This window comes from Citrobacter sp. XT1-2-2 (genome assembly GCF_023516235.1).
Classification (GTDB): domain Bacteria; phylum Pseudomonadota; class Gammaproteobacteria; order Enterobacterales; family Enterobacteriaceae; genus Citrobacter; species Citrobacter werkmanii.
Genome location: NZ_CP097324.1, coordinates 1,954,869 through 2,066,167, shown reverse-complemented (window position 1 = coordinate 2,066,167; position 111,299 = coordinate 1,954,869). Strand labels below are relative to the sequence as shown.

Sequence of the window (111,299 nt, the reverse complement as noted above, 5' to 3'; positions counted from 1 at the left end):
TAACGCTTGGATTACTGAACAGTTGGGTCACCATCTGTTCGCCTACATCCTGGTCGGTACTCACGCGGGTCACGATAACACCCGCCGCCGTTGAGATAACCAGCGCGGGGATCTGCGCGACCAGGCCGTCACCGATAGTCAGCAGGGTATAACTTTCCGCGGCGCTGCCCATGCTCATACCATGCTGTAGCACCCCGACCAACAGGCCGCCAACCACGTTGATCACCATGATCAAAATACCGGCGATGGCATCTCCGCGTACGAATTTACTCGCACCATCCATCGAACCGTAGAAGTCCGCTTCCTGCGTCACTTCCGAACGGCGTTTTTTGGCTTCATCTTCGCCAATCAGTCCGGCATTTAAGTCGGCATCAATCGCCATCTGCTTGCCGGGCATACCATCCAGCACGAAGCGTGCGCCAACTTCAGCGATACGACCGGCGCCTTTGGTAATAACCATAAAGTTAATGATGACGAGAATAACGAAAACCACGATCCCGATGGCAAAGTTACCGCCCACCAGGAAGTGACCAAAGGCTTCAACCACCTTCCCCGCCGCGGCCGCACCGGTATGTCCTTCCATCAAAATGATACGCGTCGACGCGACGTTCAGGGCCAGGCGCAATAATGTGGTGAACAGCAAAATCGTCGGGAACGCAGCAAACTCAAGCGTGCGCTGTGTAAACATCGCCACCAACAGCACCATGATCGACAGCGCAATATTAAACGTGAACAGCAGATCGAGGATGAAAGCCGGCAGCGGCAGCACCATCATCGACAGGATCAGCAGAATGAGGATCGGCCCGGCAAGGATTTGCCATTGCGTGGATTTGAGGTTGCCGGGCAGGCGCAGCATCGCGACCAGATTAGCCATCAGTATTCTTCTCGTTCAGGAAATCCAGTGCGTCAGGCACCGGAAGGTTTTCAGGTTGTGGTGGCGGATTGCCGCCTGCCAGACGCCAGCGTTTTAACTGCCATACCCATGCCAGCACTTCGGCAACGGCGGCATATAATTGCCCCGGTATTTGCTGACCAATCTCTGCATGACGATATAACGCACGCGCCAGTGGTGGTGCTTCTAGCGTGGGGACACGATGCTCGGCGCCAATCTCACGAATGCGTAACGCCACCAGCCCCGCGCCTTTGGCAACAACTTTCGGCGCGCTCATTTTGTTCTCGTCATACTGCAACGCCACCGAGTAGTGCGTGGGGTTGGTTACAATGACGTCCGCTTTCGGTACATCCGCCATCATGCGACGCTGTGCCGCCGCGCGCTGCATTTGGCGTATTTTGCCCTTAACGTGCGGGTCACCTTCGCTTTGCTTAAATTCGTCACGGATATCCTGACGCGACATGCGCAGCTTTTTCAGATGGCTATAAATCTGGAAAAAAACGTCGAACCCGACCATGGGAATGACGCCCAGCACCACCAACAGCGCGCACATACCGACTAAATCCAGGGCATTGCCCATCGCCGTAATCGGTGATTCCGCCATCAGCCGCATCATCGCCGGCCAGTTATGCCAGAGATAAAATCCGGCCACGCTTCCCACTAACGTGGACTTCAGTATCGCTTTGAGTAGTTCGGCACCGGTTTGCGCGGAAAACATGCGTTTAATGCCTGGCAGCGGATTCAACTTAGAGAACTTGGGTTGCAGAGATTTACCACTGAAGATCAAGCCACCAAGCATCACGGGTGAGATCAATGCCACCAGAACGACGCCAGTAATCAACGGCAACAGCGCAATCATCGCGTCTTTAATCAGCAGGATGATTTGGCTGAGGATCAGATTGGGGTCATTGACCATACTGTGGTCAAACCGTAGCCCAGCCGACAGCATGCCAGCCAGTCTGCGGGCCAGCGACTCCCCACCAATCCAGATAATGCACACTCCCACCAGCAAAATAAGCAGTGAAGTCAGCTCCTTGGATCGGGGGATCTGCCCTTCCTCCCGTGCTTTTTCAAGTCGGTGGGGTGTGGGGGCTTCTGTTTTGTCGTCGTCGCTTTCTTCTGCCACTGTACGTGCTCGTTACCCATTACGTCTGACTTATCATGCCAGCATGGTCCGTAAGCAATGGCGAGAAAAAACCGCGCAATCATGCTCTTTTCGGGGTTTACCCGGCGGATAGATCCTGCGCAATACCGTCTCATCGTCGGCTAAAATCGCTATCACAGCATAATATTTATTAATTTCTGAATTAAGAAACATTAAAAAAAGACGAACATAACTCTGTTAACAGAACAAAATCGAATAAAAAAATAGCAATTTCGCCTAAGTTTTAGAAGAAAGCAATATAAGAAATGCTTAACATAATCACATTATATATCATTCCCTTCAGACTCAATAATAAAATAAAAAATCATAAGCTTTAATTATAACCCACTTAACCCCGCCCTACTCCACAACGATTAAACCTCATGTATACTGGCGGCCGAATAATATTACCGTTGAGCTACACCCATATTTTTATGGAATAAAATATTAACACTTACAGGGATTATCAAATCATGAAGATGAAGAAAAGCGCTGTATTTTTTGCTCTGCTGTCAGCATATTCATTTAATGTATTAGCCGCAGAAATGAATGCAGGGACGATTCATTTTACCGGAGAAATTATTGAACCAAGTTGTGTCATTGATGGAGATGATGGTACGGACAGCACTATACCGCTGGGTACGTGGCCGACATCATTATTTACCACTGTAGGTACAGAAACAGATCTTGTCGATGTCGATATAAAACTGACTGACTGTCCGGTGACGACTGAAGGTCTGACTTCCGTGCAGTTAACCTTTAATGGCCCTACCGCATTAACCAAGTCCAATACGCTTCTTGACGTCAGTCAGATCACGACCGCAGGAGAGACGGCAGCTACCGGAGTGGGTATTGCACTTAGCCCGATCAACTCACCAACAACATTGTTGGCCTTCGATGGTTCAGAGGGGCAAGTTTATATTCCGCTATCAACAGAGTCCACCGATACCATTCAGGCTCACCTTCAGGCTCGCTATAAATCGTTCGCAAAAGAAGTCACCGCTGGCCCGGCCGATGCGGACATGACAATTAATATTTTATATCGCTAACACTTTCTATTTTTACGCCTGGAATACTTCCAGGCGCTTAATACCATCGATAATATTCAACCTATTACGGGTCCATTTTATGCGCATCCTTATTATGGTGGCATTATTCCCTCCTCTCTTTTACTCGTGTTTTTGTCCGGCGAGTGGAATTCAGGTTGGCCGCACACGGATTATTTTTGACGCTAACAAAAAAGAGGTCGCGCTGGCGCTGACTAATACTGACACGCAACTGCCATGGTTAATTCAGTCGTGGACCGATACGGGGGATGAGAAGACGCGCGGACCTTTTATCGTTACCCCGCCGCTTTTTCGCCTCAACGCGCAAAAAGAGCAGAGCCTGCGTATCACCTGGAACGGCACGCCACTGCCAGAGAATAAAGAATCGCTGTTTTATATGAACGTGCGCACTATTCCGGCTACCGCCAAAGAAAATGAAAGTAAAAATATTCTTCGGCTAATCTATAAAACCCGTCTCAAACTGCTCTGGCGCCCTAAAAATATTACGGGTTCACCGGCACAAAGCTGCGAGAAGTTACAGTTTGTGCGTTCAGGTAAGCAGTTACAGGTAACGAATAATAACGCCTTCTATACGGTTTTCGATAGCTTACACTTGGGCGCAGTTTCACTTCCGAAGGCGGATATGGTGGCACCTTTCAGCACCGCCACTTTCCCGCTGCCCGTGCAAGCTAACGGTGATCAGGTTACCTGGCACTGCATTACCGACTACGGAAATGCCTCGCAACAATACTCGGCCCCGTTGAGCAAGGGGGGTTAATGTTGCGACGTTCTACGTTTGCTCCTTCGAGGCTGTCGCTGCTAATCCGCGGTCTTCTCAGCATTGCATTTGTCGTTTCAGGCCATGCTTTCGCACGGGAATATTCCTTTTCCTCTTCATCACTGGAGGGCAACGAACTCTCGCAACAGGATATCGATTTGTCGCTTTTCTCCCGCGAAAATGCGCAACTGCCCGGTACCTGGTCTTCGCGGCTACAGCTCAATAAGACGTTGCTGGGTGAAGAACCGGTTACCTATACAAGTGCCACGGATGGTACGCTTCAGGCACAGTTCACGCCGGAAATGCTGCGCCACTGGGGCGTTAAAATTGAGAACTATCCAGCACTTGCGGATGCGCCAGCGAATGTACCTCTCCCACACCCTCTGGGGTATTACATCCCGCAAGCCTCATCATCGCTCGACTTTTCCACGATGACGCTCAATATCAGCATGCCGCAGGCCGCCATTGCGAATCCGGCCAGGGATGGTATTGACCCGTCACTGTGGGATGACGGCGTACCGGTTCTGTTTACGGATTACAGTTATTCAGGTTCACAGACCCGTGACGGTAACCATAATACCTCTGACAGCCAGTACCTCAATCTGCGTAGTGGTCTTAACCTGGGCGGGTGGCGGGTACGCAACTATTCCACCTGGAGCAAAGCTGAAAGCATCAATGCCTGGAATGCCATTAATACCTATCTGCAGCATGATATTGATGTGCTACGCAGCCAGTTTACCGCGGGTGAAAACAGCACCCGTGGCGATGTCTTCGACAGTATTCAGTACACAGGTGTAAATCTGGCCTCCGATGACGAAATGTTACCGTTTAGCCAGCGCGGCTACGCGCCCGTTGTACGCGGGATCGCCAGTTCAAATGCGGAAGTCTCCATCCGGCAAAATGGCTATTTGATCTACCAGCAAAACGTTGCCCCGGGGGCTTTTGAGATTTCCGATCTCTACTCGACAACCAACAGCGGCGATCTGGATATCACGGTAAAAGAAGCCGACGGCACAGAGCATCATTTTACCCAACCTTACTCCAGCACCGCCGTGATGTTACGTCCCGGCAGGATAAAATACGAAGTCACCGCGGCCCGTTACCGGGCGGCCAGCAGCAGCGACGAGAAAGAACCCGAATTCGCCCAGGCCAGTTTTATCTACGGTTTGAACAATGCCGCAACGCTGTTCGGCGGAGTCACCTCTTCTGGTGATTATCAGGCTGCGAACGCCGGGATCGGTATAGCACTGGGCGAGTTGGGCGCCCTTTCGGCTGACGTCACGGCAGCCAGAGCCACGCTGGATAATGACCAAACAAGTTCCGGGCAGTCGTATCGCCTGCTTTACTCGGGCAAGATCGAGCGTACCGCCACCAACTTCACGCTCGCCAGCTATCGCTATTCTACGCAGGGCTATTACAGCTTCAGTGATGCCAATAAGAAATACAGCGGTAATGAAGATGACCTGATGTTCAGCTATAACAAACGCAACCGAATTCAGGCCAGCATCAGCCAAACATTGCTGGGCAGCAGCATCTACCTGAACGGTTATCAGCAGGACTACTGGGGAACCTCAGAAACTGAACGCAGCCTGTCTGCCGGAGTAAATACGACAATAAATGGGATTAGCTATCATCTGACTTATACCTACAGTAAAACCAGCGATCGACAAGACGATCAGATGATCGCCTTTGGACTCAGCGTGCCTCTCAGCCGCTGGTTGCCCAACGCATGGTCGACCTATAACGTCAGCAGCAGCAAACATGGCTATACCCGCCATAATATCGGGTTGAACGGCACGCTACTTGACGATCAGCGTCTGAGCTATTCCCTGCAGCAAAGCCGCAGCAATCACGACGGCGAAGATACCAGCAGTCTGTACAGCAGCTACCGCTCGCAATACGCCAGTTTGAACGCCGGCTATTACACTTCATCGGACCGCTCGCAACAGTTGAATCTGGGTGCCAGCGGCGCGATTGTCGCCCATCCTCACGGCATCACCTTTTCTCAACCATTGGGCGATCAGTTTGCCATAGTCTCTGCTCAAGGGGCAAAAGGCATCCGCTTTCAGAATCAGCGCGGTATACGCACCGACTGGCAGGGTAATGCTGTCATCCCCTCCCTGACGCCGTATCAGAAAAACAGCATCCGAATTGATACCACCAGCCTGCCGGATGATGTTGATACCGATGCAACTGCCACCACCGTCATTCCAAGCCGTAGCGCAGCGGTGGCGGCAAACTTTGTCGCGCACATCGGTTATCGGGCGCTTCTCCATCTCACCAATGCCAGGGGACAAGTGATTCCTTTCGGTGCAATGGTCTCCGTCGATAATGCCTCAATTCTCGGCATCGTTGATGATACCGGCACCGTCTACCTCGCAGGGGTTCCGGCGACCTTTCCGATAACCATTCAATGGGGTAAGGCTCGTGAACAACAATGCCATGCCAGCGTGGTCCTCCCTGAGCCCGAACACGCTGCGAATCTCGCAGGGATTCTCTCTACTCAGGCCATTTGCAAACAGGAATAATATATGCGCCACATTTTTGCGGTCGTATTGACCTCGGTTCTCTTTATATTGCCAGCCTCAGTCCAGGCTGCGATAACGCTATTATCAAATTGCTTTGGAGCATCTGCTGACTATTCAGTGTCATATGAGCATGAACTCAGCAGCACAGAAAATAACACAAATTATTCATACTTAACGGGGAGCTACATGCCAGGTACCGGGCCTGAGATCGAAGCCAATTGCACATGTCCCGCCAATACCACATCAGCATCGATGATTTATGAATACAACTTCGCCGGTAGTCCGCTGACGGCAGGCGTCAGTGGATACGGAGTCTTAACAGAGAACCTGGATATCAAGGTTTCGGGATTTAACGACGCTATCGACAATCCCGATGGCATGGGGTTAAGTGAGATCAAAATCACCGAGTACCCGACCCCAATCGGCAATATGGGCAGTCAAAAGGCAGACCAAAAACTGTCGGAAGGGACGGCAGATGTCTGTAACAACGAAACGCGACCGACCGGTGGCGCAACGGTCAAACGAAAGTTCAAGCTCAGCGTGATTCGCTTTTATCTGTACATTAAAAAACCGATATTGGGTGAAGAGATCATCGACCCCACGCTGGTTGTGCAAAGCTATGCCTGTCTGTATACAGGAAATGGTTCATGCCGCAACACCGATGCTCAACTGGTGTCCAATATCTGGCTGAGCGGTAAGCTTACCGCCCCTCTCAGTTGTACGATTAATGCTGGAAGCACCATTGAGGTTGATATGGGGAGTATTATCAGCAGTCAGTTTGTTAACCAGGGTCAACCGCCAAAAGGCTATACGCTGAAAGATGTCGATATCGCCTACCATTGTGACGGCCCCGCCATCAGCAACAGCGACAAGATTAAGCTGACGTTGACCGCCGATCAGGGCGTGGTAGAGGGTAGTCAGTCCTACATCGCCAAACTGATTGGCAGAAACGATCTCGGTATCAGAATGTTTGATGCAAATAATCAGAACGTAGTACTGGATGGTTCTGTGGACTTTCCGGTTACGCTGGATGAACAGGGAAATGGCATAATTAACATGACGGCCGCGCCGGTCTCTACCACCGCCAGCCGCCCGGAACCAGGAAGCTTTGAAGGCAACATGACCGTTAAAATGGATTTACGCTGAGAACTTTCCCCTCAGACCTACTCTGCGGCCTGAGGGGACTCGCGCAACAATCAGAACCCGAGACTATCCAGCAGGTCGTCAACCTGATCCTGACTTGCCACCACGCCGGCTTTTGAGGTGTCAACCTGTGGGCCGTTCAGCAAGCTTTCGTTTTCACGTTTTGGACGAGCGCCCTGCTCCGGAATGTTTTCCAGCAGAACCATCAGCAGCTGACGTTCAATCTCCTGGATAACATCCATCATACGCTTGATGACCTGACCGGTGAGGTCCTGGAAATCCTGCGCCATCATGATGTCCAGCAACTGGGCATTGGTGAAGCTGGTATGTCCGGGCACGTCACCAAGAAACTGACGGGTGTCGGTGACCAGCTCCCGGGCGTCAGACAGCTCGATCGGATTTTCGAACCATTCATCCCAGCGTTTTGTCAGCTCTTTGGCCCCTTTTTCCATCGCGTCCTGGTGCGGTTGCGAAGCTTCCACGCTGTTCAGCGCGCGCTCTGCCGCCTGTGCAGTCATTTGCACAACGTAATCGAGACGATCGCGGGCATCGGGAATCGCTTCCGCCGCTTCGGCAATAGCCTGATCCAGCCCCAGTTCGCGCAGGCTGTCGCGCAGCATTCGGGTCAAACTGCCGATGCGCGCGATGATGTCCCCTGCTGAGTGTTCGTCAGCAGGTTTAATTTGTGGTTGCATCATCATTATCACACCCTCACATGCCCAGTTTCTCAAAGATCTTATTGAGTTTTTCTTCCAGCGTCGCCGCCGTAAACGGTTTAACGACATAACCACTGGCGCCTGCCTGTGCTGCCGCAATAATGTTTTCTTTCTTCGCTTCTGCCGTGACCATCAGCACTGGTAGGGAAGACATTCCGCCATCTGCACGAATGGTTTTCAGCAGTTCCAGGCCGTCCATATTCGGCATGTTCCAGTCGGAAATGACAAAACCGAATCCCCCAGTCTGCAGCTTATTCAGCGCATCCACGCCGTCTTCCGCCTCTTCAACATTGTTGAACCCCAGCTCTTTGAGCAGGTTACGCACGATGCGACGCATGGTGGAAAAGTCATCCACAACCAAAAACTTAAGCTCTTTATCCGCCATAAAAAATAGACTCCTGATTCAAATACGTATTGCCTGTCCGGCACTGATTTTCGCCAGCATTTGCTGGCTTACCTGGCTAAGATCGACCACTTCGCTTACGCCACCCATATTGATGGCCTCGCGCGGCATGCCGAACACCACACAACTTGCTTCATTTTGCGCAATGGTCCAGGCGCCAGCCTGGTTCATCGCTAACATTCCGGCGGCGCCGTCGTTGCCCATGCCGGTCAGGATCACTCCCACCGCATTACGCCCCGCATGTTTTGCCACCGAATGGAACAGCACATCCACTGAAGGCCGGTGCCGGTTAACCGGCGGGCCGTCATGAATTTTTATTTGGTAGTTCGCGCCGCTACGCGCCAGCTCCATATGTTTGTCACCGGGCGCAATATACGCATGCCCCGGGAGAACGCGTTCCCCGTCTTCGGCTTCTTTCACCGTGATCTGACACAGTTTGTTCAGACGTTCGGCGAACGAGCGGGTAAATCCTGGCGGCATATGCTGGGTGATAAGAATACCTGGACTTGAAAGCGGCAATGGCTGGAGTACATGGCGAATTGCCTCTGTTCCTCCGGTTGAGGCGCCAATCACCAGCAATTTTTCCGAACTGAGTAATGGCCCTGCTTTCAAGGTCGTTGGTGCTGCCATGGGTTTATGAGCCGCCAGTTTTGCCCGCGACGCAGTGCGGATCTTCTCCGCGATCATTTCGCTGTAGGCCAGCATCCCTTCACGGATCCCCAACTGCGGTTTAGTGACAAAATCAATCGCCCCCAACTCCAGCGCCCGCAACGTGACCTCTGAACCTTTACCGGTCAGAGAAGAGACCATGACGACCGGCATCGGACGCAGACGCATCAACTTCTCAAGAAAGTCGAGACCGTCCATGCGCGGCATTTCCACATCCAGTGTCAGTACGTCGGGATTGTATTTTTTGATTAAATCCCGGGCGACCAACGGATCTGGCGCCGTCGCCACCATTTCCATATCACTGTGGCTGTTAATAATTTCGGTCATGATTTGACGCATCAATGCAGAATCATCAACCGACAACACCCTGATTTTACTCATGCTTTATCCTTACCTGGCGCATGCGCATACACGGTCTGTCCACGCAGGCTAAACTCGCGCACGAGGTTGCTAAAGTTTTCTGAATGACCTGCGAACAGCAGCCCATCTGGTTTAAGAAGTGGAACAAAACGGTGCAATATGTCCTGTTGCGTCGTTTTATCGAAGTAGATCATTACGTTACGGCAAAATATGGCATCGAAGGGCCCAGGCACGTTGTACTGCTTATCCAGTAAATTCACGCTGGAAAATTCAACATGCCCCGCCAGTTCCTGCCGGACGCGTACCAGCCCTTCATGCGGTCCGGTGCCGCGCATGAAATAACGCTGCAACTGCTGGGGTGACAGCGTCTTTAGCTCATCAAGGCGGTAAATACCGCTTCTCGCCTTTTCCAGCACTTCGGTATCAATGTCGCTGGCAAAAACACGCCAGCGGCCCGGCGCCATACCTAAGGTATCGGCGAGCGTAATGGCGATGCTGTACGGCTCTTCTCCGGTTGACGCCGCCGCGCTCCAGACGCGGTATTCACCGCTACGCCGACGAGCATGATCCGACAGCACCGGAAAATGATGCCCTTCGCGAAAAAACGCGGTCAGGTTGGTGGTCAGAGAATTAATAAAAGCCTGCCACTCAGCACTGTTCTGGTTAGCTTCCAGCATGCTGAGATAGCGACCAAAGTCATCCAGACCCAGGGTTCGCAGGCGGCGAACCAGGCGGTTATAAACCATGTCCCGCTTATGGTCGGCCAGTACGATCCCCGCACGCTGGTAGATTAATTGACATATCCGACGAAAATGCGCGTCAGACAGCGCGAGGCGCTGTGTCATCTGTAACAATAATGACGTTTGCCCGGAGGGCAGAGATGATGTCATAGCGCCTTCTCAATCACATTCAGGATACAACGGGCACAACCTGCGGTTGCGCCAACTCTTGTTTTGCTACGTTTTGCTCTTCAAGCTTAAAAAATGCGACACAGGCAGAAAGATGATCGGCCTGCGTGGCGAGTTGTCCGGTGGCGGATGCGGCTTCTTCCACCAGCCCGGCGTTTTGCTGCGTCACGGAGTCCATCTGGCTGACGGCCTGCGCCACCTGTTCAATACCTCTGCGCTGTTCATCAGACGCCGAGGCAATCTCCCCCATGATGTCGTTCACCCGGGTCACAGAGCTGACAATTTCTGTCATCGTGCGCGCCGCCATATCGACCAACTGCGATCCCTGATGAACCCGGGTGACAGATTCCTCAATCAGTCCCTTAATTTCCTTTGCTGCCTGTGCGCTCCGGCTGGCCAGATTGCGCACTTCTCCAGCAACAACGGCAAAACCGCGCCCCTGTTCCCCCGCTCGGGCAGCCTCTACAGCGGCATTCAGCGCCAGGATATTGGTCTGAAAGGCAATGCTGTCAATCACCCCGATAATGTCGCCAATTTTCTGCGAGCTGGCGGAAATCTCATGCATAGTACTGGCGACCCGCGACGTCTGTTCGCCGCCTTTATGGGCTGTGTCTGCCGCATTTTTAGCAATTCCTGAAGCCTGGCGCGCGTTATCCGCATTCTGCCCAACGGTGGCAGTGAGTTGTTCCATACTGGCGGCCGTTTGCGCCAGTGCAGCCGCCTGCTGTTCAGTTCGTGAAGACAAATCGTTATTGCCCATCGCGATCTCTGAAATGCCACTGTGCATGGCTGAGCTACCCTGGCGAACTTCACTCACTGTTTCACGCAGCGCCTGCTGCATCTTCTTCAGACTGGCAAAAATGGCCGAGATCTCATTGCGACCATAAACTGCTACAGGCCGTGCCAGGTTACCCGCGGCAATGCTGTCGAAATGGCTGCCGATAATCGCCAGCGGCTGGACAATCATCTTGCGCGACCAGTACAACGCCGCACTGGTTAACAGCACCGCCAGTACCACCATGACGGCGAAAATCCCCCCCGACATATGATAATTTCGCTGGCTGAGATCCCCTGCTGTTTGCAACACGCGGTCGATGTTGCTCTGCCACGCGTTAACATTCGCATCAAAAGCAGCCTGCGAAGCCTGCACCGGCGCGGTCAGAAAATCTGACAATTGGTTGTTCTCAAGCCAGGTTGCCTGATGAACCAGATCGCTGTGCCATTGGCTAAAGCTTTTCTCCGTCGCGCCAATCAGCGTCTTCTCTTGTTCTGTGGTATCCGACGTCGCCATAAAGCGTTTAAACATTGACTCGGACTGCGCCAGGCTATCGCGCGCAAGCGTCATCAAGGCTTTGATATCCTCTGGCGGATAGCTCAGTGCAGTCAGCGTTCCTGCCTTATTAAGGGCCGTACTGGCCTGTAATAACACAGCGCGGGTTTGGGCCAGCGCAGCGCGTTGTTGGTTACTCCGTTCGACCTGATTCAGGTTTTGAAAACCGTCCCGAAATGCCCAGAAGGACAAGCCATTACTGCCAATCTGCAAAACACCGCAGAGGATTAAAATCAAAAACAGCGTGGTCGAAATTCGAATACGATTAAACATCAACGCTCCCATCAGGCGGCGCAGGCCGCGGTTTAACTACCAGTCAAAATGTTTCCCAATTCGTATCTTGTTCACTATTCTGGCGCGGAGATGATGCAGTCGTTGTCGCCGCCGCAGGTAACCGCGTATCACGGGGTTTAGCCGACGTCGGGCGTGACGCGAGACGGAAAATCGACACCGACTGGGTTAAGCGACTGGCCTGTTCTTCGAGCGCTGCCGCTGCGGCGGCCGATTCCTGAACCAGCGAGGCGTTCTGTTGCGTCACACGATCCATTTCAGATACTGCGAGCGCAACCTGATCTATCCCGCGGCTCTGTTCGTCTGAAGCAGAGGCGATTTCCCCCATAATGTCGGTCACCCGCGTCACCGCATTGACGATGTCATTCATGGTTTCCCCGGCGCTCTCTACCAGGACAGAACCGGTATCCACTCGGGAAACAGAGTCTTCAATCAATGCTTTGATCTCTTTCGCCGCCTGCGCACTACGGCTCGCCAGATTACGCACTTCGCCTGCGACCACGGCAAAACCACGCCCTTGCTCACCGGCACGCGCCGCTTCAACCGCCGCATTCAGTGCGAGAATATTGGTCTGGAAAGCAATGCCATCGATGACGCTGATGATGTCGGCAATTTTCTTCGAGCTATCGGCAATTTCATGCATGGTGTTCACCACGCGATCAACCACTTTGCCGCCATGTTGTGCGGTATCAGAGGCGCTTTTCGCCAATTGAGAAGCCTGACGCGCGTTATCCGCGTTTTGCTTCACGGTTGCGGTCAGTTGTTCCATGCTGGCGGCGGTCTCTTCCAGCGCAGATGCCTGTTGCTCAGTACGGGATGAAAGATCGGTGTTACCACTGGCAATTTCGCTGGTACCGGAATAAATCGCATCAGAACCTTCACGTACCAGGGTGACGGTTTCCGTCAGCGAACGCTGCATATGGTCAACCGTACTGGCCAGCTCACCAATTTCGTTACGTCCGTGGACCGTCAGCGTCGCGGTTAAATTACCGCTGGCGATCTCACGGATATGAGCAATAACGCGCGCCAGAGGGTTGAGCAAGGTATGACGGATGCCGTACCACACCACCACCAGAATCAGCACCAGCACCACGGCCAGAATGCCGAGCTGCCATTGGGCAAAGTGGTAATCACGCGCGCTTTGATCGAACGCCTGAACGTAAAGCTTCTCGCTCACGCTGGCATACTTGCCCAACGCCTCGCCGAGCGCGTTTTGCATTCCCTGAGTAGGTTGCGCGAAATAGGCATCCATATTGCCGTTTTCCAGAAACTGGACCAGTTCTGATAAGGCCGCATGGTACTGCTGATACTTCTCATCAACGTTGCCGCTGGCTTCTGCCATCTCCGGCAACGGCGTGATGTTTTTAAATTTTGCGTAATGCGTTTCTGCCTGCGCCAGCGATGCTTTCGCATTCTTTAGCAGATCGTTTTTCGCGCTGCTTTGCTGATTGGACGCATCCATCATCATACGCGCGGAAGAACGGCTTAAATTAATACGTGTTTGCAGCATCAGATCCCATGTCGAGGTGAGTTCGCTTTGCTGCTGTCGAAGATCGTTAGAAATAACAAAACTTTGCTGATTCTGCTGCAATGAAGAAAACAACAGACCACCGGAAACAAGCTGTAGCAGTGCGAAAACCCCCAGCACCATCATCAGCATTGTGACAACGCGGATACGGTTAAACATAAGGCACCTTCCTGAAAACGAGTTATCAACGTTATCGGCACTCGCTGAGATAACTTTACGTTTGCGAAAGGGAAATACGGGAGGGAAATACAGTCAGGCAGAACCACTGAGCAGCAGTTGAACAGCCACCACAAGTCATTCACATAAAAACATCATAATTATCATGTAAATAACATTCATATTTGCCTGTTCTTAAGGTCAGATGAGAACAATCATGCACTTTTTCGTGATTCAGATCACATATTCTCTTCGTAAATACCACAACAAAATGAATAAAAAATTAAAAAAAGTTGTATCCGATTACGCTTTAATCCAATTTATATGATGAATATTTCGTTACCACTTAATAAGTATAAAAAATGAGTAACCGAACAATAAATGTTAAATCCTTACTGAGGGCTTTTTAGTGGCAAATGCAAACAAACTCACGTTGTTTATTGTGATCTTCATGCTGGCGGGGATCCTGTCGGGTGCAGGGATCCACTCTTATGCCTCGCCCGGCGTTGTTACCGCCTGGGCCGATAATATTACGCTTCTCACCGACATCTTTTTGCGCCTGATTAAGATGGTGATTGCGCCTTTAGTCTTCAGCACCCTGACCGTGGGTATTATGCGCCTGGGCGAAACCTCAACCATCGGGCGCGTGGGTGGCAAAGCGATGATCTGGTTTATCAGCTCTTCTATTCTGTCTATTCTGGTCGGTCTGTTTGTGGTCTCCCTCGAACAACCCGGCAGCGGCCTGAACCTGGCGATCCCGCTGGAAGCCACCGATACCGGCCTGGCCGTAGGCGGTATGAGCCTGAAAGGTTTTCTGACGCATACCATTCCCACCAGCATCGCTGAGGCGATGGCCAACAATGAGATTCTGCAAATCGTCGTGTTCTCGATGTTCTTCGGCATCGGTGGTGCTTCGCTCGGCGAAAAATTTAACGCCCCGCTGGTTGCCGCGCTGGATGTCGTCTCCCACATTATGCTGAAGGTGACCGGTTACGTGATGTATGTTGCGCCGCTGGCTATTTTTGCCGCAATATCTTCCGTTATCTCCACCCAGGGCCTGGGGATCCTGCTCAACTACGCGTCGTTCATTGGCGGTTATTATGTGGCCATTTTGCTGACCTGTCTGGTCCTGCTGGCCGTGGGTTATGTGATGCTGAAAAAAGAGGTGTTCCGCCTGGTCAGCATGCTGAAAGACCCGGTTCTGGTCGCCTTCACCACCAGCAGTTCCGAAGCCGCTTATCCGAAAACGCTGGAGCAATTAACCAAATTTGGCTGCTCGCCTAATATCGTGTCATTTGTACTGCCTATCGGTTATTCGTTTAACCTGGTGGGTTCTATGGTCTATTGCTCATTTGCATCTATGTTTATCGCACAGGCCTACAATATCCATCTCTCCTTTGCAGAAATCACCGTCCTGATGTTGACCCTGATGCTGGCGTCCAAAGGGATTGCCGGTGTACCGCGTTCTGCGCTGGTGGTGCTGGCGGCAACCATCCCAAGCTTTAATATTCCGGTTGCAGGAATTTTGTTACTGATGGGTATCGACCATTTCCTCGATATGGGGCGCTCAGCGATCAACGTATTAGGTAACGGGATTGCAACGGCGATGCTGGCACAGGATGAAGGTTTACTGGAAGAAGAACCGGAACTGGTTGAACGGGAAGCGTAAGAAAGAAAAGTGTCGGATGCGCTACGCTTATCCGGCCTACAACAGCAATTATTGTAGGCCGGATAATATGTTTACTTATTTACGCCATATGAGCAGCGGCAATATCTAACAACGCCATCTCTTCGCTGTTCAGCAGTTTCTCAATGTTGACCAGAATCAGCATCCTCTCTCCCAGCGCGCCCAAACCCGTCAGATATTCCGTTGACAGCGTAACCGCGAATTCCGGTGCCGGTCGGATTTGATCGGTTGTCAGCGACAGCACGTCAGATACGCCGTCAACCACAATCCCAACCACCCGTTGCCCCAGATTCAGTACAATCACCACAGTGTTTTCGTTGTAATCCACATCGCTCTGGCTAAACTTCACGCGCAGATCAACAATCGGCACAATCACACCGCGCAGGTTTGTAACGCCTTTGATAAACGCTGGCGTGTTAGCAATGCGGGTTACCTGATCGTAACCACGAATTTCCTGCACTTTCAGGATATCGATACCGTACTCTTCATCCCCCAGCGTAAACACGAGGAATTCCTGACCTGACGGTTCGCCGGCCAGTTTAGTTACATTACTCATACCGGTCATATTATTCCCTTTCTTACTCAATCAGGCGGCTGTGATCGCCACACGTTGTTCGCGGTTTAACCCCTGCAATGCAGACACATCAACAATCAACGCGACGCTACCGTCGCCGAGAATCGTTGCAGCAGAAATACCTGGCACTTTGCGGTAGTTGCTTTCCAGGTTTTTGACCACCACCTGGTGTTGGCCAATTAACTGATCGACAAGCAGCGCATAGCGACGACCTGCGCTTTGTAAAATCACCACGATGCCCTGCGTTGCTTCGGTTTTTGCGCCTTCAACTTCGAAGACTTTCCACAACTCAACCAGCGGCAAATATTCGCCACGCACTTCCAGAACGCGCTCTCCTCCGGCCAGCGGATGGAGATCTTCTTCGCGCGGTTGCAGTGACTCCATCACGGCATTCAGCGGCAGAATAAAAACTTCGTCCGCCACGCGTACGGACATCCCGTCAAGGATCGCCAACGTCAGCGGCAGCAAAATTCGGATGGTCGTCCCCTGTCCTTGCTTCGATTGGATCTCAACATGGCCGCCCATCTCCTGGATATTTCGCTTCACCACGTCCATCCCCACACCGCGACCAGAGACATCCGTCACCTGTTCAGCCGTCGAGAAGCCCGGGGCGAAAATCAGCATACCGACTTCGTCATCGCTCATGTTTTCGTGGATCGGCATCCCCTGGGAGATGGCTTTGGCGAGGATTCGTTCGCGGTTCAGACCAGCGCCATCATCGGTCACTTCAATACAAATATTCCCGCCCTGGTGTTCGGCGGAAAGCGTCAGATTGCCGATGGGGCTTTTCCCGGCTTCGAGACGTTTTTCCGGCAGTTCAATACCGTGGTCCAGACTGTTACGCACCAGGTGCGTCAATGGATCGATGATGCGTTCAATCAAGCTTTTATCGAGTTCTGTTGAACTCCCCACCTGCGTCAGCTCAACCTGTTTACCCAATTTACCCGCCAGGTCGCGGACCAGGCGTGGGAAACGGCTGAACACGTACTCCATTGGCATCATACGAATCGACATCACCGACTCTTGCAAATCACGGGCGTTACGTTGTAACTGCCCCATGCTGGTGATGAGATCGCCGTGATTGACCGGATCCAGTTCATTAGAACGCTGGGCCAGCATTGACTGGGTGATAACCAGTTCACCGACCAGGTTAATGAGCTGATCAACCTTCTCAACCGCTACGCGGATGCTGGTTGATTCACTGGCGCGGGCAGGCTTATCACGTTCCGCGCGGGCGTGTGGCGCTTCACTGGCGGCGGTTTTAACCGCAGGCGCGACGGCAACCGGCTGCGGCGTCGCGACTATGGCTACCGCTTCAGTTTCCGCTTTCGCATCAACCGCCACGGGCGCTGCGCTGACGGTTTCGAATTCAATCTGATCCGCTTCAATTACGAAGCAAAGCACCGCAATAATGTCATCTTCCGCAAGGTTGCCATCCAGCGTTGCAGACAGCGTATCGCTTCCTTTCACCACGTCGGTTAAGGTCGCCAGATTCCCCAGCTCCTCTTCCAGCAGATCGACTTCACTGGATTTCAGGCGCGAGAGAATAATCCGTTTCTTGACCTCTTTACTGGCCGGAGCGGGATTGGCAACGGTTTCTTCCTGCATCGCCGCCCCGTCAACAACGCTCAGCTTTGCGGTATTGACGAGCGCGGCTGAGGTTTCACCTTTTGCTTCAAGCGCTAACTGTCGTAACGCATTACAAATGTACTCAAAGCTGGCGGCATCCGGCTCTTCTGAGTTTTTATAGGCGTCGAGCTGTTCCTGCATAATATCTTTCGTTTCCAAAAACAGGTTGATAATGTCGGCATTAAGCTGCATCTCGCCACGCCGTGCTTCATCCAGCAGGTTTTCCATCAGATGGGTCGTTTCCTGCAAAATGGTAAAGCCGAAGGTGCCCGCCCCGCCTTTTATCGAGTGAGCGGCACGAAAAATGGCATTCAGCTGTTCGGAATCCGGGGCTTCAGGAACCAAATCGAGCAGGTGTTGCTCCATGTCGGCCAACAGTTCGTCGGCTTCATCAAAAAAAGTCTGATAAAAATCGCTAATATCCATGCTCACGCTATCACCTCGGATTGGCTGGTGGCGATGTGGGAACGCTTGCCGGCGGAAGTTCCGCTGGCTGTTGTAAGACACTTACCGGCTCATTCTGGCTTTCAGCGTTTTCATGCAAAATGGCCTCTTCTGCCTGCTTATTGAGAACCAGCAGGCTAATACGGCGGTTGATGGCGTCCTCAGGACCGCGATCGCTCAGACGCATCGTGGCGGCCATGCCTACCACCCGTAATACTTTTCCATCATCCAGACCGCCGCTAACCAGCTCGCGGCGCGACGCATTAGCGCGATCGGCAGACAGTTCCCAGTTGCTGTACCCTTTCTCACCGTTGGCGTAAGGGTAATCATCTGTATGTCCGGAAAGACTGATTCGGTTAGGGATGCCGTTGAGCACTGGCGCAATAGCCCGCAGAATATCGCGCATATACGGCTCAACTTCAGCACTGCCGGTCTTAAACATTGGTCGGTTCTGACTGTCGATAATCTGAATACGCAGCCCTTCCTGAACTAAATCAATTTTCAAATGCGGGCGCAGCGCACGCAGTTTAGGGTCCGATTCAATCAATTGATCGAGATCGCCGCGAAGTTTGCTTAAACGGCTTTGCTCCATGCGTTTTCTCAAATCATCAATATTCGGCTGCTTGTGCACTTCTCCCTGCTGCTGGGTGTAATCATCCCCTCCACCAGGGATGGGGCTTTGGCTATTCGAAATACGATTGCCGCCTGTCACCGCGGTAGCCAGTGGAGTACGGAAATATTCGGCAATCTGGATCAATTCTTTAGGGCTGGAGATGGAAATGAGCCACATCACCAGAAAGAAGGCCATCATCGCGGTCATAAAATCGGCGTAGGCGATTTTCCACGAACCATGCGCCCCACCACCGTGACCTTTATGTTTGCGTCGCTTTACGACGATAATGGGATGGGCCTGATTTTTCATGCGTCCTCGGTCGTCTGCTGCGCAGCTGGATTTCTCACCGCACGAACATGCTCTTCCAGTTCGATAAACGAAGGACGTTCGCTGGAATACAATGTCTTACGACCAAATTCGACGGCAATCGGCGGGGCGTAACCATTCAGGTTGGAGAGCAGCGTTATCTTCACGCACTGCATCATCTTGGTGGTTTCAGCGCTTTTCTGACGCAGGACGCTGGCAAGTGGAGAAATAAAGCCATAGGCCAGTAAAATACCGAGGAATGTCCCCACCATCGCATGCGCAATCAGCGAACCCAGTTCAGCCGCCGGGCGATCGGCGGAAGCCAGCGCATGGACAACGCCCATGACCGCCGCCACAATCCCGAATGCCGGTAGCGAGTCGCCAACCATCGCCAGGCTATTAGCCGGAACTTCGGCTTCGCTCTCATGAGTCTCAATTTCTTCGTCCATCAGCGCTTCAATCTCAAACGTATTCATGTTGCCGCTGATGATCAGTCGCAGATAATCGACAATAAAATCAAGCATCACGGCATCTGCAAGAATGCGTGGATAGCTGGCGAAGATTTCACTCTCTTTAGGGTTTTCGATGTCACGTTCGAGCGAGAACATGCCCTGCTGACGTGACTTGGCCATCAGGCGATATAGCAGCGCCAGCAGATCCATATACATCGCTTTGGTGTATTTCGAACGACGGAAAAGCATCGGGATCGCTTTCATCGTTCCCTTAATGGCTTTTCCGTTATTGCCGACGATGAATGCCCCAATACCTGCGCCACCGATAATCACCAGCTCAGCCGGTTGATAGAGTGCCCCAAGGTGTCCGCCGGTCATCATGTAACCGCCGAAAACTGTACCAATAACAACCAGGTAACCTAATAAGATAAGCACGACATCATCCTTTCGCAATTGACTATGACAGGATGCGCAGTCGGGAAGTTAACTTGAGGTCAGGACAAAAAAAAGCAGCGGTAATCGCTTACCGCTGCTGGAGTGTTTATCCACACCGTATCAGTTAAACAGCCTGTTCGATCTGTTCATCCAGCAGTTGTGGAATAATATCGGCAGCATTCTGGGAAAGTTTACGTCTTTTTACGGCCCGTGATGGCGGCTGGCATAAACTGCAGGCAAAGCTGCCTGCGGGTTGGTGTGCGTGGGTGATAAAGTTCCCGCCGCAGCAGTTGCATGTGGACAATTCCAGCAATCCGCTGTCGACAAAACGTACCAGCGTCCATGCGCGAGTTAACGCCAGCAGTGGACCATCTTCCTGCTGCGGACACTGCTCAAGATATAAACGATACGCTTTAATTACGGCATCCACACCGCTACACAACCCTGTTTTGAGCAGGAATTGCCATGCATTGCAAAACATCGAGGCATGGATATTTTGTTCCCACGTCATAAACCAATCGGTGGAGAAAGGAAGCATCCCTTTTGGCGGAGGACTGCCGCGTAATTCTTTGTACAGCTTGATAAGACGACCACGACTTAATTGCGTTTCGCTTTCCAGCATTTGCAAACGGGCGCCCAATGTGATTAATTCCATTGCCAACTGGATATCACGCGCTTCCTGAACAATGCTTTTTTCGCTCATCATCAAGCCCTTTTCTTGCGCGCGGCATCATCGATGTCGCTTAACAGTCGCGTAGAAAGCATGATGCCGGTATGAATTTGCTGGAGATCGTCAACGCGGGAGTCTTGCGTCAGGCGAGTAACAGTCTGGTGATCGTCGAAACGGAAGTGACACACCAGTTGGTTTGTTTCAGCCAGTTTGACCATTTGAGGAAGAGTTAATGTTGCCAACGTGTCCGCCATCTCTTCGCTGATACCAAGGCGAAACATCGCAGATGCTTTGTCCTGAACGATCAAACGTTGTGCAAGCAATAAATATGACAAATTGATGTCATAAATGTGTTTCAGCAACTCGGATGTATGCATTATTTGCATCCATAATAACCAACATTATTTTCATGCGGTGAAACCGCACCCCGTGATGTCGCCGGGAAGTCCCGGTAAAAAAAAGCAAAAGGTCAAATACATAGCAGCGTGACGACACATACACGTTGTGTAAATCAGCCCTTTTGAAGAATGCGCACTTCTTACAAGCTCACATCAATTCTTACAATTGTCTAAGATTTTTCCTAATTCGACGCAACTCTACCCGCCGCCAGTTACACATACAACGGAACCGTGCTGCGAATTTAAAGAATATGTGACGCAGATCACATAAATCAGCTAAACACTTAACATAAATCCATCAGCGCAGCTTTTACTTTGCCTATTTTTTAAACCGACATTCATCTTTTCGATTCCTGGCGTACGAATATTCTTGCAATAAAAGCGAATAGTATTTTGTTCACAAACGTTAATATCACGCTATGAAATAGCGAGCTGGATCACATATTTTATGTAAAACGACTTTTCAATTAAATTCTTTATAAACAACAACTTAAATATTAAGGGTGATTAATTAATACCGCGCAGTGATAACCCGTCAAATGTTAATATTTGTTTATTTTTTATTAACACATTGTTTTCATTGGCGGTGAGTTTTACTTAAGTGACCAGAACCTATTTGCAATTTATATGAAGCGATTATTCTATTTATAAGAATAATTAATGAATAATAATGATGGGATTCACACTATCCTGGGGAGAAACGTTGCAGTATGGAGTAAGCTGAGTAAAGCAGAAAAGTTCTCTCATAATTCTTGAAAAAAAGGAGCGAGTTATGAGCTATGCGCACATTCTGGTGGCGGTTGCCGCCACCCCTGAAAGCCAGCAATTGTTAGCCAAGGCAGTTTCTATCGCTCGCCCTGTCAACGCCCGTATTAGCCTGATCACATTGGTCTCAGACCCAGAAATGTATAACCAGTTTGCCGCCCCCATGCTGGAAGACCTGCGTGAACTCATGCAAGAGGAGACCCAGGATTTTATCGATAAACTCAGCAAAGAAGCCCAGTACCCCATCGAGCATACTTTTATTACCTATGGGGCACTGAATGAACATATTCTCGACGTTTGCCGTAAACACGCAGTCGATCTGGTCATTTACGGCAACCATAACCAGAGCTTCTTTTCGCGCGCTTCGTGCTCAGCAAAAAGCGTGGTCGGCGCCAGCCAGGTGGATGTTCTGCTAGTTCCTCTGGCTGGAGATTAATACCGTCTTCAGGTCGTTACGCCAGTTTCGAACAGGAAGGCACACTGTCTGACAACTGGCGCTTACTCTGACGCGACGTAACTTTTCTTAGATCGCATATAAATCTCGCCTGCCAGTTGTCGATATCGTTTTTAATGATAGTCTCAAGCATTTCAGCATGACGAGAGATACGTTCAGCAAGCGACATTGTCAGCGCCTGGTTAAGTGCGCCAGCCACTTCATCCCGGTCATAAGGATTCACAATAAGCGCAGAAGTTAACTCATTCGCCGCCCCGGCAAATTGCGATAACACCAGAACGCCGGGGTTGGCCGGATCCTGTGCAGCCACATACTCTTTCGCCACCAGGTTCATACCATCGCGCAACGGCGTCACTAATCCTACGTCAGAATAGCGGAATATTTTCATCAGCAATTTGCGGTCAAAATACTGGTTCAGATAGTAAAGCGGCGTCCAGCCCAACTGCCCATATTTACCGTTAATCCGCCCGGCCTCTGTCTCCAGTTGATGGCGAATATCCTGGTAGGCCTGCACCTCTCCGCGCGAAGTTGGCGCTATCTGCGTATAGCGAATTTTGCCATGGTGCTGCGGGTAATGCTCCAGCAGCGCCTCATAGGCCTGGAAGCGCTCTGGCAAGCCTTTGGAGTAATCCAGACGCTCAACGGAGAATATATTCTTCACATTCTTAAGCTCTGCCTTTAACTGCGCCATTTTTGGCGGCAGAGGACCTGAAGCCTGGCGTGCGATTTCCTCCGGCTCGATGCCGATTGGATACACTTCTGTGCGAAACGCTTTATCCCATGCTTTGTGGCGCTTATCGCTGTGGGTAGTTACCTGAGTCTGGACAGCCAGACAGTCCAGAAAAGCCTGGCGATCGTTTTCGGTCTGGAAACCCAGTAAATCAAAATCACACATCTGCTCAAGCAGAGCCTGGTGTGGAGGGAGCGCGTTAAAAATTTCCGGCGTCGGAAAAGGGATATGCAGGAAAAAACCGATGCGATTATTCACGCCGCGTTTACGCAACTCGTAGGCAAACGGTAACAGGTGGTAATCATGAACCCAAATAATGTCATCTTCGCTCAGCAGCGGCAGCAGTTTATCTACCAGCAAGGCATTAACCCGCTGATACCCCTCCCAGGCCGGGCGCTGAAACTGAACTAAATCCAACCGGTAGTGGAATGCAGGCCATAAAACGGCATTCGAAAACTGACAGTAATACTCTTCATAATCCTGCTCGCTCAAATTAAACGAGGCCCAGGTAATATTGCCACGAGTGACCTTTTTTAACGGTTTATCCTCATTACCGATATCGCCACTCCAGCCAAACCACAATCCACCAGCAGTTTTTAACGCGCCCAACACACCGACCGCGAGCCCACCTGCGCTCCCTTTGTCATCTGGCGAGGCGATACGATTAGATACTACGACTAAACGACCCATAGTCACCTCTTCTGTTGTTTGTTGTATTCGATTGTTGCTGCGAAGAGTTAATTTGCTCCAGCCAACGCCAGACATCGCTGACGCCATCCAGACGCCATGTCGCCAGCGTCGCCCCGCTCCCCACCTTCACTGAAATACCGCCTGCGCGGTTAACTACCTCAAAGCCGGTTTCATCCGTTAGATCATCACCGAAAAATACGGGGATCCGTCCGGCAAAAGGCGCTTCCTGCATAAATGCAGCAATTGCATCGCCTTTATTCGTACCTTTCGGTTTTATTTCAACGACACATTTTCCATGCTGCAATGCAAGCTGCGGCCATGTATGCGTGATGCATTCCGCCAGCGTTACCAGCGCTGGTTCATGCTCTGGCGCCTGACGATAGTGCAGCGCGAAAGCCATACCTTTTGCTTCCAGCGTCGTGCCAGGCAGTTTCGACAACGCCGTCTGTAACAGCGCGCCGGCTTCACGTTCAATACCCGCGGGCAGGCGCACTATATGGGTTTGACCATTGATGTCACGGCGTTCTGCCCCATGCACTCCGGCAAGCGGAAAACGAAAGGGAGTGGTGAGGCCGTCAAGCTCAGCCATCGAGCGCCCTGAAATCAATGCCAGCGCACCCGCGTTATGCGTCGCCAACTGATGTAATAATTGCAGGATTGTCTTAGGGACAACGACCTGGTCAGGATAGGGCTTGATCTCAGCCAGTGTCCCATCGAGATCAAAAAAATAAGCACAGTTTGCAGATTGTTCAGGGGGTAATGTCAGTGATGCTGTCACCCGGTTATCCTCCTCATCATGGTTTGTACGCCGCGCGGATCGCGCCGTATAGATGATGTATGACGGATATAAGTATAGACAGTGTGACCATGCTCGCCATTTGGAAAAACAATCGCCAGCCGGGTAGCGGCTGGCGATTAGCTGAGGCTAGACTAAAAAGTTAGGGCTTAAATCATTAAATGGTACGCTTCGCTTTTTGCTTGTAACGGTCGAAGATTACCGCCGCCAGCAGGATGAGACCACGTACGACGTACTGTGCAAAAGGAGAGATATTCAGCAGGTTCATCGCGTTCTCAACCGTCCCCAGAATCAATACCCCGGCGACCACATATGAGATTTTTCCGATGCCGCCTTTCAGCGAAACGCCCCCTAATACACATGCTGAAATCACGATCAGCTCATAACCGATTGAGGTCATTGGCTGACCGCTGGTCATGCGCGATGCGAGGATAATGCCGGCAATTGCGGATACCAGACCGGAAAGAATAAAGATAATAATCTTGGTGCGAACAACCGGAACCCCGGCCAGGCGCGCAGCCTCTTCATTCCCCCCAATAGCCAGCGTGTTACGACCAAACGTGGTTTTATTCAACAGTAAGCCAAATACGATGAAACAAACGATCGTTATCCAGATAGGTGCCGGCAGCCCGAACCAGTTAGCATAGCCAAGGGTGAAGAAACGCTCGTCTTCAATCCCGACCGCCTTACCGTCAGAGATAATGTAGGCCAGACCGCGGACAATCTGCATCGTCGCCAGAGTGGTGATCAGGGCATTGATTTTTAACCGTGCAATCACAAACCCATTCACCAGACCGCATAAAATTCCCAGCAACAGCCCGGCAGCGACGCCAATCCACAGGCTCTCGGTCATGTTGATGACCACGGCAGTTGTGACCCCCGCACAGGCAATGACGGATGCAACGGACAGGTCGAAGTCACCGGATGCCAGGCAAAATAGCATCCCACATGCGACCATACCCGACATTGATACCGCCAGTCCCAGCCCCTTCATGTTGATGAAGGTGGCAAAGTTTGGCACGAAGATGGCACAAACCAGGAACAATGCCGCGAACACCACCAGCATTCCGTATTGATCCCAAATGCGGCCAAGATTTAGCGCCGATTTCGCAGCACCTGAACCCGATGTAGAAACGGAAGACATCATACTCTCCTTATTCAGGCCACAGCCTGGCTGACTTTAGGCATTGCAAGGCTCAACGCCTGGCGTTCATCCGCCTGTTCATGAAGTAACTCCCCGGCAATCTCGCCTTCTCTCATCACCACGATACGATCGGCGACACCGAGAACTTCTGGCAGGTCACTGGATGCAAACAGCACGGCCACGCCGCGCGCCGCAAGGGCATAAATCACGTTATAAATTTCATGCTTGGCGCCCACATCAATGCCGCGGGTAGGTTCATCCAGCAAAATCACTTTCATCTCTTCCGATAACCACCTGCCAAGAATAGCCTTCTGTTGATTACCGCCAGAGAGGTTCATGATCAGTTGCTCCGCCCCCGGTGTTTTGATGTTGAGCGAACGAATATGGTGATCGGCATTGGTTTCTTCCCAGCCGTTATTGATCACGCATCCTCCCAATACATGTTTACGACGCGCGCTAATGTTGATGTTGTTACGCACCGAATGAACCGGAATAATCCCTTCAGCTTTGCGATCCTCCGGGCACAGCATCATCCCCGCTTCAATGGCGTGGCTCGGTTTGCGAATATCAATTGGCTGTTCATCAATAAACACCTGGCCTGCGGTGATACGCGTGCCGCCAAACAATCCTTTCATTAATTCGCTACGTCCAGCGCCCACCAGCCCAAACAGTCCGACGATTTCACCGCTACGCACCGATAAACTGATCGGCGTGCGCACGCCAGGGGCTTTGACCTCATGCAAACGCAGGCGCTCTGCGCCATAAGACCTGGATTTCCAGCCATAAATATCACCCAGGTCACGCCCCACCATCGCCTGCACCAGCGCGTCGTGATCGACCTGCTGCATATCCGTAAACGTTTTAACGTAGTGCCCATCTTTAAATACGGTAATGGCATCGCTAAGGGCAAAAATCTCCTCCATACGGTGCGAGACATACAGAATGATGCGCCCTTCGTTGCGCAGCTCACGGATAACGCGAAACAAATTCTCAATCTCGCGTGCCGACAGGGAACTGGTCGGTTCATCAAAGGCGATAATTTTGGCGTTACGCGCCAACGCTTTTGCAATCTCTACCATCTGCCATTGACCAATGGAGAGGTATTTCAGTGGCGTGTCGGGATCGATATCCATGCCAAGATGCTTAAGCTGTAGCCCCGCTTCATAGTTCAGCAGCGACCGATTCACAATGCCGCCTTTATGCGGCAGTTGCCCTAAATAGATATTTTCGGCAACGGTCATTTCCGGGACGAGATGCAGTTCCTGGTAAATAATGGCGACACCGGCGTTCAACGCGGCTGTGGTATCCGCAAACGAAACTTCTTGTCCGCGGATCGCCAGGGATCCCGTCGTTGGCGCATAGTTACCACTGAGAATTTTTAATAGTGTTGATTTTCCGGCGCCATTTTCGCCCATCAGCGCATGCACCTGACCGGCATAGCAATCGAAACTGATATCCGTAAGCGCTTTAACGCCAGGGAACGTTTTGCCAATGCCGCGAAATGAGAGATACGGGGTAGACTGTTGCATAACGTCTCCGTGATTCAGATCTTTATACCGGATGGCGGCTTTGCCTTATCCGGCCTACTGAGTACGTAATTCGTAGGCCGGATCAGACGCTTTGGCGACGCATCCGGCATTTATGTTACTTACCGCCTAAACCTTTCTTCGCCAGTTCTTCTTTGAAGTTATCGCGGGTAATCAGCACCACATCCGTCACTTCAGTAAACATCGGTGGCTCTGCACCTTTCGTTACCCAGTTGTAGAGCATTTGGCTTGATTTATAGCCGTGAACGTCCGGGCTTGGCAGTAATGAACCGTAGAACCCGGTCGCTTCGCCTTTAGAGAGTTCACTCACCGCGTCAACGCCGTTAATACCGATACCGATCACATTCGGCGCTTTAAAGCCTTGCCCTTCGGTCGCACGTACGCCGCCCAGCACAGTGTTGTCGTTCATCCCCACGATCAGCCAATGTTTGACTTCAGGATGCTGAACAAGCATGGAGTTGGCGGCGTCGAATGCGCCAGGGATATCATTCGATTTGGTTGGAACCTGGTAGATCTGTTTTTCCGGGAAGCCCGCAGCTTTAAGCGCTTCCATTGAGCCTGAAGTGCGGCGGCGCGCGGTATCCAGTTCGTTCGCGGTAATGGCCATTACCGCGGTGGATTTCACATCCCACCCGCGCTTTTGCATCTCCTTGTACAGCTCCTGACCCTGGCGTTCACCAATTTTTGTTGCCGCCATCATGACCAGCGGCACGGTGTCCATCGGTTTCCCTTTCGCGTTGGCAAACTGGTCATCGACAGCAATGACTTTCATATCGTAGCCGCGCGCCTTCGCCATAATGGCAGGCCCGAGTTTGGGATCCGGCGTACAAATCACAAACCCTTTCGCACCGCTTGCAGCCAGGCTGTCAATCGCGTTAAGGGTTTTCTCACCATCCGGGACGGCGATTTTTATCACCTCAAAACCAAGGTCTTTACCGGCCTTATCGGCAAATTTCCATTCAGTCTGGAACCACGGTTCTTCCGGTTGTTTGACCAGGAAACCGAGCTTCATGGACTCAGCGATAGCGGATTGTGACATAATGGCAGCCAGGCCGATGGCCGCCAGCGCTTTAGTGAATTTGTGCATGGTCAACTCCAGCTTTAACGTTCTTTTATGTAGGGTAAAATCAGACGATTTTTTGTAATTCGGACGTAAAACAAGGCATTACCTTTTATTGATAAGATCAATGCCAGTGCTGAGAGTATTTTTAGCGGGAAATTGATTCTCCATAAGAGAGCGGCATCACACCACAGAATTACAGTAATTGCGTACATAAATTCAGCGAGAAATGACATAAAAAAACGCGATTTTGACGACGAAGAAAAAGAGGAATAGCAGATTAGTCCATAACATCAGTCAGCAAATCCTTGTCCCCGAATGCTGAAGCATTCGGGAAAACAATGTTTACCATGGGTAGTAAATGTGGTCGGCGTGATCGCGAACCGGAATATCATCTCCCTACAGACGCGCCGAAAGCGTAAACGCAAAATCAAAAATATGCCCTAATCCTTTGCCGCTAATAAGATTGCCATCCTCAACAACGGGCGCATCGATATATTCGCCATCCGTGACGTTTTGCCATAAATCTCCCGAGCACACGTAGCGACGCCCCTTTAGCAGACCGTTGCCGCCCAGTACGCGCGCGGCCGCAGAGCACACAGGACAAATCAGTTTTCCCGCCTCATCATGGCAGGTGACAAACTGGATGACTGCCTCGCTGGCGGCAAGATTAACGCTACCTTGCGGCCCCCCAGGCAACACGACGGCATCGTAGAGATGGGCCTGACGCGCAGCCAACGTACTGTCGGTCACCATCGGTACGTCATGATAGCTCACCACCGCACGCGACTCCGCGCAGGCCAGCGTTTCAACTTCGATATTCAGGCGACGCAGAATATCAATGGTAACAATCGCTTCCGCCTCTTCAAAACCAGGCGCCAGCAGCACCGCAACCTTTTTCATAGGTAACTCCTCGATTTCCCCACATTCACCAAACAATAAATGCCGAATCGTACAGGTCGTTAAATTTATTAATTTCAGCAAAAATGATCTGGCGCAAAATATTAACTACCAGATAGTTTTCATTTACCTTACCCATTCGTGAAATCGCCACCAGCCGGGACTTCATAATCAGCGAGGTCAAGACAATAACGTATTGTTAAATTTAATTTTGTGATATGAAACAACATTTCATTATCAGAATATTACTATAAATACTTAAATATCAATCAATTACATTCACGCATCTTATATGACGAAATGCAGGTATTAAGAATATTGCTATGACAATATGTAAAAAAACATAAATATGCAGATTTAAGGATTTTCTTATGTCAGATCACGCGCTATGCTGAATCTCGATCGGAAGCGGATATAATCCGTGATCACTAAAGGACCGGCGGAACGGATTTATTCTGCTAACAGTTTTAATTGTACGTAGATGTGAAGTGCGGCGACAGCCCGTTGCACTGACGTTAGTAACGTACATTCTCCTTTCTGGAAATAAGGATATTGATATGGCTGCAGTTGGAATTGTTCATAAACTCAACACGCAAATGAATCTTGAGTTCTACGCATCGAATCTTTACCTGCACCTTAGCGAATGGTGCTACGAACATAGCCTGACAGGTACCGCAACGTTTCTACGCACGCAGGCGCAGGGTAACGTAACTCAAATGATGCGTATGTTTAATTTTATGAAAAGCGCCGGGGCTAACCCCATCGTCAAGGCCATCGATGTTCCGGGTGATGAACTGACTTCCCTTGAAGAACTGTTTCAGAAAACACTGGATGAGTACCAACAGCGTTCGAGTAAGCTTTCACGCTTAACCAATGAAGCTGAAGCATTGAACGATGAGCCAACCGTTGATTTTCTCCACGATCTGGAAAAAGAGCAGCAGCAGGATGGCGTACTGTTACAAACCATTCTTGATGAAGTCCGCAGCGCGAAACGCGCGGGACTGTGCATGGCGCAAACCGATAAACATCTGCTGAACGTCGTAAACTACCAACATCACTAATCTTCAATTTTCATAACGCTAGCCGGATAGTCATGCCACGCATCTTATCCGGCTAGCGCTCAATGATCGCTACGCTCGCGCCTATCATTCTCAAAGGCGCAAAAAACCTTTCTAAAACCTGAAACAACGGTTTATTTTAGTGAGACTCATTCTGCGGCGTGAATTTCAACTCGATCAAGGCAACAGCTTTTTGTATTGCGCGCATAGTAACCGGATCGGCACCTGCAGGGTGACTTGAAAAGTCGATGCTTTTCAGTTGGCTGGACATTTTCTCCCGGACTTCTACCGGGGCGATAACATCAATGACATCCAGAATTTGTTTGATAACCAGCTGACAGGCAACAACGTCCGAGAGCAGTTCCTGATCGGCATTCAGTGTTTGGGACATAATGAGCTCCTTATAGAAAGGTCGTCATAGTACCCATTCAGCGATCGAAACGGTAGCGGCGTACGCATAACGGATACGCTGAAAATAAAAAAACAGACCCGGTCAGTTTCTTTTGAGATGGCAAGCACAACATGAGTGAACATTTAGCAGTTGAGAATAAACGCGGTCTCTCCCCGGCGGCATTACTTGTAGCCGGCGCTTTCTTTATGGAGTTTATTGACGGTACGGTGATCGCTACCGCCCTGCCCGACATGGCCAAAAGCTTTGGCGTACAGGCGGTTGACCTGAATATTGGTATTAGCGCCTACCTGATCACCCTCGCCGTACTTATCCCCGCCAGCGGCTGGATTGCGGACCGCTTTGGCGCCAGAAAAGTGTTTACCCTCGCACTGGCGATATTTACCCTCGCCTCGGTCTTATGCGGTTTGTCCACCAGTCTTGAAAGCTTTGTCGCCATGCGAATCTTACAGGGCGTGGGCGGCGCATTAATGGTTCCTGTTGGCCGCCTTGCGGTACTACGCACCACGCCTAAACATCAGTTAATCACCGCCATTGCGACTCTGACCTGGCCCGCGTTAGTCGCGCCCATCATCGGTCCTCCGCTAGGCGGATTCATCACCAGCTATGCCAACTGGCGGTGGATCTTCTTCATTAACGTCCCATTGGGAATACTGGCGATAGCGCTGGCGCTACGTTTTATTCCGGATATTCATGACGACGAGCGCCGTCCGTTTGATATAGCGGGTTTTGTCGCGACCTCTGTTGCCATGGTAAGTCTGGTGTATGCCATGGAGTTGCTGGGAACCCAGCAGCCGCAGGGTTGGCTAACTGCCGGACTTCTCACGCTGGGAATAGCGACTTTCCTGTTTGCCCTACGCCATTTTCGCCGCGCCGCCTGGCCGATGATTCGTCTTGATGCCATGAGCGTCCCGACTTTTCGCGTCACGATGTATGGCGGATCGCTGTTTCGTGCCTCTATCAGCGCCGTACCATTTCTGCTGCCGTTAATGTTCCAGGTAGGTTTTGGCATGAACGCTTTTCACGCAGGTTCGCTGGTGCTGGCGGTGTTTGTAGGCAATCTGACGATAAAACCTGCCACCACGCCGTTGATACGCTGGCTGGGCTTTAAGAAATTGCTGTTGATCAACGGGGCCCTTAACGTCCTGGCGCTGCTGGCTTGTGCATTGATAACGCCGCAAACGCCCGTATGGGTTATTTTGCTGGTGCTGTATCTGGGCGGTGTGTTCCGTTCAATCCAGTTTACCGGCGTCAGTACGCTTGCGTTTGCGGACGTCCCCGCGTCGCAAATGAGCTACGCCAATACGCTGTTCAGTACGGCAACACAGTTAGCAGTGGGACTGGGAATTTCATTAGCCGCTATTGGGATCCGTATCGGCGCTGAAGTCAGTGAATGGCTGGCGCTGGGCAATATTCCGGGGATCAGCTTCCGCCTGGCCTTTGTGGCTATCGCCATAATTTGTCTGGTCGGTATGGTGGATACGCTGCGGCTTACCCGTGATGCCGGAAGTGCGGTGTCAGATAAGAACAGATAGCCCGGCGGGAGAACACCGCCGGGCCAGCAGGATTTAGCCAATAATCTCGCGCACAAACGCTTCGATCGACTTGTCCTGGCAGTTTTCAAAGAAGCACTGCTGGAAGCGTGGACCCGAGACGGCGGTTTTCACCAGTTCAGGATCGATAGCGCGCAGCGTATCCAGATAATTCTCTTTTACCACTGCCGCTTTCACCTGATTCAGAATACCGGCGTTACGCACCTGCGGCTCTTTACGTTCGGGTGGATAACCTTCCCCGGTACGTCCAGTAAACGCTTTTTCAAACATATAGCGCACATTGAGCTCGGCACCCCAGCCAAAGCCTTTGGCGAAGGCCAGAGAAAGCGCATTCCCATTGTTGATCTGAGAAAACAAGAATGCGTCCGCCGGATCGAGGCAGTAGCCGCATACGACTCCCGGATGGATATTCAGTGACATCATTGCGCCCTGACCCGTACCACAGCCGGTGACCACAAAATCCACGGCTTTGGAATTCAGCAGGATGCTGGCCATAATCCCTAAATGAATGTAGGTCAGATGATGGTCATTTTCATCGCTCATGCCGACGTTATAAACGGGAAAACCTTTCTCATCCGCAACGGCTTTAAGCTCGTTATGAATGATGGCGTTTTTGCTTGCCTGGCTGTTTTCCATCATCAATGCAATTTTCATTCTGTCATCTCCTGAATGCGTAGCGTGGACTGCTGAAAGTCATAACATTCAGGCCACATTACTATTTTGCAAACCCACTTTCAAATTTAATGAAATTTTGTTTTATAAAGTAATGAAGGGCTCACATTTTTCCCTCAGCAGCTCAGAATGGCCTCAAGAAAGTGACGTCGTTGCGATTAATCGCAGGTGATCTTCAGGCTATTCAAGCCATTGATACGTCGAAAGGCATGCCATGATAGACTATCTCCGAACTTTCAGAGCGATCTCATGAAGACCTTTATCATTGCCCTTTTGCCGCTCGTGCTGACAGGATGCACTATTACTAAACAGGCGCAGGTGAGCGAAGCCAGCGCCATCACCGGCGTGGTTCGCCTGACTTACAACCAGGCCATGTTGCAAACGGCACGAACCGATGACTACGTAACCCAGGGAACCGCCACCAAAGAGTGCCAGCGTATGGGTTATGCCAGCGCCGTTGCGTTTGGGCAGCCAGTGTCAACCTGTAGCGTATATGCCGGTTCTTTATGTTTGAACACCAAAATTACGCTCGCCTGGCAGTGTCACGGCGTCGCGGTATCTCCAGCGTCCTCATTCAATTACTAATATTTTCGACCAGCATTTTTTTGCTGGTCATTTGTTACTTCGGTATTTATATCCTCCGCTCAATAGCGTTAATGCGTTTTATTCCCATTCGTATTTTTAATAAATAAATTTATTATTTTACCTTTTGCAAATAATTAAATAACAAATTATAGTGGCGCCACGTAATATATAATAACGTTTGTGGAGCAGAACCATGCTGAAAACAGAAATGATCGACCAACTGAATGAGCAAATGAACCTTGAATTATATTCATCTCTGCTCTACCAACAGATGAGCGCGTGGTGCAGCTATCACAGCTTCGAAGGTGCTGCCGCGTTTCTGCGCCGTCACGCCCAGGAAGAGATGACGCATATGCAGCGTCTGTTCGACTACCTGACTGACACCGGTAGCTTACCGCGTATTAATACCGTCTCTTCCCCCTTCGCTGAATATGCTTCTCTGGACGAACTGTTCCGTGTCACTTACGAACACGAACAGCTGATCACCCGGAAAATTAATGAACTGGCTCACGCGGCAATGACCCACCAGGATTATCCGACGTTTAATTTCCTGCAGTGGTATGTTGCCGAGCAGCATGAAGAAGAGAAATTATTTAAATCTGTTATTGATAAGCTATCGCTGGCAGGAAAAAGCGGTGAAGGTCTTTATTTCATCGACAAAGAGCTGGCTACGCTCGATACGCAGAATTAATTCTGTTGGATAACGGTGGTGAGATACCACCGTTATTCGATAATCTTAATGGCGGCAGATCTTGCTTTCGTGCGTAGAGAAGCCGTCTTCTTTTGCAATAAACTTCCCCTTCGCCGCTAAAAATGCCACCAGCTCAGCCGCCGTCATTCCTTGCGCAGAACAGGTGTGAAAACGTGCCCGCTCGCCAAAACGAGCCGTAATCGCCGCCTCAAGACTGGCATTTGAATACTGCTCGCCAGATTCAATCATCATGTTGAGCACTTCATGCCCGTGAATAGATTCCATACTACCTCCTCAATAAAGGGCATAGCCTAATGTGAACCGCAGGGCGCTGCTTTGCGCTAACACAGGTTTACCAGCAGATAAATGTCATTTCCCATACATCTTAAAATCACCCAACAGTCGTAAAGATTTATGTACATGGATTGTAACGGTGATTTGACGAAAATAATGTTTTGCCTTAACCTGCGCCGCAGATATAACCGTTGATTATCTCTGGGACAGAGGAAAGCGTGAAAAACAGAACCCTGGGTAGTATTTTTATCGTGGCGGGAACCACGATTGGTGCCGGTATGTTGGCAATGCCGCTGGCTGCGGCAGGCGTGGGGTTTAGCGTCACGCTGGTATTGTTAGTCAGTCTTTGGGCGTTGATGTGCTACACCGCGCTGTTGCTGCTTGAAGTGTATCAACACGTACCGGCTGACACCGGGCTGGGTACCCTGGCGAAACGTTATCTTGGCCGTTACGGACAATGGGTAACGGGTTTTAGCATGATGTTTTTAATGTACGCGCTGACGGCGGCGTATATCAGTGGCGCAGGTGAACTGCTGGCCTCCAGCATCAGCGACTGGACCGGGACAGCTATCTCGCCATCAACAGGTGTACTGCTGTTCACCTTTGTTGCCGGTGGTGTGGTTTGCGTTGGGACGTCGCTGGTCGATCTGTTCAACCGTCTGTTGTTCAGTGCCAAGATAATTTTCCTGGTAGCGATGCTGGCCCTGTTAATGCCGCATATCCATAAAGTGAATCTGCTTACGCTGCCGCTTCAGCAAGGGCTGGCGCTGTCCGCAATCCCGGTTATCTTCACGTCGTTCGGTTTTCACGGCAGCGTTCCGAGTATCGTCAGCTATATGAACGGTAACATCCGTAAACTGCGCTGGGTATTTATTACCGGTAGCGCCATTCCTCTGATCGCCTATATTTTCTGGCAACTGGCAACGCTGGGCAGCATTAACTCGTCCACGTTCATGGGGCTGTTAGCCAACCACGCTGGCTTAAACGGATTGCTACAGGCATTACGCGAAGTCGTGGCATCGCCGCACGTTGAACTGGCGGTACATTTGTTTGCCGATCTCGCACTGGCGACCTCTTTCCTCGGTGTCGCGCTGGGGCTGTTTGACTATCTGGCAGACCTTTTCCAGCGCCGAAATACCGTAGCAGGAAGGATGCAAACCGGCGTGGTGACGTTCCTGCCGCCGCTGGCATTTGCGCTGTTCTATCCACGTGGTTTCGTGATGGCGCTGGGATATGCGGGCGTTGCCCTCGCGGTACTGGCGCTACTGATCCCCGCCATGCTGGCATGGCAAAGCAGAAAACATAACCCGCAGGCTAACTACCGCGTGGCGGGTGGCGCACCGGCGCTGGCGTTGGTGTTTATGTGCGGCATTGTGGTAATAGCGGTACAGTTTTCCATTGCAGCAGGGTTACTGCCTGAAGTGGGTTAAACAAAAGGGGCTTTACGCCCCTTTCTGTTAATGCAGACAGCACTGCTTGTATTTTTTCCCACTGCCGCACGGGCACGGGTCGTTACGTCCTACTTTGGCATCCACTTTTACCGGCACCTTCACCGGCGTTTCCTGCGGATGCGCCATCCACCAGGCATGCAGATCCAACGCCGCCAGACGGATAGCGTCCACGCTTTCTTCAAACTCTTCTGGCGTCAGTTTCTCAACCACCGCGAAGTTTTCTTCTGTACCATGCAGCGCAATAGCCTCGAGCGCCGGTTTCAACGTATCCGGTAATGCGGACCAGTCCGACAACGCGACGCCGCGCATATAACCAAAGCACCACTCTTCTACGATGGTCAGTTCATGCTCGTCAATTTCACGCAGACCAAACAGCGGCTCAAACTGCTCAGGGTATTCATCCAGACGATCGGCCGTATCCGCCATGTGCTGAAACGCCAGGTTCATGAAGCGCGTCATTTCTTTTTCGGAGGACCAGCGAGGGACATACTGCGCACCACCCCAAATTGCGACCAGCCACTGCTCCGGTTCAATTTCATACGGTGAACTGAGCACCGCCGTCAGCAAACCATCCAGTTCTGACACATCCAGAATAGCCTTGTCCGTATTGTACTTAGTCAGTACATCATCCAGCCATTCCAGTTCGCTCTCGTTTAATGGTCCCGTTTTCATAACGCTTTTCCTTAGTCAAAAATTCTCGCCTGTAATCATCCTACATGGCTGGAGGGATAACAGATACAAATGGGCGTGGGCGGCTTACAATTGCCGCCAGTTCAGGTTAACAGGAAACGAGGGGAATTCCGGTAGTTAACGCACAAAAGAGAACACCAGGCCGCCGGGCATCATACCGGGAAAACAGAACAAAACCACCCGTAGGTGGTTATTGTTGCTCAATACGGTTAAGCGTCGCGCTATACCCGGTTTTTTCTACCGCTTTAAGCAAAGTATCGGTAGGAAAACCTTCAGGCACGATCGCTTCTGCCTGCCTTGTCTTGAGTGAGGATTTCGCCTTAATGACGCCATCGGTTTCGCGTAATGCCTGATTGACCGAAATTACGCATAGCGAGCAGGTCATATTTTGTATATCCAGCACCACTTTTTGATTGGCCGCCTGACCCCACAACGGCAATAATAAGCCTGCAACTAACGTGAAAATCTTCATTCAAACACCTCATAAAACCAGGCAACCAGCGTTGGGTAAAATAACACCGGCAAAATCAACGCCAGCGCACACCAGTAGAGAACGCGCGCTTGTTTCAGGGTTAGCCAGCCAGAACACCACAACCGTTTGGAAAAATAGAGTCGCCAGAAAACACGCAGTAATAATCCCAATGACAGCAGCATCAAAGGAATTCGTAAAAACTCAAACCGGGTTAAAACAGCAAAGCTCGCCGCTGAAATACCAAATAACAGATATAACAGCGGCCCAACGCAGCATAAGCCGGCAGTGATGGCAGCCGCCGCGGCCGTCAGCAGGGTCAGTCCCGCGCCTTTAGCGTTGTTCTGTGGCGACATAGCGGTAGGAGAACACTTTAGGATCGTAGAAATTGATCGGGTCGCCATCGACTTCTGCGTAAGGATAACCAAAGTTGTTCATGGCGCCCTGCTCTGTCGCCGGATACAACTCGAAATCACGTCCGTAGTTGAATCCTACCCAGTTCATTTCCCAGTTACCAAACAGGTAAGCGTTGACGGCCTGGACATCGGCGTCCTGATGCGATTTTTTCTCAGTCAGACGCATTTTGGTCACGTCAGCGGGATCGCACGGTAACCAACCGTAACCTGCCAGATAGAATTCGGCGCGACAGTGCTGTCCACCGCTGACATCGGCAACGCCTGCGCTATCGGCCTTGCCAAAGGCGCTTTTCGAGTAGCGCTCGAGCTTATTGGCTTTGCCCAGACGGATGCCAAACAGTTCACGCGCCGGAATACCGCTGGCCCGTGCCAAAGCAACAAAAACGGAGCTCATATCGGTACATTTTCCCTTGAGCTTGCCGCTTTTTAAGATCTCCGCCACATCACCGGTACCGCAGCCAATAACGTCATTATCTCGTTCCATATGGCTACTCACCCAGTCGTAAATGAGACGCGCTTTTTTCAGCGGATCTTGCTCATTACCGGTAATTTTGCGCGCGGTTTCCAGAACCAGCCCATCAACAGGCGTATGTGCCGTCGGTAACAAGTAGGGTTTTACATCCAGCGGATAAATAATCTGCTCCGGTACTTGCCAGGTTTTTAGCGCATCCTGCTTCAACGGCTCCCAGTCGGCGGTTTCAATGTCGATATCAACGTTAATCAACAATTCGCTCTGGGAGTCTGGCCAGGTGGCGAACAGCGTCTTCGCGCCATAGGCATTGTTGGTGGTGACATACGCCTGCTGATAGTTCCCGCTAAAGGCAAGGGCTGTCATTTGTTGAAACGCAGTATCTACAGGTAGCGGGATCCAGAGTTTCACCACACCGCGCGATCCCTCAGCAGGGTTGAGTTTATACGTTTGTGATAAGACAAAGCGTCGACGCGCGACAGGCGCGACTGTTGGCTCCGCGGCATGTACCGTCTGGCTAAGAACCGTAGGCCCGACTAAACCGGCGGCGGAAAGGAGAACGCTATTTTTGAGAAATTGTCGACGTTGCATTGCTGTCTGTCCATGTTGTAAGAGTTGAGCTACGGCCCGTTGGGAAACCGGCGATCATCACAGCAGACAGACGCTGACTTAAAAAGGCGAGTCGATGGAGATTATTCATCAATAACAGACCTGTTAACTGTGAATGAAATGAGAGACTACAAGGTCGCTATTAAGCCATTTACAGGCAAAAAAGTACAGTAGCAAGCGGATATCAATCTGCCAGATCACCCTGTCGCATGAAGCAAACGCAGCAGAAATCCGGCCTATATTTAAATGCATGCAATAGTAGAAATAACCCAATCCATAATCCCGTTTCATATTCTGGGAGGAAGTAAAAATGGCAATGAGAATACTGTCTATTGATGGCGGCGGGATCAGAGGCATCCTGCCGGGTATGCTACTTGTGGCACTGGAGAAGAAATTGCAGGATATATCAGAAAATCCTGCCGCCAGAATTGCGGATTACTTCGATCTGGTTGCCGGTACCAGTACCGGGGCCATTCTGTGTTCTGCTTATGTTTGCCCTGACACAAAAGGAAAACCAAAGTTCTCCGCTCAGGAAGCCGTCAATTTCTACCTTCAGGATGGGGATGAAATTTTTGATGTCGGTGTCTGGAAAACAATCAGTTCACTGGGTGGCGCTACCGATGAGAAATATTCTGCAAAGGAGCTGGAGCGAGTATTAAAAATGGCATTCGGTGAAACAAAACTCAGTGAATTATTAAGACCAACCTGCTTTGTTTCTTATGACGTGAGCAGTCGTCTTCCTGTCATTTTCAAACAACATTCAGCCCTCGCCAAAAATCGGGACTTCCTGGTCAGGGACGCTTTACGGGGTACCTCTGCGGCTCCCACCTATTTCGAAGCAGCGCGTATTTATTCATTGCCCCCTGTTCCCGAAAAATTTGTCCTGGTTGATGGCGGTGTGGTAGCAAACGACCCCGCGCTCTGTGCCTATTCCGAAGCGATTAAATTCAGTAATGTCGCTGGCATTAAGGATATGATTATTGTCTCACTGGGAACCGGCAAGAAATTGCAGGGGTATTCCTATTCCGAAGTTAAGGACTGGGGCCCCTTTGGCTGGGCAAAACCGGCTATTGATATCGCGCTTGAGGGGGGGCCGCAGATGACCGCGTATTATCTGCAACAAATTGCCTCAACGGTAAAAAATTCTAAATACTACAGAATACAGCCTGAACTATACGGCGCCGATCCAACGCTGGATAACGCATCGCGTGAAAACTTAGAACTTCTGCGCCAGGCAGGTCTACAAAATGCCGCCGTGTATGATAAGACATTGACTGAGATCGCTAAGTTATTAATCAATAGTGGAGGCAATTTTAAATATCAGGACGCTCATTAATCCCCAACGCTGACTGAGCTCAAAATATATGCACCTTCGTTGCCAGTTTACGGGCTAACCCTCTTGCCCCCTCACGCATGACCGTATTGTGATTCCAGCGAAATACAGGTGCCGCCAGCGGGGCAAGATAATTCATCCAACGGATAGTGGTTCGGACATTCCAGTCATATTTGACAATAGTCTCTTTGCCACTCGCAGTAAAAGACCACACACCTCGCCCTTCTACCGCCCCGCTGGCTTGTCCTTCAAGCAGAGAGCAAGGGAGAATATTCAATACGTTGATATCAAAGGTTAAACGATAAGGAAGCGCCCCTTTCCAGGTATAACGATGTAGCGCGCCAATGCCCTGTAAATCCCCCTTCTTAATCTCCACAATTCTTTCCAGACTTCCCCACCATTCCGGCCACTGGTCCGGATGGGAAAAAATATCCCATACCTCCTGGATTGAAGCCTCAACCCGCCAGACCGTGGAAAACTGATACTCAGCCATAGTACGGGCTCCCTCAAGGCGTGAAGAAATTAGCGGGAAAACGGATGTTGATAACCATAGCTTCCAGAAGAACGGTTTCTAATCGCCGCCCATCTGGGGAATAGCCGATCACTTTGGCAGGGAATCCGTGATAATTATCCAGCCAGACGTCGTAGCGGTGAACGCCATCCACTGTCATTATTCCTGGCCCAACCACAGACACATGCGTCGTCTCCCGCCCCGCTAGACGCTCCTGAGCAACAACCGTCGTTGTTCCCTCGCGCTGCAGATGGCGAATATTGCCTAACAACACGCCGATATCAGAACGATCCACCCGATGACCGCGCTCATCCTGGATCAATGAATTGGTCGGCGACAGGTGCAAAATGGGCAACGACCCCACACCAAATGGCCATAATGTCACTTTACCGATGACGGGATTAAAGATGAGCACCGCGCCTGAATGCGGCTGGGAAAAATCCATTCGTACGTAGCCGGGTTTCTGATAGCTGTAGCGAATGATTTTATTCTCATCCTGCGCAGATGAAGATCGCAGCATGACCTGATAAGAGCTCATGTTGTTAAATGACTGCAGCGAAAATGCAACAGGATCCGTGGCTCTGGCTCGCGGTGATAATCCCCCTCTTTCTTCCACCGACCATACTGAGCAACTAAAGACAAGCAATGCGGTGAACGCAACTAGCGGAAAAAATGAGACGCTCATGGCCGCCCCCTGTATCTGTACTATCTGCCAACAGGAGTCATCGCCTGTCGACTGTTATTATAGTTCTTAACCGCGTGGCGCTACTCTCCCTGCTTCTCAGACGCAGTAGGAACAGTTGGTTAAATTGTTGGTTTTCTTTTCAGTTGAGGTGACAACATCAAGCTATACTTTAATAGCCATACTCTTAACAGGTATTAATCATGAAACTGCCATCGGTATTTTCATGCGCCGTTCTCATCTTACTGCTGCTGGCGTCATCATCTGCCACAGCCAGCGCGTTACAAAACCAGGCCGCGAGTGAGCAAGCGTTAAGCGCGGCACTCCGTGCCGGTAATGGCATCATCATCATTGGCGGTACAGATGATTTCGCTTTCACGTTCAGGGCACCAAACCGAATCCACAGACATTTAGCGATTCAGGATAGCTTTGGCGATCCCACCATGATAAATGGTTTCCAGGACCTCAACGATAATCCTGCCCGAAATGGGTTTATCAACAACCCTGCCCGAGGACGATTTATGCTTAACGCACCGATTCGTCGATAGAGTGATTATCTATTGCAAATGTTTGAAGGGCATTTTACGTATCAGGCAGGATAAAACGACGAATTACAGGCACAAAAAAACCACCCGTAGGTGGTTTCACGACACTGCTTATTGCTTTGATTATTCTATTCTTTCCCATGGTACCCGGAGTGGGACTTGAACCCACACAGCGCGAACGCCGAGGGATTTTAAATCCCTTGTGTCTACCGATTCCACCATCCGGGCTCGGGAAGAAATTGGAGGCGCGTTCCGGAGTCGAACCGGACTAGACGGATTTGCAATCCGCTACATAACCGCTTTGCTAACGCGCCGAAATCTTCTGGCTTTTCAGCCGACATCCGCTATTGCCGATGCCTTTAATTTGGAGCGGGAAACGAGACTCGAACTCGCGACCCCGACCTTGGCAAGGTCGTGCTCTACCAACTGAGCTATTCCCGCATCACCAAGTAACTTTGTTAATCACTTGATTTTGTTATCGTCTGGCAATCAGTGCTGCCGTTCGATGCGTTGCATTCTACTTACCTGACGCAATGAGTCAACGATATTTTTCACCACTGACGATCGTTTGCTGAAATTTGCGCCGAAACGATCACTGTTCAAGCAAATCTCCCCATGCAGCGCTCAAATACTGGAACATTGACCACAAAGTCAGTACCGCAGCGACGAAGAAAAGTGCGATCCCGGCATACTCTACCCAAATATTTGGGCGCCACAGCAACCACGCCAATGCGGCCATCTGCGAAGTGGTTTTCACTTTACCGATCCAGGACACTGCCACACTGCTGCGTTTACCCAGTTCTGCCATCCATTCACGTAGCGCAGAGATGATAATTTCACGCGCGATCATCGTGGCGGCAGGAAGCGTCACCCACCAGCTGTGATAGTGCTCCGTCACCAGCACCATCGCGATAGCAACCAGCACTTTGTCGGCAACGGGGTCGAGGAAGGCGCCAAAACGCGTGCTTTGGTTCCAGCGACGCGCCAGATAGCCATCAAACCAGTCGGTGACCGCCGCAATACAGAAGATCAGCGCACAAACAAAGGGAGCCCAGGTGAATGGCAGATAAAACGCCAATACAAAGAATGGGATCAGGATGACGCGAAACAGCGTGAGCAACGTAGGGATATTAAATTGCATATGACGGATAACTATCTGTTGTCAGTGAAATTACCCCTATGTTGCTACAGAGGGCCTAATGTTTCAACGAGTAGAAGATCTTTTCTGCCAGAGCTTGCGAAATACCCGGCACTTTTGCAATTTCTTCAATACTTGCGTTACGAAGACCTTGCAAACCGCCCATATATTTCAACAACATCTGCCGACGCTTAGGCCCAACGCCTTCAATGGTCTCAAGCGTGCTGGTACTTTTCACCTTCGCGCGTTTTTTCCGGTGTCCGCTGATCGCATGATCGTGAGATTCATCGCGGATATGCTGTATCACATGCAATGCGGGCGAATCCGGCGGCAGGCTAAAGCCCTCTCCTTCCGGCTCAAAGAATAGCGTTTCCAGACCCGCTTTACGATCGGCCCCTTTCGCCACCCCCAGCAAAAGTGGGTGCTGTTTATCCCAGGGAACATCCAGCTCAGCAAAAACGGCTTTCGCCTGTCCCAACTGACCTTTACCGCCATCGATCAATATGACGTCCGGAACCTTACTTTCTTCTATCGCCTTACCGTAACGCCGACGCAGAACCTGATTCATCGCCGCATAATCGTCGCCCGGCGTAATGCCGGTGATGTTGTAACGACGATACTCTGCGCGCAGTGGGCCATTGGCATCAAAAACCACGCAGGAGGCGACCGTCTGCTCGCCCATCGTATGGCTGATGTCAAAACACTCCATGCGTTTTACAGCGGGTAACTTCAATACCGATGCCAGCGCCGTCAGTCGCTGAGTAATGGTCGACTGCTGAGAAAGCCTGGTGGTTAACGCTACTGCCGCGTTGGTACGCGCCAGCTTCAGATAACGCGCACGATCTCCGCGCGGTTTCGTCTGAACATTAATCTTCCGCCCGGCCAGTTCAGACAATGAATCCGCCAGCAGAGTTTTATCGCTAAGATTAAAATCGAGCAGGATCTCGCCAGGTAAGGTACGCATCTGACTTCCCTGCAAATAAAACTGCCCGACAAAGGTTTCCACCACCTCGCCGAGTTCTGTTCCATTCGGTACTTTCGGGAAATAGCTGCGACTGCCCAACACTTTACCCTGACGAATGAACAGTACGTGCACACAAGCCATGCCAGCGTCAAACGCCACCCCGATAACGTCCAGATCGTCCCCGGAATTCGAGACAAACTGTTTTTCGGTGACGCGACGTACAGCCTGAATTTGGTCACGAATACGCGCAGCCTCTTCAAATTCGAGATTTTGGCTGGCCTTTTCCATCCGGGCGATAAGTTGGGTTAATACCTGATCGTCTTTCCCGGACAAGAATAAACGGACGTACTCGACCTGCTGTGCATACTCTTCCTCACTCACCAGGCCCGCCACACAGGGACCGAGGCAACGGCCAATCTGATATTGCAGGCAAGGTCGCGAGCGATTGCGATACACGCTGTTTTCGCACTGGCGGATGGGAAAAATTTTCTGCAACAGCGCCAGCGTTTCTCGTACGGCATAGCCGTTGGGGAACGGTCCAAAGTACTCGCCTTTGGCATGCTTGGCCCCACGATGCATCGCCAGCCGTGGATGAGTATCGCCGCTGAGGAAAATAAAAGGATACGATTTATCATCGCGCAGCAATACGTTATAGCGCGGCTGATACAGCTTGATGTAGTTGTGTTCAAGCAATAACGCTTCGGTTTCGGTGTGTGTCACCGTGACATCAATCTGCTGGATTTGCGCGACCAACGCTTCGGTCTTACGCGACGCGAGATTACTACGGAAGTAACTGGAAAGCCTTTTTTTCAGGTCTTTCGCTTTCCCGACATAGATAACCGTCCCGGCGGTATCATACATACGATAAACGCCGGGCTGACTGGTTACGCTCTTCAGGAACGCTTTGGCATCAAACTGATCGGTCACTGGCTTGTTAATGTCTCCGCATTACACAGGCCATGGCGAATTGCCAGGTGAGTCAACTCGACATCGCCGTGAATGTTTAATTTACTGAACATTCGATAGCGATAGCTGTTCACCGTTTTAGGACTAAGATTCAGTTGTTCTGAAATCTCATTGACCTTCTGACCTTTGGTGATCATCAGCATAATCTGCAACTCGCGTTCAGACAAACTGGCAAACGGGGTTTCCGTTTTCTCAGGTTCAATCTGGCTGAGCGCCATCTGCTGAGCGATATCGGAGGCAATATAACGTTGCCCGGAATAAACCGAACGAATGGCACTCACAACTTCCTGGGGGGCGGCTCCTTTGCTGAGATATCCTGCGGCACCTGCCTGCATGACCTTTGCAGGTAACGGGTTCTCGGTATGTACCGTCAGCATAATCACTTTAATGTCTGCCGTTGAACGCGCAATTTTGCGGGTTGCTTCGAGACCGCCAATACCGGGCATATTCATATCCATCAGCACAACGTCCACGGTATTTGAGCGGCACCATTTCACCGCATCTTCACCGCAGCACGCTTCGCCGACAACTTTTATGCCTTTTATATCTTCCAGAATGCGTCGTATCCCTGCGCGCACCAGTTCGTGGTCATCAACAAGAAAAACGTTGATCAAAGGAATATCTCCAGAATAGGGATAACGCTACCGATAGTTAATCGGTCCTATGTTAACGGGTTTTATCTCAACTTTGAAATGTAAAAAACGTCCGACTTTCGATTTTGCTCTCGTTTTTGGAAATTAGATTGTACGGCGGGTGGAAAATTTCAGGCCTCATAGCCTGCTGCCACGGTTATATCTGCATAGCTGTTTCAGAATAGTGACAAAAAATTCATATTCCTGCGCTGAATGCAAAACAGGCAGCCAAAGTTGTAACAACAATTAACGAGTAAAATACTCGAAATAAACAACAAGTGGAGAAAATATATGCACTGCAACATGTTGTTTATTTTAATGTCCATCCCTTTAGCTTGCACAAAAAACAACCACTGATATTTTTAGCCTCGCTTATGGTATACTCCGCCGCCTTAAGATCTGACATCGCACTTTTTCATTGAAACATAACGAGGAAAATAAATGAGTACGCCTGACTTTTCCACTGCTGAGAATAACCAGGAACTGGCCAATGAAGTCACCTGTCTGAAAGCCCTGTTAACACTGATGCTGCAGGCAATGGGTCAAGCCGATGCTGGACGCGTGATTCTTAAAATGGAAAAACAGATCGCGCTGATTGAAGATCAATCACAGGCTGCGGTATTTTCCAGCACTGTTAAGCAAATTAAACAGGCCTACCGCCAGTAACAAGAAACCGGCTGACAGCATTGCTATCAGCCGGTTTTGCGTCTGACACTCAGAACGATAATTTATTCAGATAAGCCCGGTCGCAGCGGCGTAACACGCTATCTGCGTTTTGTTTGGCGCATTGAATTTCTTTTGCATATTCTTCTGGTGAAAGTTAACGGTATTTTCAGAAATCGACAGTATTATCGCTATCTCCGAAGACGTTTTCCCCTCTGCGGTCCACTTCAATATTTCTTTTTCCCGCTTGCTAAAACGCATCTCTGGCACCATGACCATGTCATCTTCCAGTCGCGTCAGCACCGACAGGCTTTCCCGCACCAGAAGCTGCATTCTGAGCTCCACTTCATCATTCGCAAAACGACTATTTTGGACACTCGCTCGCGATACCGATAAAAATCCCAACGCCCGATTCGGCAACATTAAACATTGCGTCATCCCTTTGCGTAAACCGTGATTGCGTGCGGCGTCCCACAGGGGTTGCGCATCACGAAACAAGCTATCGTCCCAGGGTAAATGCCCCTGGCTGAAGTTTTCAGGCTTCAGCACCGGATCAATGGCGAAATAATTCTCGGACTGATAATGTGCCACCCACGCTTTGGGATAGGTCGTATGAAGTGACGTTTTAGGACGGGTAAAGGGTACGGGATGACGAACACAGAGAGCGTAGAAATCGAACTCTAAATGCTGCGTCTGTTGTTGTAACTCATTATAGACATCCTCTGCCGTCGCCATTTCCTGAAAGCGTAACAGCATGCTCCGTCGCCAGGTAAAGAAATCATGATCCTGCATACTAAGTGGTAATGCCCCTGCGATTGATAATCATCCAAACATATGAAACAAGCTAACACATAAATGTATTTTATATATGCAAATTATCGGACAAATGAAAAATTACTTGAGCGTGACTCAATCGCCAGAGTAAGCAATAGAATCAAGTATTAATAATAAAGCAATATTTATAAATAGTTATGCGCACAGCACTCACCATAAAACAATGCCGGTGAGTGCTGCTTGTACTATTTATTGCATGAGGAATTTTTCGAGAAACTGACGGGTTCGCGGCTGTTGCGGATGCGTAAATAAAGATTTAGCGGGTCCCTGCTCCACTATCCGTCCTTGATCCATAAATATCGCCCGGTCAGCCACATCACGCGCAAAGCTCATTTCATGCGTCACAATCACCATGGTGCGTTTTTCCTGCGCCAACTGGCGAATGGTATTAAGCACCTCGCCAACCAGTTCAGGGTCAAGCGCTGAGGTGGGTTCATCGAATAAAATAACCTCTGGTCGCATCGCCAGCGCCCGGGCAATCGCCACGCGCTGCTGCTGCCCACCGGACAGGCGGCGCGGATAGCTGGTTTCTTTTCCCGCCAGCCCGACTTTTGCCAGCAGTTCGCGCGCACGGGCTGTCGCTTCGGCTTTAGGTTCGCCTTTGACAATCACCGGACCTTCAATAATGTTTTCCAGCACCGTACGATGGGGAAACAAATTAAAGTTCTGGAACACAAAGCCTACGTGCTGGCGCAACTGGCGAATCAGTCCTTTCTGCTGAGTTAACGACCGCGCGGTATCAATGGTTATCTCACCCACTTTAATGGTGCCCGCCTCCGGTTGCTCCAGCAAATTAATGCTCCTCAGCAGCGTGGTTTTGCCCGAACCGCTCGGTCCGATAATCGCCACAACTTCACCGGGTTTGACGTCGAGATCGATCCCATGCAGCACCGTTTGCCCATGGAATTTTTTGACCAGGTTTCTGACTTCAATAGCACTCATTTCGGCTCTTTCTCCTGGCGGTTCAGTTGTTCTTCAAAATAGTTCTGCAGCGCAGAAAGCACTGTCGCCATTACCCAATAAATCAAGGAGGCCGCCAGATACATAGTGAACACTTCCAGCGTACGCGAGGTAATCAGCTGCGCCTGACGGAACAGTTCAGGAACCTGAATAGTCGCGGCCAGCGAAGTGTCCTTCACCAGGCTGATAAAGCTGTTGCTCAGCGGCGGCAGCGCAACGCGTGCCGCCTGCGGCAGGATCGCCCGGCGCATGGTCTGCCAGCGCGTCATGCCAATACTGGCCCCCGCCTCCCACTGCCCTTTGTCGATGGAAGAGATTGCCGCCCGCAGCGTTTCCGCCGCGTAGGCCGCCGTATTCAGCGACAAACCAATCATCGCCGCCGGGATGGGATCCAGCTCAATACCAAACTGCGGCAGACCGTAATAGATCATAAAAAGTTGGGCGATCAACGGCGTTCCGCGAAAGACAGAGATATAAAAGCGCGCCAGCCAACGTACAGGTAATAGCGGCGACAGGCGCATTAGCGCCAGGATAAACCCCAGCACGAGGCCAAAGAACATCCCGCCGATACTCAGTTGCAGCGTAAAAACCGCGCCTTTAAGCAGATACGGTAGGGAATCGATCACCAGTTGGATACTTTCTTGCATTACGTTTTTCTACCTGATTGTTACACGTGAGGATGGTAGGCAAACAATGCAGGCGCCCCACCGGTATGGATAAAGAGAATTGGCCCTTCATCTTTAAAGCGCTTCTGGCTGATGCCGTCAATCAGACCCGCCATCGCCTTGCCGGTATAGACCGGATCCAACAAGATGCCTTCCAGCCGCGCCAGCAGTTTTACTGCTTCCATGCCCTCTTCGTTTGGCGTACCGTAGCCCGGCGCATAATAATCATCCCATAGCAGGATATCCGCTGAGGCCGTCAGTTCCAGTTCACGGGCAATGTCCTGCTGTAGCGTAACAACTTTGGGCTTTTGATCGGCCACGCTGCGCGAGACGGTCACGCCAATCAGCTCAACGTGTGGCATCAGCTGTTCCAGCCCAACGGCCAGTCCGGCATGCGTACCCGCGCTGCCCGACGCCACGACCACGGAAGACAGCTCTACGGCCCCTTCACTCTGTTGCGCAATTTCCAGCGCGCTTTCCACATAGCCCAGCGCGCCCAGAGCATTGGAACCCCCAACCGGGATCACGTACGGACGGAACCCTTGCGCTTCAATCCGCGTCGCCAGTTCCTGAAGTTGCGCATTCGGATCGGTCAGCGCATCGCACATTTCAATCTGGGTATTAAACAGGTCCAACAGCAGACGGTTGCCGTTGCTGAGATAGTTTTCCGCCGTGGTGCCAATCGGGTTTTCCAGCAGCGCCACGCAGTGCAGGCCAAGTTTAGCCGCTACCGCCGCCGTCTGGCGCACATGGTTAGACTGGATAGCGCCCGCGGTTATCAACGTATCGGCCCCTTCACGCAGCGCATCCGCCGCCAGAAACTCCAGCTTACGCAGTTTATTGCCGCCCATGGCCATCGGCGTAACGTCATCGCGTTTGATGAAAATATCGCGCCCAAGATAGTCGGAGAAGCGTGGAAGATATTCGAGCGGTGTTGGTGCGCCAATAAATTCCAGACGTGGAAAGCGCGTTAAGTTATGCAGCGGCATACAGCCTCCGGTATTTGTTGTTGTGATGTTCTTTTTATTATGCACGTTCAGGCGCAATGAAATAAAAAAAGGCGCTGTTAAAGGCGCCTTTTTTCATCGGATGACGATTATTTCGTCACATCCGCTCCAAACCATTTTTCAGACAGCGCTTTCAGCGTACCGTCTTTTTGCATTTCGGCAATGGCGGCATCAACCGCTTTCAGCAGATCTTCATTGCCCTTGCGCAGCGCCACACCAGATTCCTGGCGGGAGAAAGCCTCACCGGTGACCGCCAGCGTATCTTTGGTTTTCTTCACCAGATCCAGCGCTGCCAGACGGTCAACCAGAATCGCGTCGATACGGCCTACACGCAGATCCTGATATTTGGTCGGGTCATCATCATAGGTACGAATATCCACGCCCTGCACGTTCTGGCGCAACCACTCTTCATAGTTGGTGCCCAGACCCACGCCGACTTTTTTACCTTTCAGATCGGCGGCGGTCTTGATAACGCCTTCATTGCCTTTCTTCACCAGCGCCTGGATACCAGAGACCGTATACGGGGTAGAGAAATCGTATTTTTTCTTCCGTTCGTCAGAGATGGTCACCTGGTTGATAACCACGTCAATGCGTTTGGAATCAAGCGAGGCCAGCATGCCGTCCCACTTGGTCGGCTTCAACGTGGCTTTCACCCCAAGGTGCTTTGCCAGTGCTTCGGCGAACTCCACTTCGAAACCCGTCAGCTTGCCGTCATCGCCCTGAAAACTAAACGGGGGATAGGTCCCTTCCAGGCCCACCAGCAGCGTACCGCGCTCTTTAACTTTATTTAACAGACCTTCATCTGCATAAGTCTTTACGCTCATTCCGGCGACAAGTGCAACAGCCATTACACCCATCAGAGCCTGACGTCCCAGAAGTGCTAATTTCATAGTTACCCCGAATATTGTCATTAGTGACTATCATTTATGACCGTAGTGTAGAGCGTTTGTCGTGATTCACAAACACCACTCCGTTACACCTTATTCGTTTTTAATATATATCAGAACTGGCTGTCCAGGAGGATTTCTGCATATGCCCCATATGCGTATGGGCTTTAAACTGCTCATACTTACGCAATGCGATGCGATAATTGTTGGTGCTGGTTTCCGGCAGCCACGGGGCAAGGTTTTCGTCGAGGAACCCTTCCTGCAGCAATTCGTGAGAGATATTTTGTTCGGTCAGATGATTGCCAAGGCGGCGCAGGCGGACAACGTATTCACGTACCGTGCCGTGGCTCATTTCGGTCTGCTCAAATAAAAATTGTTTAAATCCGATGATGTCAAAAAAGTCGCTCTGCTCTTTGCAATGCAAATCACCGCAAAAACGACACAGCGCCACCCACTCTTTTTTCTCCTGTTCCCACTCTGCTTCATCCAGCAACGTGTCCAGGCGGGCGATGGCGATTTTATTAACAATTTGTCCACGGCGAACCAGCGTGATCCTGTCGAGCAACTTCAGGCAATGGGCGCAATGCGTCTGGCTGTGTTTGAAATCTTTGAGGTAGCGGCTTAGAGGCCGTCTTTTTGATTGCTGCACCGTCATGAGAACTCCTGGTAGTCAATTCGTAATGCGGCATTGTTCAGGGGTAATGATTACCCCTATAGCTTACCCAGCTTGGTGCGTAGACGTTTGATGGCCTGGCTGTGCAACTGGCTGACCCGCGACTCCCCGACTTCCAGTACCGCGCCGATCTCTTTCAGATTCAGCTCTTCCTGGTAGTACAGCGTTAACACCAGCTTTTCGCGCTCCGGCAACGCCTCGATCGCCTCCATCACGCGCTGGCGGAGGTTACCCTCAAGTAACTGTTGTAACGGGTTTTCCTGCTGATGTTCTTCCGTCACCAGCTCAATACTATCGCCATGCTCTTCCCGCCACTCGTCGTAGGAGAAGAGTTGGCTGTTATTGGTATCAAGCAACATCTGACGATACTCTTGCACAGGAATAGCCAGACGCTCCGCCACTTCGGTTTCCGTCGCGTTACGCCCTAACTCCTGCTCCAGTTGTCCCATCGCCTGTGCCACTTCGCGAGCATTGCGCCGAACGCTACGCGGCACCCAATCCCGGCTACGTAGTTCGTCCAGCATCGCTCCACGAATACGCTGCACTGCGTAAGTGGTAAATGCCGTTCCTTGCAAAGCGTCATATCGGTCAACTGCATTCAATAACCCGATGCCGCCCGCTTGTAGCAGGTCATCCAGTTCTACGCTCGCCGGCAAACGCACCTGAAGGCGCAATGCTTCGTGACGCACCAACGGTACATAACGCTGCCACAGCGAGTGTTTATCCATTACACCTTCAGCGGTATACAGTGAATTCACGATAAACAGCCCTGCGTTAAATGAGTTATCGGCATGATTATCCGTTTCTGCAGGGGTTTTAATCGGGTGAATAGTGGGTGAAATGGGGGGTTATTTGGGGGTTACGGGTAAAGATAAATGTAAAAAACCCCGCCGGAGCGGGGTTTGCGCGATAAGCGTAAATTAACGCAGCAGAGACAGAACGTTCTGCGTGGTCTGGTTAGCCTGTGCCAGAACAGAAGTACCCGCCTGTTGCAGGATCTGCGCACGAGACATGTTAGACACTTCGGTCGCGTAGTCGGAATCTTCGATACGGCTACGAGCAGAGGACAGGTTGTTAACGGTGTTGCCCAGGTTGGTGATAGTAGAATCGAAACGGTTCTGAATTGCACCAAGTGAACTTCTCTGCCCATCAACCATTTTCAGTGCACTATCAATAGTTGAAAGCACATCAGGATTGCTGGAAATTGCCGTACCTACTTTAACTTTTCCGTTTGAATCGATGTCAGCACGATAATAATCGGTACCTTCCTTGATCACATAACCCAGAGTACCGTCGTCTTTTTTATAAGAGTTTAAAGTCTGGTTAGCTGCCAATGACTTTGTATCAACAGTAACTTTTTTCGTCGCGACATTCGCTTCAGTGACCGCTTTAGTCGTATCAACAGTAGCTGCAATATCAGTAGAACCAGAATCCCAAGTTACTTTACCATCAGCAGCGATAGTTGCTGCATGGTAGGTTGCCCCCGTTTTAACTGCATAACCAGAGCCATTACTTAAAGCATACAGTCCATCAGCTGTTTTCTTCGTAGCATTACCATCAGCCTGGATATCTGCAGTCACCTTTTTATATGAAATGGCAACGTTCGCAGTACCATCAGCAATAGCTGTAGCATTTACTTTTGTAGTGTCAAAACCAGTATCGACGGAGAATTTAGACAGCCCTAAAGTTGTGGTATCAATCTTTTTAAGATCAATTTCAATTTTCTCGCCGTCATTAGCACCAACTTGAATACCTAACTTCGTATCCTGAGTCAGAACTTTTACGCCGTTAAACTGAGTCTGGCCGGAAATACGGTCAATTTCAGCCAGTCGTTGTTCTATTTCCTGCTGAATTGATTGAACATCACTGTCAGAGTTAGTACCGTTTTGAGATTGAACAGCCAGTTCACGCACACGTTGCAGGTTGTTGTTGATTTCGTTCAGTGCACCTTCGGTGGTCTGTGCGATGGAGATACCGTCGTTGGCGTTACGAGATGCCTGGGTCAGACCTTTAATGTTAGAACTAAAGCGGTTGGCAATTGCCTGACCAGCAGCATCGTCTTTCGCGCTGTTGATACGCAGACCAGAGGACAGACGCTCGATAGCAGAGCTCAGTGAGGACTGAGATTTGTTCAGGTTATTCTGGGTCAACAGCGACAGGCTGTTTGTATTGATGACTTGTGCCATGATCTTTTCCTTATCAATTACAACTTGATGTTATTGGGCTGTTGCCCACGGTTTCTCACCGTAACCCTTGTATCGGCACCTTAAATTCGAACTTTAGAAAATTTTTACTTTCCGCTCTCTTTTTTCTTAGCCCGTGAAATACCCTCTTTATGCACCACTATTCCGCGCATTATTTTGACAAAACTATCATTAAACTTTGCGCGCAGATTGCCGATAACCCGCTTAACAATTGTTTGCAATCACAAGGAATCGGGCATGGCTTCATTTACATCACTGGGCGTGGGCTCAGGCTTACCACTGGACACGTTGCTAAACAACCTGACTATTGCAGAAAAAAAACGTCTAAATCCAATTACTCAGCAGCAAAGTGATAACACCGCCCGGCTGACGGCTTACGGTACGCTGAAGAGTGCGCTGGAAAAATTCCAGACGGCCAATACCGCGTTAAATAAACCGGAACTGTTCAGAAGCAGCAATGTGACCAGCAGTACTGAAGACCTGAAAGTGACCACCGAAGCCGGCGCGGCACCGGGTATTTATACCATCAGCGTCACACAGCTGGCCCAGGCGCAGTCTCTGAGCACCTCATCGGTTGCTTCCAGCAAAGAGGCGCTGGGTGATGGTTCTGCCACCCGTACAATTAAGATTGAGCAGCCGGGTCGTAAAGAGCCGCTGGAGATTAAACTGTCGCAAGACAAAACCACGCTGGATGATATCAGTAAGGCGATTAACGATACCGATAGCGGCATCTCCGCCAGCATCGTGAAGGTGAAAGATGGCGAGTTCAAACTGGTGCTGACCGCAGCAGAAGGTATGGACAGCAAAATGACCATCTCTGTTGACGGCGACAGCAAGCTGAACGATATGCTGGCCTACGACAGCAAAGCTGGCACCGGAAAAATGACTGAGTTGGTTAAAGCGCAAAACGCACAGCTCACGATGAACGGGATCCCAATTGAACGTCAAAGCAACAAAATTACCGATGCCCCGCAGGGCGTGACGCTGGAACTGACCAAAAAGGTCACCGACGCGCGTGTTACCGTCACGAAAAGCAATGAGAAAGCTACGGAAGCGATTAAAGGCTGGGTGGATGCCTATAACTCACTGATCGATACCTTTAATACGCTGACCAAATATAAAGCCGTTGATCAAGGTGCTGAAGGACAGGACAAAGACAACGGTGCCCTAGTGGGTGATAGCGTAGTACGTATGATCCAGACTGGTATCCGTGCGCAGTTTGCTAACTCCGGCAGCGAAGGCGCCTTTAAGACGCTGAATGAAATTGGCATCAAGCAGGATGGCAAAACCGGCAAGATGACCATCGATGACACTAAACTGAAAAAAGCGCTGGACGAAAACACCGCTTCGGTACGCGAGTTATTGGCTGGCGACGGCAAAGAAACCGGCATCACTACAAAAATTGCCACTGAAGTAAAAAGCTATCTGGCTGATGACGGCATTATTGATAGTGCGCAAGACAGCATTAACGCCACGCTGAAGAAACTGACCAAACAGTACCTGTCAGTCAGCGCCAGCATTGACGACATGGTTGCGCGCTATACGGCGCAGTTTACCCAGCTCGATAGCATGATGAGCAAATTGAATAACACCAGTACCTACCTGGGCCAACAATTTACAGCGATGAATAAATCCTGATAACACGAGGTAAGCATGTATACCGCGAGCGGTACCAAAGCCTATGCACAGGTCAGTGTGGAAAGCGCCGTAATGAGCGCCAGCCCGCATCAGCTGATCGAAATGTTGTTTGATGGCGCGAACAGCGCCCTGGTGCGCGCTCGCCTGTTTATGCAACAGGGTGATATCGTCGCCAAAGGCGAGGCGTTAAGTAAAGCCATTAATATTATCGACAATGGTCTGAAAGCAGGTCTGGATCAGGAAAATGGCGGTGAAATCGCCACCAACCTGTCTGCGCTGTATGACTATATGATTCGTCGTTTACTGCAAGCCAACTTGCGTAATGATTGTCAGGCTATTGAAGAAGTCGAAGGGTTGCTCGGCAACATTGCGGAAGCCTGGAAACAGATCTCACCGAAAGCGTCGTCCCAGGAGTCTCGTTAATGACCTCAGCCGTGGAGTTTATCAACCGTTGGCAGCGCATCGCGCTACTCAGTCACTCGCTGCTGGAACTGGCGCAGCGGGGTGAATGGGACCTTTTACTGGAACAGGAAGTTACGTATCTGCAAAGTATTGAAGTGGTCATGGAAGAGCAAACTCCACCTGGCATTACACGAAGTATTCAGGACTTAGTGGCCGGGTATATTAAACAGACGCTGGATAACGAACAGTTACTCAAAACACTGTTACAACAGCGGCTGGATGAACTCAGCAATCTTATCGGCCAGTCGACGCGCCAGAAGACGCTCAATAACGCCTATGGCCGTCTTTCCGGCATGCTGTTAGTACCCGACGCCCCCACCGCCCCGCAATAATTTTCTGTTAAATCTGAATAATCTTCCATACTCCAGAGGTCGGCCAAACGACTTCTGGAGCACGGAAGATGAAAAATCCCACGTTATTGCAGTATTTTCACTGGTATTACCCCGATGGGGGTCAACTCTGGCCCGAGCTTGCCGAACGCGCGGGCGGACTCAATGATATCGGCATCAATATGGTATGGCTGCCCCCCGCCTATAAAGGCGCATCAGGCGGTTATTCCGTTGGCTACGACTCGTACGATCTGTTTGACCTGGGCGAGTTTGACCAGAGGGGAACCATCCCCACCAAGTATGGCGATAAAAACCAGCTGCTGGCGGCAATTGACGCGCTGAAACACAACGACATCGCCGTACTGCTCGACGTGGTGGTTAACCACAAAATGGGCGCGGATGAAAAAGAGAGTATTCGTGTCCAGCGGGTTAACGCCGACGATCGCACGCAAATAGACGATGAAATCATCGAATGTGAGGCCTGGACGCGCTATACCTTCCCCGCCCGCGCAGGCCAGTATTCACAATTCATTTGGGACTATAAATGCTTCAGTGGCATTGACCATATCGAGAACCCCACCGAAGACGGCATTTTCAAAATCGTTAACGATTATACCGGTGAAGGCTGGAACGATCAGGTGGATGATGAACTGGGTAATTTTGATTATCTGATGGGCGAGAACATCGATTTTCGAAATCACGCCGTGACCGAGGAGATCAAATACTGGGCGCGCTGGGTGATGGAGCAAACCCAGTGTGACGGTTTTCGTTTAGATGCGGTGAAACATATTCCGGCATGGTTTTATAAAGAGTGGATTGAACACGTACAGGAGGTCGCGCCCAAGCCATTATTTATTGTCGCGGAATACTGGTCCCACGAGGTCGACAAACTGCAAACCTACATTAACCAGGTGGAGGGGAAAACCATGCTGTTCGACGCCCCATTGCAGATGAAATTCCACGAAGCCTCCCGTCAGGGCCGCGATTACGACATGAGCCAAATCTTCACGGACACGTTAGTCGAGGCCGATCCGTTTCATGCCGTCACGCTGGTTGCCAATCACGATACCCAGCCGTTGCAGGCGCTGGAAGCCCCTGTCGAGTCATGGTTTAAGCCGCTGGCCTATGCGTTGATCCTGCTACGGGAAAACGGTGTACCGTCGGTGTTTTATCCTGACCTCTACGGGGCGCATTACGAAGACACCGGCGGCGATGGCGAAACCTATTCTATCGACATGCCGATCATCGAACAGCTCCCCGAACTGATCCTCGCGCGCCAGCGCTTCGCCCACGGCGTACAGACGCTCTTTTTCGATCACCCTAACTGTATCGCCTTTAGCCGCAGCGGAACGGACGAAGATCCCGGCTGTGTGGTGGTGTTGTCTAATGGTGATGATGGGGAAAAGACCATCAATCTCGGCGCGAATTACGGTAATAAAACCTGGCGTGATTATCTGGGAAATCGCGAAGAAAGCGTGGTCACCGATGAAAACGGCGAAGCGACGTTTTTCTGTAACGGCGGTAGCGTCAGCGTGTGGGTGATTGAAGACGTGTTGTAATACTCAACCCCGGTGGCCGCTGGCTACCGGGGCGTGCTGCTTATGGCAGCGGCGTGGCCAGCGGTGTTTTCTTTAACGCGTCAGCACATTCCGGCGTCGGGCGATCCACCCGTTGTAGCGTCATGCCATCATACTCCAGCGTATTGCCTTCACGCTCAATCTCATACAGCTCACGTTTCACGGTCACGTTGGTGAGATCGCCGGAAATCATCGTCAGTTTCCCCGGTAGAGCAATGACCCGCTGCCACTGGCGACAATCCAGCGTATCGCCTTCTTTCGTCACCACCAGGCTGGCAATGGCTTCCGGGCTGACCAGGCTGCGTTGCGGACCTTTTGACTGCCAGTAGCCTTCCAGACCGGCTGGCGCTGGCGTTTTCACCACGTCGTTATAATTCTCTACTTCGGCGCATCCGCTCAGCGCCAGAAATACCCCAACGATTGCTAATTTTTTCATCATTCATCCTGCATGCGAAGAAAATGGGATTGTGGCATTAAAGGTCTGATGCCGCCAGCCTTTCGGTAGCATTGAGAAATATTGATCCAGACAGTGTTACCTCTTATTACTCATAGTCAAAAATTCTGATCGGTGTAGTATCCACACTTCTTGTTACATACCTTCTGAGTTCAGAGGCAAAACGCATGTCATGGCAACACTTCAAACAGGCCTGGTTAATTAAATTTTGGGCCCCTGCCCCTGCGGTCATCGCAGCGGGTATTCTCTCTACTTACTACTTCGGCATCACCGGAACCTTCTGGGCCGTTACCGGCGAATTCACCCGTTGGGGCGGTCAAATCCTGCAATTATTTGGCGTTCACGCCGAAGAGTGGGGATACTACAAGCTTATCCATCTTGAAGGCTCTCCCCTGACCCGTATCGACGGAATGATGATACTCGGTATGTTCGGCGGCTGTTTTGCTGCCGCTCTCTGGGCCAACAACGTCAAACTCCGCATGCCGCGCAGTCGGATACGCATTATGCAGGCGATAGTCGGCGGGATGATTGCCGGATTCGGCGCCCGTCTGGCAATGGGGTGTAACCTGGCCGCGTTCTTCACCGGTATTCCGCAGTTCTCGCTACACGCCTGGTTTTTTGCGCTGGCAACAGCCATTGGTTCATGGTTTGGCGCACGCTTTACCCTGCTGCCGATGTTCCGTATTCCGGTCAAAATGCAGAAAGTCTCCGCCGCTTCCCCGCTGACGCAAAAACCGGATCAGGCGCGTCGTCGTTTTCGCCTCGGGATGCTGGTGTTTATCGGCATGATCGGCTGGGCGTTACTCACTGCGATGGATAAACCTAAGCTCGGCCTGGCGATGCTGTTCGGCGTCGGGTTCGGTCTGCTGATTGAACGGGCGCAGATCTGCTTCACTTCAGCCTTCCGCGACCTGTGGATTTCCGGTCGCACCCATATGGCAAAAGCGATCATCTTCGGGATGGCGGTCAGCGCCATCGGTATTTTTAGTTATGTGCAGTTAGGCGTCGAGCCGAAGATTATGTGGGCGGGTCCGAACGCAGTGCTTGGCGGCTTGCTGTTCGGCTTCGGTATTGTTTTAGCGGGCGGGTGTGAAACCGGCTGGATGTACCGCGCGGTTGAAGGCCAGGTGCATTACTGGTGGGTTGGTCTGGGCAACGTTATTGGCTCAACCATTCTGGCTTACTACTGGGATGATTTTGCGCCTGCTCTGGCCACCAACTGGGATAAGGTGAATCTGCTCAACACCTTTGGTCCGCTGGGTGGCCTGCTGGTGACCTATCTGCTGTTATTTACCGCGCTGATGCTCATCATCGGCTGGGAAAAGCGTTTCTTCCGCCGTGCCGGGCTGACGCCAGCCAAGGAGTCTGTATGAAAAATATCGTGCCTGATTATCGCCTCGATATGGTCGGCGAACCGTGTCCGTATCCGGCAGTTGCCACGCTGGAGGCGATGCCGCAATTAAAGAAAGGTGAAATTCTGGAAGTGGTGAGCGACTGCCCGCAGTCAATCAATAATATTCCACTGGATGCGCGCAATCACGGCTATACGGTGCTGGATATTCAGCAGGATGGCCCAACTATTCGCTATTTGATTCAAAAGTAAGTGTTTGCCGGATGGCGCTACGCTCATCCGGCCTACATTATCTGCACGTTGTCCCTACACCTGCATCGACATCACTTCCTGATACGCCGATACCAGTTTATTACGAACCTGAATCCCCATCTGCATCGACACCGACGCTTTTTGCATATCGGTCATCACATCATTCAGCGCAATACCCGGTTCACCGAGGGTAAATTTCTCAGCCTGGACACGGGACGCGGTCTGCACATCGCTGATTCTGTCTAACGCCGCATGTAGCTGACCGGCAAAACTCACGGTCGGTTGTGGCTGCATATCCTGCATTTTTGCTGACATCGCCGTGGTTTGTAACTGGCTGATGACCCCTTCAATCCCCTGTATTGCCGACATTCTGATCCCCTGGATGAATTTTCACGTAGCTGAGATTACCAGTTAGTCAATAAGATAAAGGCGTTAAATAACGATAAAAAACCACGGTTTTTAACCCATAGAAAAATTCGAAACCGCAAATAATGAGACCGTCAATTTTTCGAGTTTGCTGACCCGGGAGTGAGTCTTGTTCCACTTTGCAAAAAACGCCGTCCACGATAAGCCACGAGGTGCGAGATGAGTGCGACAGCATCGACTGCAACCCAGCTTAAACCTCTCGAGTGGTTAAACCGCCTGCGCGCGAATCCCAGAATTCCTCTGATTGTGGCAGGAGCCGCTGCCGTCGCTATCGTTGTGGCGATGGTTCTGTGGGCCAAAGCGCCCGACTACCGCACCTTGTTCAGCAATCTTTCCGATCAGGATGGCGGCGCGATTGTCACCCAACTGACGCAGATGAACGTTCCCTATCGTTTTACTGAGGGAAGCGGCGCTATTGAAGTTCCTGCCGATAAAGTCCACGAGCTGCGCTTGCGTCTGGCGCAGCAAGGCCTGCCGAAAGGTGGCGCCGTTGGCTTTGAACTGCTGGATCAGGAAAAGTTTGGTATCAGCCAGTTTAGCGAGCAGGTTAACTACCAGCGCGCGCTGGAAGGTGAGTTAGCCCGTACCATTGAAACCCTGGGCCCGGTAAAACGCGCCCGCGTGCATCTGGCGATGCCTAAACCATCGCTGTTTGTACGTGAGCAAAAAGCGCCTTCGGCCTCCGTCACTGTTAATCTGGAACCGGGGCGTGCGCTGGATGAAGGTCAGATCAGCGCGGTCACGCATTTGGTCTCCAGCGCTGTTGCAGGCTTACCGCCGGGCAACGTAACGCTGGTCGACCAGGCGGGTCATCTGTTAACCCAGTCGAACACCAGCAGCCGCGATCTCAACGATGCGCAACTGAAATACGCCAGCGATGTCGAGGCCCGCGTGCAACGCCGGATCGAATCGATCCTGTCGCCGATTGTCGGCAACGGTAACGTACACGCACAGGTCACCGCACAGCTGGATTTTGCCAACAAAGAGCAAACCGAAGAGCAATACCGTCCAAACGGCGATGAGTCCCAGGCCGTGCTGCGCTCACGCCAGTTAAACGTCAGTGAGCAAATTGGTAGCGGAGCGCCTGGCGGCGTCCCGGGCGCATTGTCTAATCAGCCAGCCCCGGCTAATACCGCGCCAATCGCCAACCCACCGGCTAATCAGCAAAATGCGCAAACCACGCAGACAACGAATAATAGTAACAATGCAGGTCCGCGCAGTACGCAGCGCAATGAAACCAGTAACTATGAAGTCGACCGTACCATTCGCCACACCAAAATGAACGTTGGCGATGTGCAGCGTCTCTCGGTGGCCGTCGTGGTCAACTATAAAACGTTACCGGATGGCAAACCGCTGCCGTTAACTGCCGAACAGATGAAACAGATTGAGGATCTGACCCGCGAGGCGATGGGGTTCTCCGACAAACGTGGCGACACCCTGAACGTGGTGAACTCTCCGTTCACAGCGACCGACGATTCCATGGGTGAGCTTCCGTTCTGGAAACAGCCGTTCTTTATTGATCAGTTAATGTCCGCAGGTCGTTGGTTACTGGTTCTGCTGGTCGCCTGGCTCCTGTGGCGGAAAGCCGTTCGCCCGCAGTTGCTCCGTCGCAGCGAAGAAGCGAAAGCCGCGCAAGAACAAACACGTATCCGTCAGGAAACCGAAGAAGCGGTAGAAGTTCGCCTCAGCAAAGACGAACAGACCCAGCAACGTCGCACGAATCAGCGTCTGGGCGCAGAAGTCATGAGCCAGCGTATTCGTGAAATGTCAGATAACGATCCGCGCGTCGTGGCGCTGGTCATTCGTCAGTGGATGAGTAACGATCATGAGTAATGCCCTTACCGGTACCGATAAAAGCGTCATCCTGCTGATGACCATTGGCGAAGATCGCGCGGCGGAGGTGTTTAAGCACCTTTCCACGCGCGAAGTTCAGGCGCTCAGTACGGCGATGGCCAACGTACGCCAGATCTCCAATAAACAGTTGACGGAAGTGCTGGCGGAGTTTGAACAAGAAGCCGAACAATTTGCCGCGCTCAACATTAACGCCAACGAATATCTGCGCTCGGTGCTGGTGAAAGCGCTGGGTGAAGAACGCGCGTCCAGCCTGCTGGAAGATATTCTGGAAACCCGCGATACCACCAGCGGCATTGAAACGCTCAACTTTATGGAGCCGCAAAGCGCCGCCGACCTTATCCGCGACGAGCATCCACAGATTATCGCCACCATTCTGGTGCACCTCAAACGGGGCCAGGCGGCCGATATTCTGGCGCTGTTCGACGAACGTTTACGTCACGACGTCATGCTGCGTATCGCCACTTTCGGCGGCGTACAGCCTGCCGCGCTGGCGGAATTGACCGAAGTACTGAATGGTCTGCTCGACGGCCAGAACCTCAAGCGCAGCAAAATGGGCGGCGTGAGAACGGCAGCGGAAATCATCAACCTGATGAAAACCCAGCAGGAAGAAGCCGTTATTACCGCCGTGCGCGAATTCGACGGCGAACTGGCGCAGAAAATTATCGACGAGATGTTCCTGTTCGAAAACCTGGTGGACGTCGACGATCGCAGTATCCAGCGCCTGCTGCAGGAAGTGGATTCCGAATCGCTGCTGATTGCCCTGAAAGGCGCCGAACAGCCGCTACGCGAGAAGTTCCTGCGCAATATGTCGCAACGTGCTGCCGATATTCTGCGCGACGACCTTGCCAACCGCGGTCCGGTACGTTTGTCGCAAGTGGAAAACGAACAGAAAGCGATTCTGCTTATTGTGCGTCGTCTGGCGGAAACCGGCGAGATGGTGATCGGCAGCGGCGAGGATACTTATGTCTAACGAACTGCCGTGGAAAGTCTGGACCCCGGACGATCTCGCCCCACCGGTGGCGGAGTTCGTCCTGGCCGACCACAGTGAAACACCGTTGTCAGCAGAGACCGACGAGCCGGAACTCTCAGCAGAGCAACAGCTTGAGCAGCAGCTCGCGCAGTTGCAAATGCAGGCCCACGAGCAAGGTTATAACGCTGGTCTGGCGGAAGGTCGACAAAAGGGCCACGAACAAGGCTATCAGGAAGGACTGAATCAGGGCCTGGAGCAAGGCCAGAACCAGGCACGTGCGCAGCATGCGCCAATCACTGCCCGTATGCAGCAGCTGGTGAGCGAATTTCAGAATACGCTGGACGCTCTGGACAGCGTGATTGCCTCGCGCCTGATGCAAATGGCGCTGGAGGCGGCGCGTCAGGTGATAGGTCAGACGCCTGTCGTAGATAACGCGGCGCTGATTAAACAAATCCAACAGCTCTTGCAGCAGGAACCGCTATTTAGCGGTAAACCGCAGTTGCGCGTACATCCGGACGATCTCCAGCGGGTGGAAGAGATGCTCGGCGCCACCCTCAGTCTGCACGGCTGGCGGCTGCGCGGCGATCCCACGTTGCATCACGGCGGCTGTAAAGTCTCTGCCGACGAAGGCGATCTGGATGCCAGCGTCGCCACGCGCTGGCAAGAGCTCTGCCGTCTGGCCGCGCCAGGAGTCGTGTAATGACCACTCGTCTGACTCGCTGGCTCAATACGCTGGACAACTTCGAAGAGAAAATGTCGCTGCTGCCTGCGGTGCGTCGTTACGGGCGTCTGACCCGCGCCACCGGGCTGGTGCTGGAAGCCACCGGATTACAGCTGCCGCTGGGCGCCACCTGCGTCATTGAACGGCAGGATGGCAACGAAACCCAGGAAGTTGAAAGTGAAGTCGTGGGCTTTAACGGTCAGCGACTGTTTCTGATGCCGCTCGAAGAGGTCGAAGGCGTTCTGCCCGGCGCGCGCGTGTACGCGAAGAATATTGCCGGAGAAGGTCTGCAAAGCGGGAAACAATTACCGCTGGGTCCTGCTCTGCTGGGCCGGGTGCTCGACGGCAGCGGCAAACCGCTCGACGGTCTGCCCGCGCCGGACACCACCGAAACCGGGGCGCTGATCACGCCGCCGTTTAACCCGCTGCAGCGCACACCTATTGAACATGTGCTGGATACCGGCGTGCGCCCCATTAACGCGTTGTTAACCGTCGGGCGCGGTCAGCGTATGGGACTTTTCGCAGGTTCGGGCGTCGGTAAAAGCGTCCTGCTTGGCATGATGGCGCGTTATACCCAGGCCGATGTCATCGTCGTCGGGCTGATTGGCGAACGTGGCCGCGAAGTTAAAGATTTTATTGAAAATATTCTCGGCGCTGACGGTCGCGCACGCTCGGTGGTGATTGCCGCTCCAGCGGACGTTTCGCCGCTGTTGCGTATGCAGGGCGCGGCCTACGCCACGCGCATCGCCGAAGATTTCCGCGATCGTGGACAGCACGTATTGCTGATTATGGATTCCCTCACCCGCTATGCGATGGCGCAACGTGAGATCGCGCTGGCGATCGGCGAGCCGCCAGCAACCAAAGGTTATCCGCCGTCAGTATTCGCCAAATTACCGGCGCTGGTGGAACGTGCCGGGAACGGTATTCACGGCGGCGGGTCAGTTACCGCGTTTTACACCGTCCTGACCGAGGGTGACGATCAGCAGGACCCGATTGCCGATTCAGCACGCGCGATTCTGGACGGTCACATTGTGCTGTCCCGCCATCTGGCCGAGGCAGGTCATTACCCGGCCATCGATATAGAAGCCTCGATCAGCCGCGCCATGACCGCGCTCATTAGTGAACAGCACTATGCGCGGGTGCGTAATTTTAAACAGTTGCTATCCAGCTTCCAGCGTAACCGCGACCTGGTCAGCGTCGGGGCATATGCCAAAGGCAGCGATCCGATGTTGGATAAAGCCATCGCCTTATGGCCACAACTGGAAGCATTTTTACAGCAAGGCATCTTTGAACGGGCTGACTGGGAAGATTCCCTGCACGCTTTAGAACTGATTTTCCCTGGTGTGTGATTGAGCAGGAGAGCATAGGTCATGGCACAACATGGTGCATTAGCAACGCTGAAAGACCTGGCTGAAAAAGAGGTAGATGACGCTGCTGTCTTATTGGGAGAGATGCGTCGTGGCTGTCAGCAGGCGGAAGAACAGTTGAAAATGCTGATCGATTATCAGCATGAGTACCGTAACAATCTGAATAACGATATGGGTCAGGGTATTACCAGTAATCGCTGGATTAACTATCAGCAGTTTATTCAGACCCTGGAAAAAGCGATTGAGCAACATCGCCAGCAGCTCAATCAATGGACACAGAAAGTGGACCAGGCGCTGAACAGTTGGCGCGATAAAAAACAACGGTTGCAGGCGTGGCAGACTCTGCAGGACAGACAAACCTCGGCGGCGTTACTGGCCGAAAACCGTCTGGATCAGAAAAAAATGGATGAATTTGCTCAGCGTGCAGCTATGAGGAAACCCGAATGATTACTTTACCCCAACTGATTACCACCGACACCGACGTAGCCGCAGGTCTTCAGTCAGGCAAAGCGGTAGATTCACCCGAGGATTTTTTAGCGCTGCTGGCTGGCGCATTAGGTGCGGGCGACGCGCAGGGTAAAGGCGCGCCATTGACGCTTGCCGACTTGCAGGCGGCGGGCAGTAAACTGCAAAATGGGTTGCTGCAAAAAAATGGCGATGTCACCCAGGCGGTCAAGTTAACCGATCTGCTGGCGCAAAAAGAGATGCAAACCGATGCTTCTCTTGCCGACATGACAGATGCTCAGCAACTGTTGTCAGCGCTGACGCCGTCGCTGAAAGTGAATGCCCTGACGACACTGGGCAAAACGGTTCAGCAGGATGAAAAAAACACCACGCTCAGCGATGACGATCTCGCCAACCTGAGCGCGCTGTTCGCCATGCTACCGGGACAACCGTTGGCGACACCTGCCGTCGACAACACCCCTGCCCCCGTTGATGCCTCGCTTTCGGCGTTGTCACGAGGCACGGCACATGGCGCTATCACCGATAACGCGGTCGAACTGCTGCCCGGTGACGCCAAAAAAAGCAAAACGGACATTGCCTCTCCTGGCAGCAGCCTGGATCAGACAAACAATCCGACGCTAACCCCACTGACGGTAGCGGCGGCGACCAGAGCGGAAATTGATAGCGCCCCTTCGCCGACCAGCATTGGCGTGACGGCGGCTCCGTTAAGTGGCCCACAGACACATGCTCAGCCGTTACCTACCGCCGCGCCGGTGCTAAGCGCTCCGTTGGGTAGTCAGGAATGGCAGCAATCACTGAGTCAGCACGTCACACTATTCACGCGTCAGGGCCAGCAGAGCGCAGAGCTGCGCCTGCATCCGCAGGATCTGGGTCAGGTGCACATTTCCATTAAGCTGGATGACAACCTCGCACAGTTGCAAATGGTATCACCACACAGTCACGTGCGCGCCGCGCTGGAAGCCGCGTTACCGATGCTGCGTACGCAGTTGGCTGACAGTGGGATCCAGTTGGGACAAAGCAACATTAGCAGTGAGAGCTTTGCCGGACAGCAGCAGTCTTCCGGACAGCAACAACAGGCTGGTCGCGCTCAGGGACAAGATATTTTTGCCGCTGAAGATGACGCCATCCTGGCAACGCCAGCCTCGCTGCAAGCCGCTGCCCGCGGTGATGGAGCAGTAGACATCTTCGCCTAACGCCAGAGGTAGCATGATTATCCGCGTCTTTTCCACGCTTTGTCGTGGACAGGACACGGGATAATCAGCCCATAAGCTGTACCGAAACAGGAAGCCCGTATCTGATGACTGACTCCGCGATTAACAAAAAAAGTAAACGCGCTATTTGGATCCCTCTGCTGGTATTAATTACCCTCGCCGCCTGCGCAACTGCGGGGTATAGCTACTGGCGCATGCAGCAGCAGCCGTCCGCCAGCGTCAAAGCGGAACCGGCTCCACCGCCTGCGCCGGTGTTCTTTGCGCTGGATACCTTTACCGTCAATCTGGGTGATGCGGACCGTGTGCTGTATATCGGTATCACGTTGCGCATGAAAGACGAAGCGACACGTGCGCGTCTGAATGAATATTTGCCGGAAGTACGCAGCCGCTTGCTGCTGCTGTTTTCTCGTCAAAATGCGGCTACGCTCGCCACCGAGGAAGGTAAACAACAGCTGATTACCGCCATCAAAGAGACGCTCGCGACTCCGCTCGTTGTCGGGCAGCCAAAACAGGTTGTCACCGACGTTCTTTATACAGCTTTTATTCTGCGGTAAAGACATGGGCGACAGTATTCTTTCTCAGGCTGAAATCGACGCATTGCTGAATGGCGATAGCGAAACCAAAGACGAACCCATTACCGGTATCGCAAAAGAGAGCGATATTCGACCTTATGATCCCAACACCCAACGCCGCGTGGTGCGTGAGCGTTTACAGGCGCTGGAGATCATTAACGAACGCTTCGCGCGCCAGTTCCGTATGGGATTATTTAACCTGTTGCGCCGTAGCCCGGATATTACCGTGGGGGCGATTCGTATCCAGCCGTATCACGAATTTGCGCGTAACTTACCGGTGCCGACCAACCTGAACTTAATCCACCTCAAGCCGCTGCGCGGTACGGGCCTGGTGGTGTTCTCACCAAGTCTGGTATTTATCGCCGTTGATAACCTGTTCGGCGGCGATGGACGCTTTCCGACGAAAGTAGAAGGTCGCGAATTTACGCATACTGAACAGCGCGTTATCAACCGCATGCTGAAGCTGGCGCTGGAAAGCTACAGCGACGCGTGGAAGGCCATCAATCCGCTGGAAGTGGAATACGTTCGTTCCGAGATGCAGGTGAAATTTACCAACATCACCACCTCGCCTAACGACATCGTGGTGAACACCCCGTTCCACGTTGAAATTGGCAATCTGACCGGTGAATTTAACATCTGTCTGCCATTCAGCATGATTGAACCATTGCGCGAGCTGCTGGTGAATCCACCGCTGGAAAACTCACGTAATGAAGATCAGAACTGGCGCAATAATCTGGTGCGTCAGGTTCAGCATTCTGAGCTGGAGCTGGTGGCAAACTTTGCCGACATTCCGCTGCGGCTGTCCCAGATTTTAAAGCTGAAACCCGGCGATGTACTGCCGATTGAAAAACCCGACCGCATTATTGCTCATGTGGACGGCGTGCCTGTACTGACCAGCCAGTATGGCACCGTGAACGGTCAGTATGCGTTACGCGTAGAACATCTGATAAACCCGATTTTGAATTCGCTGAATGAGGAACAGCCCAAATGAGTGATATGAATAATCCGTCCGATGAGAACACTGGCGCATTGGACGATCTGTGGGCTGACGCGTTAAACGAGCAAAAAACCACGACCACCAAAAGCGCGGCCGATGCGGTATTCCAGCAGTTAGGCGGCGGCGACGTTAGCGGCGCTTTGCAGGACATCGACCTGATCATGGACATTCCGGTCAAACTGACCGTTGAACTGGGCCGTACGCGCATGACCATCAAAGAGCTGCTGCGTCTGACGCAAGGTTCCGTTGTCGCGCTGGATGGTCTGGCGGGCGAACCGCTGGATATCCTGATCAACGGTTATCTGATCGCCCAAGGTGAAGTGGTAGTGGTCGCGGATAAATACGGTGTACGTATCACCGACATTATTACCCCATCAGAACGCATGCGCCGTCTGAGCCGTTAATCATGAACACCCAGGCGACAGTTTCTCAGCCAGCCGCCGTCCCCGGCTCACCGCTGGTGCAGGTAAGCGGGGCGCTGCTGGGGATCATTGTGTTGATCCTGGCGGCAGCCTGGGTCATTAAACGCCTGGGCTTTGCCCCCAAAAGCACCGGTACGCGAGGGCTGAAGGTTGCGGCAAGCACCTCACTGGGCCCACGTGAGCGCGTGGTGATTGTTGAGGTTGAAGATGCGCGCCTGGTGCTGGGCGTCACGGCCTCGCAAATTAACCTATTGCACACCCTGCCCCCGGCACCTGCCGATGCAGAAGAAAAACCGGCCTCCCCTGCGGATTTCCAGGCCATGATGAAGAGTTTGCTCAAGCGTCCCGGGAGATCCTGATGCGCCGTTTGTTTTCCATCACGCTGGCAGGCTTATGGCTTTTCAGTCCAGTCGCCCTCGCCCAGCTCCCGGGCCTGGTGAGTCAACCGCTGCCAGGCGGCGGACAAAGCTGGTCATTGCCTGTACAGACGCTGGTGTTTATCACCTCGCTGACCTTCCTGCCTGCCATTTTATTGATGATGACCAGCTTCACCCGCATCATCATCGTTTTCGGTTTGTTGCGAAATGCATTGGGAACGCCGTCTGCGCCCCCTAATCAGGTACTGCTGGGGCTGGCGCTATTTTTAACCTTTTTCATCATGTCGCCAGTGATCGATAAAATCTACGTTGACGCCTATCAGCCGTTCAGCGAAGAGAAGATCTCCATGCAGGAAGCCATGGAGAAAGGCGCCCAACCGTTACGCGAGTTTATGCTGCGCCAAACCCGTGAAGCCGATCTGGCGCTGTTCGCCCGTCTGGCAAACAGCGGTCCCTTACAGGGACCAGAAGCCGTACCGATGCGAATTTTGCTTCCGGCTTATGTCACCAGTGAGCTGAAAACCGCATTCCAGATAGGGTTTACCATTTTTATCCCCTTTCTGATTATCGATCTGGTCATCGCCAGCGTGCTGATGGCGCTCGGGATGATGATGGTGCCGCCCGCCACGATCGCGTTACCGTTTAAGCTGATGCTGTTTGTGTTGGTGGACGGTTGGCAATTGCTTGTCGGCTCGCTGGCACAAAGCTTTTACAGTTAGAGGCGCGAAATGACACCTGAATCGGTCATGATGATGGGGACAGAAGCGATGAAAGTCGCTCTGGCCCTTGCCGCGCCTTTGCTGTTGGTGGCCCTCGTCACAGGCCTTATCATCAGTATTCTGCAGGCGGCGACCCAGATTAACGAAATGACGCTGTCCTTCATTCCCAAAATTGTCGCGGTGTTTATTGCCATCATTGTTGCCGGCCCATGGATGCTTAATCTGTTGCTCGACTACGTGCGTACGCTGTTCAGCAATTTACCGTATATCATCGGGTAGACAACGTTATGTTGCAGGTGAGCAGCGTTGAGTGGATGCAGTGGCTGAATCTTTACTTCTGGCCGTTGCTGCGCATACTAGCGCTCATCTCCACGGCTCCCATTCTCAGCGAACGCGCCATCCCCAAGCGGGTAAAGCTGGGGCTGGGATTGATGATAACCATTGTTATCGCCCCATCTATTCCCCCAGCAGACGTCCCCATCTTTTCCATCGGCGCGTTGTGGCAGGCCATGCAACAAATCCTGATCGGTATCGCCTTAGGCTTCACCATGCAGTTTGCGTTTGCCGCCGTGCGTACCGCCGGGGAACTGATTGGCCTGCAAATGGGGCTTTCCTTTGCGACATTCTTTGACCCCGGTAGCCGCCTGAATATGCCGGTCCTGGCACGACTGATCGACATGCTCGCCATGCTGTTATTCCTCACCTTTAATGGCCATCTGTGGCTGATTTCGCTGTTGGTGGATACGTTTCATACCTTGCCCATTGGCGGCAATCCGGTTAACAGCAATGCATTTCTCGCGCTGGCGCGGGCGGGTAGCCTGATTTTCCTCAACGGGCTGATGCTGGCCCTACCGGTTATGACGCTGCTGCTGACGCTGAACCTTGCGCTTGGCTTGTTAAATCGCATGGCGCCACAGCTGTCGATTTTTGTCATTGGTTTTCCTCTCACCCTGACCGTGGGTATTTCATTAATGGCGGCGCTGATGCCATTAATTGCGCCATTCTGCGAGCGCTTGTTCAGCGAAATTTTTAATTTGTTGGCCGATATCGTCAGCGAAATGCCCGGAAAATAATAACCCTTAATTTTTATCCTGTTTTACTAAGGATTGTCCTAAATTTAAAAACCGACAACATCCACCAGGATATCGCTGTCGCGGTTTATTTGTTTTTGCCTCACTCACATAACGCAACATTTACTTTACTTTAAGATGTTTCCTGGCAAATTATACGCAACTTTACGGGATAGTAAATTCGCCTGAAAACAGCGAAAGCGTCATCTTGGGTCGTTATTATTCCGTTTAGTTGTGATGCAATAATCAGGTAAGGGGAATTATCGTTACGCATTGAGTGAGGGTATGCCATGTCAACGATTATTATGGATTTATGCAGTTACACCCGGCTAGGGTTGACCGGATATCTGGTCAGTCGGGGGGTGAAAAAAAGGGAAATCAACAATATCTCCAGCGTTGGTGAACTCAGTCTCGCCTGTGTTTCTCTGCAACCCGCTGTGGTGTTTATTAATGAGGACTGTTTTATCCACGATCCTGCTGACAGTCAGCAAATCAAGCAAATCATTAATCAGCATCCCAGTACATTATTTATTGTATTTATGGCAATTGCTAATGTGCATTTTGATGAGTATCTTTTAGTCAGAAAAAATTTATTGATCAGTTCTAAATCAATTAAGCCTGATTCACTGGATGAACTTCTTGGCGATATTCTGAAAAAGGAAGTCAATATTGCTATCGATGTTAATCTGCCGACATTGTCATTAAGCCGTACCGAATCCAGCATGCTACGCATGTGGATGGAGGGACAGGGAACAATACAGATATCAGATCAAATGAATATCAAGGCCAAGACCGTCTCATCCCATAAGGGAAATATAAAACGAAAGATTAAGACGCATAATAAGCAAGTTATCTATCATGTGGTTCGACTCACGGATAACGTCACCAATGGTATCTTTGTGAATATGCGCTAAAACGTTCTGACTGGTGGCGGAACCACCAGTCAGAATCATGCAGAAGAACTCACCTCACTCTATTTTTTCCACAAAGATACCGTCCTGATGACCTGATTCATTAAAGAACCAGATACCGAGCGGGTAGTCTTCCAGCGAAACCAGGTACATGGTGCCTTCACTAAACTCTTCGATTGCCAGTACCACGCCCGGCCGACGTGGACCGCCGTCCGTTTTGACTGTGACCCGATCATTCACCTTCATCGTTTTCCTCCTGTGGCTTTGTGCCAGTGTAGAACAAATTCCTTTTTGTGGCAGCGTCCGGCGCATGCGATTGCGGGTTTTCTCGACGGTCTATACTTAAGTAGTGCGCATCTGAGGTTTTGATGCGCTCCCCCGGTATCCTTAACGGTTGAGAGGTATGAGGATGAAAACCGCGAAAGAGTACAGCGATACGGACAAACGTGAAGTCAGCATCGATGTAGACGCGCTGCTGAAGGCAATCAACGAAATCTGCGAGAGTGAAATTCATCGCAGTCAGGACGATCCTGAACGCGTCAGCATCGACGGGCGTGATTACCATACATGGCATGAACTGGCCGATGCGTTCGAGCTTGATATCCATGATTTTAGCGTGTCGGAAATCAATCGCTGACTGAGGGTGAAAAAAATCCCGGCCCTCATCGGGCCGGGATCAAGCTTGCTTATGCAAGAAGCACTTGAAAATTCGTTACACCAGGAAATCTGATGTAAAACAAACCTTATCTGCAATTTTTTTGCCTGACAAGAAAATAATTCTCACCAAAATGATAAATATAACTAATGGTTGAGAGTTCGCCGGGTTACGGCCTGGCCCAATGTCAGGTGTCCTGGCAGAGCGATCTTTGCTCGCCGGGCACCAGTTCATCTTCACGGAATGCTTCCCGTTTAACGCCAAAGCCGTCGTACCAGCGACACTCCACCATTCCGCTGGCATACCCGGTAACGATCATGCGTGGGCCACCCTCTTTCGAAGTGACTTCCTCACTGACAGAAAAGACCATACCTGCCTCCTGTATCAAGAGAAACCTTTACACCTTAGACGACAAAAAGGCTTTTTGCGTAATTAATCCGGCGACAATTAGTGCGAAACTCCGCGCAGTCTGGCAACGGTTTTCACCAGCAGAACGACTATTCCACCAATGATAAAGCCGAGCACCAGATTAAGCAGGGTCGGAAGCATAAGCCCAATCAATGCGCTTTGCTGCTGGGCAAAATGTTCTATCGCATGATGCAGCGGTGATATTCCATGTACAACAATCCCACCCCCTACTAAAAACATCGCCAGCGTGCCCACCACTGAAAGTGTTTTCATCAGCCAGGGGGCAACAACCAGTAGTCCTTTCCCCAGCGATTGGGCAAGCAGGCTGCGCTTTTCTGCCAGCCAGTAGCCGATATCATCCAGCTTAACGATAATCCCTACCAGGCCATACACGCCCACGGTCACCACTAAGGCGATACCTGATAACACCAGCACCTGATTCAACAACGGCGCATCCGCCACAATACCGAGGGTGATGGCGACAATCTCAGCGGATAAAATGAAATCGGTACGTATCGCACCTTTGATTTTATCTTTCTCGAAGGTCAGTGGGTCCTGCGCCGCCAGAGATGCCAGACGCTGCTGGCGCTCTTCTGGAGTCTCTTTGTGTTTACGCGCTTCCAGGGTGTGAAGCACTTTTTCCACCCCTTCAAAACAGAGAAACGCCCCGCCTACCATTAATAAGGGGGTGATCGCCCAGGGTATAAAGGCGCTAATCAATAGCGCCAGCGGTACAAGAATAACTTTGTTAACAAACGACCCTTTAGCCACGCTCCAGACCACCGGGAGTTCGCGGTTCGCCCGCACGCCCGACACCTGTTGCGCATTGAGCGATAAGTCATCTCCCAAGACACCCGCGGTTTTTTTCGCGGCCAGTTTTCCCATGACCGAGATATCGTCGAGTAAGGTAGCGATATCATCGAGTAAGGTCAGTAAGCTACTTCCTGCCAAAATGTTAACCCTCAATATTATTTTTTTGCCGTATTAAGTATGAAGTAAAACACGCCATGCGGAAACTGGCCTTTCTGGTCAACAAATATTTAACAATGGCATGCAATTATAAATCTCGCCAGCACGATAGTTTTGACGTTTACTATGTTGCACCTTTTTATTTCCACCGTGAGGGATTATGCGTTTCAGGCAATTGTTACCACTTTTCAGTGCGCTCTTCGCGCTGTATATCATTTGGGGTTCCACCTACTTCGTTATTCGCATTGGCGTGGAAAGCTGGCCGCCGTTGATGATGGCTGGCGTGCGTTTTCTCTCTGCGGGCATTTTGTTAACCGCATTCTTACTGATTCGCGGGCATAAGCTGCCGCCTCTGCGCCAGCTCCTGAACGCCGCGTTAATTGGCGTCCTGCTGCTGGCTGTGGGTAATGGGCTGGTCACCGTCGCAGAACATCAAAATGTGCCTTCCGGTATCGCCGCGGTGGTGGTTGCTACCGTTCCGCTGTTTACGCTGTGCTTTAGCCACTTTTTTGGTATCAAAACGCGCAAACTGGAATGGGTGGGAATCGCCATTGGGTTGGCTGGAATTATCATGCTGAACAGCGGCGGTAATTTAAGTGGTAATCCTTGGGGCGCTGTATTAATCCTGATCGGTTCGATAAGTTGGGCGTTTGGCTCGGTGTACGGCTCACGCATAACGTTACCCGTTGGCATGATGGCTGGGGCCATTGAAATGTTAGCCGCCGGGGTTGTGCTGATGTGCGCCTCGTTGCTCTCCGGGGAAAAACTGACCACTATGCCGACATTTTCAGGCTTTATGGCGGTGGCGTACCTGGCCCTGTTTGGCTCTATTATTGCCATTAACGCGTATATGTACCTGATTCGCAACGTCAGTCCGGCGTTAGCCACCAGCTATGCCTACGTTAATCCGGTTGTCGCTGTACTGTTAGGTACCGGTCTGGGAGGAGAAAGTCTGGCGCTCATCGAATGGCTGGCGCTCGGCGTGATCGTATTTGCGGTGGTATTGGTTACCCTCGGTAAATACTTATTCCCTATGAAAGCGGATGTCGTTGCTACCCCGTCGGAAAAGACACTACAGTAAGTGAATACCCTGAGTGTCGATCTGCGCGGTGGCACCACCGCCGCAGATCCACTCGATGACACGTTCAGATAACGCCTCATCGCCGAGTTTTTCGCGCCCGCGCAGGGCACACTCCCAGACAATCAGTACACGCCAGCCTAGAGTCTGCAATTTTTCACAATCCCGCGCGTCACGCTGGACATTTTTCCCTATTTTTTCCAGCCAGAATTCCGTTCGCGTGGCAGGGACTTTAAACAAGTAGCAGTTGTGATGATGCCAGAAACAGCCATGGGTAAAGATCACACAACGGTAATCATCCACTACAAAATCGGGGCGACCAGGTAATGTCGCATCCTGCACGCGAAACGTTACGCCCTGCTCTGTCAGTATGCTGGCAAGGCGTTTTTCAATGGCGGTATCACGGGTGGCGATCGCCCGCATATTTTTACTGCGCGTTGCTTTATCGTGAACGTCTGCCATGCAGGTTCTCTTTTTCGCGAATAGCAACCGCCTGTTTGATTTTCGGCTCCAGCAGCCTGGCAACCGCCGCGAATGCCGGAACGACCACCGAATTACCAAACTGGCGATAAGCCTGAGTATCCGACACCGGGATCCTGAACTGATAGCCCTGCGGTGATTCAAACCCCATCAGGCGCGCGCACTCCCGTGGTGTAAGCCGGCGCGGACGGTGCTGCTGGTTCAATGGATCGTCAAAATCCTTTTCCCCCAGCGCCATATCCCAGCCGCGATCGACAAGGATCTCGGCGCCGTCTTTATAATAGCGTGCGGATAATGTGCGCGTTACGCTATCGGGATTACCAGGATACACCATGCCATAACCAAACCCATTCCCCCGCGCCTGGTGCTTTTTCGCATAGCGGTATAAATATTTCCACAACACCGGCGTCAGCACATATTTCGCATCGACGGTCGGCTCAAGCAGCTCCGCCAGCGTAGTACGTCGCGGCGGATAGCGAGTGACAATATTGCGCAGCGTGAAGTCTGATTTCAGATTCAGATCGCGTCGAAATCCGACGAGCACAATACGTTCACGATGCTGAGGTAAAAAATGTTGTCCATCGATTATTTTCGGATCGTCAGGTCCATTATCCGCCGCATCCGCGACGTCATAACCCAGCTCATCCAGCGTCTGCATAATGATGCGAAACGTTTTACCCTGGTCGTGACTTTTCAGATTTTTAACGTTTTCGAGCACAAATATTGCTGGTCGACGCGCATCGATAATGCGCACCACATCAAAAAAGAGTGTGCCTTGTGTATCACAGGCAAAGCCGTGGGCCCGCCCTAACGCATTTTTCTTTGATACCCCAGCCAGGGAGAAAGGCTGACAAGGAAATCCTGCCAGCAGTACGTCATGTTCAGGAATATGTTGGCGAATATGTTCCGCCGCCTGCTGGTCGCTTACTCCATCATGATGACTCAGCGTGACATCGCGAATATCTTCATTAAAGTGATGCTGGAGCGGATCGCAATAATTATTCGCTTTGTAGGTGCGCACCGCATGCTTGTTCCATTCGCTGGTAAACACGCACTGCCCGCCAATCGCCTCAAAGCCGCGACGAATTCCGCCGATGCCGGCAAACAGATCGATAAATCGAAAGGCATAGTGCGGATGATGCGCAGGTGGCGTCGGCAGCAAGGAATTCAGATGAGCAAGCTCATTGTCGCTGAGGCGATACCATGTTTCGTTCGCCACTACTCGCTTAAAGATGGCCGGACTCCAGCGGTTCTCACCAACACCATTCAGATGAGCAACCAGGGTTTTCACGTCATAAATTTCAAGCAACTTAGCCAAAATTACCTGTGCGGCGGCCTTGTTATCATCTGTCATTGGGTTCATGGAGCCTGCTACTGAAAAATTATCCTGCATACATTTAACCGGCCGAAATGGATAACCGACAGATTAACATAAAATAGCGCAGTTGACGTTGCGGCTGTACTGGCGACTAACGTGCTTTAAAGGGTTGAATCGCGTCGAGATCCAGCATTGCATACTCTCCTTTTAACTCCGCACTCAGCTTCGCCATATACGTCAGTAAAAAGTCAGCATTATGCTGCGCTAAATGTCGGCCTTGTTCAGTTTGCATTGTCAGCGGCAGCGTCAATAATTTGGTCTGAAAGTGATCGAGCGCGTACTGTTTATCGTCAAGGCAACGCTTCCGCGCGAATGGATCTTCCGCGTCAAACAGCGCCACGCCTAACGCACCAGACACGGCAAATACGCGCGCTAAACCGATAGCTCCCAGCGCCTCAAGCCTGTCGGCATCCTGCACAATTTTAGCTTCAATAGTTTCCGGTGCTATCTTCGCGCTGAAACTGTGCGCCTCAATGGCATGACATACGGCAGGTATACAGTGTTGCGGAAAATCAGGGAAATCGCGCCTCAGAATGCGGCGTGTTTCCTGCGCCGCCAATACCGACGAGCGATGACGATCCAGATGATTCTTCGGCAAGCTGACAAGATCATGGAAGTAGCACGCTGTAAGAACCACCAGCCAATTTACGGTCGCATCCGTGCTTAGCTTTTGCGAGGTCTTCCACACGCGACGAAAATGAGAGATATCATGGGCAGCATCCTGCCCGGAATGGTTATCCTGTAGCCAGGCTTCAAATTTTGACTGCCAATCTTGTCGTTCCATGCGGTCTCTCTTTGCAGAAAGAAAACCACCTTAACAACAATTTTCATTGCAGACCACTGCCAGCGCTTCAATTTATATAAATATATTATTACTCTCAGTTTAATATAATCATAGAAAATTTATTGTTTCCTGAACACCATAGCAACAGATAATCATATGTAATCAAATAACAAATAACCCCCAAAAATAAAATACACGAAAGCAATGAACACAAGAAACACATAACCAACTGATAAAAATAAATTTATCATATAAATGATATTATTAAACACATACACATTAATTTATAAAAAGACATCATAGAAACATTATGAAATATCTTAAATAGATTTGTTACATGTTATATTTTAAATTAAATGAACTTCATAGATAGTATCCAAATGTAGTCTTTCGGATAGTACTACATATTCATATTAATTATTATCATAAGGAAATACATAATGAAAAGAAAAGTACTGGCACTTCTCCTCCCTGCTTTATTAGCTGCAGGCGCAGCGAATGCCGCTGAAATTTATAATAAGAACGGCAATAAACTGGATCTGTACGGCAAAGTCGATGGTCTGCATTATTTCTCTGACGATGCGGGCAGCGACGGCGATCAGACCTATGTACGTGTGGGCTTTAAAGGCGAAACCCAGATCAACGACATGCTGACTGGTTATGGTCAGTGGGAATATAACGTCCAGGCCAACGGCACCGAAGGTGAAGGTGCAGATTCATGGACCCGTCTGGCTTTCGCTGGCTTAGGTTTTGGTCAGAACGGTACCTTTGACTACGGTCGTAACTATGGCGTTGTCTACGACGTAGAAGCCTGGACCGATATGCTGCCGGAATTCGGCGGCGATACCTACACCCAGACCGACGTGTATATGACCGGTCGTACCAACGGCGTTGCCACCTACCGTAATAAAGGTTTCTTCGGTGAGGTTGATGGTCTGAACTTCGCTCTGCAGTACCAGGGCAATAATGAAGATGGTGGTTCAGGCGAAGGTACTGGTAATGGTGATGGACGTAGACTGTCTCGTGAAAATGGCGACGGTTTCGGTATGTCTACCTCCTATGACTTCGACTTCGGTTTAAGCCTCGGTGCGGCATACTCCAGCTCTGACCGTACTAATAATCAGGTTGCTGCTGGACGTGGCGACAGTAGCCATGCCAACCGCTATGCTGGTGGTGACACAGCTGATGCCTGGACCGTGGGTGCCAAATATGATGCGAATAACGTGTACCTGGCTGCCATGTATGCTGAAACACGCAATATGACCGCATACGGTAAAGGGGATGGAGTTGAAGGCGGTATTGCTAACAAAACGCAAAACTTCGAAGTTGTTGCACAATACCAGTTTGACTTTGGTTTGCGCCCGTCCGTTGCATTCCTGCAGTCTAAAGGCGTTGATTTAGGCGGCTGGGATCACCATAGCAATGGCACCCCACGCTACACCGACAAAGATCTGGTCAAATATGTTGATGTAGGTATGACTTACTACTTCAACAAAAACATGTCCACCTACGTTGATTACAAAATCAACCTGCTGGATGAAGACGATAGCTTCTATGAAAGCAATGGTATCGCGACTGACGACATCGTTGCCGTTGGTTTAGTCTACCAGTTCTGATTGAGATACAAACAGCAAGCCCGCTTCATATGAAGCGGGCTTTTTTCACCGCACGGGGATAAGCTCTGCTAAGAGCGCCAGATATGCGACACGCTTTCAATAGAATTAATGCGGGGAAGATTTGGAAAAAATATTAATAACCAGAACCCCTGCACAAATAAGGAACATGCCTGCGATCGCCGGAAAATCAAGCTTCTGCCCACTTACCAACCAGCCCAAAAGGCTGATTAATACGATTCCAGCACCTGACCAAATTGTGTACGCAATACCTGTTGGAATGGTCGACAGCGTCTGAGCGAGAAGATAAAAAGCAGTGCAGTAGCATACAATGGTTGCTACAGATGGCCATAGACGTGTAAATCCGTCAGAGAACTTCATCAGGGTTGTACCTATTACTTCAGCTACAATGGCCCCGGCAAGGAAAATGTATGAATTCAAAATCTGGCCCCATGTGACAATCTAAAACAATTATCGTATCACAAAGGATCAGGTGAGTTTGAACACAGCCAAAACTCCTTCAACTTAGTACAAAAAGACCGTCTGAAGCGCCGCGAGGTCTGCTATGCGCGGACGTTGGGGTTGATGTTAAAGTCACCACAGAGCTGACATCGGTCTGTGGACTGCCAGATTCGAATACCCAGTTTTCCATTTCCCGGGTAAGTTTTTGCTTAGTATCAGCATCAGCGACGCCATCAGGAAATCTGATATTTATAACTTTTCCTTTATCATCAATATCATATACTACTTTGAATTTGTTATTTTCATCCACCAACGTCCTTACCCCAGTTTTGCTTATTGTTTCACTTGCATGAGAACTAAAAGCTAAACCTGCCGACAAAACAGCAATAATGGCCACACCCAACAGCTTGTTATTCATAGTGTTATCCACTCGCAAATAAATAATGATAAATAGAAATAATTATCATTTCCACTGTTTGTTTTTACAGCTACGCTGGGTGTGGCAATATTGAGGGACCTGAACTGGCGCTCTCACGGCGCAGAACCAAACCTAATCTGACGGTCCACTCTGGACAATAATGACGTTGAACAGCGTTAATCAATTACAAGCCTGCCGGGCATATCCGTTCAATTCTCAGAGTAAGAAAGGCGGTATCCACTCCCCTCTCTGAAAATGCTGGCAAACCCCGCCAGGCCTAAATGCATACCTGCAATGAGCATTTTTTTGCTGACAGCTTTTTCCATAATTTTCTTCCTTGTTTCCTCGGCCTGAGCGGGATCGGTATCGAATAAAATAGAGACATTCGGGTGCGCTGACTGAATATGAGGGTAGTGGACGATGTCGCCCCATATTAATAAGCATTTATCATCTGCATCAATGCGAAATCCTGTATGCCCGGGCGTATGACCCGGTAACCATACTGGGAGAATACCTTCTGCAATGTTATCCCCGTCGAAAAAACGCAGGTTTCGCGCATAAGCGTGTAACGTTTGGCGGACCAGCCCAAAATTACGTTGCCCGCGCTCATTCGCCATGCTGAGTTTTTTATCATCCAGCCAATGTTGCGCTTCAAGGGGATGAAGCATAATTTGAGCGCGCTGAAAAACTGGCCGTTTTTCAGGATCCAGCAGACCGCCAATATGGTCCGGATGGCAGTGCGTCAATAAAACAGTATCGACCTCGTCAGGACTGATCCCCACTGCTGCAAGGTTTACGTTGAGTTGCCCTCCTTTGTTGCTCAGCGGCCCTGCGCCAGCGTCGACCAAAATGACCCGACCCCGACCGCGGATAAGATAGCAGTTTATATGGATATCGGCAGGCTCATCGAGCCCGGCGTCATTTTGAATGACGTCCGCATCAGCTTTTTCAATGCCTGACAGTAAATCCAGGCTGGCTGACATTGTACCGTCACTCAGCGCCGTAATCTGAAAATCTCCAATCTGCCGAAACGGAAAGAAATGGCTCATCAGTACCTCGGGATTAGTTACGGGCAAATATGTGTTGTCAGGCCAGATGCCTGTTGGATGGCGAAATCCAGTTCACGAATAAAGTTTTCCATCACCTCCTGTGTTCGAGCAGAGGGCGCGGCATTTATGGATAAAATTGTTAAGGTTTTGAACTTGTCAGAGTGGTTTTCAGAAAGATAAAAGGTCAGATTAGGCATTCCATTCTGCCTCGCTTTCAGAATCGTTATACGAACATTCCACGGTATACCACATCAGTTCATCTCCACATGAGTCATAAACGCAAGCAAAACAGTTGCTCAATGATTTTTCATCATGCTACAAGCTAGTTATACGGCTTAAAATCGATAATAAGTCACGGGTTAGTGATGTTTAGTCACTAATTGCAGGCTACAGGCTCAGAGCAAGGAACAAATTTCATGCGCAGAAAAATACCCAGTAGTACGTCCCTTCAGGCTTTTGATGCCGCTGCAAGGCACGGTAATTTTGCCCGCGCTGCAGAGGAATTATCGTTAACGGAAGGGGCCATTAGCCGTCAGATTGCGCGACTTGAAGCTTTGCTGAACTGTAAATTGTTCGATCGTGTGGGAAGCAGGGTAAAGCTCAATCCTGTCGGCGCGCGCTATGCACATCACGTCCGTGAAACGCTCGACAGGCTTGAAAGAGATACGCAGTACATAATGGGCATGCCAGAGGGGAGTAAGAGTCTGGATATCGCCGTCCTGCCAACCTTTTCCAGCCGTTGGCTTATTCCTCGCCTGAACGGTTTTACCTCTTTATTCCCGGATATAACGTTAAATATTGCGGCCAGAACGGATCCTTTCATTTTGTCAGGAAGTGGATTTGACGCTGTCATTCATTTTGAACATTCCGCATGGGCAGGAATGCGCACGCAATTTCTGTTTCAGGAGAATCTGGTGCCTGTTTGTCATCCTGGGCTGCTAACCAGTCATGGCGTCACGCAACAGTTGAACGAACTGCCGCGGATACACCGTCGACAAAACCCTGAAGCATGGCATCACTATGCTCGTGAAAGCGGGATATTTCTTGAGAATCCGGCTCAGGGAGTACGCTACGATCTTCATGAAATGGCCATCGCTGCCGTTATGGCGGGACAAGGGGTAGCATTGGTACCGCGCATGTATGTCGAGAATGAATTGAGCTGTGGCCTGCTTGCTGCGCCCTGGCCAGCTTCAGACACGCTGAACAAAAGGTTTTGTTTAGTACAACCGACGGAAACGGGAATAAACGAGGCTGCGCTGGAAAGCTTTAAATGCTGGTTGCTTGCTGAAATGAATACGATCACATAATACTGAACGATACATTACGTCCAGGTCTTCAACTCAGTTGCATCCATGCTCACGTTAAACCATACTGGAAATATTGTTATCACTTGCGCTGCAACGGAAGCGTTAATTATATTCTAACGCTCCCAGTGAGACTACCACTTTGGCAAGGCAATTCTTAGTGTTTACCAGGTCCTGTGGGGTATTTTACTCGGCTAAATAACCACCATCGATTGGATAAACCCCTCCAGTGCAGAACGCTGAATTATCTGACAGCAAAAACAATATAAAGTCTGCTATTTCTTGCATTTTTGCCATCCTTTTCATGGGGTGACTGTTTGCAAAACTACGTACGATATTTTCAGGGAATTCACTCATTCGTGGGGTTTGGACATAGCCGGGTGCGACAGCATTAATCCGAATGCCTTGACTTGCAAACTCTAGCGCAGCGGTTTGGGTTAAACCGATTATACCATGTTTAGCCACGGTGTAAGGCGCTAATCCAGGAATGCCAACCAGACCATTAACTGCAGATAAATTAACTATAGAGCCACCAAATTTCATCATCTCCGGTATTTCATATTTTAGGCAGTAAAAAACACCGCTCAATGAGGTGGCAATAACCTTATCCCAGTTTTCAACTGTCTGCTCTGTTATGTTTTTACCATGTTCACCCGTTAAGCCTGCGTTATTTACGGCATAATCGAGTCTGCCGAAATATTTGATAACCTCATCTATCATTTGCCGTACTTGTTCAGGCTGTGACACATCACATCCGATCCCCAACGCTTGTTGTCCCAGTGAAGATAATCGTTTCGCTTTTTGTTTAGCCTGCTCTGACGAGCGGGATACAATAACAACCTTCGCGCCATGTTTGTGTAATTGCTCGGCGACTGCCTCACCTATACCTGCAGTACTTCCTGTTATGACAGCAACTTTATTCTGGAAATTCATAACTCCCCCTATGAAGTAGAATTGAGCCTTTCATCAGGGTTAGTATACAAATTAGCTATGACAGTTTTTGTCAGTACTCTTTCTCCTCGCAAATTCCTTCTTTTATTCTCCATTTTTTCAATAAAACTGTCCTGCTTTCACTATATAGGGAATCCAGTTGTATCATCTCTTCAATTTTGTCAGTTCTAAAATGACGAAAATCATTTCTCATCTCACACCATGCAACCAAAAGCCAGCACGACTCCATATATACCAATCCGATAGGCCATATAACCCGAGAAGAGTAAGTATCTTTCTTGTCACAATACTTTATTTTGATTCTGTTTCGCTTTTTAATAGCATTGCGGATACCTGCAAAAAAGATCTCATTGTTTTCTGAAGGACCAATCAGATAGGACTGACTCTCAATAAGATTTTGTAATTCACCGGGAATGACAGCGTGTATTTTGGCAAGTGCAGTCCTTGCGATATTTTTGAAGTCATAATCGGTATTATGTGATACCCAATTTAAACCAAGTGTAATAGCATTAATTTCTTCATGGGAAAGATTTAAGGGTGGTAAATGGAAATCAGACTTAACGATATAACCAATTCCAGCACCACCCTCAATGCACACGCCTTGATGCTGTAGCGTTTTTATATCTCTGTAAATGGAGCGCACACTTATTCCCAATCTTTCAGAGAGAGTGGATGCAGTGATTGGATATCTTTGCGCCCTTAATATCTGTAGTAATTCGAGAAGCCTTTCTGTTCTGGTCATGTTGATAAATCCATCTTAAGCCTGAGAGGCTATCTTAAATCATCTGTTGGATAAGCATCTTAATCCAAAGTTAGCGTACACACTTAAGTTGAACTGCCCACATTGATTAAGGATGCCCCATTGAACTTACAGCTCAAAGAAGACGGCCAGACTTGATGGCGTTCTGGCTACGCCAACTTTCAGATTACGAAGTCTCGAGTAAGGACAAACAACTCTTCTCAGGTCACAAAACTGAAAGCCAAGTTGTGGTTTATGACAGAAAAGTGAGAATTTCTCCCACATAGGATCTTCCAGTATTGGGCAAATCAGAAGATGATGATGGCGAGCTTTATACTAAGCGAATATACCGACACTATACCAAGTGTGACATGAGTCGTTGAAAGGAATTGAGCTAAGTGTTTGAATAGTGGCGGAGAGAGGGGGATTTGAACCCCCGGTAGAGTTGCCCCTACTCCGGTTTTCGAGACCGGTCCATTCAGCCGCTCTGGCATCTCTCCGTTTTGGTGGTTGCCATGATGCCAGGTAATTTGGCATTTTAACAGACCCAGTTCCGTCAATTTCGTTCAAGTGACGAGTTTGCGAGCAAAACGATGATTAAGTGGCCCTGGAAAGAGCAAGAAACAGCCCGAAATGACGACTGGCCCTGGGATAACGCCCTGGCTATTCCGCTTCTGGTGAATCTCACCGAGCAAGAACAAGCCAGACTAATCGCCCTGGCCGAGCGTTTTTTACAGCAAAAAAGATTGGTAGCACTTCAGGGGTTTGAGCTGGACCCGCTAAAAAGTGCGCGCATTGCTCTGCTCTTCTGTTTACCTGTTCTGGAATTGGGGATCGAGTGGCTCGATGGGTTTCATGAAGTTCTCATCTACCCTGCCCCATTTGTTGTCGACGACGAATGGGAAGACGAAATTGGTCTGGTACACAATCAACGTGTCGTTCAGTCCGGGCAGAGCTGGCAGCAAGGTCCGATAATTCTCAACTGGCTTGATATTCAGGATTCCTTTGATGCCTCAGGCTTTAATCTGATCATTCATGAAGTCGCGCATAAGCTGGATATGCGTAATGGCGATCGCGCCAGCGGAATTCCGGCGATTCCTCTGCGAGACATTGCCGGCTGGGAGCACGACCTGCATGCCGCAATGAACAATATTCAGGATGAAATCGATCTGGTAGGGGAAACCGCATGCAGTATAGATGCCTACGCTGCAACCGATCCGGCCGAATGCTTTGCCGTATTATCCGAGTATTTTTTCAGCGCACCTGAATTATTTGCTCCACGATTCCCGGCTTTATGGCAGCGTTTCATCCAGTTTTACCGCCAAAACCCAATGCAACGGTTACGTGATAACCCCGAAGATGACCATTATCGCTCATCAAATGTGCATTAACACTGAATTTGAAGATTAATTAACCAATTGAAATGACGCGCTAATTTTACTGTTGACACCTCAGGGTGAGGTCAGTAATATGCGCCTCGTTCACACGATTCCTCTGTAGTTCAGTCGGTAGAACGGCGGACTGTTAATCCGTATGTCACTGGTTCGAGTCCAGTCAGAGGAGCCAAATTTAAGAAGCCTGCTTAAGGAAACTTGAGCGGGCTTTTTGCTTTTCAGGCTTACATAAAAGCATCCTGCATAAGCGTTCTGCCTGTTGTACCGCCCCTATTCCATGTCGCATCACACCATTGATTAAAGTTATGTAAATGTAAATCGTTTAAACTTTGCAATTATTGTAACTGCTAGTGATTATCATTTATTGTACGCGAGCCAAAAGAACGAGCCCTGCTCGGTTCACTGTACGTTCCAATTACTCTGGGATATAAACGATGAATGCTCTGCCTCGCACCGGACTGCGCCGTATCACGCTTGCCTCTGCCCTGGTCTTCGCTGTTAGCCTGCCGGCTTTCGCCCAGGAAACATTAACGCTTTACACCACCCGTGAACCAGGTCTGATTCAGCCGTTACTTGATAGCTGGACAAAAACCAGCGGCATCAAAGTCAGTACGGTTTATATCAAGGATGGCATGCTTGAGCGCGTTAAAGCGGAAGGCAAAAACTCCCCTGCCGACCTGCTGATGACCGTTGATGCAGGCAATCTCCTCGATCTCGTGGAAGCCGGAGTGACCCAGCCGGTAGAGTCAGAAGCATTGAAAACCGCGATTCCAGCCAACCTGCGTGGCGCGGATAACCAGTGGTTTGCACTTTCTATGCGCGCTCGTGTGCTGTATGCCGAAAAATCAATGCCCATTGATAACTGGCATTACGAACAACTCGCCAGCCCGGAGTATAAAGGTAAAGTCTGTATCCGCTCCGGGCAGCATCCGTATAACACGGCGCTGATCGCTGCGATGATTGCCCATCACGGTGAAGCTAAAACCGAAGACTGGCTGCGCGGCGTGAAGGCTAACCTGGCCCGTAAAGCCACCGGCGGCGACCGCGACGTTGCCCGCGATATCCTCGGTGGAATTTGTGATATCGGTCTGGCTAACTCCTATTACGTCGGCCATATGAAAAATGCCAAAGAAGGCAGCGATGCTCGCCAATGGGGCGATGCCATCAAAGTCGTAAAACCAACCTTTGAGAATGGCGGTACGCACGTCAATATCAGCGGCGCTGCCGTTGCCCGCTATGCGCCAAATAAAGCCGATGCCGTTAAGCTGATGGAGTATCTGGTTTCCGCGCCTGCCCAGCAGCAGTATGCGAAAGCGAACTTTGAATATCCGGTATTGAAAGGCGTAACGCTTGATCCGGTTATCAGCGCCACCATCGGTGAAATTGATGTCGATAAGACACCGTTAACTGAAATCGTGAAGTATCGTAAACAAGCTAGCCTGCTGGTAGATAAAGTTGGATTCGATCAATAAACCTTTGCAGTTTCCAGCGTTACGCGGCCTGGTTTCCGGGCCGCAGTCATTATTAACGCCGTTGCATCTTGGCGCGCTGTGCGTGGCGCTTGGCGTCCTGACCCCCGTCATTGCGCTGATCTGGCAGGCTACCCAGGCCGATTTATCTCACTGGGATAATCTCCTGACGTGGGTGTTGCCTGCCGCGTTAAAAAATACCGTACTGTTGTTAGCGGGTGTCGCCGTGATGGTCGGCGTCATTGGCGTAGGTAGCGCATGGGCGGTGACGGCATGGGATTTTCCTGGACGCAAAATTCTCAGTTGGGCGCTACTGTTGCCGCTGGCGATGCCGACCTACATCGTCGCCTTTGCCTGGCTCGATCTGCTGCATCCGATTGGTCCCCTGCAAACCTTTATTCGTTTCTTACTGGGCTTTGACAGCCCACGACAGTTCCGCCTACCAGATTTACGCTCTCTTTCCGGTGCAATAATTCTGCTCGGCTTAGTACTTTATCCTTACGTGTACCTGACCACCCGCGCCATGTTTATCAGCCAGCCGGCTCATTTACTGGAAGCCGCACGTACGCTGGGATGCAGCGCGACCGGAACTTTTTTTCGCGTTGCCCTCCCCATGGCACGTCCGGCCCTGGCCGTTGGCATCAGTCTGGCATTGCTGGAAACGCTTAACGACATCGGCGCGTCGGAATTCCTTGGGGTACAGACGTTAACTGTTACCGTGTACACCACGTGGATCTCGCGCTCCGATTTATCTTCAGCGGCGCAAATCGCCTGCATGATGCTGATGTTTATCTTCTTTATTCTGACGCTGGAATTTTATGGCCGCAGAAAACAGGGGTTCAGCAGCCGCAGTCTGCGGGAAATTCAACCCACGCGCGTGCAGGGTTGGCGCGGCTGGCTGCTTGGTGCCGTTATTTCGCTGCCGGTTGTGCTGGGTTTTCTGGCCCCGGTGCTGTTTTTAATGTGGGAAAGCGCCAAACGTATCGGCAATGACAACCTCCTTTCCCCCTCGTTACTGTCAGCATTACAAAATACGCTCTTGCTCGCGGCGGGAACCACGCTGGTGGTGGTTTGCGTCAGTCTGTTGGTAGCCTGGAGCGCACGCCATAGCGCTGCAGACAACGCGATGCCGGGGTTTCGCCGTGGCGTGATGCGTCTGGCCTCTTTAGGCTACGCGGTTCCCGGCACAATCCTGGCGATTGGTTTTTTAACGCCCGCCATGGCGGTTGACCGTTGGCTGGCTGACTTGCTGGATGTGCGTGGCCTGCCGCTGATGTCAGACGGGATCCTGCTGGTCATTTGTTGCGCCATGCGTTTCCAGGCGATTGCCATCGGCGCGCTGGATTCCGGTCTGGGACGCATTCCACCTTCGCTGGAGCAGGCTTCCCGGCTGTTGGGCGAGAATGGCGCGGGCACGTTTGCACGGGTTCATTTCCCTCTACTGCGCCCGGCGCTGGTAAGCAGCGCCCTGCTGGTTTTTGCCGACGCGATGAAAGAGCTACCCACAACATTGCTTTTGCGTCCGGTTAACTTCGAAACGCTGGCAACATTGCTGTATGCGGAAGCCGCTCGTGGAACTTATGAAGAAGGTGCAATCGCCGCGCTAATGATTGTTTTAGCTGGCACGCTACCGGTTATTTTATTGGTGCGTCACCAAATGACTCGCCGGGGTTAAGAGAGTAACAATGTCAGAAATTGCATTACGCCTCCAGGATGTGCACGTTGCCTATGGCAACAGCCAGCAATCGGTACTGAATGGATTTTCAATGTCGGTACGCAAAGGGGAAATCGCCTGTCTGTTAGGGGCTTCAGGCTGCGGGAAAACCACGGTTCTACGCGCCGTTGCGGGGTTTGAACGACTGCGAAGCGGAGAGATCTATGTGTCTCAGCATCGTGTTGCCGCTCCCGGTGTTCATCTCCCGCCTGAAAAGCGTCATGTCGGCATGGTTTTTCAGGAATATGCGTTATTTCCGCATCTGACCGCGCAACAAAATGTCGCCTTTGGATTACGCCGTATGCCGCGTGAAGAACAGCAGGCCAGGGTGGCGGAGCTGTTAAAAATGGTGGAATTACATAGCCATGCCAACCGCTATCCCCATGAACTTTCCGGCGGTCAACAGCAGCGCATCGCGCTCGCGCGTGCGCTGGCACCGCATCCGGAAATTCTGTTGCTGGATGAACCCTTTTCCAGCCTTGATAAGCGCACGCGCGAGCGTCTTGGCAACGAGGTACGGGATATTTTGCGCGCTGCCGGGCAAACGGCACTGCTGGTTACCCATAGCGAACACGAAGCGCAGCTAATGGCAGACCATATCGGCGTGGTAAAAATGGGGCAGTATCAAATTAAAAAAGCGCCCCACCTTATCTGACGATAAACCTGGGCCGCTTTAATATTAAAAATGCTGCTGAACCTGGCTGATGTTCACCGGCATACCGGAGCGTCTTTCCAGGGCCTGATTCCCGCGGCTCACATCCACGCCACTCCCGCTGATAAATGTGCGCAAAGCGGGAGTGATCGGCAAGGGAACCTTTCTGTCAGACTCGTACTCAGAACGATTTCTTGACAGCGGCTCATGCACTTCTACCCAGCGGCTGCCGTCTGGTTCCACGCTGTATTTCACCGGGCGGTCAATCAGTTGCACACGCGTCCCAACCGGCACCGTGTCAAACAAGTACTTAATATCGTCATTACGCAAACGGATGCAGCCCTGGCTCACCCGCAGACCAATACCAAAGTTAGCATTAGTGCCGTGAATGGCATAAAGCCTGCCGATATAAATCGCATACAGGCCCATCGGGTTATCTGGTCCGGCAGGCACAAACGCGGGCAAGGTTTCCCCACGTGCGGCATATTCCCGTCGGGTATTCGGCGTCGGCGTCCAGCTCGGCGCTTCCTGCTTACGCTCGACCGCCGTCACCCAGTTACGCGGCGTTTCTCTCCCCGCCTGTCCAATGCCAATCGGCAAAACTTCAACCGTGTTTGTGCCCGGAGGATAGTAATAAAGACGCATTTCGGCGACGTTGATAACAATGCCTTCACGCACGGTATCCGGCAAGATCAGCTGCTGCGGCACCACCAGCGTTGAGCCAGACTTAGGCAGAAAAACGTCTACGCCGGGATTAGCCTCGAGCATATTGCTCAACCCCTGCCCGTACTGCGCGGCAAAGGCCTCCAGCGGCTGGGTGTTTCCGGGCGGGACCGTAATCGTCAGCGGGCTACCTACCAGACGACTACCTTCTGGCGGCAGCGGATAACTCACCGCGTGTGCTACCTGACTCGCAAGCAGCATGATGAGTGAACAAAGCAGTTTTACACGACGCATCTTTTTCCTTTCCGTTGCCGCAGCAGATATCCGGTAATTATAGCTTTTATTATCTGTTTTAGTGGGTTACGAATTCAATGCGCAAAAATAAACCTCGCCATGCGGCGAGGTTCAGGGGGCACATAACTATGCTTCTTTACCATCCGGTAGCACAATGTTGCTGGCGGCTAACTGCCCCATGTTGTGGTACATCGCGCAGGCTGCCTCAATAATTGGCATCGCCAGCGCGGCCCCGCTGCCTTCACCTAAACGCATCCCCATATTCAGATACGGATCCAGCTCCAGATGCGCCAACGCGGTGCGTGCCCCCTTCTCAGCAGAGAAATGTGACGGGATCAGATAGGGTTTAATCTGCGGTGCGATCTGGCAGGCCGCCAGCGCAGCAGAGTATGAAAGAAAACCATCCAGCACGACCGGCAGCCCACAGGAGGCCGCGCCCAGCATCACACCCGCCATGCCAACCAGATCAAATCCGCCCACTTTTGCCAGTACATCGATACCGTCATTGCGATCCGGTTGATTGACGGCAATGGCTCGCCGCACAACCTCTACTTTATTACCTACTCTGGAAAGCGGCAGGTTAGCGCCGATGCCCACCACATCTTCGGCATCGCTGCCGGTCAGCACGCTGACGATAGCCGCCGCGGGCGTGGTATTTGCCATACCGAGTTCACCCACGCCAAACAGCGTTACGCCCTCTTTCGCCAGTTCATGGGTATAGCGGATAACTTCCAGCAGCAGTTCCTCTGCCTGCGAACGGCTCATTGCCGGGCCCTGGGCAATATTGCCGCAGCCGCGCGCGACGCGCATATTCACCACGCCGGGGATAAGCTCCGCGTCAATTCCCACGTCAATGACATGCACCTTTGCCCCAGCCTGAGCGGCCAGAACGCAAACGCCGGTCGTCCCACGCGTCATATTGGCGGCCTGAATAGCCGTGACCACTTTAGGCGAAACGGCAACCCCTTCATCCCAGACGCCATGATCGGCGCACATCACCAGCATCGCTTTGTCCTTCACATGCGGCACACCTTTCAGGCCAGGCATACCAGCCAGTTGCACGGCAAGAGATTCGAGCCGACCCAGACTTCCCGGCGGCTTTAGTAAGCCATCAATATGCTGCTGAGCACGCAGCATCGCGGCACTGTCAGGTGAAGGGATCGCGTGGAGTAAAGAGGTTAAAGTCTGCATAAGGGTTCCAGTATGTTGGCTGACTCAAAGCAGAGCCAGCAAGAATATCAACTCGCCAAGTTCAATGGCTGCGCCCAACGTATCGCCGGTTTGCCCACCCAACGTACGTTTTAATAACTGCCCAAGAATGAAAATCGCCACCATCGTGACAGCCATCGCTGCTACGCCGCGCATGCCCGGAAGCAGCACAGCGGCCAGGATTGCCGCCAACCCCAGTGTGACGCAGGTTTGACGCCCGGTAACTTTGCCGATAAAGACATTGCCCAGCCCTTCTTCGCGGGCGTAGCGATGTCGATACATCAGCAAAACAGCGCTACCCCGCCCGGCGACACATGCCGCAGCCAGCGCCGCCAGCATTGGCGTGCCACGTAAAGCCAGTTCGCTCACCACCAGCACTTTGGCCAGCAAAACAAAAATTAACGCCAGCCCGCCATGGGTTCCCAGGCGACTGTCGCGCATGATTTCCAGCATCCGTTCGCGTCGACGGGCAGAAAAAATACCGTCACAGGTATCCGCCAGACCGTCCAGATGAAAACCGCCGGTCAACAACGCCAGCGTCAATACGGCAAATAAGGCTGCCAGTGGAGTACCACACCAGGGCTGCAGCGCCATAAAGACCAGCCCCGTCAGCCCGCCCAGCACCACGCCTATCAGGGGAAACATCACGATACCGCGCGAATAGTGCTCGAAATCCAGTCCTTGCGACCAGCGAGCAGGAACGGGCAAGCGGCTGATAAAAGAAAGCATTGCCCAGAACAACTTACTCATTTAATTTTGACTCCAATTCCTGATACCACCAGCCACACCTCATCAGCTGCCGTCGCCAGTCTCTGGTTCACGCGTCCGGCAATATCGCGAAAATGCCGGGCCAGACGGTTCTCCGGAACAATCCCCATTCCGACTTCGTTAGTCACCAGGACCACCGTTGCCGGGCAACGGTGACAGGCAGCAATCAGCAAACGGATCTCATCCTCGATGGACTGCTCCATCGCCGCGTAATCCCAGCTATCCGGGTCGCTGTCGCCGCCCAGAGCAAACAGCAGATTGGTCACCATGGTGGTGATGCACTCCAGCAAAATGGCTTCCTGAGGATCGTTTGTTGCCGTAATCAGTTCATCGAGATGTTGCCAGCGCTCGGCAGTACGCCAGTGCGCAGGGCGTCCATCGCGATGGTGCTGAATTCGCGCCGCCATCTCCTCATCAAAAATCTGCGAAGTCGCGATATACAGAACGTTCGGGGAATCAGCGATTAGCGCTTCCGCATGTCGACTCTTGCCGCTTCGTGCGCCGCCCGTAACCAGAATCATCATACGGGCTCCCGGTGTTGCTTCATGATGGTATAAATTTTCTCAATATCGATGTGTTGCCGCATCGCATCCGCCAGCAGATCAAACTGCTGCGATTTATATTGCGCGTAATGGAAGGTGGAATCCAGCGGTGCTAATCCTTTGCGTACGCGCAGGCCATTCACCAATGCACGGGTAAATTCATCGCTGTCGAACAGACCGTGAAGATAGGTGCCGAACGCCAGGCCATCCGGTGTTACCGCGCCGTCAGCCACATGTCTGCCTTCTTTGCGCAGCGTCATCACCGACTGGCATGCTTCGGATAATGCCGTTTCGCCCATATGGATTTCATAACCGCGAACGGATAAGTCTGCCGCGCCCGCCAGCCAGTCGGGCAGCGAAGAAGACATTTTCCCCTCAACCAGGGTCGTGGTTTTATGCTGGGCAAAATGGGTCACCGTATTAAGCAAGCCCAGACCCGGCAGCGTACCGAGCCCTGATTCCACCTCATCAATGATGGTATCGCCGAGCATTTGGTAGCCACCGCAAATCCCCACCACCGGAACGTTATTACGATGCAATTGCACGACGCCATGCGCCATTCCGCTTTCACGCAGCCACATCAGATCGCCCAGCGTGTTTTTGCTGCCTGGCAGAATCACCAGATCGGCCCCCGCCAGTTCTTCAGGCTGGCGAACATAGCGCACGCGCACATCCGGCTGAGCAGCAAGCGCATTGAAATCAGTAAAATTAGAAATGTGCGGGAGTTGAACAACGGCAATGTCGATGTCGCGTTTGTCAGTACGCAGATACTTGCCCTTTTGCAGCGCCACGCCGTCTTCATCTTCCAGATCAACATCCAGCCATGGCATGACGCCCAGCACCGGAACGCCGGTCAGCGCTTCAATTTGCTCGATACCGGAGTACAGCAACGCCACATCACCGCGAAACTTATTGATGATCACCCCTTTTACCCTGGCCCGTTCATGGTCATGCAGTAGCGCCAGCGTGCCGTAAATAGAGGCAAACACGCCGCCGCGATCGATATCGGCCACCAGAACGACCGGGCATTGCGCCATCTCAGCCATGCCCATATTGACGATATCGCGATCGCGCAGGTTAATCTCAGCGGGGCTTCCCGCGCCTTCCAGCACCAGCACATCGAACTCCTGCGCCAGACTGTTATACACTGACAGGATCTGCTCCCTCAGGCGCGGCTTATACTCGTGGTAACTCACCGCATCCATATCGGTCGCCACTTTGCCCATCAGCACAACCTGCGCTTTACGATCGCTGGTCGGCTTAAGCAGCACCGGATTCATACGCACATCCGGCGTAATGCCGGCCGCCTCAGCCTGAAAAATTTGCGCGCGGCCCATCTCTTTACCCTCTGGCGTAATGCCCGAGTTCAGCGCCATATTCTGCGATTTGAACGGCGCGGTACGCAGTCCGTCCTGATAAAAAATTCGACACAGCCCGGCGACCAACACGCTTTTACCCACATCAGATGCCGTTCCCTGCAACATTATTGCCTGCGTCATGACGCCTCCTTCAGTGCGTTCTCTCGCATACGACTAAAAAATTCAGCCTCTGTTTTACACAGCGGGAAACCCAGCTCAGTATGCAGCTTCACCAGCCAGGGCTGGGTCAATCCAGCTTGTTCAATAAGATCCGTCCGGGCGAAAACCTCACCCGGCGTGCCGTGCGTCAGCACTTCACCCCGGCGTAAAACGTAAACTGCATCGCTGACCTCATAGATAAGATCGATATCATGGCTGGAGATAACCACGTGGTTTCCTTGCGCTACGATGCGTTTGATTATCTCAATCATCTGCGTGCGGCCTGATGGGTCAAGGCCTGCAGTAGGTTCATCCAGTAGCAGATATTGCGCCTGCAACACCAGCGCACCGGCAATCGCCACGCGTTTTTTTTGCCCGTGGCTTAAACACTGAATAGGCTGATGGCGAAAATGCTGGGCATCAACCAGCGTGAGCGCATCTTCCACCCGACGTGAGATTTCAGCTTCATCCACCCCAAGGTTGCGCAGACTGAACGCAATATCGCTGTCGATATCGGTATAAAAGATTTGCTGATCGGGATCCTGAAATACGGTTGCCACCTGCTGGCGCAGCGCCAGCAGGCCGCGCTTGCTGTAATCCAGCGGTTTGCCCTGCCACATCACCGCGCCTTGCTGCGGTCGCAATAACCCGCTCAGATTCATAAACAGCGTGGATTTCCCGCAGCCATTGGCCCCTACCAGCCCGGTGACGGCATGCGTAGAAAAGTCCAACGTTAGCCCTTTGAGGATCGGGTCATCCTGATAGCGAAACCAAAGCGCTGAAGTGGCAAGCATACTTTTCCTTACAGGTGAAAATCACCTTGATACAGTTTGATATCCAGTGTGGTGGTCATTTGCTGGTAGCGGATCAACACACGGGTAAATAACAATCCCACCAGCATCGCCAGCGAGCGGTAGCCCAACGGCAAGCTACGATAACCAAAACGCAGCGTTTGCGCGCGATGAATAGCCAGCGCCTCGTCTAACAGGATAAAAATAAACCGCCAGGTCAGCAGGATCTGTTCAGTCAGCAGGCGAGGAACGTGCGCGCGTTTGAGTAAAATAATCAACTGCGGAAACGGCAGATTCAGCACTAACCAGAAGGTTGCCGCCAGCGCCGCAAGGCTGCGCCAGAAGGTTTCATTGGCAGTGACCAGGCCTGGCGCGCTCACGCCTAACCAATAGCTTCCTACGGGGATACTGGCCAGCAGGGTTTGCGGATCGCGGCTAAAACTAAACAGGATGGTCACAACACCAACCGTCAGAAAACCAAACGGCAATGCCATCCAGCGGCACCAGCGCCAGAAGGAAATGCGCAGCAGCCAGCAGCTCAGCGCGGCAATCAGTAACAGCTCGATACCCTGCCCCAACGGGGGCAGGGTAAACGCCAGAATCATCATCATCAGCCAAAGCAAAAATTTCCGCACCGGCGAGACATGAAACCAGCGGCTTTGATAGCTAAGCCTGTCAAGCCCGGTCATCACGGCGTTGTCTGCCCTTGGTGTAACCCAGAATGTAGAAAATTACGGCTGCGCCCAGCGACCCCTGGAGCGTAAACAGCAGGCTTTCAATTTCGCCACTTGCCGGTTCGTACAACGGCTGAAACCACGGCTCATAATGCGGAGCGATAGCCTGAATCTGGCTTTCCGCCTCACCGTCTGAACCACCGTACTCTCCACCGTGGTTGATAAAGAACGGCAGGATCACCAGCGCCACCACCATGCATAACAAAATCAGCGTCTTTTTCATCGTTAATGTCCTTGTGCGGTTATCAACTGGCGTTTGGTTAGCTGGTCATAAATCATTACGGTGAGCAGACCTTCCGCAATCGCGATGGGGATCTGCGTCAGGCAGAAAATGCCCATGAATTTCACAATCGACCCCATTGCGCCTGCGGACGGATCCGGGAACGCAACGCCCAGTTGCACCGAGGTAACAAAATAGGTGACGAGATCCGCCAGCATGGCGCACAGGAAGACGCAGACATCCCGGCGTAGCCCCGCGCGGCAGGCCATTTTCCACACCATGTAACCTACTACCGGGCCAATCACCGCCATCGACATACCGTTGGCGCCGAGCGTCGTTAAACCACCGTGCGCCAGCAGCAAGGCCTGGAACAGCAGGACGATTGCACCGAGAATAGCGACCACACCCGGTCCGAACAGGATAACCGCCAGCCCGACACCAGTCGGATGCGAGCAGCTTCCGGTAACGGAAGGAATTTTCAGCGCCGACAGCACAAAAATAAACGCGCCGCAGAGGGCCAGTAACACTTTTTGGTGGCTGTCTTCCTGGACGATTTGACGCAAGCGCACTAATCCGTACCACAGGCAAGGTAAAAACAGCAGCCACCAGGCCAGCGCCCACATTGGCGGCAAGAAGCCTTCCATAATGTGCATGGCGAACGCTTGCTCAGGGACAATCATCAGTAATAGCGCCGCAGCCAACCCGCTGAAAGACAGCTGTTTAAGCTGTTGTTCAAGCTTCATTGTGCATACTCCCACTGTTTATTAACCAGAATGGTCGAGAAATAAGGCAGCGGCTGGTCGTCGCTGACTTCGTTGAGATGACGCCAGCACTGCTCACCCGGCAGCGTGGCTTCAGACATCATCAATGCGCAATTCAACAAGCCCTCTTGTTGCAGCAACGCTTTGATGCGCGCAAAACGACCGTACACTTTCATCAGCACCAGGCTGTCATGCCGCTTTAACGCCTGCTGGATTTCCGCTTCCGGCGCGGTACAGGAGACCACCGCCAGCGACTGTTGCTCCATGGCGAGCGGCGTTTTCGAACGCGCGGCAATCGCGGCGAAAGAGGTCACGCCCGGAACGATTTCCAACCAGTCAGGACAGCCAATACGCTGGAGTAAAAAGACCCAAGTACTGAACAGCATGGCATCACCAAGGGTAATAAAACCAACCTGTTTACCGGCCTCCACTTCCTGAACCAGCGCGGCGGCAACCTCATCCCAGACAGCCTCTTTTTCAGCGCTGTCGGCACTCATTGGAAAATGGCAGCAGCGGACTTCGGTCTGCTCGCCGATATACTCCCGCACGATTGACAGCGCCAGGCTGTCGCCGCCTTTACGCCCGGCAGGCGCATAGAGAATATCGAGCTGACCCAGCGTGCGGGCGGCGCGCACGGTGATGAGATCGGAAGCGCCTGGCCCGGTGCTTAACGCGTACAGTTTTCCGCTCATGCCGCTTCCTCCAGCGCCACATTCAGCGCCTGCTGTAAATGCGCCACAAACATGGCGCGCACCGCCGGATTCTCACCCAACCCACTGAGCCACGGCGTAGCCCGTATCCCGGCCGCATTAAACAATGTCTTCCACGAATCGTCTTCGTCGGAGGCCATATCATTGATGGCATGGTCGCCAGCAACTAACATCAGCGGCATCAGATGCACCGCCGTCACCCCTTCCTGAGACAAACTATCAATTAACACATCCACTTCCGGGTAGCTTTCCACCGCCCCGACCCGCGCCGGGTAGCGCTGCGCCGTCATCATATGATCGAGACAGGCATAAGCGGCAAAGGCATGATGGCTGGCTCCGTGCCCCATAAAGACCACTTTTTCCTTTTCGCCAAGCGGCGGCATCTGCTGTTGCAGCGCCAGCATCAGCTGCGCGTAATCTTCATGGCTGCTCAGCAGCGGTACGCCAAGCGTCAGGCGAGAAAACAGCGGACGCATACTTTGTACTTCGCGGACTATTTTTTCGTATTCGTCGCCGTTGATGATGTGCAGCGACTGAATAGCCACATCCTGATACCCCTGCTCTGCCAGCTTTTGCAGCGCCTGCAACGGCGTGTCGATATCAATGCCGTCACGCTGCTTGAGCTTGCGGATAATCATCCCGGAGGTAAACGCACGGAACAGGTCACGATCCGGGCAACTGGCCGCGAGATCGCGCTCGCAGGCCACAATATTTTTCTCACAGGTGTCGTGATAGCTGGTGCCAAAGCTGACCACCAGAAGCGCCTTTTTCATCTCTAACTCCTTAAGCAGCGGCCAGCCAGCGCGTTAAACGCGCCCTAAATGCGGCCTGACTTTCCAGTAACTCTTCTCCCGTCACCAACGGTGCCGGACGTGTAATCACGATGCAGGGGATACCAGCATCCAGACAGGGTTGAACTTTTTCCTGATAACCACCTTCCGCACCAGATGCTTTGGTGATCACCACATCAGCCTGACACTGACGGTAAAACGCGGCGTTGAACTCGGCGCTAAACGGCCCGCACAACGCAAAAATTTCACCGACGCCAAAACCCAGATCCGCGCATTGCTGAATGACCTCAGGTACAGGCAGAACACGCGCCAGCAACGTTTTTTCCGCTAATCTTTCACGCCAGATGGCTAAATCTTTACTGCCGGTGGTGAGCAACACGCGTTTACCGAAGCGTCGCGCCACCTCGCAGGCTTGCTGAATACTCTGTACGGTAAACAGATGCGGGTGGGTTAAACCACTCAACTGCTCAGGACGCTGGTAGCGGCTCAGCAGCACGCCCGCCGCTTCGCAAGCGCTCACGATATTGCGGCTCACCACCTCGGCATACGGATGCGAGGCGTCAATCACCCAGCGCGTCCGATTTTCCTGCAGCCAGGCAATCATTTGCTCACGCTCCAGACGTCCGCAACGCACCTGGCCTTTGATGTCTCCCGCCAGCTGCTTCCCCGTTGGGGTCGCCACTGACAGGGTGTAGGCCACGTTTGCCGCATCCAGTTGCTGGCACAGCATGCGCGCATCGCTGGTACCGCCCATGACCAACACGTCACCGTAATTCACAGCACATAACCTCGTGGCGTGATCATCAGGCCGTCCTGCACGTAGGTTGTTTTGTTGCCAACGATCACCAGACTGGTCATATCAACCGGTTCAAAGTCCATTTCACCGAGAGTGGTCAGCCATTTTGCCTGCTTTTTACGTCCGGCTGATTTCACAATACCCACCGGCGTTTGCGCGCTCTTGCTGGCGGAAAGCAGCTCAAATGCGCGCGCCAGATGTCCTTCGCGACCCCGGCTGCGCGGGTTGTAGAAACAGATAACAAAGTCGGCTTCGCCAGCGGCAACAATGCGTTTTTCGATAACCGGCCATGGCGTCAGCAGATCGCTTAAGCTGATGTGGCAGAAGTCGTGCATCAACGGCGCGCCCAGTAAGGAGGCGGCGGCGATGCTGGCAGTCATGCCTGGGATCAGTCTGACCTCAACTTCCAGCTTTTGCTTACTAACCAGCTCCAGCACCAGCCCGGCCATCCCGTAAATTCCCGCATCACCGCTGCTGATGAGTGCCACATTGTGACCCGCCTGCGCCAGTTCGATCGCCGCCTGACAGCGTTCAATCTCCTTACACATCCCGGTTTTGATCACCTGTTTGTCGCCAGTAAAGGCCTTAACCAGATGGGTGTAGGTTTTATAGCCAACGATGATTTCCGCTGCCTGTAGTGCTTCAACGGCTTCCATGGTCATCATTGCCTGCGAGCCAGGGCCAATTCCAATTACGCTTAACATCAGTGTGAAACTCCCAAAGTGATAGTGACGCCCTGTTCTCGCAGGGTCTCGCCTAACAGTTGTCCGTGGCTCAGCAGCCAGGCTGCAGGACCAGAAACGCTTCCTGTCCCCACCGTTTTACGAACAAACGATGAGGCCGGAAAACGGTGTTCATGCTCACGCAGCGCGTCAGCGGAAAAGGTTTCGAAAGGCACGCGGCAGCACGAAGCCAACTGGATGAGCCCCTGTTCATCTTTTTTCAGCGTGATACTGCCAATGGCTTTGAGCGCCAGCGGGTCGAGTTGCTGGGCTTCAAGTTGACGGGCAAGCAGCGCAGCCAGCAGTGGAAACGGTGTGTCGCGGCGACAACCAATTCCGGCCACGACCCGCTGCGGCACCAGCTTCCAGTGCGGAACAGGCAGTTCGGGTAAGTTGGTGCGTAAGGTGATACACACCAGCGCATCCAGTTCGGGAAGCTGATTGAGATCGGTTACCGTAATAAAACCACGGCGATCGCAATGGCTGATATCCTGGGTCAGTTCGTCATCCCACCACAGGCCAACCCGTTTGTTGCTGACCAGCATCTGATTCACGATCTTCACCGCCGAACGGAAATCGCTCATCCGGGCATTCAACTGGAATGCCAGCGTATCCAGGGCCGCCATATCGTTGACATCCGTCGCCGTGGTGATTACCGGGTCGGCGCCCAACATGCCTGCCAGATAACGCGCCAGCGCATTCGCGCCCCCTGCATGGCCGGAGAGCAGGCTGATGACATGCTGGGCACGTTCATCAATGACCACCACCGCCGGATCGCAAAATTTATCGTTGACCAGCGGGGCCAGTACGCGCACCGCAATGCCAGTCGCCCCGATAAAAATCAGCGCCGAATAATTCATAAACGCTTCGCGGGCGGTATTGGCAAAGCCGTTTTCAAAGGGAATAAACCCCTCCTCCAGCAGCTTTTCACTGGTAAAACAGGTGACCGGCAGCATAGCCGCCAGACGTTTCGCCAGCACAACGCCGCCTGGCGTCAGGCAAAAAAGCGCAATTGACTCAGGCTTTACGGTATTCATGGCTAAAGTCCGCCGCATAGAGTTTGGAGTAGTGATACTCCGAGCCCAGGAAATCACCGACCAGAATCAGGGCCGTTTTGCGGATGCCCGCGTCGCGAACCTTGTCGCCAATATCCGCCAGGGTACCGCGCACGGTCTGGCTTTCCGGCCAGGTCGCTTTGTAAATCACCGCCACTGGCGTGGTCGCCGGATAACCGCCTTCAATCAAACGCTCGGCCACCCGATGAATACGCTGGACGGAAAGATAAATCGCCATAGATGTCTGGTGACTGGCAAACGACTCCAGTTGTTCGCGCTCGGGGACCGGCGTGCGCCCTTCCAGACGGGTAATGATCAGGCTTTGGGAGACTTCAGGCACGGTGTACTCCACGCCGAGTTCCGCTGCCGCACCGAGGAATGCGCTGACGCCGGGCACCACCTGCCAGTCGATCCCGCGTTTGGTCAGTTCCTCGCCCTGCTCGCGGACGGAACCGTACAGTGAGACATCGCCAGTTTGCAGACGCACCACGGTCTTGCCAGCCTTCACGCCAGCTTCCATCAGATCGAGGATCTGCTCCAGATGCAGTTCAGCGCTGTCGTGGCATTCAGCACCGGCGGGGCAATATTCCAGCAGTTCGGTGTTAATCAGCGATCCAGCGTAGATAACCACCTGCGCCTGCTGTAGCAAACGGTAACCTTTGAGGGTAATCAGCTCGCGATCGCCAGGACCTGCGCCAACGAACCACACGCTACGGGGATCAAAAATCTCAGACATGGTTTCCTTCCTTCTGACAGGCGATAACAAATACGGGGTTATTCGGTTTGAAATAATGACCACTGCCAAGCGTGGTAAGCGAGGAAACCTGTAGCTGCAGGCAATCCACTCCCTGTACGCCAAGATGGTCCAGATGAGCCAGCGCGGTATTGAGGTTTTCCTGGAGGATAAACGTCATTACCAGCCGCCCGGCGGGATGCAGTTGACGCATCGACCAGTCAATGAGATCGGTCAGATGCCCACCGCTGCCGCCCATAAAAATGGCATCGGCTTTTTCGGCGATGGTCATTGGCGCAACGCCGGGAAAAATGTCGATATTTGCGCAGGCAAAATGCTGGCGATTTTCATCCAGCAACCTGAGCGCCGCCGGGTTACGTTCGATTGCCGTCACACGCAATCCTGGATATTGCAGCGCCGCTTCTATCGACACGCTGCCTGTTCCCGCACCAATATCAATCAGGTGACTGGCGCGGTGTAATTCAAGTTTTGAGAGGGCAAGTGCGCGTACCGCTTCTTTGGTCATCGGCACCTTCTCTCCACGCAGAAACAGCTCATCTTTCATCAAGGATCACCACTGCATTCATGTCATAGTCGGCATTAATTTCACTCACAGGCAGGACATGGATCCGCTCGTTTTCCATCGCCAGGTTTTCGCCAATAACCATCCAGCGATGTCCCTTGCCTCGAGTGATTAGCTGCTGCGCGATTTCACGTGGGCCGCACAACGCATCTGTTACCATCCCCACCTTGTTATGTCGGGCCAGTTCATCGAAACAGACGCTGCGCCCGTGGCTACTGGTCAGCCACATATCGTTCATATCGATACCGGACTGCGCACACAGATACTGCACCGCGCTAATGCCGGGAATAATGCGTACCTGCCCGATGCCAAAATGCGCCACCATGCGCGTCCCAATTCCGTAGAACAGCGGATCGCCAGACGCCAGCACGACGACATGCTTATCCTTGTGCGCAGTTACCCAGTTCAGGAGCTCCGCGATATTGGCGCCAAGAGCAAACCGTTCACCGGTGAAATCCGGGAATTGCTGCAAATGCCGCTTACCGCCAACCAGCACATCAGCCGTTGCGACCGCTTCACGCGCCGCAGGCGTCATCAAATGCAAACCCGCGGGTCCCATTCCCACAACGGTTAACATTGCATCTCCTCAGCAATTTCTGCGATCGGGCGATTACTGCCAAGCACCTGATTGTCAAACGAGAACATGATCGCGTCGCAGGTCGGGGGATTTTTGGTAAAGCGCAACGTTTGCAGAACGCGCATACAGATCCGCTCCGCCAGATGGTTATAAATATGCTGAAAGCCGTACGCGTCGATGTGTTCCATCGCCGCTTCGGTAGTATCGCAGTCGCTGACCAGCCTCAGCAGTTCCAGAGGCGCGCCAAGCAACGCGAGATGGGCCACCAGCGTTTCCATACGCGCATCGGCAATATGGCTGTGGGTATGGAAGATCCCCGCCGCGATTTTGATAAGTTTCCCGGGATGTCCCACCAGCACGATTTGCCGAAATCCCAGACGGACGGCTTCTTCAATCATGTAGCCGACAAAGTTGCTCATGGTGACCACAACCTGGGTGTCGATGCCCATCTGTTCACGCACAAAACGTTCACCGTGGTTTCCCGGCACCAGAACCACGCGATCCAGACCCGCCGCGCGTTTAATTTCCAGCTCCAGCGACAGCGAACGCTTCCAGCTCTCTTCCGACATTGGCGTGACGATACCCGTGGTGCCAATAATCGAAATACCGCCCAGAATGCCAAGCCGCGAGTTGTAAGTTTTTTGCGCCCGCTCTTCGCCTTCCGGCGCGAAGATTTCAATCTGCGCCCCACGATTTGGACCAATCGCTTCACGTACCGCCGACTCAATGGTCTGGCGAGGTGTGCGGTTAATCGCCGAACTCCCCACCGGTAGACCGATCCCTTTGCGGGTAACCGTACCGACCCCTTCACCGCCCTGTAAGGCGATCACGCCACTATCATCTAACGTCACGCGGGCAAAAATCAGCATGCCATGCGTGGCATCGACATCATCGCCACCGTCTTTACGGATCGCGGCTATCGCCTGCTGCCCTTCGATATGCGGCGATTCGACGTTCAGGCACAGCGTCACCCCGGAAGGCGTCACGATGGAAACCTGATGGATCAGGTGCTGGCGCAATACCATCAGCGCCGCCACTTTTGCAGCCGCCGTCGCACACGATCCCGTGGTATATCCTTTACGCAGCGCTTTGCCGTTGTGCCACACCGGCGTATCGAAGGCCTCGCTCATCGCGCCCCCTGCATGTGATAAAGCATGGCATTGACGATAGCAGCGGCGACGTTACTCCCCCCTTTACGTCCTAACGCAGCAATGGCCGGCAGGTTGCTTTGGGTCAGGGCATCTTTCGACTCTTCAGCACCAACGAACCCGACCGGTACACCAACCACACCGCTAACCGCAACATCATGCTCAAGCAGGCGGAACAGCGCTGTCGGCGCGTTGCCAAAAACAAACAGCTTTTCCCCCTCTTCTTTCACCGCAATATCGACAGCCGCCATTGAGCGGGTGATCCCCTGCTCTTTTGCCGTACGTACGACTCGTGGATCGCTGATATAGCAGCGGCACTCGCCGCCAAATTTTGCCAGCAGCGTTTTATTGATCCCGGAAAGGGCCATGGTGGTATCGGTATAAATCACGCTCGAACGGCTAAGCGCCGCGCAGAACTGCTCCAGCACATCACTGGAAAACCACAGAATGTCCAGCCAGTCGAAATCCGCCGTGGTGTGAATGACCCGCTTGATAATGGCTTCATGCAACGGACTGGCAAACTGATAGTCCGGACGGGTTTCACGGATAATCTCGCCTATAATGTCGAAACTTTTGGCCTCAATAGCCTGGGGTTGCTGGATATATTGCATAGTGTTGTCCTCAGGCTACACCGACCAGCAGCCACCGCAGCGCGATAAACAGCGCCAGTGCCAGCGTCGATGCCACCCACATCAATCGAATCGTATGGGAAATGTCGTCTACCGAAATGTCGCGTTGTGCATCACCAATCCACGGTTTCTCAACGCGCTCGCCAAAGTAGTCATTAGGGCCACCCAGACGAATACCTAATGCCCCGGCAACGGAGGCCTCCGACCACGCGCAGTTTGGGCTACTGTGGTTATAGCGATCGCGCCAGCCGATCTGCAAAGCACGCGAACCGTCCTGACGGCATAAAAATGCAGCAACGCCCAGCAGCAGCCAGCTCAGTCTCGCAGGAATATAATTTGCGACATCATCCAGACGCGCGCTGACCATACCGATAGCGCGGTATTTTTCATGTTTGTAACCCACCATGGAGTCAAGGGTATTTACCGCTTTGTAGGCCATCGCCAAAGGCGCGCCGCCGAGAAGAAGGAAAAACAGCGGCGCGATGATGCCATCAACGGTGTTTTCGGCCACGGTTTCCACCACGGCACGATTGATCTGCTGAGGTTGTAATTGCGAGGTATCGCGACCTACGATCCAAGATAACTTTTCCCGACTTGCGGCAAGGTTACCGGCACGCAACGGACGTTCGACATCCTGCGCGGCGTTCGCCAGACAGCGCCCCGCCAGCACGGTAAAGATCATCCAAACCTCTACCACCCAACCAAGCCAGGGATGAATAGAGTGCGCCAGCGCCAGTACGCCCCAGGACACAGTCCAGGTCAGGCCAACCACCACTACCCACATCGCCGCGCCACCAATGCGCAACGCACGATCGCTATGGCAGTAGCGCCGCACGACTCGCTGCATGGCAGAAATCAGATTGCCAATCCAGCGCACCGGATGCGGCCAGTTCTGCGGATCGCCGATAATAAAATCAAGCAGCCAGGCAACACACCACGCAAGGATCGTCATAGCGCGCTCCTCGCGGCTGCCAACCAATGGTTAAGCATCTGCGGACGTTGAGCAAAATGAACGTGTAGATAGCTGGCGAAAGTGTTACCCACCTGCCAGCCGCCGGACCAGGTCTGCAACGTTTTGCCATCGCGCACTTTGCGACAGTGCATCACCGCGGGAGTTTCAGGAATAAAATCTGAGTAGTGAAATTCATGCCCGCGCAGCACTTCGCCTTCTGCAGCTAACAAGGTTTGCTGCGCGGCCTGCGCCTCGCAGTAGCCAAATCGGGTCAGACGTTTCCCCATTTTACTGTGACCGGGAATGATATCCGCCATCAACCAGCTATCACCGTGGCTGTCCTCCAGCGAACTGCCGAGATACATCAGCCCACCGCACTCGGCGTAAATCGCCACGCCGCGGTGATGTGCGGCTCGCAATTGCTTAAGCATCGGGACATTGCGGGCCAGAGCCGCAGCATGTAACTCAGGGTATCCGCCACCCAGCCAGATCATCTGACAATCAGGTAAACAGGTGTCGTGCAACGGGCTAAAACGCACAATCTTCAACCCCGTGCGTTCAAGCAAAGTAATATTGTCCGGGTAATAAAAGTTGAACGCTTCGTCATCAGCGATAGCAAGCGTTAGCCCTTCTCCGGCATCAGTATCGGGAAGCGTAGGCCATTCACCCGCAGGGAGGGTGTTTAGCTGGCTTAATTTCAGTAGAGCATCGATATCCAGCGTCTGCTCCAGCGTCGCGGCAAAGGCCTGCCACGGCTGCTGATTGATAACAGATTCACGCGCGGTAACCAGCCCCAGATGACGCTCCGGAAGCGCAACGCCTTCCATACGGGGAACGTAGCCTAATACAGGAACGGAACAGTAACGCTCAATCGCCACCTTCAGCAGCTGATAATGCGTTTCGCTGTTGACCCGATTAACGATCACCCCGGCGATGTTCAGCGTGGGATCAAAATGCTGAAAACCCATTACCGTTGCGGCTATCGAGGTGGAAACAGCTTTACCATCAACCAGTAAGATGACCGGGCAACCTAACTGTTTGGCCATCGCGGCGGTACTGCAGTAGTTCGGGTCGGTACCATAACCGTCATACAACCCCATCACGCCTTCAATCACGGCGATATCGGCATGTTGCATCTGCTCGCGGAATAAAGCATTGAGAGTGGAAGCGGGAAGCATGAAGCTATCAAGATTGCGGGAAGCGGTACCGCATACCGCTGTATGCCAGCCGGTATCAAGGTAATCAGGCCCCACTTTGCAAGGCTGGACGCGTAAACCGCGTTTTTTCAACAAGCTCAACAAGCCCAGCGTCACCGTGGTTTTACCACAGCCGCTTCCGGTACCTGCAAGAACAAATGCGTGAAAATTGGCCGCCATACCCTGATCCTGTTCAGGGTGGTAGGGGTGTAGAGATACCCAGTCTCTCGACTGTATGCATCTGAACCACCCACTTCCCACCGAAGTTGTTGGTAGTCACTGACAGGCAGGTCTTCTGGCTTAGCGTCATCCTCACCCGTCCTTCCCAATCTTGCGATCAGTGGTCCATACGGGGTCGTCAGCATCACAGCAGCGGGGGCTGCGGGGGATTATCACCCCCTTCCCTACCACAAATGTGGCAAACCTGTCAGTTCAGGAGCCTTAATTAAGCTCCCTGTTATGAGGTAAATTCACGACCTCATGACAATAATTCAATTTAATATCTTTCCGGGTTCATTCAACCAATTATCTGGCATAAACCCACTTATTCACATGGTCACATTTTGAATGAAAGTGTCCGCAAAGAATAAAGAAAGTCAGGCATACAGACACTGTATCTCATCACAAAAATAAAAACTGGTGCAGTTTATCCCTCTAATACTATTATTTTGTTGCGCTATGACAATTTATTGACTGCTGTTGTTACTTTTCATTTTATAATTACTGACATAGCGCCCGATATCAAAAATCGGCAATAGCAAAATATTGCTATTTAAGCGGACTCACCGCGTGAAATGACATTTATTTGCTGGCGAAATGCCTGCGGCGTAACCTGATACGTCTGGCGGAATACTTTGCAGAAATAACTGGTTTGTGAAAAGCCTAAATTACGCGCAATGCTGGCTATGCTCCAGTCACTATGACAGAGCAACTCTTTGGCACTCGCCATTCGCTGTTGATTTACCCAGGCGTTAAACCCGATACCCTGATATTTTTTGAACAATTTACTGAAATAGTAAGGGCTAAGGTAAACATGAGACGCAACATCTTCCAGGCGTAACTCATCTGACAAATGCGCATCAATATAGCGCAGCGCTTTTTTCATTTTGCTGTCGTGAGGATTCGGCGTTCGGTTGGCGCGTACTGGCTCTGCCTGCTGCGGGTTGTCTTTGATAACCACAAAATTTAGTTGTTTTTTAAGGCAATTTTCCACGATGAGCTTTAGCAGATCCGCCGAGGCGATAACGCGCGAATAGTCCATCTCCGGCACATTACGAAATTCACTGAGCAGTTCGGGATCGGCTTGCCAGCGGTCATCGACGTTCAGGATATCCACCAGGCCGACATCGTTACTTAAACGCACCTGACCGCACAATACGAACCCAACCAGGTGACCCGCAATTACCAGCGGAATTGAAAAGTCGGTAAGCCCCGCGTGGCAGCGATAGATGCAGGGTTGATCGGATTTTGAAGCTTCCAGCCCGCCACAGCGATCGCTCATACGACAACGGGTACTGTGCTGAGGATGCTGGCGCATCAACTGACAAAAAGGGGTGAAATTAAAAAGCTCAGAAATTTCATCACCGTGAATATTGACAACCACAACAGCCAGACTGGTGGCCTGCGCAAAATCCTGTGCGATTTTATTAATGAGTTCTGAGTTCAGGGCACTCGCAGAAATCATGATAAAACCTCTCAGTTAATTTATTGTTATAAATAAAACATACTATTTACACATCCAGTTTCATCTCGCTTTCCTGGGCGCTGATGAAAGTCATCATCGAACATAACAAAAGTCTCCCATTGTGGGGAGACTTTTTCAGCGGTTCAGGAAACCGGATCACGAAAACAGTTTTTACGCTTTAAAAATAAACATCTTCCGTGAAGCTAGCTCTCATTTTCCTCCAGTTTACACGTATTACACGGTAAATTTTTGCCAATAAAATAACGATAAATTGCTGCGCCCGCGCACGCACCGATGATGGGGGCCACAATCGGTACGATGAAATAAGGGATATCACGCCCGCCAGTCATCGCCACATCTCCCCACCCGGCCATCCATGCAAATAATTTTGGACCGAAATCACGTGCCGGGTTCATCGCAAATCCGGTGAGCGGCCCGGTAGATGCACCGAGAACAGCCACCAGAATGCCAATCAATAAAGGCGCCAATGGCCCTCTGGGGACGCCATTACCGTCATCGGTAAGTGCCATGATCATGCCCATCAGAATGGAAGTGATCACTACTTCAACCAGCGCAGCCTGCCAGACGCTGAGCGCCGCCGCTGGATAAGTACTAAAAATACTGGCCAATTGCAGGCTTTCAAGGCTGCCGCGTACCATTTGATGGGCAGACTCATATTCGGTAAATAGATTTCCGTACAGCAGATAGGCTAGCAACGCGCCGCCAAAGGCACCCGCAACCTGCGCTACGGTGTATGGCACAACTTTGCGCCCCGGAAAACAGGCAAATAACCACAGGGCGATGGTGATTGCGGGATTGAGATGCGCGCCAGAAATCCCCGCTGTCAGGTAAACGGCAAGCGAGATCCCCAACCCCCATATGATGCAGATCTCCCATAATCCCAAACTGGCGCCCGCGACTTTAAGTGCGCTCAGGCATCCGATGCCAAAAAACAAAAACAGCCCGGTACCCAAAAACTCAGCAATGCATTGCGCTTTTAGTGAATCGTTCATTGTGACACCTTCTAAGCAGAGTTCGTGTCTTTACCAGCGGACTCCTTGCTGGTACGTAGAATACTTCAAGGCTTACTATAAAAAGCCGTATCGGCAAAATGTTGGCAATCTGAAGGCGGCATGCCCCTCAAAATCGTGCTGAGATAGCAAATTCTTGCTATCACTTTTATTAAAACAGGTGAGAACACAGGGAAATCCACTATTAGTGGTACATTTGTGAAACGATAAAATATTGCTATTGGCAGAATTATGTTTTCAGACAATCATCACATTTTCATTTTTCCGCATAGCAAATGCCATTTTTAATGTCACTAACAAAAGTGTAAATATGGAATTAACATAACTAAATATTCATATTATGAAAATAAAAAATAACCATTAAAAACAAAAAGATAAAATAAAACACAGCAATTTTATATCACCATAACCTCACTATTTTTTCATTCATACTTTCAACTCAGCCATTCTTTTTCCTCGCTTCTTTTTATAGTCATGAATATCGGGACAACCCAGGCGAGGTCTTTATGCAACAAGAAGCGTTAGGAATGGTAGAAACCAAAGGCTTAACTGCAGCCATAGAGGCCGCAGATGCAATGGTGAAATCAGCCAATGTAATGCTGGTCGGCTACGAAAAAATTGGTTCGGGGCTGGTAACCGTTATTGTCCGCGGCGATGTCGGCGCAGTCAAAGCAGCAACAGATGCCGGCGCTGCCGCAGCCCGTAATGTGGGAGAAGTGAAAGCCGTACACGTTATCCCGCGCCCTCACACCGATGTAGAAAAAATCTTACCGAAGGGAATTAGCTAATGAGCAGCAATGAGCTGGTTGAACAGATCATGGCGCAGGTGATTGCTCGCGTGGCAACCCCAGAACAGCAGGCTATCCCTGAAAATAATCACCCAACACGAGAAACGGCTATGGCAGAGAAAAGCTGCAGTTTAACGGAGTTTGTCGGTACCGCGATTGGCGACACCGTCGGTCTGGTAATCGCCAACGTAGACAGCGCCTTACTGGACGCGATGAAACTTGAAAAACGTTATCGCTCCATTGGCATCCTTGGCGCCCGTACTGGCGCGGGTCCGCACATTATGGCCGCCGATGAAGCGGTAAAAGCAACAAATACGGAAGTCGTCAGTATTGAATTACCACGAGATACCAAAGGCGGCGCGGGCCACGGCTCGCTGATTATCCTCGGCGGCAACGATGTTTCCGACGTGAAACGCGGAATTGAGGTTGCGCTGAAAGAGCTGGATCGCACCTTTGGCGATGTTTATGCCAACGAAGCCGGTCACATCGAGATGCAATACACCGCCCGCGCCAGCTACGCGCTGGAAAAAGCCTTTGGCGCGCCGATTGGCCGCGCCTGTGGCGTGATTGTCGGCGCACCAGCCTCCGTGGGTGTCCTGATGGCTGATACTGCGCTGAAATCCGCCAATGTGGAAGTTGTAGCCTACAGCTCCCCGGCCCATGGCACCAGCTTCAGCAACGAAGCCATTCTGGTCATCTCTGGTGATTCCGGCGCAGTTCGTCAGGCTGTTATCTCCGCCCGTGAAATCGGTAAAACCGTACTCGGGACCCTCGGCTCAGAGCCGAAAAACGATCGTCCGTCCTATATCTGATATCAGTGAGGCTGATTCATGAGATCGAAAAGATTTGAAGCACTAGCGAAACGCCCTGTGAATCAGGATGGTTTCGTTAAGGAGTGGATCGAAGAAGGCTTCATTGCGATGGAAAGCCCGAACGACCCTAAACCATCGATTAAAATCGTCAACGGTACTGTGACTGAACTGGACGGCAAATCCGCCAGTGAATTTGACTTAATTGACCATTTCATTGCCCGCTACGGCATTAACCTGGCGCGCGCTGAAGAAGTCATGGCCATGGACTCGGTTAAACTGGCCAATATGCTTTGCGACCCTAACGTGAAACGCAAAGACATCGTGCCGCTGACCACCGCCATGACACCAGCAAAAATTGTCGAAGTGGTGTCCCATATGAACGTCGTCGAGATGATGATGGCCATGCAGAAAATGCGCGCTCGTCGAACTCCGTCTCAACAGGCGCACGTCACTAACGTCAAAGATAACCCGGTACAGATTGCCGCTGACGCTGCAGAAGGCGCATGGCGCGGATTTGACGAACAGGAAACGACCGTTGCCGTCGCACGCTACGCGCCATTTAACGCCATTGCCTTGTTAGTCGGTTCACAGGTTGGACGCCCTGGCGTGTTAACTCAGTGCTCTCTGGAAGAAGCAACCGAACTTAAGCTCGGCATGCTGGGCCACACATGCTACGCGGAAACTATCTCCGTCTATGGTACAGAACCCGTCTTTA

122 protein-coding genes, 5 tRNA genes, 1 pseudogene and 1 riboswitch (2 of these 129 cut by a window edge) are annotated in these 111,299 nt (G+C 51.7%); of the genes and pseudogenes, 47 read left to right on the top strand and 81 right to left on the bottom strand.

Features of this window, described 5'->3' with window-relative positions:
• On the bottom strand, positions 1 to 874 hold the 5' portion of the coding sequence (gene flhA / locus M4I31_RS09775) for a flagellar biosynthesis protein FlhA (protein ID WP_006684120.1). 1,205 nt of this gene lie to the left of the window's left edge; 874 of the gene's 2,079 nt are visible here — the first part of the coding sequence; it begins with the start codon at positions 872 to 874; the stop codon falls past the left edge of the window.
• Entirely contained in the window at positions 867 to 2,018 is a 1,152-nt protein-coding gene (gene flhB, locus M4I31_RS09770; protein WP_038641457.1) for a flagellar biosynthesis protein FlhB, read from the bottom strand. The genes flhA and flhB overlap by 8 nt, the downstream gene beginning before the upstream one ends.
• A 491-nt stretch (positions 2,019 to 2,509) precedes the next feature.
• On the opposite strand from flhB, the gene M4I31_RS09765 reads away from it, so the two are divergent.
• The 4 genes from M4I31_RS09765 (at position 2,510) to M4I31_RS09750 (ending at position 7,534) form a co-directional block, all read left to right on the top strand.
• Complete coding sequence (locus M4I31_RS09765) at positions 2,510 to 3,085, top strand: fimbrial protein (RefSeq protein WP_038641461.1); 576 nt, start codon at positions 2,510 to 2,512, stop codon at positions 3,083 to 3,085.
• 79 nt (positions 3,086 to 3,164) lie between these two features.
• A complete protein-coding gene (locus M4I31_RS09760; protein WP_085048032.1) occupies positions 3,165 to 3,860 on the top strand; it encodes a molecular chaperone in 696 nt (231 codons plus the stop codon).
• A complete protein-coding gene (locus tag M4I31_RS09755) occupies positions 3,860 to 6,388 on the top strand; it encodes a fimbria/pilus outer membrane usher protein (RefSeq protein WP_085048031.1) in 2,529 nt (842 codons plus the stop codon). The genes M4I31_RS09760 and M4I31_RS09755 overlap by 1 nt, the downstream gene beginning before the upstream one ends.
• Before the next feature lie 186 nt (positions 6,389 to 6,574).
• Positions 6,575 to 7,534, top strand: coding sequence for a fimbrial protein (locus tag M4I31_RS09750; protein ID WP_223229514.1), 960 nt, complete (start codon positions 6,575 to 6,577; stop codon positions 7,532 to 7,534).
• 50 nt (positions 7,535 to 7,584) lie between these two features.
• On the opposite strand, the gene cheZ is transcribed toward M4I31_RS09750, so the two are convergent.
• From cheZ to tar, 6 genes are read right to left on the bottom strand one after another with little or no spacing between them, the layout of a single operon-like run.
• On the bottom strand, positions 7,585 to 8,229 hold the full coding sequence (cheZ, locus tag M4I31_RS09745; protein WP_038643245.1) for a protein phosphatase CheZ: 645 nt from the start codon (positions 8,227 to 8,229) through the stop codon (positions 7,585 to 7,587).
• Positions 8,230 to 8,242: 13 nt separating this feature from the next.
• Positions 8,243 to 8,632 (bottom strand): chemotaxis response regulator CheY, encoded by a 390-nt coding sequence (cheY, locus tag M4I31_RS09740; protein ID WP_038641468.1) that lies wholly within the window; start codon positions 8,630 to 8,632, stop codon positions 8,243 to 8,245.
• 18 nt (positions 8,633 to 8,650) lie between these two features.
• The gene (locus tag M4I31_RS09735; protein WP_038641470.1) at positions 8,651 to 9,700 is read right to left on the bottom strand and encodes a chemotaxis response regulator protein-glutamate methylesterase; all 1,050 of its coding nucleotides are present in this window, start codon (positions 9,698 to 9,700) and stop codon (positions 8,651 to 8,653) included.
• Entirely contained in the window at positions 9,697 to 10,569 is an 873-nt protein-coding gene (gene cheR / locus M4I31_RS09730; protein WP_038641472.1) for a protein-glutamate O-methyltransferase CheR, read from the bottom strand. Before cheR ends, M4I31_RS09735 begins: the two co-directional genes overlap by 4 nt.
• A gap of 19 nt (positions 10,570 to 10,588) precedes the next feature.
• Positions 10,589 to 12,190: a methyl-accepting chemotaxis protein IV gene (gene tap / locus M4I31_RS09725; protein ID WP_085048029.1), complete on the bottom strand. Its 1,602-nt coding sequence runs from the start codon at positions 12,188 to 12,190 to the stop codon at positions 10,589 to 10,591.
• A 43-nt stretch (positions 12,191 to 12,233) separates the two neighbouring features.
• A complete protein-coding gene (tar, locus tag M4I31_RS09720; RefSeq protein WP_085048028.1) occupies positions 12,234 to 13,895 on the bottom strand; it encodes a methyl-accepting chemotaxis protein II in 1,662 nt (553 codons plus the stop codon).
• 406 nt (positions 13,896 to 14,301) lie between these two features.
• Here tar and M4I31_RS09715 point away from each other — a divergent pair, with 406 nt between their 5' ends.
• A complete protein-coding gene (locus M4I31_RS09715; protein ID WP_085048027.1) occupies positions 14,302 to 15,561 on the top strand; it encodes a dicarboxylate/amino acid:cation symporter in 1,260 nt (419 codons plus the stop codon).
• A 79-nt stretch (positions 15,562 to 15,640) separates the two neighbouring features.
• On the opposite strand, the gene cheW is transcribed toward M4I31_RS09715, so the two are convergent.
• From cheW to flhD, 6 genes are all read right to left on the bottom strand, one after another.
• Positions 15,641 to 16,144: a chemotaxis protein CheW gene (gene cheW, locus M4I31_RS09710; RefSeq protein ID WP_038641481.1), complete on the bottom strand. Its 504-nt coding sequence runs from the start codon at positions 16,142 to 16,144 to the stop codon at positions 15,641 to 15,643.
• A 21-nt stretch (positions 16,145 to 16,165) separates the two neighbouring features.
• Positions 16,166 to 18,214, bottom strand: coding sequence for a chemotaxis protein CheA (cheA, locus tag M4I31_RS09705; RefSeq protein ID WP_085048026.1), 2,049 nt, complete (start codon positions 18,212 to 18,214; stop codon positions 16,166 to 16,168).
• A 4-nt stretch (positions 18,215 to 18,218) separates the two neighbouring features.
• Positions 18,219 to 19,148: a flagellar motor protein MotB gene (gene motB, locus M4I31_RS09700; RefSeq protein WP_038641486.1), complete on the bottom strand. Its 930-nt coding sequence runs from the start codon at positions 19,146 to 19,148 to the stop codon at positions 18,219 to 18,221.
• Positions 19,145 to 20,032, bottom strand: a complete 888-nt coding sequence (gene motA, locus M4I31_RS09695) for a flagellar motor stator protein MotA (RefSeq protein WP_032939611.1) — start codon at positions 20,030 to 20,032, stop codon at positions 19,145 to 19,147. The genes motB and motA overlap by 4 nt, the downstream gene beginning before the upstream one ends.
• Positions 20,033 to 20,156: 124 nt before the next feature.
• Positions 20,157 to 20,741, bottom strand: a complete 585-nt coding sequence (flhC, locus tag M4I31_RS09690) for a flagellar transcriptional regulator FlhC (protein WP_170973258.1) — start codon at positions 20,739 to 20,741, stop codon at positions 20,157 to 20,159.
• Positions 20,738 to 21,079, bottom strand: coding sequence for a flagellar transcriptional regulator FlhD (gene flhD, locus M4I31_RS09685; protein WP_003034622.1), 342 nt, complete (start codon positions 21,077 to 21,079; stop codon positions 20,738 to 20,740). The genes flhC and flhD overlap by 4 nt, the downstream gene beginning before the upstream one ends.
• Before the next feature lie 793 nt (positions 21,080 to 21,872).
• Here flhD and uspC point away from each other — a divergent pair.
• Positions 21,873 to 22,301 carry a universal stress protein UspC gene (uspC, locus tag M4I31_RS09680; protein ID WP_038641488.1) on the top strand — a complete coding sequence of 143 codons (429 nt, stop codon included), beginning with the start codon at positions 21,873 to 21,875 and terminating at the stop codon, positions 22,299 to 22,301.
• 16 nt (positions 22,302 to 22,317) lie between these two features.
• Here the strand turns inward: uspC and otsA are convergent, their stop codons facing one another.
• The 6 genes from otsA to M4I31_RS09650 all read right to left on the bottom strand — a co-directional run bounded on the left by otsA (position 22,318) and on the right by M4I31_RS09650 (position 29,189).
• Positions 22,318 to 23,739 carry an alpha,alpha-trehalose-phosphate synthase gene (gene otsA / locus M4I31_RS09675; protein ID WP_069323586.1) on the bottom strand — a complete coding sequence of 474 codons (1,422 nt, stop codon included), beginning with the start codon at positions 23,737 to 23,739 and terminating at the stop codon, positions 22,318 to 22,320.
• Complete coding sequence (otsB, locus tag M4I31_RS09670; protein WP_085048025.1) at positions 23,714 to 24,517, bottom strand: trehalose-phosphatase; 804 nt, start codon at positions 24,515 to 24,517, stop codon at positions 23,714 to 23,716. The genes otsA and otsB overlap by 26 nt, the downstream gene beginning before the upstream one ends.
• Before the next feature lie 175 nt (positions 24,518 to 24,692).
• Positions 24,693 to 25,679 (bottom strand): L-arabinose ABC transporter permease AraH, encoded by a 987-nt coding sequence (gene araH, locus M4I31_RS09665; protein WP_042307755.1) that lies wholly within the window; start codon positions 25,677 to 25,679, stop codon positions 24,693 to 24,695.
• Between the two features lie 14 nt (positions 25,680 to 25,693).
• A complete protein-coding gene (gene araG / locus M4I31_RS09660; protein WP_085048024.1) occupies positions 25,694 to 27,208 on the bottom strand; it encodes an arabinose ABC transporter ATP-binding protein AraG in 1,515 nt (504 codons plus the stop codon).
• A gap of 115 nt (positions 27,209 to 27,323) precedes the next feature.
• On the bottom strand, positions 27,324 to 28,313 hold the full coding sequence (locus tag M4I31_RS09655; RefSeq protein ID WP_038641497.1) for an arabinose ABC transporter substrate-binding protein: 990 nt from the start codon (positions 28,311 to 28,313) through the stop codon (positions 27,324 to 27,326).
• Between the two features lie 372 nt (positions 28,314 to 28,685).
• Positions 28,686 to 29,189, bottom strand: a complete 504-nt coding sequence (locus tag M4I31_RS09650) for a DJ-1/PfpI family protein (RefSeq protein ID WP_085048023.1) — start codon at positions 29,187 to 29,189, stop codon at positions 28,686 to 28,688.
• Positions 29,190 to 29,743: 554 nt separating this feature from the next.
• Here M4I31_RS09650 and M4I31_RS09645 point away from each other — a divergent pair.
• Positions 29,744 to 30,247: a non-heme ferritin-like protein gene (locus M4I31_RS09645; RefSeq protein WP_038641501.1), complete on the top strand. Its 504-nt coding sequence runs from the start codon at positions 29,744 to 29,746 to the stop codon at positions 30,245 to 30,247.
• Between the two features lie 136 nt (positions 30,248 to 30,383).
• On the opposite strand, the gene M4I31_RS09640 is transcribed toward M4I31_RS09645, so the two are convergent.
• Complete coding sequence (locus M4I31_RS09640) at positions 30,384 to 30,635, bottom strand: DUF2766 family protein (protein WP_005127709.1); 252 nt, start codon at positions 30,633 to 30,635, stop codon at positions 30,384 to 30,386.
• 131 nt (positions 30,636 to 30,766) lie between these two features.
• On the opposite strand from M4I31_RS09640, the gene M4I31_RS09635 reads away from it, so the two are divergent.
• The gene (locus tag M4I31_RS09635; protein ID WP_085048022.1) at positions 30,767 to 32,188 is read left to right on the top strand and encodes an MFS transporter; all 1,422 of its coding nucleotides are present in this window, start codon (positions 30,767 to 30,769) and stop codon (positions 32,186 to 32,188) included.
• A 33-nt stretch (positions 32,189 to 32,221) separates the two neighbouring features.
• Here the strand turns inward: M4I31_RS09635 and M4I31_RS09630 are convergent, their stop codons facing one another.
• On the bottom strand, positions 32,222 to 32,860 hold the full coding sequence (locus M4I31_RS09630) for an RpiB/LacA/LacB family sugar-phosphate isomerase (RefSeq protein ID WP_085048021.1): 639 nt from the start codon (positions 32,858 to 32,860) through the stop codon (positions 32,222 to 32,224).
• A 267-nt stretch (positions 32,861 to 33,127) separates the two neighbouring features.
• Between M4I31_RS09630 and M4I31_RS09625 the strand changes: the two genes are divergently transcribed.
• Together M4I31_RS09625 and ftnA are read left to right on the top strand one after the other, a co-directional pair.
• Positions 33,128 to 33,463: a YecR-like lipofamily protein gene (locus M4I31_RS09625; RefSeq protein WP_038641508.1), complete on the top strand. Its 336-nt coding sequence runs from the start codon at positions 33,128 to 33,130 to the stop codon at positions 33,461 to 33,463.
• 193 nt (positions 33,464 to 33,656) lie between these two features.
• The gene (gene ftnA, locus M4I31_RS09620) at positions 33,657 to 34,154 is read left to right on the top strand and encodes a non-heme ferritin (RefSeq protein ID WP_038641510.1); all 498 of its coding nucleotides are present in this window, start codon (positions 33,657 to 33,659) and stop codon (positions 34,152 to 34,154) included.
• 45 nt (positions 34,155 to 34,199) lie between these two features.
• Here the strand turns inward: ftnA and M4I31_RS09615 are convergent, their stop codons facing one another.
• On the bottom strand, positions 34,200 to 34,439 hold the full coding sequence (locus M4I31_RS09615) for a YecH family metal-binding protein (protein WP_038641513.1): 240 nt from the start codon (positions 34,437 to 34,439) through the stop codon (positions 34,200 to 34,202).
• Positions 34,440 to 34,666: 227 nt separating this feature from the next.
• On the opposite strand from M4I31_RS09615, the gene tyrP reads away from it, so the two are divergent.
• Positions 34,667 to 35,878, top strand: coding sequence for a tyrosine transporter TyrP (tyrP, locus tag M4I31_RS09610; RefSeq protein ID WP_085048020.1), 1,212 nt, complete (start codon positions 34,667 to 34,669; stop codon positions 35,876 to 35,878).
• Between the two features lie 27 nt (positions 35,879 to 35,905).
• On the opposite strand, the gene M4I31_RS09605 is transcribed toward tyrP, so the two are convergent.
• From M4I31_RS09605 to M4I31_RS09590, 4 genes are all read right to left on the bottom strand, one after another.
• A complete protein-coding gene (locus M4I31_RS09605) occupies positions 35,906 to 36,571 on the bottom strand; it encodes a YecA family protein (protein WP_042307734.1) in 666 nt (221 codons plus the stop codon).
• A gap of 208 nt (positions 36,572 to 36,779) precedes the next feature.
• Entirely contained in the window at positions 36,780 to 37,061 is a 282-nt protein-coding gene (locus M4I31_RS09600; RefSeq protein WP_085048018.1) for a heavy-metal-associated domain-containing protein, read from the bottom strand.
• On the bottom strand, positions 37,058 to 37,414 hold the full coding sequence (locus M4I31_RS09595; protein ID WP_085048017.1) for a mercuric transporter MerT family protein: 357 nt from the start codon (positions 37,412 to 37,414) through the stop codon (positions 37,058 to 37,060). Before M4I31_RS09595 ends, M4I31_RS09600 begins: the two co-directional genes overlap by 4 nt.
• Positions 37,392 to 38,534: a transglutaminase-like domain-containing protein gene (locus M4I31_RS09590; RefSeq protein WP_085048016.1), complete on the bottom strand. Its 1,143-nt coding sequence runs from the start codon at positions 38,532 to 38,534 to the stop codon at positions 37,392 to 37,394. The genes M4I31_RS09595 and M4I31_RS09590 overlap by 23 nt, the downstream gene beginning before the upstream one ends.
• 328 nt (positions 38,535 to 38,862) lie before the next feature.
• Between M4I31_RS09590 and M4I31_RS09585 the strand changes: the two genes are divergently transcribed.
• On the top strand, positions 38,863 to 39,888 hold the full coding sequence (locus M4I31_RS09585) for a patatin-like phospholipase family protein (protein ID WP_085048015.1): 1,026 nt from the start codon (positions 38,863 to 38,865) through the stop codon (positions 39,886 to 39,888).
• 19 nt (positions 39,889 to 39,907) lie between these two features.
• Here M4I31_RS09585 and M4I31_RS09580 read toward each other — a convergent pair whose 3' ends face one another.
• Together M4I31_RS09580 and M4I31_RS09575 are read right to left on the bottom strand one after the other, a co-directional pair.
• On the bottom strand, positions 39,908 to 40,378 hold the full coding sequence (locus M4I31_RS09580) for an SRPBCC family protein (protein WP_069323579.1): 471 nt from the start codon (positions 40,376 to 40,378) through the stop codon (positions 39,908 to 39,910).
• Between the two features lie 13 nt (positions 40,379 to 40,391).
• A complete protein-coding gene (locus tag M4I31_RS09575; protein ID WP_085048014.1) occupies positions 40,392 to 41,081 on the bottom strand; it encodes a DUF1571 domain-containing protein in 690 nt (229 codons plus the stop codon).
• A 200-nt stretch (positions 41,082 to 41,281) separates the two neighbouring features.
• Between M4I31_RS09575 and M4I31_RS09570 the strand changes: the two genes are divergently transcribed.
• Positions 41,282 to 41,626, top strand: a complete 345-nt coding sequence (locus M4I31_RS09570) for a hypothetical protein (protein WP_085048013.1) — start codon at positions 41,282 to 41,284, stop codon at positions 41,624 to 41,626.
• Between the two features lie 138 nt (positions 41,627 to 41,764).
• Here the strand turns inward: M4I31_RS09570 and M4I31_RS09565 are convergent.
• The 6 genes from M4I31_RS09565 to uvrY form a co-directional block, all read right to left on the bottom strand.
• Positions 41,765 to 41,851: transfer RNA gene (locus M4I31_RS09565), tRNA-Leu, on the bottom strand.
• A gap of 12 nt (positions 41,852 to 41,863) precedes the next feature.
• Positions 41,864 to 41,937: transfer RNA gene (locus M4I31_RS09560), tRNA-Cys, on the bottom strand.
• Positions 41,938 to 41,988: 51 nt separating this feature from the next.
• A tRNA-Gly gene (locus M4I31_RS09555) sits at positions 41,989 to 42,064 on the bottom strand.
• Positions 42,065 to 42,215: 151 nt separating this feature from the next.
• Positions 42,216 to 42,764, bottom strand: a complete 549-nt coding sequence (pgsA, locus tag M4I31_RS09550) for a CDP-diacylglycerol--glycerol-3-phosphate 3-phosphatidyltransferase (protein ID WP_038641531.1) — start codon at positions 42,762 to 42,764, stop codon at positions 42,216 to 42,218.
• A 55-nt stretch (positions 42,765 to 42,819) separates the two neighbouring features.
• Positions 42,820 to 44,652 carry an excinuclease ABC subunit UvrC gene (gene uvrC, locus M4I31_RS09545; RefSeq protein ID WP_038641533.1) on the bottom strand — a complete coding sequence of 611 codons (1,833 nt, stop codon included), beginning with the start codon at positions 44,650 to 44,652 and terminating at the stop codon, positions 42,820 to 42,822.
• On the bottom strand, positions 44,649 to 45,305 hold the full coding sequence (uvrY, locus tag M4I31_RS09540; protein ID WP_038641535.1) for a UvrY/SirA/GacA family response regulator transcription factor: 657 nt from the start codon (positions 45,303 to 45,305) through the stop codon (positions 44,649 to 44,651). Before uvrY ends, uvrC begins: the two co-directional genes overlap by 4 nt.
• A gap of 459 nt (positions 45,306 to 45,764) precedes the next feature.
• On the opposite strand from uvrY, the gene M4I31_RS09535 reads away from it, so the two are divergent.
• Positions 45,765 to 45,989 (top strand): DUF2594 family protein, encoded by a 225-nt coding sequence (locus M4I31_RS09535; RefSeq protein WP_006684077.1) that lies wholly within the window; start codon positions 45,765 to 45,767, stop codon positions 45,987 to 45,989.
• A gap of 66 nt (positions 45,990 to 46,055) precedes the next feature.
• Here M4I31_RS09535 and sdiA read toward each other — a convergent pair whose 3' ends face one another.
• The 8 genes from sdiA to M4I31_RS09495 all read right to left on the bottom strand — a co-directional run bounded on the left by sdiA (position 46,056) and on the right by M4I31_RS09495 (position 53,198).
• On the bottom strand, positions 46,056 to 46,778 hold the full coding sequence (sdiA, locus tag M4I31_RS09530) for a transcriptional regulator SdiA (protein ID WP_038641538.1): 723 nt from the start codon (positions 46,776 to 46,778) through the stop codon (positions 46,056 to 46,058).
• Between the two features lie 231 nt (positions 46,779 to 47,009).
• Complete coding sequence (gene tcyN, locus M4I31_RS09525) at positions 47,010 to 47,762, bottom strand: L-cystine ABC transporter ATP-binding protein TcyN (protein WP_003030477.1); 753 nt, start codon at positions 47,760 to 47,762, stop codon at positions 47,010 to 47,012.
• On the bottom strand, positions 47,759 to 48,427 hold the full coding sequence (gene tcyL / locus M4I31_RS09520) for a cystine ABC transporter permease (protein WP_006684074.1): 669 nt from the start codon (positions 48,425 to 48,427) through the stop codon (positions 47,759 to 47,761). Before tcyL ends, tcyN begins: the two co-directional genes overlap by 4 nt.
• Before the next feature lie 20 nt (positions 48,428 to 48,447).
• Positions 48,448 to 49,434, bottom strand: coding sequence for a D-cysteine desulfhydrase (gene dcyD, locus M4I31_RS09515; RefSeq protein ID WP_085048011.1), 987 nt, complete (start codon positions 49,432 to 49,434; stop codon positions 48,448 to 48,450).
• Between the two features lie 107 nt (positions 49,435 to 49,541).
• A complete protein-coding gene (gene tcyJ / locus M4I31_RS09510; RefSeq protein WP_032939603.1) occupies positions 49,542 to 50,342 on the bottom strand; it encodes a cystine ABC transporter substrate-binding protein in 801 nt (266 codons plus the stop codon).
• 100 nt (positions 50,343 to 50,442) lie between these two features.
• On the bottom strand, positions 50,443 to 50,994 hold the full coding sequence (gene fliZ, locus M4I31_RS09505) for a flagella biosynthesis regulatory protein FliZ (protein WP_069323574.1): 552 nt from the start codon (positions 50,992 to 50,994) through the stop codon (positions 50,443 to 50,445).
• A gap of 56 nt (positions 50,995 to 51,050) precedes the next feature.
• A complete protein-coding gene (fliA, locus tag M4I31_RS09500; protein ID WP_038641545.1) occupies positions 51,051 to 51,770 on the bottom strand; it encodes an RNA polymerase sigma factor FliA in 720 nt (239 codons plus the stop codon).
• A 162-nt stretch (positions 51,771 to 51,932) separates the two neighbouring features.
• Positions 51,933 to 53,198 (bottom strand): FliC/FljB family flagellin, encoded by a 1,266-nt coding sequence (locus tag M4I31_RS09495; RefSeq protein WP_085048010.1) that lies wholly within the window; start codon positions 53,196 to 53,198, stop codon positions 51,933 to 51,935.
• 255 nt (positions 53,199 to 53,453) lie between these two features.
• On the opposite strand from M4I31_RS09495, the gene fliD reads away from it, so the two are divergent.
• From fliD to amyA, 4 genes are all read left to right on the top strand, one after another.
• Positions 53,454 to 54,854 carry a flagellar filament capping protein FliD gene (gene fliD, locus M4I31_RS09490; protein ID WP_085048009.1) on the top strand — a complete coding sequence of 467 codons (1,401 nt, stop codon included), beginning with the start codon at positions 53,454 to 53,456 and terminating at the stop codon, positions 54,852 to 54,854.
• Positions 54,855 to 54,869: 15 nt separating this feature from the next.
• Positions 54,870 to 55,277: a flagellar export chaperone FliS gene (gene fliS / locus M4I31_RS09485; RefSeq protein ID WP_085048008.1), complete on the top strand. Its 408-nt coding sequence runs from the start codon at positions 54,870 to 54,872 to the stop codon at positions 55,275 to 55,277.
• Positions 55,277 to 55,648, top strand: coding sequence for a flagella biosynthesis regulatory protein FliT (fliT, locus tag M4I31_RS09480; protein ID WP_003030458.1), 372 nt, complete (start codon positions 55,277 to 55,279; stop codon positions 55,646 to 55,648). The genes fliS and fliT overlap by 1 nt, the downstream gene beginning before the upstream one ends.
• Before the next feature lie 68 nt (positions 55,649 to 55,716).
• Positions 55,717 to 57,204 (top strand): alpha-amylase, encoded by a 1,488-nt coding sequence (amyA, locus tag M4I31_RS09475; RefSeq protein ID WP_085048007.1) that lies wholly within the window; start codon positions 55,717 to 55,719, stop codon positions 57,202 to 57,204.
• Between the two features lie 40 nt (positions 57,205 to 57,244).
• On the opposite strand, the gene yedD is transcribed toward amyA, so the two are convergent.
• Positions 57,245 to 57,658 carry a lipoprotein YedD gene (gene yedD, locus M4I31_RS09470; RefSeq protein ID WP_038641556.1) on the bottom strand — a complete coding sequence of 138 codons (414 nt, stop codon included), beginning with the start codon at positions 57,656 to 57,658 and terminating at the stop codon, positions 57,245 to 57,247.
• Positions 57,659 to 57,822: 164 nt separating this feature from the next.
• Between yedD and yedE the strand changes: the two genes are divergently transcribed.
• Complete coding sequence (gene yedE / locus M4I31_RS09465) at positions 57,823 to 59,049, top strand: selenium metabolism membrane protein YedE/FdhT (RefSeq protein WP_371414781.1); 1,227 nt, start codon at positions 57,823 to 57,825, stop codon at positions 59,047 to 59,049.
• A complete protein-coding gene (gene yedF, locus M4I31_RS09460) occupies positions 59,046 to 59,279 on the top strand; it encodes a sulfurtransferase-like selenium metabolism protein YedF (RefSeq protein WP_000790504.1) in 234 nt (77 codons plus the stop codon). The genes yedE and yedF overlap by 4 nt, the downstream gene beginning before the upstream one ends.
• 54 nt (positions 59,280 to 59,333) lie before the next feature.
• On the opposite strand, the gene fliE is transcribed toward yedF, so the two are convergent.
• The gene (gene fliE, locus M4I31_RS09455; RefSeq protein WP_016153486.1) at positions 59,334 to 59,648 is read right to left on the bottom strand and encodes a flagellar hook-basal body complex protein FliE; all 315 of its coding nucleotides are present in this window, start codon (positions 59,646 to 59,648) and stop codon (positions 59,334 to 59,336) included.
• Between the two features lie 216 nt (positions 59,649 to 59,864).
• Here fliE and fliF point away from each other — a divergent pair, with 216 nt between their 5' ends.
• The 14 genes from fliF (at position 59,865) to rcsA (ending at position 71,364) form a co-directional block, all read left to right on the top strand.
• Positions 59,865 to 61,538: a flagellar basal-body MS-ring/collar protein FliF gene (gene fliF / locus M4I31_RS09450; protein ID WP_038641569.1), complete on the top strand. Its 1,674-nt coding sequence runs from the start codon at positions 59,865 to 59,867 to the stop codon at positions 61,536 to 61,538.
• Positions 61,531 to 62,529, top strand: coding sequence for a flagellar motor switch protein FliG (fliG, locus tag M4I31_RS09445; protein ID WP_003030443.1), 999 nt, complete (start codon positions 61,531 to 61,533; stop codon positions 62,527 to 62,529). The genes fliF and fliG overlap by 8 nt, the downstream gene beginning before the upstream one ends.
• Entirely contained in the window at positions 62,522 to 63,229 is a 708-nt protein-coding gene (gene fliH / locus M4I31_RS09440; RefSeq protein WP_085048006.1) for a flagellar assembly protein FliH, read from the top strand. The genes fliG and fliH overlap by 8 nt, the downstream gene beginning before the upstream one ends.
• Positions 63,229 to 64,599: a flagellar protein export ATPase FliI gene (gene fliI, locus M4I31_RS09435; RefSeq protein WP_085048005.1), complete on the top strand. Its 1,371-nt coding sequence runs from the start codon at positions 63,229 to 63,231 to the stop codon at positions 64,597 to 64,599. The genes fliH and fliI overlap by 1 nt, the downstream gene beginning before the upstream one ends.
• 21 nt (positions 64,600 to 64,620) lie before the next feature.
• Positions 64,621 to 65,064 (top strand): flagellar export protein FliJ, encoded by a 444-nt coding sequence (gene fliJ, locus M4I31_RS09430; protein WP_003030438.1) that lies wholly within the window; start codon positions 64,621 to 64,623, stop codon positions 65,062 to 65,064.
• On the top strand, positions 65,061 to 66,275 hold the full coding sequence (gene fliK, locus M4I31_RS09425) for a flagellar hook length control protein FliK (RefSeq protein WP_085048004.1): 1,215 nt from the start codon (positions 65,061 to 65,063) through the stop codon (positions 66,273 to 66,275). Before fliJ ends, fliK begins: the two co-directional genes overlap by 4 nt.
• Positions 66,276 to 66,379: 104 nt before the next feature.
• The gene (fliL, locus tag M4I31_RS09420) at positions 66,380 to 66,847 is read left to right on the top strand and encodes a flagellar basal body-associated protein FliL (RefSeq protein ID WP_038641578.1); all 468 of its coding nucleotides are present in this window, start codon (positions 66,380 to 66,382) and stop codon (positions 66,845 to 66,847) included.
• 4 nt (positions 66,848 to 66,851) lie between these two features.
• The gene (gene fliM, locus M4I31_RS09415) at positions 66,852 to 67,856 is read left to right on the top strand and encodes a flagellar motor switch protein FliM (protein ID WP_038641580.1); all 1,005 of its coding nucleotides are present in this window, start codon (positions 66,852 to 66,854) and stop codon (positions 67,854 to 67,856) included.
• On the top strand, positions 67,853 to 68,266 hold the full coding sequence (gene fliN / locus M4I31_RS09410; RefSeq protein ID WP_005127761.1) for a flagellar motor switch protein FliN: 414 nt from the start codon (positions 67,853 to 67,855) through the stop codon (positions 68,264 to 68,266). Before fliM ends, fliN begins: the two co-directional genes overlap by 4 nt.
• Positions 68,266 to 68,643 (top strand): flagellar biosynthetic protein FliO, encoded by a 378-nt coding sequence (gene fliO, locus M4I31_RS09405; RefSeq protein ID WP_139815555.1) that lies wholly within the window; start codon positions 68,266 to 68,268, stop codon positions 68,641 to 68,643. Before fliN ends, fliO begins: the two co-directional genes overlap by 1 nt.
• Positions 68,643 to 69,380 carry a flagellar type III secretion system pore protein FliP gene (fliP, locus tag M4I31_RS09400; RefSeq protein ID WP_038641584.1) on the top strand — a complete coding sequence of 246 codons (738 nt, stop codon included), beginning with the start codon at positions 68,643 to 68,645 and terminating at the stop codon, positions 69,378 to 69,380. The genes fliO and fliP overlap by 1 nt, the downstream gene beginning before the upstream one ends.
• 9 nt (positions 69,381 to 69,389) lie before the next feature.
• Complete coding sequence (fliQ, locus tag M4I31_RS09395; RefSeq protein ID WP_032939600.1) at positions 69,390 to 69,659, top strand: flagellar biosynthesis protein FliQ; 270 nt, start codon at positions 69,390 to 69,392, stop codon at positions 69,657 to 69,659.
• A gap of 8 nt (positions 69,660 to 69,667) precedes the next feature.
• Positions 69,668 to 70,453: a flagellar biosynthetic protein FliR gene (gene fliR / locus M4I31_RS09390; RefSeq protein ID WP_038641586.1), complete on the top strand. Its 786-nt coding sequence runs from the start codon at positions 69,668 to 69,670 to the stop codon at positions 70,451 to 70,453.
• 287 nt (positions 70,454 to 70,740) lie between these two features.
• Positions 70,741 to 71,364: a transcriptional regulator RcsA gene (gene rcsA / locus M4I31_RS09385; RefSeq protein ID WP_038641587.1), complete on the top strand. Its 624-nt coding sequence runs from the start codon at positions 70,741 to 70,743 to the stop codon at positions 71,362 to 71,364.
• A gap of 54 nt (positions 71,365 to 71,418) precedes the next feature.
• Here the strand turns inward: rcsA and dsrB are convergent, their stop codons facing one another.
• A complete protein-coding gene (dsrB, locus tag M4I31_RS09380; protein WP_038641589.1) occupies positions 71,419 to 71,607 on the bottom strand; it encodes a protein DsrB in 189 nt (62 codons plus the stop codon).
• A 163-nt stretch (positions 71,608 to 71,770) separates the two neighbouring features.
• On the opposite strand from dsrB, the gene yodD reads away from it, so the two are divergent.
• Positions 71,771 to 71,998, top strand: coding sequence for a YodD family peroxide/acid resistance protein (yodD, locus tag M4I31_RS09375; protein ID WP_085048002.1), 228 nt, complete (start codon positions 71,771 to 71,773; stop codon positions 71,996 to 71,998).
• Between the two features lie 205 nt (positions 71,999 to 72,203).
• Here the strand turns inward: yodD and M4I31_RS09370 are convergent, their stop codons facing one another.
• Positions 72,204 to 72,386: a YodC family protein gene (locus M4I31_RS09370; protein WP_038641592.1), complete on the bottom strand. Its 183-nt coding sequence runs from the start codon at positions 72,384 to 72,386 to the stop codon at positions 72,204 to 72,206.
• A 77-nt stretch (positions 72,387 to 72,463) separates the two neighbouring features.
• Positions 72,464 to 73,378 carry a DUF808 domain-containing protein gene (locus M4I31_RS09365; protein WP_170973669.1) on the bottom strand — a complete coding sequence of 305 codons (915 nt, stop codon included), beginning with the start codon at positions 73,376 to 73,378 and terminating at the stop codon, positions 72,464 to 72,466.
• Positions 73,379 to 73,553: 175 nt separating this feature from the next.
• On the opposite strand from M4I31_RS09365, the gene yedA reads away from it, so the two are divergent.
• Complete coding sequence (gene yedA / locus M4I31_RS09360) at positions 73,554 to 74,474, top strand: drug/metabolite exporter YedA (protein WP_085048000.1); 921 nt, start codon at positions 73,554 to 73,556, stop codon at positions 74,472 to 74,474.
• Here the strand turns inward: yedA and M4I31_RS09355 are convergent.
• The 3 genes from M4I31_RS09355 to M4I31_RS09345 all read right to left on the bottom strand — a co-directional run bounded on the left by M4I31_RS09355 (position 74,466) and on the right by M4I31_RS09345 (position 77,113).
• On the bottom strand, positions 74,466 to 74,933 hold the full coding sequence (locus M4I31_RS09355) for a very short patch repair endonuclease (RefSeq protein WP_085047999.1): 468 nt from the start codon (positions 74,931 to 74,933) through the stop codon (positions 74,466 to 74,468). The two genes, yedA and M4I31_RS09355, sit on opposite strands and share 9 nt — an antisense overlap.
• The gene (locus tag M4I31_RS09350; RefSeq protein WP_085047998.1) at positions 74,914 to 76,344 is read right to left on the bottom strand and encodes a DNA cytosine methyltransferase; all 1,431 of its coding nucleotides are present in this window, start codon (positions 76,342 to 76,344) and stop codon (positions 74,914 to 74,916) included. Before M4I31_RS09350 ends, M4I31_RS09355 begins: the two co-directional genes overlap by 20 nt.
• 76 nt (positions 76,345 to 76,420) lie before the next feature.
• A complete protein-coding gene (locus M4I31_RS09345) occupies positions 76,421 to 77,113 on the bottom strand; it encodes a phosphohydrolase (protein WP_085047997.1) in 693 nt (230 codons plus the stop codon).
• Positions 77,114 to 77,553: 440 nt separating this feature from the next.
• On the opposite strand from M4I31_RS09345, the gene ompC reads away from it, so the two are divergent.
• Entirely contained in the window at positions 77,554 to 78,729 is a 1,176-nt protein-coding gene (gene ompC / locus M4I31_RS09340) for a porin OmpC (RefSeq protein ID WP_085047996.1), read from the top strand.
• A 105-nt stretch (positions 78,730 to 78,834) separates the two neighbouring features.
• Here ompC and M4I31_RS09335 read toward each other — a convergent pair whose 3' ends face one another.
• The 4 genes from M4I31_RS09335 to M4I31_RS09320 form a co-directional block, all read right to left on the bottom strand.
• Complete coding sequence (locus tag M4I31_RS09335; protein WP_085047995.1) at positions 78,835 to 79,167, bottom strand: EmrE family multidrug efflux SMR transporter; 333 nt, start codon at positions 79,165 to 79,167, stop codon at positions 78,835 to 78,837.
• A 79-nt stretch (positions 79,168 to 79,246) separates the two neighbouring features.
• Positions 79,247 to 79,606, bottom strand: a complete 360-nt coding sequence (locus M4I31_RS09330) for a hypothetical protein (protein ID WP_085047994.1) — start codon at positions 79,604 to 79,606, stop codon at positions 79,247 to 79,249.
• A 209-nt stretch (positions 79,607 to 79,815) separates the two neighbouring features.
• Positions 79,816 to 80,655 carry an MBL fold metallo-hydrolase gene (locus tag M4I31_RS09325; protein WP_161668231.1) on the bottom strand — a complete coding sequence of 280 codons (840 nt, stop codon included), beginning with the start codon at positions 80,653 to 80,655 and terminating at the stop codon, positions 79,816 to 79,818.
• Between the two features lie 17 nt (positions 80,656 to 80,672).
• On the bottom strand, positions 80,673 to 80,852 hold the full coding sequence (locus tag M4I31_RS09320; RefSeq protein WP_085047992.1) for a hypothetical protein: 180 nt from the start codon (positions 80,850 to 80,852) through the stop codon (positions 80,673 to 80,675).
• Between the two features lie 219 nt (positions 80,853 to 81,071).
• Here M4I31_RS09320 and M4I31_RS09315 point away from each other — a divergent pair, with 219 nt between their 5' ends.
• Entirely contained in the window at positions 81,072 to 81,962 is an 891-nt protein-coding gene (locus tag M4I31_RS09315; RefSeq protein ID WP_085047991.1) for a LysR substrate-binding domain-containing protein, read from the top strand.
• A gap of 183 nt (positions 81,963 to 82,145) precedes the next feature.
• Here M4I31_RS09315 and M4I31_RS09310 read toward each other — a convergent pair whose 3' ends face one another.
• Together M4I31_RS09310 and M4I31_RS09305 are read right to left on the bottom strand one after the other, a co-directional pair.
• Positions 82,146 to 82,892 carry an SDR family NAD(P)-dependent oxidoreductase gene (locus tag M4I31_RS09310; RefSeq protein ID WP_085047990.1) on the bottom strand — a complete coding sequence of 249 codons (747 nt, stop codon included), beginning with the start codon at positions 82,890 to 82,892 and terminating at the stop codon, positions 82,146 to 82,148.
• A gap of 70 nt (positions 82,893 to 82,962) precedes the next feature.
• Positions 82,963 to 83,652 carry a YafY family protein gene (locus M4I31_RS09305; RefSeq protein WP_085047989.1) on the bottom strand — a complete coding sequence of 230 codons (690 nt, stop codon included), beginning with the start codon at positions 83,650 to 83,652 and terminating at the stop codon, positions 82,963 to 82,965.
• 176 nt (positions 83,653 to 83,828) lie between these two features.
• On the opposite strand from M4I31_RS09305, the pseudogene M4I31_RS09300 reads away from it, so the two are divergent.
• Positions 83,829 to 83,936, top strand: a pseudogene (locus tag M4I31_RS09300) (integrase); the annotation flags it as partial.
• 123 nt (positions 83,937 to 84,059) lie between these two features.
• Here the strand turns inward: M4I31_RS09300 and M4I31_RS09295 are convergent.
• Positions 84,060 to 84,149, bottom strand: a tRNA-Ser gene (locus tag M4I31_RS09295).
• A gap of 93 nt (positions 84,150 to 84,242) precedes the next feature.
• Here M4I31_RS09295 and mtfA point away from each other — a divergent pair.
• The 5 genes from mtfA to M4I31_RS09270 all read left to right on the top strand — a co-directional run bounded on the left by mtfA (position 84,243) and on the right by M4I31_RS09270 (position 88,881).
• A complete protein-coding gene (mtfA, locus tag M4I31_RS09290; protein WP_085047988.1) occupies positions 84,243 to 85,040 on the top strand; it encodes a DgsA anti-repressor MtfA in 798 nt (265 codons plus the stop codon).
• A 99-nt stretch (positions 85,041 to 85,139) separates the two neighbouring features.
• Positions 85,140 to 85,215: transfer RNA gene (locus tag M4I31_RS09285), tRNA-Asn, on the top strand.
• Between the two features lie 262 nt (positions 85,216 to 85,477).
• The gene (locus M4I31_RS09280; RefSeq protein WP_038641620.1) at positions 85,478 to 86,515 is read left to right on the top strand and encodes an extracellular solute-binding protein; all 1,038 of its coding nucleotides are present in this window, start codon (positions 85,478 to 85,480) and stop codon (positions 86,513 to 86,515) included.
• Complete coding sequence (locus M4I31_RS09275; protein WP_250856867.1) at positions 86,499 to 88,187, top strand: iron ABC transporter permease; 1,689 nt, start codon at positions 86,499 to 86,501, stop codon at positions 88,185 to 88,187. The genes M4I31_RS09280 and M4I31_RS09275 overlap by 17 nt, the downstream gene beginning before the upstream one ends.
• Positions 88,188 to 88,197: 10 nt before the next feature.
• Positions 88,198 to 88,881, top strand: coding sequence for an ABC transporter ATP-binding protein (locus M4I31_RS09270; RefSeq protein WP_085047986.1), 684 nt, complete (start codon positions 88,198 to 88,200; stop codon positions 88,879 to 88,881).
• A gap of 24 nt (positions 88,882 to 88,905) precedes the next feature.
• Here the strand turns inward: M4I31_RS09270 and ldtA are convergent, their stop codons facing one another.
• The 23 genes from ldtA to pduF form a co-directional block, all read right to left on the bottom strand.
• Entirely contained in the window at positions 88,906 to 89,835 is a 930-nt protein-coding gene (gene ldtA, locus M4I31_RS09265; RefSeq protein WP_085047985.1) for a L,D-transpeptidase, read from the bottom strand.
• Between the two features lie 126 nt (positions 89,836 to 89,961).
• Positions 89,962 to 91,026 carry a nicotinate-nucleotide--dimethylbenzimidazole phosphoribosyltransferase gene (gene cobT, locus M4I31_RS09260; protein WP_085047984.1) on the bottom strand — a complete coding sequence of 355 codons (1,065 nt, stop codon included), beginning with the start codon at positions 91,024 to 91,026 and terminating at the stop codon, positions 89,962 to 89,964.
• 24 nt (positions 91,027 to 91,050) lie between these two features.
• Positions 91,051 to 91,794 carry an adenosylcobinamide-GDP ribazoletransferase gene (gene cobS, locus M4I31_RS09255; protein ID WP_038641631.1) on the bottom strand — a complete coding sequence of 248 codons (744 nt, stop codon included), beginning with the start codon at positions 91,792 to 91,794 and terminating at the stop codon, positions 91,051 to 91,053.
• Positions 91,791 to 92,336, bottom strand: a complete 546-nt coding sequence (cobU, locus tag M4I31_RS09250) for a bifunctional adenosylcobinamide kinase/adenosylcobinamide-phosphate guanylyltransferase (protein ID WP_069323548.1) — start codon at positions 92,334 to 92,336, stop codon at positions 91,791 to 91,793. The genes cobS and cobU overlap by 4 nt, the downstream gene beginning before the upstream one ends.
• Positions 92,333 to 93,853 (bottom strand): cobyric acid synthase, encoded by a 1,521-nt coding sequence (locus tag M4I31_RS09245; RefSeq protein ID WP_085047983.1) that lies wholly within the window; start codon positions 93,851 to 93,853, stop codon positions 92,333 to 92,335. The genes cobU and M4I31_RS09245 overlap by 4 nt, the downstream gene beginning before the upstream one ends.
• Positions 93,850 to 94,665, bottom strand: coding sequence for an energy-coupling factor ABC transporter ATP-binding protein (locus M4I31_RS09240; protein WP_038641638.1), 816 nt, complete (start codon positions 94,663 to 94,665; stop codon positions 93,850 to 93,852). Before M4I31_RS09240 ends, M4I31_RS09245 begins: the two co-directional genes overlap by 4 nt.
• An 8-nt stretch (positions 94,666 to 94,673) precedes the next feature.
• Complete coding sequence (locus M4I31_RS09235; protein WP_016156861.1) at positions 94,674 to 95,351, bottom strand: energy-coupling factor ABC transporter transmembrane protein; 678 nt, start codon at positions 95,349 to 95,351, stop codon at positions 94,674 to 94,676.
• Positions 95,338 to 95,619 carry an energy-coupling factor ABC transporter substrate-binding protein gene (locus M4I31_RS09230; RefSeq protein ID WP_038641640.1) on the bottom strand — a complete coding sequence of 94 codons (282 nt, stop codon included), beginning with the start codon at positions 95,617 to 95,619 and terminating at the stop codon, positions 95,338 to 95,340. Before M4I31_RS09230 ends, M4I31_RS09235 begins: the two co-directional genes overlap by 14 nt.
• A 2-nt stretch (positions 95,620 to 95,621) precedes the next feature.
• Positions 95,622 to 96,359 (bottom strand): cobalt ECF transporter S component CbiM, encoded by a 738-nt coding sequence (gene cbiM, locus M4I31_RS09225; RefSeq protein WP_038641642.1) that lies wholly within the window; start codon positions 96,357 to 96,359, stop codon positions 95,622 to 95,624.
• Positions 96,356 to 97,069, bottom strand: a complete 714-nt coding sequence (locus tag M4I31_RS09220; RefSeq protein ID WP_085047982.1) for a cobalt-factor II C(20)-methyltransferase — start codon at positions 97,067 to 97,069, stop codon at positions 96,356 to 96,358. The genes cbiM and M4I31_RS09220 overlap by 4 nt, the downstream gene beginning before the upstream one ends.
• Positions 97,066 to 97,860, bottom strand: coding sequence for a sirohydrochlorin cobaltochelatase (locus tag M4I31_RS09215; protein WP_038641645.1), 795 nt, complete (start codon positions 97,858 to 97,860; stop codon positions 97,066 to 97,068). Before M4I31_RS09215 ends, M4I31_RS09220 begins: the two co-directional genes overlap by 4 nt.
• A 10-nt stretch (positions 97,861 to 97,870) precedes the next feature.
• A complete protein-coding gene (locus M4I31_RS09210) occupies positions 97,871 to 98,656 on the bottom strand; it encodes a cobalt-precorrin-6A reductase (protein ID WP_085047981.1) in 786 nt (261 codons plus the stop codon).
• Positions 98,653 to 99,378, bottom strand: coding sequence for a precorrin-3B C(17)-methyltransferase (locus M4I31_RS09205; RefSeq protein WP_085047980.1), 726 nt, complete (start codon positions 99,376 to 99,378; stop codon positions 98,653 to 98,655). Before M4I31_RS09205 ends, M4I31_RS09210 begins: the two co-directional genes overlap by 4 nt.
• Positions 99,378 to 100,433 carry a cobalt-precorrin 5A hydrolase gene (cbiG, locus tag M4I31_RS09200; protein ID WP_038641649.1) on the bottom strand — a complete coding sequence of 352 codons (1,056 nt, stop codon included), beginning with the start codon at positions 100,431 to 100,433 and terminating at the stop codon, positions 99,378 to 99,380. Before cbiG ends, M4I31_RS09205 begins: the two co-directional genes overlap by 1 nt.
• Positions 100,414 to 101,187 (bottom strand): cobalt-precorrin-4 methyltransferase, encoded by a 774-nt coding sequence (locus M4I31_RS09195; protein ID WP_085047979.1) that lies wholly within the window; start codon positions 101,185 to 101,187, stop codon positions 100,414 to 100,416. Before M4I31_RS09195 ends, cbiG begins: the two co-directional genes overlap by 20 nt.
• Positions 101,180 to 101,749: a decarboxylating cobalt-precorrin-6B (C(15))-methyltransferase gene (locus M4I31_RS09190; RefSeq protein ID WP_038641653.1), complete on the bottom strand. Its 570-nt coding sequence runs from the start codon at positions 101,747 to 101,749 to the stop codon at positions 101,180 to 101,182. Before M4I31_RS09190 ends, M4I31_RS09195 begins: the two co-directional genes overlap by 8 nt.
• Complete coding sequence (locus M4I31_RS09185; RefSeq protein WP_061381971.1) at positions 101,739 to 102,344, bottom strand: cobalt-precorrin-7 (C(5))-methyltransferase; 606 nt, start codon at positions 102,342 to 102,344, stop codon at positions 101,739 to 101,741. The genes M4I31_RS09190 and M4I31_RS09185 overlap by 11 nt, the downstream gene beginning before the upstream one ends.
• Positions 102,338 to 103,474, bottom strand: a complete 1,137-nt coding sequence (cbiD, locus tag M4I31_RS09180; RefSeq protein ID WP_038641657.1) for a cobalt-precorrin-5B (C(1))-methyltransferase CbiD — start codon at positions 103,472 to 103,474, stop codon at positions 102,338 to 102,340. Before cbiD ends, M4I31_RS09185 begins: the two co-directional genes overlap by 7 nt.
• Positions 103,471 to 104,103, bottom strand: coding sequence for a cobalt-precorrin-8 methylmutase (locus M4I31_RS09175; RefSeq protein WP_008785140.1), 633 nt, complete (start codon positions 104,101 to 104,103; stop codon positions 103,471 to 103,473). The genes cbiD and M4I31_RS09175 overlap by 4 nt, the downstream gene beginning before the upstream one ends.
• A gap of 10 nt (positions 104,104 to 104,113) precedes the next feature.
• The gene (gene cbiB, locus M4I31_RS09170) at positions 104,114 to 105,073 is read right to left on the bottom strand and encodes an adenosylcobinamide-phosphate synthase CbiB (protein WP_085047978.1); all 960 of its coding nucleotides are present in this window, start codon (positions 105,071 to 105,073) and stop codon (positions 104,114 to 104,116) included.
• On the bottom strand, positions 105,070 to 106,449 hold the full coding sequence (locus M4I31_RS09165) for a cobyrinate a,c-diamide synthase (RefSeq protein ID WP_085047977.1): 1,380 nt from the start codon (positions 106,447 to 106,449) through the stop codon (positions 105,070 to 105,072). Before M4I31_RS09165 ends, cbiB begins: the two co-directional genes overlap by 4 nt.
• Before the next feature lie 87 nt (positions 106,450 to 106,536).
• Positions 106,537 to 106,712: riboswitch (cobalamin riboswitch) on the bottom strand.
• A 329-nt stretch (positions 106,713 to 107,041) separates the two neighbouring features.
• Positions 107,042 to 107,953 carry a regulatory protein PocR gene (pocR, locus tag M4I31_RS09160; protein ID WP_006683984.1) on the bottom strand — a complete coding sequence of 304 codons (912 nt, stop codon included), beginning with the start codon at positions 107,951 to 107,953 and terminating at the stop codon, positions 107,042 to 107,044.
• A 203-nt stretch (positions 107,954 to 108,156) separates the two neighbouring features.
• The gene (gene pduF, locus M4I31_RS09155; RefSeq protein WP_085047976.1) at positions 108,157 to 108,966 is read right to left on the bottom strand and encodes a propanediol diffusion facilitator PduF; all 810 of its coding nucleotides are present in this window, start codon (positions 108,964 to 108,966) and stop codon (positions 108,157 to 108,159) included.
• 524 nt (positions 108,967 to 109,490) lie between these two features.
• Between pduF and pduA the strand changes: the two genes are divergently transcribed.
• The 3 genes in view from pduA to pduC are tightly spaced (at most 18 nt apart) and all read left to right on the top strand, a layout consistent with a single transcriptional unit that may run on beyond the window.
• Positions 109,491 to 109,772, top strand: a complete 282-nt coding sequence (gene pduA, locus M4I31_RS09150; RefSeq protein WP_003030255.1) for a propanediol utilization microcompartment protein PduA — start codon at positions 109,491 to 109,493, stop codon at positions 109,770 to 109,772.
• Positions 109,772 to 110,584: a propanediol utilization microcompartment protein PduB gene (gene pduB / locus M4I31_RS09145; protein ID WP_003030252.1), complete on the top strand. Its 813-nt coding sequence runs from the start codon at positions 109,772 to 109,774 to the stop codon at positions 110,582 to 110,584. Before pduA ends, pduB begins: the two co-directional genes overlap by 1 nt.
• Before the next feature lie 18 nt (positions 110,585 to 110,602).
• Positions 110,603 to 111,299, top strand: the 5' portion of a protein-coding gene (gene pduC / locus M4I31_RS09140; protein ID WP_038641668.1) for a propanediol dehydratase large subunit PduC. The gene runs 968 nt beyond the window's last position; only the first 697 of its 1,665 coding nucleotides appear in the window; the start codon lies at positions 110,603 to 110,605; its stop codon lies beyond the right edge, outside the window.

What these genes read in the sequence shown, in the direction of transcription:
- cobS (WP_038641631.1), bottom strand. Translation starts at nt 91,794, where the DNA reads ATGAGTAAGTTGTTCTGGGCAATGCTTTCTTTTATCAGCCGCTTGCCC.
- M4I31_RS09190 (WP_038641653.1), bottom strand. Translation starts at nt 101,749, where the DNA reads ATGAAAGATGAGCTGTTTCTGCGTGGAGAGAAGGTGCCGATGACCAAA.
- M4I31_RS09630 (WP_085048021.1), bottom strand. Translation starts at nt 32,860, where the DNA reads ATGAAAATTGCATTGATGATGGAAAACAGCCAGGCAAGCAAAAACGCC.
- ftnA (WP_038641510.1), top strand. Translation starts at nt 33,657, where the DNA reads ATGCTGAAAACAGAAATGATCGACCAACTGAATGAGCAAATGAACCTT.
- M4I31_RS09355 (WP_085047999.1), bottom strand. Translation starts at nt 74,933, where the DNA reads ATGGCAGACGTTCACGATAAAGCAACGCGCAGTAAAAATATGCGGGCG.
- M4I31_RS09310 (WP_085047990.1), bottom strand. Translation starts at nt 82,892, where the DNA reads ATGAATTTCCAGAATAAAGTTGCTGTCATAACAGGAAGTACTGCAGGT.
- pduB (WP_003030252.1), top strand. Translation starts at nt 109,772, where the DNA reads ATGAGCAGCAATGAGCTGGTTGAACAGATCATGGCGCAGGTGATTGCT.
- dcyD (WP_085048011.1), bottom strand. Translation starts at nt 49,434, where the DNA reads ATGCCGCTGCATAACTTAACGCGCTTTCCACGTCTGGAATTTATTGGC.
- fliL (WP_038641578.1), top strand. Translation starts at nt 66,380, where the DNA reads ATGACTGACTCCGCGATTAACAAAAAAAGTAAACGCGCTATTTGGATC.
- otsA (WP_069323586.1), bottom strand. Translation starts at nt 23,739, where the DNA reads ATGGGTCGTTTAGTCGTAGTATCTAATCGTATCGCCTCGCCAGATGAC.
- M4I31_RS09280 (WP_038641620.1), top strand. Translation starts at nt 85,478, where the DNA reads ATGAATGCTCTGCCTCGCACCGGACTGCGCCGTATCACGCTTGCCTCT.
- M4I31_RS09755 (WP_085048031.1), top strand. Translation starts at nt 3,860, where the DNA reads ATGTTGCGACGTTCTACGTTTGCTCCTTCGAGGCTGTCGCTGCTAATC.
- M4I31_RS09245 (WP_085047983.1), bottom strand. Translation starts at nt 93,853, where the DNA reads ATGACGCAGGCAATAATGTTGCAGGGAACGGCATCTGATGTGGGTAAA.
- M4I31_RS09195 (WP_085047979.1), bottom strand. Translation starts at nt 101,187, where the DNA reads ATGTCTGAGATTTTTGATCCCCGTAGCGTGTGGTTCGTTGGCGCAGGT.
- cheZ (WP_038643245.1), bottom strand. Translation starts at nt 8,229, where the DNA reads ATGATGCAACCACAAATTAAACCTGCTGACGAACACTCAGCAGGGGAC.
- pduF (WP_085047976.1), bottom strand. Translation starts at nt 108,966, where the DNA reads ATGAACGATTCACTAAAAGCGCAATGCATTGCTGAGTTTTTGGGTACC.
- araG (WP_085048024.1), bottom strand. Translation starts at nt 27,208, where the DNA reads ATGCAACAGTCTACCCCGTATCTCTCATTTCGCGGCATTGGCAAAACG.
- fliF (WP_038641569.1), top strand. Translation starts at nt 59,865, where the DNA reads ATGAGTGCGACAGCATCGACTGCAACCCAGCTTAAACCTCTCGAGTGG.
- cbiG (WP_038641649.1), bottom strand. Translation starts at nt 100,433, where the DNA reads ATGAATACCGTAAAGCCTGAGTCAATTGCGCTTTTTTGCCTGACGCCA.
- cbiM (WP_038641642.1), bottom strand. Translation starts at nt 96,359, where the DNA reads ATGAAGCTTGAACAACAGCTTAAACAGCTGTCTTTCAGCGGGTTGGCT.
- sdiA (WP_038641538.1), bottom strand. Translation starts at nt 46,778, where the DNA reads ATGCAGGATCATGATTTCTTTACCTGGCGACGGAGCATGCTGTTACGC.
- cbiD (WP_038641657.1), bottom strand. Translation starts at nt 103,474, where the DNA reads ATGAGCGAGGCCTTCGATACGCCGGTGTGGCACAACGGCAAAGCGCTG.
- M4I31_RS09600 (WP_085048018.1), bottom strand. Translation starts at nt 37,061, where the DNA reads ATGAAGATTTTCACGTTAGTTGCAGGCTTATTATTGCCGTTGTGGGGT.
- M4I31_RS09495 (WP_085048010.1), bottom strand. Translation starts at nt 53,198, where the DNA reads ATGGCACAAGTCATCAATACAAACAGCCTGTCGCTGTTGACCCAGAAT.
- M4I31_RS09580 (WP_069323579.1), bottom strand. Translation starts at nt 40,378, where the DNA reads ATGGCTGAGTATCAGTTTTCCACGGTCTGGCGGGTTGAGGCTTCAATC.
- M4I31_RS09230 (WP_038641640.1), bottom strand. Translation starts at nt 95,619, where the DNA reads ATGAAAAAGACGCTGATTTTGTTATGCATGGTGGTGGCGCTGGTGATC.
- M4I31_RS09165 (WP_085047977.1), bottom strand. Translation starts at nt 106,449, where the DNA reads ATGGCGGCCAATTTTCACGCATTTGTTCTTGCAGGTACCGGAAGCGGC.
- uspC (WP_038641488.1), top strand. Translation starts at nt 21,873, where the DNA reads ATGAGCTATGCGCACATTCTGGTGGCGGTTGCCGCCACCCCTGAAAGC.
- pocR (WP_006683984.1), bottom strand. Translation starts at nt 107,953, where the DNA reads ATGATTTCTGCGAGTGCCCTGAACTCAGAACTCATTAATAAAATCGCA.
- fliG (WP_003030443.1), top strand. Translation starts at nt 61,531, where the DNA reads ATGAGTAATGCCCTTACCGGTACCGATAAAAGCGTCATCCTGCTGATG.
- M4I31_RS09185 (WP_061381971.1), bottom strand. Translation starts at nt 102,344, where the DNA reads ATGTTAACCGTTGTGGGAATGGGACCCGCGGGTTTGCATTTGATGACG.
- M4I31_RS09625 (WP_038641508.1), top strand. Translation starts at nt 33,128, where the DNA reads ATGAAGACCTTTATCATTGCCCTTTTGCCGCTCGTGCTGACAGGATGC.
- M4I31_RS09315 (WP_085047991.1), top strand. Translation starts at nt 81,072, where the DNA reads ATGCGCAGAAAAATACCCAGTAGTACGTCCCTTCAGGCTTTTGATGCC.
- M4I31_RS09205 (WP_085047980.1), bottom strand. Translation starts at nt 99,378, where the DNA reads ATGTTAAGCGTAATTGGAATTGGCCCTGGCTCGCAGGCAATGATGACC.
- cheW (WP_038641481.1), bottom strand. Translation starts at nt 16,144, where the DNA reads ATGACCGGTATGAGTAATGTAACTAAACTGGCCGGCGAACCGTCAGGT.
- yedD (WP_038641556.1), bottom strand. Translation starts at nt 57,658, where the DNA reads ATGAAAAAATTAGCAATCGTTGGGGTATTTCTGGCGCTGAGCGGATGC.
- fliI (WP_085048005.1), top strand. Translation starts at nt 63,229, where the DNA reads ATGACCACTCGTCTGACTCGCTGGCTCAATACGCTGGACAACTTCGAA.
- tcyN (WP_003030477.1), bottom strand. Translation starts at nt 47,762, where the DNA reads ATGAGTGCTATTGAAGTCAGAAACCTGGTCAAAAAATTCCATGGGCAA.
- tcyL (WP_006684074.1), bottom strand. Translation starts at nt 48,427, where the DNA reads ATGCAAGAAAGTATCCAACTGGTGATCGATTCCCTACCGTATCTGCTT.
- amyA (WP_085048007.1), top strand. Translation starts at nt 55,717, where the DNA reads ATGAAAAATCCCACGTTATTGCAGTATTTTCACTGGTATTACCCCGAT.
- cheY (WP_038641468.1), bottom strand. Translation starts at nt 8,632, where the DNA reads ATGGCGGATAAAGAGCTTAAGTTTTTGGTTGTGGATGACTTTTCCACC.
- M4I31_RS09645 (WP_038641501.1), top strand. Translation starts at nt 29,744, where the DNA reads ATGGCTGCAGTTGGAATTGTTCATAAACTCAACACGCAAATGAATCTT.
- fliK (WP_085048004.1), top strand. Translation starts at nt 65,061, where the DNA reads ATGATTACTTTACCCCAACTGATTACCACCGACACCGACGTAGCCGCA.
- flhD (WP_003034622.1), bottom strand. Translation starts at nt 21,079, where the DNA reads ATGCATACATCCGAGTTGCTGAAACACATTTATGACATCAATTTGTCA.
- M4I31_RS09765 (WP_038641461.1), top strand. Translation starts at nt 2,510, where the DNA reads ATGAAGATGAAGAAAAGCGCTGTATTTTTTGCTCTGCTGTCAGCATAT.
- cheR (WP_038641472.1), bottom strand. Translation starts at nt 10,569, where the DNA reads ATGACATCATCTCTGCCCTCCGGGCAAACGTCATTATTGTTACAGATG.
- fliN (WP_005127761.1), top strand. Translation starts at nt 67,853, where the DNA reads ATGAGTGATATGAATAATCCGTCCGATGAGAACACTGGCGCATTGGAC.
- M4I31_RS09655 (WP_038641497.1), bottom strand. Translation starts at nt 28,313, where the DNA reads ATGCACAAATTCACTAAAGCGCTGGCGGCCATCGGCCTGGCTGCCATT.
- M4I31_RS09370 (WP_038641592.1), bottom strand. Translation starts at nt 72,386, where the DNA reads ATGGTCTTTTCTGTCAGTGAGGAAGTCACTTCGAAAGAGGGTGGCCCA.
- M4I31_RS09175 (WP_008785140.1), bottom strand. Translation starts at nt 104,103, where the DNA reads ATGCAATATATCCAGCAACCCCAGGCTATTGAGGCCAAAAGTTTCGAC.
- yodD (WP_085048002.1), top strand. Translation starts at nt 71,771, where the DNA reads ATGAAAACCGCGAAAGAGTACAGCGATACGGACAAACGTGAAGTCAGC.
- M4I31_RS09325 (WP_161668231.1), bottom strand. Translation starts at nt 80,655, where the DNA reads ATGAGCCATTTCTTTCCGTTTCGGCAGATTGGAGATTTTCAGATTACG.
- M4I31_RS09605 (WP_042307734.1), bottom strand. Translation starts at nt 36,571, where the DNA reads ATGAAAACGGGACCATTAAACGAGAGCGAACTGGAATGGCTGGATGAT.
- M4I31_RS09330 (WP_085047994.1), bottom strand. Translation starts at nt 79,606, where the DNA reads ATGAATAACAAGCTGTTGGGTGTGGCCATTATTGCTGTTTTGTCGGCA.
- M4I31_RS09270 (WP_085047986.1), top strand. Translation starts at nt 88,198, where the DNA reads ATGTCAGAAATTGCATTACGCCTCCAGGATGTGCACGTTGCCTATGGC.
- fliR (WP_038641586.1), top strand. Translation starts at nt 69,668, where the DNA reads ATGTTGCAGGTGAGCAGCGTTGAGTGGATGCAGTGGCTGAATCTTTAC.
- M4I31_RS09240 (WP_038641638.1), bottom strand. Translation starts at nt 94,665, where the DNA reads ATGCTTGCCACTTCAGCGCTTTGGTTTCGCTATCAGGATGACCCGATC.
- fliD (WP_085048009.1), top strand. Translation starts at nt 53,454, where the DNA reads ATGGCTTCATTTACATCACTGGGCGTGGGCTCAGGCTTACCACTGGAC.
- M4I31_RS09650 (WP_085048023.1), bottom strand. Translation starts at nt 29,189, where the DNA reads ATGAAAAAGGTTGCGGTGCTGCTGGCGCCTGGTTTTGAAGAGGCGGAA.
- fliP (WP_038641584.1), top strand. Translation starts at nt 68,643, where the DNA reads ATGCGCCGTTTGTTTTCCATCACGCTGGCAGGCTTATGGCTTTTCAGT.
- cbiB (WP_085047978.1), bottom strand. Translation starts at nt 105,073, where the DNA reads ATGACGATCCTTGCGTGGTGTGTTGCCTGGCTGCTTGATTTTATTATC.
- M4I31_RS09640 (WP_005127709.1), bottom strand. Translation starts at nt 30,635, where the DNA reads ATGTCCCAAACACTGAATGCCGATCAGGAACTGCTCTCGGACGTTGTT.
- M4I31_RS09575 (WP_085048014.1), bottom strand. Translation starts at nt 41,081, where the DNA reads ATGAGCGTCTCATTTTTTCCGCTAGTTGCGTTCACCGCATTGCTTGTC.
- ldtA (WP_085047985.1), bottom strand. Translation starts at nt 89,835, where the DNA reads ATGCGTCGTGTAAAACTGCTTTGTTCACTCATCATGCTGCTTGCGAGT.
- cobT (WP_085047984.1), bottom strand. Translation starts at nt 91,026, where the DNA reads ATGCAGACTTTAACCTCTTTACTCCACGCGATCCCTTCACCTGACAGT.
- M4I31_RS09760 (WP_085048032.1), top strand. Translation starts at nt 3,165, where the DNA reads ATGCGCATCCTTATTATGGTGGCATTATTCCCTCCTCTCTTTTACTCG.
- M4I31_RS09590 (WP_085048016.1), bottom strand. Translation starts at nt 38,534, where the DNA reads ATGCAACGTCGACAATTTCTCAAAAATAGCGTTCTCCTTTCCGCCGCC.
- M4I31_RS09345 (WP_085047997.1), bottom strand. Translation starts at nt 77,113, where the DNA reads ATGGAACGACAAGATTGGCAGTCAAAATTTGAAGCCTGGCTACAGGAT.
- tcyJ (WP_032939603.1), bottom strand. Translation starts at nt 50,342, where the DNA reads ATGAAATTAGCACTTCTGGGACGTCAGGCTCTGATGGGTGTAATGGCT.
- fliZ (WP_069323574.1), bottom strand. Translation starts at nt 50,994, where the DNA reads ATGACGGTGCAGCAATCAAAAAGACGGCCTCTAAGCCGCTACCTCAAA.
- fliS (WP_085048008.1), top strand. Translation starts at nt 54,870, where the DNA reads ATGTATACCGCGAGCGGTACCAAAGCCTATGCACAGGTCAGTGTGGAA.
- M4I31_RS09320 (WP_085047992.1), bottom strand. Translation starts at nt 80,852, where the DNA reads ATGCCTAATCTGACCTTTTATCTTTCTGAAAACCACTCTGACAAGTTC.
- M4I31_RS09305 (WP_085047989.1), bottom strand. Translation starts at nt 83,652, where the DNA reads ATGACCAGAACAGAAAGGCTTCTCGAATTACTACAGATATTAAGGGCG.
- M4I31_RS09535 (WP_006684077.1), top strand. Translation starts at nt 45,765, where the DNA reads ATGAGTACGCCTGACTTTTCCACTGCTGAGAATAACCAGGAACTGGCC.
- M4I31_RS09235 (WP_016156861.1), bottom strand. Translation starts at nt 95,351, where the DNA reads ATGACCGGGCTTGACAGGCTTAGCTATCAAAGCCGCTGGTTTCATGTC.
- motB (WP_038641486.1), bottom strand. Translation starts at nt 19,148, where the DNA reads ATGAAAAATCAGGCCCATCCCATTATCGTCGTAAAGCGACGCAAACAT.
- yedA (WP_085048000.1), top strand. Translation starts at nt 73,554, where the DNA reads ATGCGTTTCAGGCAATTGTTACCACTTTTCAGTGCGCTCTTCGCGCTG.
- rcsA (WP_038641587.1), top strand. Translation starts at nt 70,741, where the DNA reads ATGTCAACGATTATTATGGATTTATGCAGTTACACCCGGCTAGGGTTG.
- ompC (WP_085047996.1), top strand. Translation starts at nt 77,554, where the DNA reads ATGAAAAGAAAAGTACTGGCACTTCTCCTCCCTGCTTTATTAGCTGCA.
- araH (WP_042307755.1), bottom strand. Translation starts at nt 25,679, where the DNA reads ATGTCTTCCGTTTCTACATCGGGTTCAGGTGCTGCGAAATCGGCGCTA.
- mtfA (WP_085047988.1), top strand. Translation starts at nt 84,243, where the DNA reads ATGATTAAGTGGCCCTGGAAAGAGCAAGAAACAGCCCGAAATGACGAC.
- M4I31_RS09585 (WP_085048015.1), top strand. Translation starts at nt 38,863, where the DNA reads ATGGCAATGAGAATACTGTCTATTGATGGCGGCGGGATCAGAGGCATC.
- pduA (WP_003030255.1), top strand. Translation starts at nt 109,491, where the DNA reads ATGCAACAAGAAGCGTTAGGAATGGTAGAAACCAAAGGCTTAACTGCA.
- tap (WP_085048029.1), bottom strand. Translation starts at nt 12,190, where the DNA reads ATGTTTAATCGTATTCGAATTTCGACCACGCTGTTTTTGATTTTAATC.
- fliH (WP_085048006.1), top strand. Translation starts at nt 62,522, where the DNA reads ATGTCTAACGAACTGCCGTGGAAAGTCTGGACCCCGGACGATCTCGCC.
- yedF (WP_000790504.1), top strand. Translation starts at nt 59,046, where the DNA reads ATGAAAAATATCGTGCCTGATTATCGCCTCGATATGGTCGGCGAACCG.
- M4I31_RS09615 (WP_038641513.1), bottom strand. Translation starts at nt 34,439, where the DNA reads ATGGAATCTATTCACGGGCATGAAGTGCTCAACATGATGATTGAATCT.
- tar (WP_085048028.1), bottom strand. Translation starts at nt 13,895, where the DNA reads ATGTTTAACCGTATCCGCGTTGTCACAATGCTGATGATGGTGCTGGGG.
- M4I31_RS09750 (WP_223229514.1), top strand. Translation starts at nt 6,575, where the DNA reads ATGCCAGGTACCGGGCCTGAGATCGAAGCCAATTGCACATGTCCCGCC.
- M4I31_RS09570 (WP_085048013.1), top strand. Translation starts at nt 41,282, where the DNA reads ATGAAACTGCCATCGGTATTTTCATGCGCCGTTCTCATCTTACTGCTG.
- M4I31_RS09350 (WP_085047998.1), bottom strand. Translation starts at nt 76,344, where the DNA reads ATGCAGGATAATTTTTCAGTAGCAGGCTCCATGAACCCAATGACAGAT.
- M4I31_RS09735 (WP_038641470.1), bottom strand. Translation starts at nt 9,700, where the DNA reads ATGAGTAAAATCAGGGTGTTGTCGGTTGATGATTCTGCATTGATGCGT.
- fliJ (WP_003030438.1), top strand. Translation starts at nt 64,621, where the DNA reads ATGGCACAACATGGTGCATTAGCAACGCTGAAAGACCTGGCTGAAAAA.
- fliM (WP_038641580.1), top strand. Translation starts at nt 66,852, where the DNA reads ATGGGCGACAGTATTCTTTCTCAGGCTGAAATCGACGCATTGCTGAAT.
- M4I31_RS09595 (WP_085048017.1), bottom strand. Translation starts at nt 37,414, where the DNA reads ATGTCGCCACAGAACAACGCTAAAGGCGCGGGACTGACCCTGCTGACG.
- fliQ (WP_032939600.1), top strand. Translation starts at nt 69,390, where the DNA reads ATGACACCTGAATCGGTCATGATGATGGGGACAGAAGCGATGAAAGTC.
- M4I31_RS09220 (WP_085047982.1), bottom strand. Translation starts at nt 97,069, where the DNA reads ATGAGCGGAAAACTGTACGCGTTAAGCACCGGGCCAGGCGCTTCCGAT.
- fliE (WP_016153486.1), bottom strand. Translation starts at nt 59,648, where the DNA reads ATGTCGGCAATACAGGGGATTGAAGGGGTCATCAGCCAGTTACAAACC.
- cobU (WP_069323548.1), bottom strand. Translation starts at nt 92,336, where the DNA reads ATGATGATTCTGGTTACGGGCGGCGCACGAAGCGGCAAGAGTCGACAT.
- dsrB (WP_038641589.1), bottom strand. Translation starts at nt 71,607, where the DNA reads ATGAAGGTGAATGATCGGGTCACAGTCAAAACGGACGGCGGTCCACGT.
- pgsA (WP_038641531.1), bottom strand. Translation starts at nt 42,764, where the DNA reads ATGCAATTTAATATCCCTACGTTGCTCACGCTGTTTCGCGTCATCCTG.
- fliT (WP_003030458.1), top strand. Translation starts at nt 55,277, where the DNA reads ATGACCTCAGCCGTGGAGTTTATCAACCGTTGGCAGCGCATCGCGCTA.
- M4I31_RS09635 (WP_085048022.1), top strand. Translation starts at nt 30,767, where the DNA reads ATGAGTGAACATTTAGCAGTTGAGAATAAACGCGGTCTCTCCCCGGCG.
- M4I31_RS09215 (WP_038641645.1), bottom strand. Translation starts at nt 97,860, where the DNA reads ATGAAAAAGGCGCTTCTGGTGGTCAGCTTTGGCACCAGCTATCACGAC.